The organism is Streptomyces cavernae, assembly GCF_004023625.1.
GTDB classification, from domain to species: Bacteria; Actinomycetota; Actinomycetes; order Streptomycetales; family Streptomycetaceae; genus Streptomyces; species Streptomyces cavernae.
On record NZ_RPDJ01000023.1, the window covers coordinates 57672 to 170224 of the forward strand.

At 70.8% G+C, this 112553-nt stretch carries 105 protein-coding genes and 3 pseudogenes (2 of these 108 cut by a window edge); 59 read left to right on the forward strand and 49 right to left on the reverse strand.

The genetic code is table 11. The annotated features are described in order from the left end of the window. The 4 genes from EF387_RS29835 to EF387_RS29850 all read right to left on the reverse strand — a co-directional run. Window positions 1-197: the beginning of an SGNH/GDSL hydrolase family protein gene (locus EF387_RS29835; protein ID WP_128379741.1), read on the reverse strand. The gene continues 607 nt to the left of window position 1, outside the view; 197 of the gene's 804 nt are visible here — the first part of the coding sequence; the start codon lies at window positions 195-197; the stop codon falls past the left edge of the window. 462 nt (window positions 198-659) lie between these two features. Next, window positions 660-1607 carry a hypothetical protein gene (locus EF387_RS29840; protein WP_128379742.1) on the reverse strand — a complete coding sequence of 316 codons (948 nt, stop codon included), beginning with the start codon at window positions 1605-1607 and terminating at the stop codon, window positions 660-662. Window positions 1608-1773: 166 nt separating this feature from the next. Continuing rightward, window positions 1774-2943, reverse strand: coding sequence for a CU044_5270 family protein (locus tag EF387_RS29845; protein ID WP_128379743.1), 1170 nt, complete (start codon window positions 2941-2943; stop codon window positions 1774-1776). Further along, window positions 2940-3578 carry an RNA polymerase sigma factor gene (locus tag EF387_RS29850; RefSeq protein WP_128379744.1) on the reverse strand — a complete coding sequence of 213 codons (639 nt, stop codon included), beginning with the start codon at window positions 3576-3578 and terminating at the stop codon, window positions 2940-2942. The genes EF387_RS29845 and EF387_RS29850 overlap by 4 nt, the downstream gene beginning before the upstream one ends. A 201-nt stretch (window positions 3579-3779) precedes the next feature. Between EF387_RS29850 and EF387_RS29855 the strand changes: the two genes are divergently transcribed. Together EF387_RS29855 and EF387_RS29860 are read left to right on the forward strand one after the other, a co-directional pair. After that, window positions 3780-4127, forward strand: a complete 348-nt coding sequence (locus EF387_RS29855; RefSeq protein ID WP_128379745.1) for a DUF1330 domain-containing protein — start codon at window positions 3780-3782, stop codon at window positions 4125-4127. Between the two features lie 112 nt (window positions 4128-4239). Then, window positions 4240-4611 carry a hypothetical protein gene (locus EF387_RS29860; protein ID WP_128379746.1) on the forward strand — a complete coding sequence of 124 codons (372 nt, stop codon included), beginning with the start codon at window positions 4240-4242 and terminating at the stop codon, window positions 4609-4611. A 15-nt stretch (window positions 4612-4626) separates the two neighbouring features. Here EF387_RS29860 and EF387_RS29865 read toward each other — a convergent pair whose 3' ends face one another. Beyond that, window positions 4627-5214, reverse strand: coding sequence for a TIGR03086 family metal-binding protein (locus EF387_RS29865; RefSeq protein ID WP_238431798.1), 588 nt, complete (start codon window positions 5212-5214; stop codon window positions 4627-4629). A 264-nt stretch (window positions 5215-5478) separates the two neighbouring features. Between EF387_RS29865 and EF387_RS49780 the strand changes: the two genes are divergently transcribed. Then, window positions 5479-6201, forward strand: a complete 723-nt coding sequence (locus EF387_RS49780) for a helix-turn-helix domain-containing protein (RefSeq protein ID WP_338058139.1) — start codon at window positions 5479-5481, stop codon at window positions 6199-6201. 7 nt (window positions 6202-6208) lie between these two features. On the opposite strand, the gene EF387_RS29875 is transcribed toward EF387_RS49780, so the two are convergent. Then, complete coding sequence (locus EF387_RS29875; protein WP_128379748.1) at window positions 6209-6739, reverse strand: peptidoglycan-binding domain-containing protein; 531 nt, start codon at window positions 6737-6739, stop codon at window positions 6209-6211. A 428-nt stretch (window positions 6740-7167) separates the two neighbouring features. Beyond that, a complete protein-coding gene (prcB, locus tag EF387_RS29880) occupies window positions 7168-8013 on the reverse strand; it encodes a proteasome subunit beta (RefSeq protein ID WP_128379749.1) in 846 nt (281 codons plus the stop codon). A gap of 250 nt (window positions 8014-8263) precedes the next feature. Between prcB and EF387_RS29885 the strand changes: the two genes are divergently transcribed. Next, entirely contained in the window at window positions 8264-9073 is an 810-nt protein-coding gene (locus EF387_RS29885) for a DUF1932 domain-containing protein (protein ID WP_202918408.1), read from the forward strand. A gap of 28 nt (window positions 9074-9101) precedes the next feature. Here the strand turns inward: EF387_RS29885 and EF387_RS29890 are convergent, their stop codons facing one another. Next, complete coding sequence (locus EF387_RS29890; protein ID WP_128379750.1) at window positions 9102-9305, reverse strand: cold-shock protein; 204 nt, start codon at window positions 9303-9305, stop codon at window positions 9102-9104. A gap of 461 nt (window positions 9306-9766) precedes the next feature. On the opposite strand from EF387_RS29890, the gene EF387_RS48665 reads away from it, so the two are divergent. Both EF387_RS48665 and EF387_RS29900 read left to right on the forward strand, forming a co-directional pair. After that, window positions 9767-10090 carry a hypothetical protein gene (locus tag EF387_RS48665; RefSeq protein ID WP_238431779.1) on the forward strand — a complete coding sequence of 108 codons (324 nt, stop codon included), beginning with the start codon at window positions 9767-9769 and terminating at the stop codon, window positions 10088-10090. Between the two features lie 178 nt (window positions 10091-10268). Next, window positions 10269-10748: a hypothetical protein gene (locus EF387_RS29900; protein ID WP_128379751.1), complete on the forward strand. Its 480-nt coding sequence runs from the start codon at window positions 10269-10271 to the stop codon at window positions 10746-10748. 232 nt (window positions 10749-10980) lie between these two features. Here the strand turns inward: EF387_RS29900 and EF387_RS29905 are convergent, their stop codons facing one another. After that, window positions 10981-13104, reverse strand: a complete 2124-nt coding sequence (locus tag EF387_RS29905) for an AfsR/SARP family transcriptional regulator (protein ID WP_202918409.1) — start codon at window positions 13102-13104, stop codon at window positions 10981-10983. Between the two features lie 311 nt (window positions 13105-13415). Between EF387_RS29905 and EF387_RS29910 the strand changes: the two genes are divergently transcribed. Next, complete coding sequence (locus EF387_RS29910; RefSeq protein WP_128379752.1) at window positions 13416-14294, forward strand: alpha/beta fold hydrolase; 879 nt, start codon at window positions 13416-13418, stop codon at window positions 14292-14294. A 118-nt stretch (window positions 14295-14412) separates the two neighbouring features. Continuing rightward, on the forward strand, window positions 14413-14676 hold the full coding sequence (locus tag EF387_RS29915; protein ID WP_128379753.1) for a GlsB/YeaQ/YmgE family stress response membrane protein: 264 nt from the start codon (window positions 14413-14415) through the stop codon (window positions 14674-14676). A gap of 137 nt (window positions 14677-14813) precedes the next feature. Here the strand turns inward: EF387_RS29915 and EF387_RS29920 are convergent, their stop codons facing one another. From EF387_RS29920 to EF387_RS29930, 3 genes are all read right to left on the reverse strand, one after another. Beyond that, entirely contained in the window at window positions 14814-15266 is a 453-nt protein-coding gene (locus EF387_RS29920; protein WP_128379754.1) for a potassium channel family protein, read from the reverse strand. Window positions 15267-15420: 154 nt separating this feature from the next. Next, window positions 15421-16212: a VOC family protein gene (locus EF387_RS29925; RefSeq protein ID WP_128379755.1), complete on the reverse strand. Its 792-nt coding sequence runs from the start codon at window positions 16210-16212 to the stop codon at window positions 15421-15423. Between the two features lie 112 nt (window positions 16213-16324). After that, complete coding sequence (locus tag EF387_RS29930; RefSeq protein ID WP_238431780.1) at window positions 16325-16657, reverse strand: DUF3040 domain-containing protein; 333 nt, start codon at window positions 16655-16657, stop codon at window positions 16325-16327. A gap of 327 nt (window positions 16658-16984) precedes the next feature. Here EF387_RS29930 and EF387_RS29935 point away from each other — a divergent pair, with 327 nt between their 5' ends. Beyond that, window positions 16985-17500: a GNAT family N-acetyltransferase gene (locus tag EF387_RS29935; protein WP_128379756.1), complete on the forward strand. Its 516-nt coding sequence runs from the start codon at window positions 16985-16987 to the stop codon at window positions 17498-17500. A gap of 145 nt (window positions 17501-17645) precedes the next feature. Here the strand turns inward: EF387_RS29935 and EF387_RS29940 are convergent, their stop codons facing one another. Next, entirely contained in the window at window positions 17646-19928 is a 2283-nt protein-coding gene (locus EF387_RS29940; RefSeq protein WP_128379757.1) for a (Fe-S)-binding protein, read from the reverse strand. A gap of 498 nt (window positions 19929-20426) precedes the next feature. Here EF387_RS29940 and dnaK point away from each other — a divergent pair, with 498 nt between their 5' ends. Genes dnaK through EF387_RS29960 form a run of 4 tightly spaced genes read left to right on the forward strand, consistent with a single transcriptional unit; the run spans window position 20427 to window position 24623 of the window. Continuing rightward, entirely contained in the window at window positions 20427-22277 is a 1851-nt protein-coding gene (gene dnaK, locus EF387_RS29945; RefSeq protein WP_128379758.1) for a molecular chaperone DnaK, read from the forward strand. Next, window positions 22274-22951, forward strand: coding sequence for a nucleotide exchange factor GrpE (gene grpE / locus EF387_RS29950; RefSeq protein WP_128379759.1), 678 nt, complete (start codon window positions 22274-22276; stop codon window positions 22949-22951). The genes dnaK and grpE overlap by 4 nt, the downstream gene beginning before the upstream one ends. Before the next feature lie 33 nt (window positions 22952-22984). Beyond that, window positions 22985-24163, forward strand: a complete 1179-nt coding sequence (gene dnaJ, locus EF387_RS29955) for a molecular chaperone DnaJ (RefSeq protein ID WP_128379760.1) — start codon at window positions 22985-22987, stop codon at window positions 24161-24163. Between the two features lie 7 nt (window positions 24164-24170). Further along, complete coding sequence (locus EF387_RS29960; RefSeq protein WP_128379761.1) at window positions 24171-24623, forward strand: heat shock protein transcriptional repressor HspR; 453 nt, start codon at window positions 24171-24173, stop codon at window positions 24621-24623. A gap of 181 nt (window positions 24624-24804) precedes the next feature. On the opposite strand, the gene EF387_RS29965 is transcribed toward EF387_RS29960, so the two are convergent. The 4 genes from EF387_RS29965 to EF387_RS29980 form a co-directional block, all read right to left on the reverse strand. Then, window positions 24805-26205: a UDP-glucose dehydrogenase family protein gene (locus EF387_RS29965; protein WP_128379762.1), complete on the reverse strand. Its 1401-nt coding sequence runs from the start codon at window positions 26203-26205 to the stop codon at window positions 24805-24807. A gap of 54 nt (window positions 26206-26259) precedes the next feature. Beyond that, window positions 26260-27426, reverse strand: coding sequence for a right-handed parallel beta-helix repeat-containing protein (locus tag EF387_RS29970; RefSeq protein ID WP_128379763.1), 1167 nt, complete (start codon window positions 27424-27426; stop codon window positions 26260-26262). Further along, window positions 27413-29425, reverse strand: coding sequence for a right-handed parallel beta-helix repeat-containing protein (locus EF387_RS29975; RefSeq protein WP_238431781.1), 2013 nt, complete (start codon window positions 29423-29425; stop codon window positions 27413-27415). Before EF387_RS29975 ends, EF387_RS29970 begins: the two co-directional genes overlap by 14 nt. Before the next feature lie 311 nt (window positions 29426-29736). Continuing rightward, the gene (locus tag EF387_RS29980) at window positions 29737-30993 is read right to left on the reverse strand and encodes a glycosyltransferase family 2 protein (RefSeq protein ID WP_238431782.1); all 1257 of its coding nucleotides are present in this window, start codon (window positions 30991-30993) and stop codon (window positions 29737-29739) included. A gap of 638 nt (window positions 30994-31631) precedes the next feature. Here EF387_RS29980 and EF387_RS29985 point away from each other — a divergent pair. Then, a complete protein-coding gene (locus EF387_RS29985; RefSeq protein ID WP_238431800.1) occupies window positions 31632-32126 on the forward strand; it encodes a hypothetical protein in 495 nt (164 codons plus the stop codon). A gap of 665 nt (window positions 32127-32791) precedes the next feature. Beyond that, window positions 32792-34408 (forward strand): IS200/IS605 family accessory protein TnpB-related protein, encoded by a 1617-nt coding sequence (locus EF387_RS29990; RefSeq protein ID WP_420802640.1) that lies wholly within the window; start codon window positions 32792-32794, stop codon window positions 34406-34408. Between the two features lie 6 nt (window positions 34409-34414). Here the strand turns inward: EF387_RS29990 and EF387_RS29995 are convergent, their stop codons facing one another. From EF387_RS29995 to EF387_RS30015, 5 genes are all read right to left on the reverse strand, one after another. Beyond that, complete coding sequence (locus EF387_RS29995; protein ID WP_128379766.1) at window positions 34415-35257, reverse strand: transglutaminase family protein; 843 nt, start codon at window positions 35255-35257, stop codon at window positions 34415-34417. Window positions 35258-35259: 2 nt separating this feature from the next. Further along, window positions 35260-36192, reverse strand: coding sequence for an alpha-E domain-containing protein (locus tag EF387_RS30000; protein ID WP_128379767.1), 933 nt, complete (start codon window positions 36190-36192; stop codon window positions 35260-35262). Beyond that, on the reverse strand, window positions 36189-37736 hold the full coding sequence (locus tag EF387_RS30005; RefSeq protein ID WP_128379768.1) for a circularly permuted type 2 ATP-grasp protein: 1548 nt from the start codon (window positions 37734-37736) through the stop codon (window positions 36189-36191). Before EF387_RS30005 ends, EF387_RS30000 begins: the two co-directional genes overlap by 4 nt. Before the next feature lie 134 nt (window positions 37737-37870). Next, window positions 37871-38686: an SAM-dependent methyltransferase gene (locus EF387_RS30010; RefSeq protein WP_128379769.1), complete on the reverse strand. Its 816-nt coding sequence runs from the start codon at window positions 38684-38686 to the stop codon at window positions 37871-37873. Between the two features lie 107 nt (window positions 38687-38793). Beyond that, window positions 38794-39606, reverse strand: coding sequence for an SAM-dependent methyltransferase (locus EF387_RS30015; RefSeq protein WP_128379770.1), 813 nt, complete (start codon window positions 39604-39606; stop codon window positions 38794-38796). Between the two features lie 264 nt (window positions 39607-39870). On the opposite strand from EF387_RS30015, the gene EF387_RS30020 reads away from it, so the two are divergent. Then, window positions 39871-40869 (forward strand): helix-turn-helix transcriptional regulator, encoded by a 999-nt coding sequence (locus EF387_RS30020; RefSeq protein WP_128379771.1) that lies wholly within the window; start codon window positions 39871-39873, stop codon window positions 40867-40869. A gap of 21 nt (window positions 40870-40890) precedes the next feature. Here EF387_RS30020 and EF387_RS30025 read toward each other — a convergent pair whose 3' ends face one another. Both EF387_RS30025 and EF387_RS30030 read right to left on the reverse strand, forming a co-directional pair. Next, window positions 40891-41874, reverse strand: coding sequence for a helix-turn-helix transcriptional regulator (locus EF387_RS30025; protein WP_128379772.1), 984 nt, complete (start codon window positions 41872-41874; stop codon window positions 40891-40893). 90 nt (window positions 41875-41964) lie between these two features. Continuing rightward, a complete protein-coding gene (locus EF387_RS30030) occupies window positions 41965-42948 on the reverse strand; it encodes a helix-turn-helix transcriptional regulator (protein ID WP_128379773.1) in 984 nt (327 codons plus the stop codon). Between the two features lie 387 nt (window positions 42949-43335). Here EF387_RS30030 and EF387_RS30040 point away from each other — a divergent pair, with 387 nt between their 5' ends. The 3 genes from EF387_RS30040 (at window position 43336) to EF387_RS30050 (ending at window position 48644) form a co-directional block, all read left to right on the forward strand. Then, entirely contained in the window at window positions 43336-43665 is a 330-nt protein-coding gene (locus EF387_RS30040; RefSeq protein WP_128379774.1) for a Rieske (2Fe-2S) protein, read from the forward strand. Between the two features lie 833 nt (window positions 43666-44498). Beyond that, a complete protein-coding gene (gene clpB / locus EF387_RS30045) occupies window positions 44499-47096 on the forward strand; it encodes an ATP-dependent chaperone ClpB (RefSeq protein WP_128379775.1) in 2598 nt (865 codons plus the stop codon). Between the two features lie 1017 nt (window positions 47097-48113). Beyond that, window positions 48114-48644 (forward strand): YbjN domain-containing protein, encoded by a 531-nt coding sequence (locus EF387_RS30050; protein WP_128379776.1) that lies wholly within the window; start codon window positions 48114-48116, stop codon window positions 48642-48644. A 19-nt stretch (window positions 48645-48663) separates the two neighbouring features. Here EF387_RS30050 and EF387_RS30055 read toward each other — a convergent pair whose 3' ends face one another. The 6 genes and pseudogenes from EF387_RS30055 to EF387_RS30080 all read right to left on the reverse strand — a co-directional run. Further along, on the reverse strand, window positions 48664-50067 hold the full coding sequence (locus EF387_RS30055) for a hypothetical protein (protein WP_420802641.1): 1404 nt from the start codon (window positions 50065-50067) through the stop codon (window positions 48664-48666). Window positions 50068-50223: 156 nt separating this feature from the next. Then, a pseudogene (locus EF387_RS30060) lies at window positions 50224-50658 on the reverse strand (aminotransferase class I/II-fold pyridoxal phosphate-dependent enzyme); the annotation flags it as partial. A gap of 88 nt (window positions 50659-50746) precedes the next feature. Continuing rightward, window positions 50747-50878, reverse strand: a pseudogene (locus EF387_RS30065) (Txe/YoeB family addiction module toxin); the annotation flags it as partial. A gap of 201 nt (window positions 50879-51079) precedes the next feature. After that, window positions 51080-51505: a cytotoxic translational repressor of toxin-antitoxin stability system gene (locus tag EF387_RS30070; protein ID WP_128379779.1), complete on the reverse strand. Its 426-nt coding sequence runs from the start codon at window positions 51503-51505 to the stop codon at window positions 51080-51082. Continuing rightward, window positions 51502-51918: a prevent-host-death protein gene (locus EF387_RS30075; protein ID WP_128379780.1), complete on the reverse strand. Its 417-nt coding sequence runs from the start codon at window positions 51916-51918 to the stop codon at window positions 51502-51504. The genes EF387_RS30070 and EF387_RS30075 overlap by 4 nt, the downstream gene beginning before the upstream one ends. Before the next feature lie 256 nt (window positions 51919-52174). Then, window positions 52175-52612, reverse strand: a pseudogene (locus EF387_RS30080) (aminotransferase class I/II-fold pyridoxal phosphate-dependent enzyme); the annotation flags it as partial. A 174-nt stretch (window positions 52613-52786) separates the two neighbouring features. Here EF387_RS30080 and EF387_RS30085 point away from each other — a divergent pair. The 3 genes from EF387_RS30085 (at window position 52787) to EF387_RS30095 (ending at window position 56468) form a co-directional block, all read left to right on the forward strand. Then, window positions 52787-53341, forward strand: a complete 555-nt coding sequence (locus EF387_RS30085) for a Uma2 family endonuclease (protein WP_128379781.1) — start codon at window positions 52787-52789, stop codon at window positions 53339-53341. Window positions 53342-53517: 176 nt separating this feature from the next. Beyond that, window positions 53518-55605, forward strand: coding sequence for a hypothetical protein (locus EF387_RS30090; RefSeq protein ID WP_128379782.1), 2088 nt, complete (start codon window positions 53518-53520; stop codon window positions 55603-55605). 92 nt (window positions 55606-55697) lie between these two features. After that, window positions 55698-56468 (forward strand): UPF0158 family protein, encoded by a 771-nt coding sequence (locus EF387_RS30095; protein ID WP_238431783.1) that lies wholly within the window; start codon window positions 55698-55700, stop codon window positions 56466-56468. Here EF387_RS30095 and EF387_RS30100 read toward each other — a convergent pair. Then, window positions 56449-57633, reverse strand: a complete 1185-nt coding sequence (locus tag EF387_RS30100; RefSeq protein WP_128379783.1) for a pyridoxal phosphate-dependent aminotransferase — start codon at window positions 57631-57633, stop codon at window positions 56449-56451. The two genes, EF387_RS30095 and EF387_RS30100, sit on opposite strands and share 20 nt — an antisense overlap. A gap of 127 nt (window positions 57634-57760) precedes the next feature. On the opposite strand from EF387_RS30100, the gene EF387_RS30105 reads away from it, so the two are divergent. The 7 genes from EF387_RS30105 (at window position 57761) to fbaA (ending at window position 65312) form a co-directional block, all read left to right on the forward strand. Continuing rightward, window positions 57761-58003, forward strand: a complete 243-nt coding sequence (locus EF387_RS30105; protein ID WP_128379784.1) for a hypothetical protein — start codon at window positions 57761-57763, stop codon at window positions 58001-58003. A 1141-nt stretch (window positions 58004-59144) separates the two neighbouring features. Further along, window positions 59145-59663: a DUF2617 family protein gene (locus EF387_RS30115; RefSeq protein WP_128379786.1), complete on the forward strand. Its 519-nt coding sequence runs from the start codon at window positions 59145-59147 to the stop codon at window positions 59661-59663. Between the two features lie 198 nt (window positions 59664-59861). Beyond that, window positions 59862-61511: a polyamine aminopropyltransferase gene (locus EF387_RS30120; protein WP_128379787.1), complete on the forward strand. Its 1650-nt coding sequence runs from the start codon at window positions 59862-59864 to the stop codon at window positions 61509-61511. Window positions 61512-61588: 77 nt separating this feature from the next. Further along, window positions 61589-62704: an SRPBCC family protein gene (locus tag EF387_RS30125; RefSeq protein ID WP_128379788.1), complete on the forward strand. Its 1116-nt coding sequence runs from the start codon at window positions 61589-61591 to the stop codon at window positions 62702-62704. A gap of 50 nt (window positions 62705-62754) precedes the next feature. Then, window positions 62755-63549, forward strand: a complete 795-nt coding sequence (locus EF387_RS30130) for an aldose epimerase family protein (RefSeq protein ID WP_128379789.1) — start codon at window positions 62755-62757, stop codon at window positions 63547-63549. Between the two features lie 22 nt (window positions 63550-63571). Beyond that, window positions 63572-64120, forward strand: a complete 549-nt coding sequence (gene pyrE, locus EF387_RS30135; RefSeq protein WP_128379790.1) for an orotate phosphoribosyltransferase — start codon at window positions 63572-63574, stop codon at window positions 64118-64120. Between the two features lie 169 nt (window positions 64121-64289). Next, the gene (fbaA, locus tag EF387_RS30140; protein ID WP_128379791.1) at window positions 64290-65312 is read left to right on the forward strand and encodes a class II fructose-bisphosphate aldolase; all 1023 of its coding nucleotides are present in this window, start codon (window positions 64290-64292) and stop codon (window positions 65310-65312) included. 254 nt (window positions 65313-65566) lie between these two features. Here fbaA and EF387_RS30145 read toward each other — a convergent pair whose 3' ends face one another. Beyond that, window positions 65567-66349 carry a DUF2382 domain-containing protein gene (locus tag EF387_RS30145; protein WP_128379792.1) on the reverse strand — a complete coding sequence of 261 codons (783 nt, stop codon included), beginning with the start codon at window positions 66347-66349 and terminating at the stop codon, window positions 65567-65569. Window positions 66350-66517: 168 nt separating this feature from the next. Between EF387_RS30145 and EF387_RS30150 the strand changes: the two genes are divergently transcribed. From EF387_RS30150 to EF387_RS30175, 6 genes are all read left to right on the forward strand, one after another. Continuing rightward, a complete protein-coding gene (locus tag EF387_RS30150; RefSeq protein WP_128379793.1) occupies window positions 66518-68002 on the forward strand; it encodes an MFS transporter in 1485 nt (494 codons plus the stop codon). 353 nt (window positions 68003-68355) lie between these two features. Beyond that, complete coding sequence (locus EF387_RS30155; protein ID WP_128379794.1) at window positions 68356-68769, forward strand: DUF3151 domain-containing protein; 414 nt, start codon at window positions 68356-68358, stop codon at window positions 68767-68769. A 150-nt stretch (window positions 68770-68919) separates the two neighbouring features. Then, window positions 68920-69786: a tryptophan 2,3-dioxygenase family protein gene (locus EF387_RS30160; protein ID WP_128379795.1), complete on the forward strand. Its 867-nt coding sequence runs from the start codon at window positions 68920-68922 to the stop codon at window positions 69784-69786. After that, the gene (gene kynU, locus EF387_RS30165) at window positions 69779-70999 is read left to right on the forward strand and encodes a kynureninase (protein ID WP_128379796.1); all 1221 of its coding nucleotides are present in this window, start codon (window positions 69779-69781) and stop codon (window positions 70997-70999) included. Before EF387_RS30160 ends, kynU begins: the two co-directional genes overlap by 8 nt. A gap of 5 nt (window positions 71000-71004) precedes the next feature. Further along, window positions 71005-71280 (forward strand): hypothetical protein, encoded by a 276-nt coding sequence (locus EF387_RS30170; RefSeq protein WP_128379797.1) that lies wholly within the window; start codon window positions 71005-71007, stop codon window positions 71278-71280. Between the two features lie 71 nt (window positions 71281-71351). Beyond that, entirely contained in the window at window positions 71352-72332 is a 981-nt protein-coding gene (locus EF387_RS30175) for an alpha/beta hydrolase (RefSeq protein ID WP_128379798.1), read from the forward strand. Window positions 72333-72377: 45 nt separating this feature from the next. Here the strand turns inward: EF387_RS30175 and EF387_RS50145 are convergent, their stop codons facing one another. Beyond that, on the reverse strand, window positions 72378-72509 hold the full coding sequence (locus tag EF387_RS50145; RefSeq protein ID WP_420802642.1) for a hypothetical protein: 132 nt from the start codon (window positions 72507-72509) through the stop codon (window positions 72378-72380). Between the two features lie 355 nt (window positions 72510-72864). Continuing rightward, window positions 72865-73059, reverse strand: a complete 195-nt coding sequence (locus EF387_RS30185; RefSeq protein ID WP_128379799.1) for a hypothetical protein — start codon at window positions 73057-73059, stop codon at window positions 72865-72867. A gap of 287 nt (window positions 73060-73346) precedes the next feature. Here EF387_RS30185 and EF387_RS30190 point away from each other — a divergent pair, with 287 nt between their 5' ends. The 9 genes from EF387_RS30190 to EF387_RS30230 all read left to right on the forward strand — a co-directional run bounded on the left by EF387_RS30190 (window position 73347) and on the right by EF387_RS30230 (window position 82691). Beyond that, window positions 73347-73694, forward strand: a complete 348-nt coding sequence (locus tag EF387_RS30190; RefSeq protein WP_128379800.1) for a carboxymuconolactone decarboxylase family protein — start codon at window positions 73347-73349, stop codon at window positions 73692-73694. A 312-nt stretch (window positions 73695-74006) separates the two neighbouring features. Continuing rightward, window positions 74007-75176, forward strand: coding sequence for an alpha/beta hydrolase (locus EF387_RS30195; RefSeq protein ID WP_238431784.1), 1170 nt, complete (start codon window positions 74007-74009; stop codon window positions 75174-75176). An 87-nt stretch (window positions 75177-75263) separates the two neighbouring features. Further along, window positions 75264-76469, forward strand: coding sequence for an acyltransferase family protein (locus EF387_RS30200; protein ID WP_128379801.1), 1206 nt, complete (start codon window positions 75264-75266; stop codon window positions 76467-76469). Next, the gene (locus EF387_RS30205; protein ID WP_128379802.1) at window positions 76462-77874 is read left to right on the forward strand and encodes a sensor histidine kinase; all 1413 of its coding nucleotides are present in this window, start codon (window positions 76462-76464) and stop codon (window positions 77872-77874) included. The genes EF387_RS30200 and EF387_RS30205 overlap by 8 nt, the downstream gene beginning before the upstream one ends. Further along, a complete protein-coding gene (locus EF387_RS30210) occupies window positions 77871-78536 on the forward strand; it encodes a response regulator (protein WP_128379803.1) in 666 nt (221 codons plus the stop codon). The genes EF387_RS30205 and EF387_RS30210 overlap by 4 nt, the downstream gene beginning before the upstream one ends. 146 nt (window positions 78537-78682) lie before the next feature. After that, complete coding sequence (locus EF387_RS30215) at window positions 78683-80056, forward strand: sensor histidine kinase (protein WP_128379804.1); 1374 nt, start codon at window positions 78683-78685, stop codon at window positions 80054-80056. Continuing rightward, complete coding sequence (locus tag EF387_RS30220; protein WP_128379805.1) at window positions 80053-80721, forward strand: response regulator; 669 nt, start codon at window positions 80053-80055, stop codon at window positions 80719-80721. The genes EF387_RS30215 and EF387_RS30220 overlap by 4 nt, the downstream gene beginning before the upstream one ends. A gap of 56 nt (window positions 80722-80777) precedes the next feature. Then, on the forward strand, window positions 80778-81995 hold the full coding sequence (locus EF387_RS30225; RefSeq protein WP_128379806.1) for a cytochrome P450: 1218 nt from the start codon (window positions 80778-80780) through the stop codon (window positions 81993-81995). 93 nt (window positions 81996-82088) lie between these two features. Next, window positions 82089-82691: a Uma2 family endonuclease gene (locus EF387_RS30230; protein WP_128379807.1), complete on the forward strand. Its 603-nt coding sequence runs from the start codon at window positions 82089-82091 to the stop codon at window positions 82689-82691. Between the two features lie 16 nt (window positions 82692-82707). Here EF387_RS30230 and EF387_RS30235 read toward each other — a convergent pair whose 3' ends face one another. Both EF387_RS30235 and EF387_RS30240 read right to left on the reverse strand, forming a co-directional pair. Then, entirely contained in the window at window positions 82708-84321 is a 1614-nt protein-coding gene (locus tag EF387_RS30235) for an ABC transporter permease (RefSeq protein ID WP_128379808.1), read from the reverse strand. After that, a complete protein-coding gene (locus tag EF387_RS30240; RefSeq protein ID WP_128379809.1) occupies window positions 84318-85232 on the reverse strand; it encodes an ABC transporter ATP-binding protein in 915 nt (304 codons plus the stop codon). Before EF387_RS30240 ends, EF387_RS30235 begins: the two co-directional genes overlap by 4 nt. Before the next feature lie 115 nt (window positions 85233-85347). Here EF387_RS30240 and EF387_RS30245 point away from each other — a divergent pair, with 115 nt between their 5' ends. Beyond that, window positions 85348-85845: a GbsR/MarR family transcriptional regulator gene (locus EF387_RS30245; protein WP_128379810.1), complete on the forward strand. Its 498-nt coding sequence runs from the start codon at window positions 85348-85350 to the stop codon at window positions 85843-85845. A gap of 203 nt (window positions 85846-86048) precedes the next feature. Here the strand turns inward: EF387_RS30245 and EF387_RS30255 are convergent, their stop codons facing one another. Beyond that, complete coding sequence (locus EF387_RS30255; RefSeq protein WP_128379811.1) at window positions 86049-87332, reverse strand: adenylosuccinate synthase; 1284 nt, start codon at window positions 87330-87332, stop codon at window positions 86049-86051. 197 nt (window positions 87333-87529) lie between these two features. Here EF387_RS30255 and EF387_RS30260 point away from each other — a divergent pair, with 197 nt between their 5' ends. The 3 genes from EF387_RS30260 to EF387_RS30270 all read left to right on the forward strand — a co-directional run bounded on the left by EF387_RS30260 (window position 87530) and on the right by EF387_RS30270 (window position 90750). Then, window positions 87530-88342 (forward strand): acylglycerol kinase family protein, encoded by an 813-nt coding sequence (locus EF387_RS30260; protein ID WP_238431786.1) that lies wholly within the window; start codon window positions 87530-87532, stop codon window positions 88340-88342. A 470-nt stretch (window positions 88343-88812) separates the two neighbouring features. Then, a complete protein-coding gene (locus EF387_RS30265; RefSeq protein ID WP_238431787.1) occupies window positions 88813-89820 on the forward strand; it encodes a C40 family peptidase in 1008 nt (335 codons plus the stop codon). A 240-nt stretch (window positions 89821-90060) separates the two neighbouring features. Continuing rightward, the gene (locus EF387_RS30270; protein WP_128379814.1) at window positions 90061-90750 is read left to right on the forward strand and encodes a phosphatase PAP2 family protein; all 690 of its coding nucleotides are present in this window, start codon (window positions 90061-90063) and stop codon (window positions 90748-90750) included. Window positions 90751-90887: 137 nt separating this feature from the next. Here the strand turns inward: EF387_RS30270 and EF387_RS30275 are convergent, their stop codons facing one another. Next, window positions 90888-92441, reverse strand: a complete 1554-nt coding sequence (locus EF387_RS30275; RefSeq protein WP_128379815.1) for an FAD-binding oxidoreductase — start codon at window positions 92439-92441, stop codon at window positions 90888-90890. A gap of 423 nt (window positions 92442-92864) precedes the next feature. Between EF387_RS30275 and pstS the strand changes: the two genes are divergently transcribed. From pstS to pstB, 4 genes are all read left to right on the forward strand, one after another. After that, window positions 92865-94001, forward strand: a complete 1137-nt coding sequence (pstS, locus tag EF387_RS30280; RefSeq protein ID WP_128379816.1) for a phosphate ABC transporter substrate-binding protein PstS — start codon at window positions 92865-92867, stop codon at window positions 93999-94001. 102 nt (window positions 94002-94103) lie between these two features. Further along, on the forward strand, window positions 94104-95108 hold the full coding sequence (pstC, locus tag EF387_RS30285; RefSeq protein ID WP_128379817.1) for a phosphate ABC transporter permease subunit PstC: 1005 nt from the start codon (window positions 94104-94106) through the stop codon (window positions 95106-95108). Then, window positions 95105-96169, forward strand: coding sequence for a phosphate ABC transporter permease PstA (gene pstA, locus EF387_RS30290; protein ID WP_128379818.1), 1065 nt, complete (start codon window positions 95105-95107; stop codon window positions 96167-96169). Before pstC ends, pstA begins: the two co-directional genes overlap by 4 nt. Window positions 96170-96243: 74 nt before the next feature. After that, window positions 96244-97020, forward strand: coding sequence for a phosphate ABC transporter ATP-binding protein PstB (pstB, locus tag EF387_RS30295; RefSeq protein ID WP_128379819.1), 777 nt, complete (start codon window positions 96244-96246; stop codon window positions 97018-97020). Window positions 97021-97141: 121 nt separating this feature from the next. Here the strand turns inward: pstB and EF387_RS30300 are convergent, their stop codons facing one another. From EF387_RS30300 to EF387_RS30310, 3 genes are all read right to left on the reverse strand, one after another. Next, complete coding sequence (locus tag EF387_RS30300) at window positions 97142-97561, reverse strand: hypothetical protein (protein ID WP_128379820.1); 420 nt, start codon at window positions 97559-97561, stop codon at window positions 97142-97144. A 124-nt stretch (window positions 97562-97685) separates the two neighbouring features. Then, window positions 97686-98684 (reverse strand): inorganic phosphate transporter, encoded by a 999-nt coding sequence (locus EF387_RS30305; protein WP_128379821.1) that lies wholly within the window; start codon window positions 98682-98684, stop codon window positions 97686-97688. Window positions 98685-98693: 9 nt separating this feature from the next. Continuing rightward, on the reverse strand, window positions 98694-99314 hold the full coding sequence (locus EF387_RS30310) for a DUF47 domain-containing protein (protein ID WP_029382179.1): 621 nt from the start codon (window positions 99312-99314) through the stop codon (window positions 98694-98696). A 236-nt stretch (window positions 99315-99550) separates the two neighbouring features. On the opposite strand from EF387_RS30310, the gene EF387_RS30315 reads away from it, so the two are divergent. After that, window positions 99551-99907, forward strand: a complete 357-nt coding sequence (locus EF387_RS30315) for a metal-sensitive transcriptional regulator (protein ID WP_128379822.1) — start codon at window positions 99551-99553, stop codon at window positions 99905-99907. A gap of 407 nt (window positions 99908-100314) precedes the next feature. Here the strand turns inward: EF387_RS30315 and EF387_RS30320 are convergent, their stop codons facing one another. Then, window positions 100315-100509 carry a hypothetical protein gene (locus EF387_RS30320; RefSeq protein ID WP_128379823.1) on the reverse strand — a complete coding sequence of 65 codons (195 nt, stop codon included), beginning with the start codon at window positions 100507-100509 and terminating at the stop codon, window positions 100315-100317. Between the two features lie 121 nt (window positions 100510-100630). After that, complete coding sequence (locus EF387_RS30325; RefSeq protein ID WP_128379824.1) at window positions 100631-101473, reverse strand: SCO4651 family lipoprotein; 843 nt, start codon at window positions 101471-101473, stop codon at window positions 100631-100633. Between the two features lie 143 nt (window positions 101474-101616). Here EF387_RS30325 and EF387_RS46790 point away from each other — a divergent pair, with 143 nt between their 5' ends. Further along, window positions 101617-101778: a hypothetical protein gene (locus EF387_RS46790; protein ID WP_155589793.1), complete on the forward strand. Its 162-nt coding sequence runs from the start codon at window positions 101617-101619 to the stop codon at window positions 101776-101778. Between the two features lie 371 nt (window positions 101779-102149). Here the strand turns inward: EF387_RS46790 and EF387_RS30330 are convergent, their stop codons facing one another. From EF387_RS30330 to EF387_RS30355, 6 genes are all read right to left on the reverse strand, one after another. Further along, window positions 102150-102563 (reverse strand): NUDIX hydrolase, encoded by a 414-nt coding sequence (locus EF387_RS30330; protein ID WP_128379825.1) that lies wholly within the window; start codon window positions 102561-102563, stop codon window positions 102150-102152. Window positions 102564-102584: 21 nt separating this feature from the next. Continuing rightward, window positions 102585-103718, reverse strand: coding sequence for a CHAD domain-containing protein (locus EF387_RS30335; protein WP_128379826.1), 1134 nt, complete (start codon window positions 103716-103718; stop codon window positions 102585-102587). Beyond that, window positions 103699-106035 (reverse strand): RNA degradosome polyphosphate kinase, encoded by a 2337-nt coding sequence (locus EF387_RS30340; protein ID WP_128379827.1) that lies wholly within the window; start codon window positions 106033-106035, stop codon window positions 103699-103701. Before EF387_RS30340 ends, EF387_RS30335 begins: the two co-directional genes overlap by 20 nt. Before the next feature lie 169 nt (window positions 106036-106204). Further along, window positions 106205-107170: a hypothetical protein gene (locus tag EF387_RS30345; RefSeq protein WP_238431788.1), complete on the reverse strand. Its 966-nt coding sequence runs from the start codon at window positions 107168-107170 to the stop codon at window positions 106205-106207. Further along, the gene (locus EF387_RS30350) at window positions 107167-108102 is read right to left on the reverse strand and encodes an ABC transporter ATP-binding protein (protein WP_128379828.1); all 936 of its coding nucleotides are present in this window, start codon (window positions 108100-108102) and stop codon (window positions 107167-107169) included. Before EF387_RS30350 ends, EF387_RS30345 begins: the two co-directional genes overlap by 4 nt. Continuing rightward, a complete protein-coding gene (locus EF387_RS30355) occupies window positions 108099-108485 on the reverse strand; it encodes a GntR family transcriptional regulator (protein WP_128379829.1) in 387 nt (128 codons plus the stop codon). The genes EF387_RS30350 and EF387_RS30355 overlap by 4 nt, the downstream gene beginning before the upstream one ends. Window positions 108486-108607: 122 nt before the next feature. Between EF387_RS30355 and EF387_RS30360 the strand changes: the two genes are divergently transcribed. The 5 genes from EF387_RS30360 to EF387_RS30380 all read left to right on the forward strand — a co-directional run. Continuing rightward, the gene (locus EF387_RS30360; RefSeq protein ID WP_128379830.1) at window positions 108608-109150 is read left to right on the forward strand and encodes an RNA polymerase sigma factor; all 543 of its coding nucleotides are present in this window, start codon (window positions 108608-108610) and stop codon (window positions 109148-109150) included. Next, window positions 109147-110040, forward strand: coding sequence for a cupin domain-containing protein (locus EF387_RS30365; RefSeq protein ID WP_128379831.1), 894 nt, complete (start codon window positions 109147-109149; stop codon window positions 110038-110040). Before EF387_RS30360 ends, EF387_RS30365 begins: the two co-directional genes overlap by 4 nt. Window positions 110041-110102: 62 nt before the next feature. Further along, on the forward strand, window positions 110103-110966 hold the full coding sequence (locus EF387_RS30370) for an ABC transporter ATP-binding protein (RefSeq protein ID WP_128379832.1): 864 nt from the start codon (window positions 110103-110105) through the stop codon (window positions 110964-110966). Beyond that, on the forward strand, window positions 110963-112510 hold the full coding sequence (locus EF387_RS30375) for an ABC transporter permease (protein WP_128379833.1): 1548 nt from the start codon (window positions 110963-110965) through the stop codon (window positions 112508-112510). The genes EF387_RS30370 and EF387_RS30375 overlap by 4 nt, the downstream gene beginning before the upstream one ends. Beyond that, window positions 112498-112553: the 5' end (the start) of an ABC transporter gene (locus EF387_RS30380; protein WP_238431789.1), read on the forward strand. The gene runs 673 nt beyond the window's last position; only the first 56 of its 729 coding nucleotides appear in the window; it begins with the start codon at window positions 112498-112500; its stop codon lies beyond the right edge, outside the window. The genes EF387_RS30375 and EF387_RS30380 overlap by 13 nt, the downstream gene beginning before the upstream one ends.

Below are 112553 nucleotides of genomic sequence, written 5' to 3' on the forward strand. Positions count from 1 at the left end.
CGCGGATAGCTGTTCGGGCTCCGCAGACAGGCACCGCTGGAGGGGTCGTAGGGGGCCGAGCCGACCCCGGAGGCGTACGAATCGCCGAGCGCGACGTACTCCGCTCCTGTTGCCGCCTGGGCGGGGGCGCTGGCCGCGGCCCCCATACCGGCGAATGCCATCACGGCAGCGACGACAGCCGACGTCAATTTACGCATGAGTTCCTTCTGGGGGGTGGGGCCTGAATCGTGGATCGAAGCTGTTCACCGAACGTTGGGTGAAGCTCGTTCGGCGGGCGCCTGCCGAGTGGTTCCGGCGGTTCCGGAGACCCGGCAGGCACACACAGAGAGTGGTCGAAGACGGTCTTGGTTCCGTGGGAGGACCGACCACTCCGGCCGCGCATCAGCGACCCGGCCACCTGCTGCCCTCGCCGCTGCGGCAGTCGCCCCGATCACCGCCGGAACACGCCCTTTCGGGCGGCATCCGCGTACCTGGCCGGCGCGGGCGCCTGGTTCAGGCGGACACGGGCGGCCCCGCTGACTGCGCCCAGCAGCAGTTCCGCGGCCACCGTCGCCCCGTCGGAAGGGCCGGGAGCACCCGAGTGCGGGTCTCCCGGCCGCTCTCTTCGCCGTCGGCCCGGCGTCCCGGGAGCGCGGAGACCGGATGCCGCTCCGCAGCCGTCAGTTTCCGACGCGCTGCTGCCAGTTGCCGAAGGACTCCAGCGGATCGCCGTTCTCGAGGGCCCAGGGATACATCGTGACCAGGCCCCCGATCGCCCGGAACACCTCACCGGCCTGCGCGCCCCGCCGCGACTGGACGAGCGCGTACGCCAGCAGGTTGAGATCGGCCACGGCCGCGGCGTGGTTCAGATAGCCGGGACGGGGCCAGTCGGCCAGTGCGCGCCCCAGCGCTGCCTCGGCGTCCGGGCGGCTCCACAGATGGATCGCGGTGAGGGCCTCGAGCCCGCCCTGATCGACCGTGTCGTGGTAGAGGTCGATCAGGGCCGCTATCTCCAGGCCCGCCGTCGGAGCGGTGGGCGCCGCCCCCGCACGCACCCGGTCGAGGAAGTCGACCGTCTGCCCGTGCGAGCCGCACTCCCATGGGGACAGATAGCCGAGCATCTGGAAATGGGCTTCTCGGTGCCACGGATCACGCCTGACGATCTCCTCCCACAGGGGGAAGACCTCCGTGCCCGGTCGTCGCCACAGCCGCAGCAGACCGAGGCGCACCACCCAGGGGTTGGGGTCCTCCGGCCGCAGTCCGGCAGCCCGTGCGCAGGCGTCGAGGGCCTCCCGGGTCTCGGCCGGGTCCGGGTGTTCCGCGAACCGCGCGCGCAGCATGACGCCCCAGGCGTACAGCAACTGTGCGTCCGCGTCCTTGGGCTGCTCCTCGGCCCAGGAGCGCTGGAGACCCGGTGAGGTCGACTCCGCGAGGACGCTCGTCCTGTGGGCCCTGCGGTCCCAGTCCCGGCCGGTTTCCCGCAACAGCTGCTCGATCATGGCCACGGCGAGACTGCGGCCACCGGAGGCCCTCTCCCCGACAAGGCGCTTGCGCACCTTGCCGAGGTCGGTGTCGTCGAGTTCGGGGGCGAGCCTGGTGGTGGTCCGCCGGCGACCGAGAAGAGCCATGCCCGGAGAGTAGCGAATTTTAGCCGGACAGTAATGGGTCGAGCTGGATGAATGTTGATCCGATATCCAGAGCACCATGGCTCTCTACGGCATCCAGAGCATCCACGGCTCTCTACGGCGTGCCGAGGAACCCTCTACGGCGTGCTGGGAGACCGGACCACCCGGCTCATGCCGAGGAGGGCGTCGCCCTCGTCGACGTGGGTTCCTCGCCGTGCCGGTCGACGACTGCGCGCTGCATGACGGCGTCGATTCCGAACAGCGTGTCGGGCCTGGCGCCCTTCCTCTTGTCCTTGGTGATGTACGAGCGTGAGCCGAGATAGGCCAGGCTCTTCCTGTCGAAGATCCATTCGTCCCGCGTCGCGGAGGCGGCGTCCTCGCGGGTGATGCCGATGCCATGACGGCCGGCGGCGTCGACGGCGTCGGCGATCTCGGTGACCCCGGGAATCCTCGCGACCGCCTTGTAGAGGGCGGCAGCATTCGCGGGCGGCATGACCGTTTCGCGCAGCAGGTCGCCGATCTTCCCGTAGACGGCCTGGTCCTTCGACTCGCCCTCGTCGACCGTGGTCCGGGCGTAGAGCAGCCGGAGCAGGTCGTCGGGGTCGGTGGGCAGGGAGGACAGCCACTCGTACGTGGGTCGGTCGATGCCCGCCGGGACGGCGTCGGCGGAATCGACGGGGACCTCCTGGCCGGGCATCACGGCGCCCTTGCCGGATTCCCGGATCCATCCGATGCCGGCGGAGACGGGCGTCGAGACCTGCGACATCCAGACTTCCCGCGTGTGCAGGGGGCCGAGCTGTACGGGGCCGTCGAAGGTGCCCTGATTCATGCGGGTCAGACTCCTGACGTACACGAACTGGTCGTCCTTCACCGGTTTCGTGTCGGTCGCCATGGCCGCCGCGGCGATACGGCCGAGCGTGACGGACGCGCTGTTCACCCCGGAGGCTCCGGTCGCGGCTCCGGTCGAGGTCCCGGTCGAGGTCCCGGTCGCTGGAGCCGAGCTGTGGCCGTCGAGGGAGTACGTGACGGCCAGCGCCCCGGCCAGTGCCGCGGACGCGACGGGCAGCCACACGGCCGGGCGCGGGAGCCGGACGCGGCGCGGCGCGGGTGCCTCCAGGGTGGGGGAGGAGGGCATTGGGGAGACGGCTGGGGAGGTCGCTTGGGCGGGGGTTCGGGCGGGGGTTTGGGCGGGGGCGCAGTCACGGTCGATCTGCTGCATCAGGACATCCTTGAAGTGGAGGTGACGGCTCGGCGGGAGGTCCCATTCGGCCGGAGCCGCCAGCAACTCCTCGGCCTCGCTCGGGCCACGGCCGGCGCTGGGCAGCTTGTCGGCGTTCATCCGGTTTCCTCCTGCAGAAACATGGCCGCGAGCGCGGCCTCACCTTCTACCGCTCCGCGAGCGTCACGCGGTTCCGGCTTTTCCCGGCCTGGGCGAGTGGCCCGGGCGGGCCGGCCGGAGCTGAGCCGGGCCAGCCGGGCGCGGGCGCGGGACAGCCGGGAACGCACGGTGCCGACCGGGATACCGAGGGCCTCGGCGGCCTGCTGGTAGTCCAGCCCGGCGGCCACGCACAGGGCGAGCACCTCCCGGTCCTGGCGGCGCAGCCTGCCCAGCGCGTCGTGGACCACCGCCAGGCGGCGGGCGTCGTCGATGCGGCCGGCCGTCTCGTCCGCGAAGTCCTCGACCGGCGGCGGGCCCGGGTAACGGGCCAGGAAGGCGAGCCGGCGGCGCAGACCACGGTTGGAGTTGCGCGCCTTGTGCGTGGTGATGCCGAGCAGCCACGGTCTGAGTGATCCGCCCTCCGGCTCCACCGTCTCCCGGGTGCGCCAGGCGGCGAGGAAGGTCTCGGACATGGCCTCCTCGGCCTCCGACCAGTCACCGGTCAGCCGCAGGGCATGGTTGTAGACGGCCCGCGCGTGCTGCTCGTACAGCTCCGCGAACGCCGCACGGTCCCCCGCCCGTATGCGCGCGCGCACCGGCTCTGCTCGTTCTGTTTGCCTCACACCTGCTACTCCCCGCGGGGCGCAGGAGGTTCCTGTGCCCTGTGTCACACCGCTCTCGACCGGCGGTGATTACCTGTCAGGTCATCGACTCCCCCCAAAACCCCATGTCACGATCGTCGCCGTACGGAGCCCGACCGACGACCGACCGACAGACGGACCGACCGGAAGGACACCATGCCCGCCTACGCCATAGCCCACCTCCAGGAAGCCGCTCCGCACCCGGACATCGCCGAGTACATGGAGCGGATCCCCGCCACCTTCGAGCCGTACGGCGGCCGCTTCCTCGTGCACGTCGCACAGCACGAGGTGAAGGAGGGCAGCTGGCCCGGACACGTCGTGGTGATCGGCTTCCCCGGGATCACCGAGGCGCGGAATTGGTGGGACTCACCCGCGTACCAGGAGATCGCGCCGCTGCGCTCGCGGCACATCGAGGGCGACATCATCCTCGTCGAAGGCGTTCCGCAGGACTACGACCCGGCTGCAACCGCAAAGGCGATGCGGGAGGCCCTGCCCTCCGATTGACTTCCGCTCGGCCCACCCAGGAGGGAGGCCTGACCCGCCCCACGATAGGCTCACCGCCGATCTGGATCGGGGCAGGCCGGCGCAGGCCTCGGATTCGCAAGGGGGAAGGGCCGTGGAGCTCACCGTTCACTGGTCGGATCTGTGGACTCCCGCTGTCCTGATGGCCCTGAGCTTCGTCCTCAGCCGGTGGACGGGTCGGTGGCGGCGCAGGCGGCAGAGCGCGGCGGTGCGGTCGCGCGCGCGGACCCACTGGGAATGGCTGCCGTTCATGTTCGGGCTGGTGGCGGCGATCGCGGAGCTGGCGCGCCTCCTCGAGGTGCCCGACACCTGGCTGCCGGTCGCCGACGCGGCTGCCCGGGTGTTCGCCATCACCACGGTCTTCATGGTCGCCCGGGCGGTGTTCCTCCTCTTCATGCGTGGCACCCGGCTCCTGTTCCGGCACGCTCGCCACGGCGGCCCTGGCGGAGCGGAGAGCGGTGGCTGACGGAGGACGGGGCCATCACACGGGGGGTTGCCAGGACGGGTTTCGGCCCGCCAATCCCAGGGTGCGGTCGAACAGGGGCGCGGTGGGGGGCACGGTGACCTCGGGGCCGAACACCCCGTACTGCCTGGCCATCTCGGCCTTTGCGGCCACGGCCTCGTGGAGCACCGCCGCGAGTTCGTCGTCCACGGTCAGCTTCTGCCCGGTCGCCACGGCCAGGTCCCAGCCGTGCAGCAGCCACTCGCCCAGCACGATCCCGCCGACGAAGCGGGCCTGGAGCGGGCCGCCGCCGGTCAGAGTGGTCTCGCCGGTCCACGCCCCCGGTTCGCTCCAGACGGCGGCGGTCGCCGCCGACCGGGCGGCATAGGCCTCGGCCCAGTCCGGCTCGGCGGTGAAGTCGTGCCCCTCCGCCACCTCCTCCGGCCCGGCCGATGCGGGCTGCTTGAGGCCCGCGGCGTATCCCCGTACGCCGGTCCACAGGATCAGATGGTTCACCAGCGCCCTGACGTCCATTTCCGGACACGGTGTACGCCCGTCCAGCTCTTCCGGCCCGATCCCGCGCACGACCTCCACGGCCGCCGCCGAAGCCCGGGTCATCACGGACATCGGTTCCACGTCGTCGTCCCTTCCCCGGCTCTGATTCCTACGAGGGCACCGTAGGCAGAACGGCGTCGACGCGTATTGAACAAACACGACACCCGGAGCGAGTCTGCCCGCTGACCTGCACCGTGCGTACCGCGTCTGCGGGTTGTGACGTAGCACCCGACGGCGTTCGGTATGTCCGGCAAATCGAACATGCCGGGTTCGCGTCACGGTCCGCTCCCCTGCGTCGAGGATGGGTCGGACGCGGTCGTCGGAAGGGGGAGCGACGTGGGGGACCGTGCTGTGGGGGAGTGGGCGCCGCTGCCCGAGGGCCTGGGGCGGGAGGCCCGGGCGCTGGCGGAGCACTGCCGGCTCCTCAAGGAGCGTACGGGGCTGAGTCTGGCCGCTCTCGCGGACCGGACGCACTACTCCAAGTCCTCCTGGCAACGCTGCCTCAACGGCCGCCAGATACCGCCCCGTTCGGCGCTGCGGTCGCTCGCGGACGCGGCCGGGGCCGATGCCGGGCGGCTGCTGAGCCTGCGCGAGGCGGTCCTGCGGGCCGGGCACCGGGCGCATCGGCCCAGGTCAGAACCACCGCGGGCGCGGTGGGGTACCGGGGAGGATGTTCCCGAGTACACCGATCCCCCGCCCGCGGTTGCTGATGTGCCCCCTGTGAGGGATGTGCCTCATGGGCCCGATGGGCCGAACGTGGTGGTTGTGCACATGCCGGATGCGCAGAACGCATCTGCGGTGCCGAACGTCCCTGAGGTGTCGTGCGTCCCACCCGGGACTGGTGGATTCGACATGCCCGCCCGGCCCGACGTGTCCGGCGGCCCCGCCCTGGGTGAGACCGACGCGACCGCCACCCCGTTCGGGGCGGCGGTGCGCCGTTGGCGGTTCCTGTCCGTCGTGTTCCTGGCGGTGCTCCTCACCGTCGCCACCGCCTGTCTCGTCACCCTCGTCCTCGACCAGGAGGACAGCGGGTGCTCACCCGTGACGAAGACGGACTGACGGCGTGTCAGTAGGTGGCGGGCACCCAGGAGCCGTCGTAGTGGACGTAGTAGACGTCCTGGGCCACGCCTCCGACCGTGAGGCGCTTGAAGCGTGCGTCCTCGGACGTGCCGTCGTAGCCGACGGTGCCGCGCTTGCCCACGGTGCCGAGGCTGTTGTCCGCCACCGCGAAGGAGCGGGGGTCGGCCTTGCCGGTCTCGCGTACGCCGTTGGCCTTCTGCCAGTAGGCCGTGGCGGATACGGTGCGGCGGTTGAACTCACCGCTGATGTCCTCTTCGGTGAACGCGCGCCAGGTGTTCCCGTCCTTCCACTTGGCGCCGTCGGCCCACAGGACGGTCTGCCAGAGGGCGACGGCGTGGCTCTCGTCGCCGCGCTGCAGGGTCCCCTCGTCGCCCCAGTCGTTGCGGGTGCTGCCGGTGCCGTCGACGAGACCGCTGTCCTCCGACGCGGATGCCGTGCCGGTAGCGGCGAATCCCCCGAGGACGGCGCCCCCGGCCAGAACCGTCGCCATCGCTGCCTTGCGGATGTGCTTGCGCATTTTTCTCTTTCCTCCCCGGACCGCTCGCTCAGCTGATCCCCGTGATCCCCCGGTGCGGCCCGTGGTCTGTGTTGGTGCCGACAGCAATGACGCCGCAAGAACCCCCGTCCCGTCTCGCCGGATGGGCGGAGCCGGGACGAAACGGGACGCCCCGCCCGCCGGCCTGTGACGACCCACAGCACCTGGGGGGACGCAACGGGACGGACCGGAGGCGGGTCGGGACGGAGAGGGACGAGGAGCGGCGATCCGGAGAGCAGGAAGCGGCTTGGAGGGGAGGAGGCGGCTTGGAGGTGAGGAAGCGGCCGCGAGGAAGCAAGCGGCCGCGAGGGCCGCAAGGGCCGCGAGGGAGGAAAGGGAGGGAGGAAGGGGCCGCGGGATGGAAGCGGCCCGAGGGAGGAAGCGGCGCGAGGCCCGCCCCACCGTCTTCCTCAGAGCATCGGAGCCCGTGGCCCGTCCGGTTCGGTCAGTCGGCGGTCGATGACCGTGCGGGCGATGTCGGCGACCTCGTCCGCGTCGAGACGGCGATAGCCCTCCTCGGTGACCAGGGTGACCAGGGGGAAGAGCCGACGGGTGAGGTCCGGGCCGCCGGTGGCGGAGTCGTCGTCGGCGGCGTCGTACAACGCCTGGACCACCGCCGTGACCACCTCCCGTTCCGGCAGCCCCGGCCGGTAGAGCTTCTTGAGTGAGCCGCGGGCGTAGACCGAGCCCGAGCCGGTGGCCGCGAAGGACTGCTCCTCGGTGCGCCCGCCCGTGATGTCGTACGAGAAGATGCGCCCCTTGCCCCGGTCCAGGTCGTAGCCGGCGAAGAGCGGGACCACGGAGAGGCCCTGCATCGCCATGCCGAGGTTTCCGCGGATCATCGTGGTGAGGCGGTTCGCCTTGCCGTCGAGGGAGAGCGGGGTGCCCTCGACCTTCTCGTAGTGCTCCAGCTCAAGTTGGAGCAGCCGGACCATCTCGACGGCGAATCCCACCGTCCCGGCGATGGCGACCGCGGAGTACTCGTCCGCCGGGAACACCTTGTCGCACTCGCGGTGCGCGATGACGTTCCCCATCGTGACCCGCCGGTCGCCCGCGACCAGCACGCCGTCCTCGTAGGTCGCCGCTATCACCGTTGTCCCGTGCGGCGCCTCGAACGACCCTTCCACGGGCGGGAGCCGGCGCCTCGCCGGCAGCAGGTCGGGGGCCTGGTCCGCCAGGAAGTCGAGGAACGAGGACGAGCCGGCGGTGAGGAAGGCGGCCGGCAGTCCGCCCGTGTTGTGCGCCTCGGATTTCATGCAATTCCCTTCTGTCGCGGGCCGGTTGGTGCGGGGCCGCGGGCGGCGAGGTCCCTGACGTCCTACCCAGCCGCGCGCGGTCATGCCCGGGGACGACTTCCAGGCGTCGTCTACTGGCCGACTTCCTCCGCGGGCGTGAGCAAAAACGGTGTCATGGAAGCGTCAAGTGATACACGGCTGGCCCCTCGCCCACGATGGGATGGCGTCGGCCTTGGTTGCGGAGTATCCAGCACCGACGAGGAGGAGAACCGTGCGCTCGAATGCCGTTGAAGACCTTCGCATCGCCGTACTCGGCCTGGGAGAAGCGGGCGGCGCCATCGCGAGCGATCTGGTCGCGGCGGGGGCGTGCGTACGTGGTTACGACCCGGAGGTGTCGGCGCCTGCGGGCGTGACGGACACCGACAGCGAGGCGGAAGCGGCCGCGGGCAGCGACCTCGTCCTGAGCGTCAACAGTGCCTCGGCCGCCGTGGACGCTCTCCGGGCGGGCCTGGCAGGAACGTCTCCCGGCTGTCTGTGGGCGGATCTCAACACCGCGTCGCCAGCAGTGAAACGGCGTCTCGGCGAGATCGCCGGAACGGCCGGGATCGCCTTCGCCGATGTGTCCCTCATGGCCCCCGTGCCCGGCAGGGGCCTGCGGACACCGATGCTCGTCTCCGGGACGGCGGCCGTCCGCTACGCCGTGCTGCTCCGCCCCCTCGGGGCGAACGTGGACGTGCTCGAAGGACCGGCGGGGCTGGCCGCCGAACGCAAGCTGTTACGCAGCGTCTTCTACAAGGGGCTGGCGGCGGCCGTCGTCGAGGCACTCGACGGGGCCCGGGCAGCGGGCTGCGAGGACTGGCTGCGGGAGCACATCGCCGACGAGCTGACCCAGGCGGATGCCGCGACCCTGGACAGGCTCGTCGACGGCAGCCGCCGGCACGCCGTACGCAGAACCGCCGAGATGCAGGCGGCCACCGACATGCTCGACGACCTGAAAGTGCCCCCGCTGATCGCCGCAGCCAGTCGAGAGTTGTTGCATCGGCTGTCCCTCATGGAGCGCGGGATGACCTCAGCCAACTGACCGGATGCGGCGATGTCCTGGCCTGAGGTCAGGCGGGCGTGATGTTCTCCGCCTGCGGCCCCTTCTGGCCCTGGGTGACGTCGAAGGTCACCTTCTGGCCTTCCTGAAGCTCGCGGAAGCCGCTCGCGTTGATGTTGGAGTAGTGCGCGAAGACGTCCGGTCCGCCGCCGTCCTGGGAGATGAAGCCGAAGCCCTTTTCCGCGTTGAACCACTTGACGGTTCCGCTGGCCATGGTGGTGCCTCTCAGTCGATGTCGTGTCCGCACCGCGCGGACTCGAGGAGTTCGCCCTGGTCCGGCACTGCACAGCAAAGTGCCCACGCCGGAGCGCGGGCAGGTAATGCGAACCACGACTTCTGACAGCGACGCTACACGCTGAAACTGCCCGCCACCAGACAGCAACGAGCCGGTATCGCATCGTCCGGCCGCAGCAGGATGCGCAGGATGGGGCGGCGGTTGGCCTGTTCCGGTAGGCGGCACGGTCGGGGTTGTGCGTGGAGTGGGCGTGCGCGGATCCGTGCTTCTGCGCGACCGTGCGCGTCCGTTCGGGTTGGCTGTTCTTGGTGTGGGCGGAGTGGCTGGGGCTTAACCTCGCCCTTCTCGCCAGTGCTGTCGGATCGTCATTTGTGCTCGCCGCCGGTCGTTTTCGATCGCCGTAGGTACAGGATTCCGGGTGGTCACTCCATGGCCGGTAAATGATCAGCCATTCGGGGCATATTGCTTTCGGTGACGGCTTGAATGCGGCACGCTGTCGTACTCATGCGGCAAAGCAAGAGCGCGAAGCGCCGTCCGGGGGGTACACGATGAGTGTGGCGATCAATGAGCAGTGGCAGACGGATCACGATGACGATTTCGTGATCGTGGTCTCCGAGGAGGAGTACCTCGCCGCCGCCAAGCGCGCGCTGGACGATCTCGGCCTGACGTATGCCGAGTTGGAGAAGCAGGCCGCTGAGGGGTGTTTCACGTCGGCGCAAGCCCGTGCGCTGTGGGTGTCCATCGGCGGCACGGTTGGGCTCTGACCTGCAACAGCAGGCCAACGAGTTCGCCCGGGAGCTACAGAGGACACTGAACGGAACAGTGTGCAGGGATGTGCAGATCAAGGCCGTTCGGCGCCCTGGTTCCGCACCCAACCCCATCTTTACTCTCGGTCATGGCCTGACCAAAGATAACCTTCAACCTCGCCCATTCGCTCTGCGTGTGGACAACAAGAAGCCTCGCGCGTGGATGAACCTGTCCTATCAGGTGCGCATTTGCGACGAGGCGACATTCCTGACCGTCCTCTCGTCGTATTGCGGTATCTACGCCGATGAGGGCCTCACGCTATGCCTGTGTCATTTCGACTACGAGCGGGACAAGGACAAGTACACGAGCGCGCATGTTCAGGTGTACGGGAAGTCGCCGGCACTGGATCTGCTGAACGGCAAGGGCGATGAGAAGCGTCCACTGGAGAAACTGCACTTCCCGGTGGGCGGGAAGCGGTTCCGGCCCTGCATCGAGGACTTCATCGAGTTCCTGATCAACGAGCGGCTGGTCGCCGGGCGTGAAGGGTGGCAGCGGTACGTCGAGGCAGGCAGGAACCGCTACCAGTTGATCCAGCTCAAGGCGGCCATAAGGCGCAACCCGGAAGTCGTCGAGGAGTATTTGAAGGACCGGGAGCGCGCCCAGCAAGGCGAGTGACACTCGTCGTGCCGGGCCGGGCAGCGGAGTCCGTGACGACCATCCCCGCGGGCCGGCGCGGGTGCGGGTGCGGGGAGCAGGGTCGGCGGTGGATCTCCGCGGCAGCGGCGTTCACCGGTGGACGGTGGTACACGGGTGAGGGCCCGCCCCCGGAACGGTGACTCCGGGGGCGGGCCCTCTGCTGTGCGGCGGCATCAGCCGACGCGGAAGCCGCCTGCGTTTGCTCGGGTGGTCAACCGGCGGCGAGCGCGGCTTCGACGGCGCGCAGGTGACGCGTCACCGGGCCCACGGTGAGCAACCCACTGCCCGCACCCCCGATTTCACCCGCCGCCGGCGCCAGCCGAGCACGCGCCCGTTCCAGCGCACCACGCTCCCCGAGCCGCACGGCCGCGGACGCCTCCAGACAGGTCAGGGCCTCGTACAGCAGGTCCGCCGGGGCTTCCGGCACGGCGGCCAGCGCCTCGCGTGCCGCGGTGCCACGGCCCGAGCGGAGCAGGAGGAGGGGTTCGGCCCAAGGGCGGTACGGGCCCCAGTCCGCCTCCGCCCGCGCTGTTGCCTCCTCCGTCTCCGCAGCCTTCGCCGTCTCCTTCGCCGTCCCCGGTTCCGGGGCGCCGCCCGGTTCCATGGCGTCGCCCGGTTCCGCGGCGTCGCCCGGTTCGCCGTCGCACGCCAGGTCCAGGCTCAGCAGCGCCAGCGGCAGGAGTCCCTGCGACAAGCCCGGCATCCCTGCGCCGTCCAGACGCGCCGCGGCCGTCCGGTACGCGGCCCCGGCGCACTCGCGCCGACCCGCCGCCGCCAGCCGCAGCGCCCCGTACCACTCGGTGAAGACGCCCACGAGCGGCAGTTCATGGCGCTCGGCGAGGCGGTCCGCTGCGGCTGCATGGGTGTCCGCCGTGGAGAAGTCGTCGAGCGCGCCGCGGGCCTGCATCCGGATGAGGTGACCGAGCACCTCGTACGTCACGAGGTCGTGGCGTGCGGCGAGGCCGATCAGTTCGGCGCCGATCGCGTCCCGCTCGGCGGCGCGGCCCGCACGGGTGCAGGACTGCATGAACCTGCCGTTGAGCGCGAACGCCAGCAGCGCCGGGTCGTCCAGTCGGCGCGCGATCCCCTCCGCCGCCCGGGCCGCCTGCGGACCGCGCGCCGCCCGGGTGCCGCGCATCTCCAGGGCGACCGTGGCGAGCAGCCGGCAGCGGGCGGCATCGCAGGAGGGATCGCCGGGCAGCGCGGCGAGGGCCCGTTCGGCGGCGTTCACGATGCGCCGGGCCAGTTCGGGATCATCGCTGCGGGTCCAGATGGCGGGGACGTCGTAGGCGCCGATGACCCGGGCGACCAACTCGGTGTCGCCTGACTCCTCCGCCACGGTGATGGCCTCCATACGGTGCACACGCGCCGCCTCCAGACCGCCGCCGCCGGTCACCGCGAGATTGCGGATCAGGCCGACCGTCGCCTCGATCCGCGCCCGCGACCCGGCGGCGACGGTGTGGTCGTAGGCGGCCGTCGCCTCTGTCCACAGCCGGGTGGTGGCGGAGCCGGGGCCGGTCGGTCGTGGTTTGCCGGTCGGCCGGGGCGTGCGGCCGGGAGGGGCCGGCTCTGACGGGGGGCCGGGGTCGAGGTCCGGGTCCTGCCGGAGGATGGCCGTCTCCAGGCGGCGCAGGCGCGGCCCGGGGTCCAGGCCCAGCCCGTCGGTGAGGGCGGTCCGGGCACGGCGCAGTACGGCGAGGGCGTCCGCCTGACGGTCCGTCCGGTACAGCGCCAGCGCGAGCAGCCGCCAGGCCTCCTCGCGCCAGGGGTGCTCGGTGAGGTGGGCCTCCAGGTCGGGCACCGCGGCGGCGGCGAGACCGAGCGCCAGCCGGGCCGAGGCCCGCCCCTCCACTGCCTGAAGCCGTAGTTCGGCGAGGCGGGAACGTTCGGCTCGGGGCCAGTCCTCGTCCGCGAACTCGGCGTACGCGGGCCCCCGCCACATACCGAGCGCCCGGTCCAGCCGCTGCAGCGCCGCCTCGGCGGGCAACCCCGCGGCTTCGGCGACGGCGGTCTCGAAACGCCAGGCGTCCACCGCGTCGGGCTCCGCCCGCAGCACGTACCCCGGGCCGTCGGTGACCAGCAGCCGGGCCGGGGCGCGGGGCGGGCGCTCGGGTTCAAGGGCCCGGCGGAGCGCGCCGACGAAGGTCTGCACGGCGCCCACCGCTCCGGCCGGCGGGTCCTCCCACAGGTCATCGACGAGGCGAGCCACGGGTACGACGCGGCGGCGGGCCACGATCAGCCTGGCCAGCACGGCCCGGTGCCTCGGCCCCTTCAACACCAGCCCGACACCGTCCCGCTCGGCCACCACGGGCCCGAGCACGCCGAACGCGACCATTCCCAGCACCCCCTCGCCGTCCCCGCACCCTCTCGCCGTTCCGGCCTCTCGCCGTCCCCGCGCCCTCCCCCGAGGACAGGCCTCTCGTCGTCCCTGCATCCTCTCGCCGTCCGGCGCCCCCTCGTCGTCCCAGCGCCCCCTCGTCGTCCGCGCCGCCACCGTACGTGCTGACCGCCCGCTGATTCGCGCCCGGCAGGCTCGCGGTGTCCGGCGGCCCCGACGGCGAGACGAGGCACCGTCCACCGCGCGGGTCCACCGCGCGGCACCGCGGCAATTCGAAGAGCCCCCCGGGCGCGAAGAGAGGCACACCCATGTCACCGACCATCCCTGGCTTCGAGTACCAGCGCGTTCCCGTCGCCGACGACGTCGCGCTCCACGTCGCCGTGGGGGGCTCCGGCAGTCCCGTCGTCCTGCTGCACGGCTTCCCGCAGACCCACCTCATGTGGCGTCATGTCGCCGCCGAACTGGCCCGGGACCACACGGTGATCTGCCCCGACCTGCGCGGCTACGGCGCCAGCGACAAGCCGGACGACGCCGGTGGGACGGCGTACACCAAGCGCACCATGGCCGCCGACGTCGTGGCGCTCGCCCGCGGGCTCGGTCACGAGCGGTTCGCGCTGGCCGGCCACGACCGGGGCGCACTGGTGGCCTTCCGGACCGGACTCGACCACCCGGACGCCGTCACGCACCTCGCCTCGCTCGATGTGCTGCCCACGCTCGACATGTGGGAGGTGATGCACGGCGTCACCGCGGCGGTCGGTTTCCACCTCTACTTGATGGCGCAGCCGCCGGGCTTGCCCGAAGAGTTGATCGGTGCGGCGCCGGACGCGTTCTTCGGTCACTTCCTCGACCTCTGGGCGCAGGAACCGTCGGCGATCCCGGCGGACGTCCGCGCCGCGTACCTCGAAGCCTGCCGGTCCGCGGTGCCGTCGATCGTCGCCGACTACCGGGCCTCGGCCGGCCCCGACATCGAACACGACGAGGCGGACCGCGCCGCGGGCCGTCGGCTCCGGATGCCGGTCGCCGTTCTCCAGCAGGACTGGGGCGCGGCCCTCGGCTTCGACGCCGCCGCGATCTGGTCGGCCTGGGCACCCGACCTCCGTCACACCACGGTCTCCTGTGGTCACTTCATGGCGGAGGAGGCGCCGGACGAGGTCACCAAGGCCATCCGCGGTCTGCTGGCGGGCTGACCGGACCCGTCGCGGCCCGCCGGGTCTCGGGACTGTCAGGACAAATTGGGGGAACCCGTCATTCAACAGCAGATGGGTGCACCCAACAGCAGATGGGTGAATGGGTGAGAGGCCCGCCATGGAGATTTCAGGCATCATCAGCGCCATCATCATCGGCATCGTGATCGGTGCCCTCGGCCGACTCGTGGTCCCGGGCCGTCAGCGCATCGGGATCCTCTGGACGATCGCGATCGGCATCATCGCCGCACTCATCGGAAGCGCCCTCGCATCGGGCCTGGACGTTTCCGACACAGACGGCGTCGACTGGATCGAATGGCTCATCCAGATCGCCCTGGCGGCAGTGGGCGTGGCAGCGGTCAGCAAGGCGAAGGTCCGCCACTGAAGCCTTGTCCGCAACAACACGAAGCCGGGACCCGCCGAGGTCCCGGCTTCGTCCTGATCACTTGGACCCCGGCTTCGTCGTGATCACTCGGATCCCGGCTTCTTCGCGGACAACTCGAATCCCGGCCTCGTCGTAGATCACTCCGCTCCCTTGCGCTCCAGCATCCGCTCCAGCCGGTCGAAGCGTTCGTGCAGAGCGCGGGCCGTCTCGTCGTAGGCGTGGTGCAGGCGGTGGCGGCGCCGTTGTTCGCGGCCGACGAACCAGGTCGCGAGGGCCGCGGTCACCATGCCGTAGGTGGTGATGCCGAGGACCATCACCACGGACCCGATGATCCGGCCCCACAGCGTCACCGGGTAAAAGTCGCCGTAGCCGACGGTGGTGGCGGTCTCGACCGACCACCACAGGGCCCTCGGATACGTCGTCAGATTGGCACCGGGCGCCCCGTGTTCGGCGTGGACGACGGCGTACGAGCCGAGCAGCGACACCACCACGAGCACGACGGTCGCGCCGCCCGCCGCCTTCACATGCAGCGAACGGCCTTCCCGGCCGAGCAACAGGTCGAGTGCCCTGTCGAGGAATCCAGGCAGCATGCGCGGATCGTCCGCGACCCGGTCCGGCCAGGCGGAGCGGACGCGCCCGACGGCCGCCGGGGTCACCCTTTCGGCGGGCCGCTCCGCCGATGTTTCACGTGGAACACTGCGATCACGCAGCGTCACATCCCTTGCCGACCCGCTGGGTCACAGGTCAGCGAGCCGATACCGTGAACTGCGCCCCGTCCGGATCGGCCAGCACGGCCTCCGGTGCGTTGGGGTCGGCGCGCAGCACCGTGCCGCCATGGGCCTCGGCCGTGCGTATGCACGCCTGGACGTCCGGAACGCGGAAATGGATCTGCCAGTGCGGGCGGATCGTCGGATCGGGCGCCGCCTCCAAGGCACCCGAGCTGATGCGCGCCACCACGTCCTCGCCGCTGCGCAGCACCACCTCGTCCCCGTCGTAGGCGACGTCGCAGCAGCCTTGTTTGGCGCTCGCCCAGTCCAGCACCTCGGCATAGAAGATGGCGGCGTCGAAGGCGTTGCGGGTGTGCAGCTTGACGAAGGCCGGGGCCTCCTGGCGCCAGCCCTCCCAGCCGAGCACCAACTGCCCCTCCCAAATCCCGAACACCGCGCCGTCCCGGTCGGCGAGCAGTGCCGCCCGCCCGGGCGGGAAGGCGATCGGGCCGACGGCCGTGGTCCCGCCGCGTTCCCGGGTGCGGGAGGCGGCCTCGTCGGCGCTGGCCACCGCGAAGTAGGGCGTCCACGCGACGGCCACCTGCCACATGGACGCCACCGCCGCGATCCCGGCCACCGGTACGTCATCGGCGTAGGCGATCCGGAACCGGTCGCCCAGCCGGGCCGAACGCCACTTCCAGCCGAGCACCGCCGCGTAGAAGTCCTCGGCACTGTCCTGGTCGCGGGCCGTCAGGCTGACCCAGCACGGGGCGCCGAACACCGAGTGACTGGTAATGGCGCTGCTCGCGAGCGTTCTGTCGGGGTTCATCGCAGTACCGTCCTGGTGGTCGACGCGTGCGGTCCGGGTCGTTGACCGCCCCCGCACAGATCCTCGCTCAGGAGGGCGTCACTCGCTCGTTCAGCGGACTCCGTTGGCCCGTTCAGGGGACCTCGCCATGCCGTGTCCAGCGGCACAGCAGCCGGAACGCCAGCACCAGGGTGAGCGGCCACAGGGCGGCGAAGGCCCAGATCACGCCGGCCTCCGATGTGCGGATGCCGACGACGATCAGCAGGATCGAGACCATCGCCAGCAGTGCCACGACGACAGACAGCCGGGAGGGATGGCGCGGTGGGCGCGGGCGGCGCGGTGGGTGGGAAGGGCGCGGCGGGCGCATGGCCCGGACGAGGCGGCGGTCGCGCCGAAGCGCGCTTTCGATGTCCCTCAGGATGATCCGCTCGCGGGGCGACAACCGTATGTCGTTCATGTCGTCCATGGGCGGCGGGATCAGTCCGTTCCCCGAACGATATTGCTCTCCGGTTCGGGAGCATCCGGTTCGCCGGAGTCCTCACCGCGAGGCCACCGGGTGACAAGCGGGGCGTCCTTACGTGCACGTTCCTCAACCACGGGATGGCTCTCTGTTCTGGTGGTCCTGGTGCCGGGTTCCATCGGGGCACCTCCTCAGTCCGCGGGACCGAGTACCCAGAGGGGGCGGGCGAAACGGGTCGCGCGGGCGGCGCGGCCTCTCCGGGGCTCCGCTGCTTGCTGCCCGGGCCCGTAAACGTCTTTGCGGTGCCCCGCCCTCGCCGCCCACACTGGCCCGATGCTCATTCGACGCGAAAGCCCCACCGACGTAGCCGACGTGCGCGCGGTCATCGCGGCCGCCTTCGCCAAACCGGACACCCCGGATCCCGTGGAGGCCGTCCTGCTGGACGCGCTGCGAGTGTGTGACGGCTGGCTGCCGGAGCTGTCCCTCGTGGCGGTCGACGAGAAGGACGAGGTCGTCGGGCACGTCGTGTGTACGCGTGGCCGCATCGACGAGGTGCCGGCCCTGGGCCTCGGGCCGATCGGTGTCCGGCCCGACCGCCAGGGGAACGGCGTGGGCCAGGCCCTGGTGCACAGCGTGCTCGGCGCCGCGGACGCCCTCGGCGAGCCCTTCGTCGCCCTGCTGGGCAGCCCCGCCTTTTACGGCCGCTTCGGCTTCCGGACCAGTACCGAGTTCGGCATCCACCCGCCGGACGCGTCCTGGGGCGAGCACTTCCAGGTGCGCACGCTGACCGCGTACGACCCCGCCGTGCGCGGGACCTTCGCCTACGCGGAGCCGTTCGACGACGTATGACCTCGCAACGACCCGGCCATATGGCTCTGTAAGGGCGCATGGCTCCGTAAAGACGCATGGCTCTGTAAAGACGCATGGCTCGGTAAAGGCGTGTGACCCCCGTGCGGGCCCGGGGGTCACACGCCGATGTCATGTCAAGGGACGGCTACTTCACCGGAGTGGACTCCGGCTCGTTGTCGGTCTCCGCCTCGCCCGCCGGGGGCTCCGCCGCCTCCTCGACGGGTGTCTTCACCGATTCGAGCAGCAGCTGGGCCACGTCCACGACCTGGATGGACTCCTTGGCCTTGCCGTCGTTCTTCTTGCCGTTGACTGAATCGGTCAGCATGACGAGGCAGAACGGGCAGGCGGTGGAGACGATGTCCGGGTTGAGGCTGAGCGCCTCGTCGACACGCTCGTTGTTGATGCGCTTGCCGATCCGCTCCTCCATCCACATCCGGGCACCACCGGCGCCGCAGCAGAAGCCGCGCTCCTTGTGGCGGTGCATCTCCTCGTTCCTGAGACCCGGGACCTTGCCGATGATCTCGCGCGGCGGCGTGTAGATCTTGTTGTGGCGGCCCAGGTAGCAGGGGTCGTGGTAGGTGATGATGCCCTCGACCGGGGTGACCGGGATCAGCTTGCCCTCGTCGACGAGGTGCTGGAGAAGCTGGGTGTGGTGGATGACCTCGTAGTCGCCGCCGAGCTGCGGGTACTCGTTGCCGAGCGTGTTGAGGCAGTGCGGGCAGGTGGCGACGATCTTCTTCGCCGACTTGGGCTTCTTGGTCGACTCGTCCTCGTCGTCTTCCCCGAAGGCCATGTTCAGCGCCGCGACGTTCTCCATGCCGAGCTCCTGGAAGAGGGGCTCGTTGCCGAGACGGCGGGCGGAGTCGCCGGTGCACTTCTCGTCGCCGCCCATGATCGCGAACTTGACGCCCGCGATGTGCAGCAGCTCCGCGAAGGCCTTGGTGGTCTTCTTGGCCCGGTCCTCCAGGGCGCCCGCGCAGCCGACCCAGTACAGGTAGTCGACCTCGGAGAGGTCCTCGATGTCCTTGCCGACGACGGGGATCTCGAAGTCGACCTCCTTGGTCCACTCCAGCCGCTGCTTCTTGGCCAGGCCCCAGGGGTTGCCCTTCTTCTCCAGGTTCTTCAGCATCGTGCCGGCCTCGCTGGGGAAGGCGGACTCGATCATGACCTGGTAGCGGCGCATGTCGACGATGTGGTCGACGTGCTCGATGTCGACGGGGCACTGCTCGACGCAGGCGCCGCAGGTGGTGCAGGACCACAGCACGTCCGGGTCGATGACGCCGTTCTCCTCCAGCGTGCCGATCAGCGGCCGCTCGGCCTCGGCGAGCGCCGCGGCCGGGACGTCCTTGAGCTGCTCCTCGGACGCCTTCTCCTCGCCCTCCATGGTCTTGCCGCCGCCGGCGAGCAGGTAGGGGGCCTTGGCGTGCGCGTGGTCGCGCAGCGACATGATGAGCAGCTTCGGGGAGAGCGGCTTGCCGGTGTTCCAGGCCGGGCACTGCGACTGGCAGCGGCCGCACTCGGTGCAGGTGGAGAAGTCCAGCAGGCCCTTCCAGGAGAAGTGCTCGATCTGGGAGACACCGAAGACGTCGTCGTCGCCCGGGTCCTCGAAGTCGATCGGCTTGCCGCCGGAGGTCATCGGCTGCAGTGCGCCCAGGGCGGTCTCGCCGGTCGCGTTGCGCTTGAACCAGATGTTGGGGAAGGCGAGGAAGCGGTGCCAGGCGACACCCATGCTGGTGTTCAGGCTCACCGTGATCATCCAGATCAGGGAGACGCTGATCTTCACCATCGCGGTGAAGTAGAGCAGGTTCTGCAGCGTGGTGACGCTCAGGCCCTTGAAGGCGAGGACGAGCGGGTACGAGGCGAAGTACGCGGCCTCGTACGTCTCGACGTGGTGGATCGCGCCCTCGAGGCCGCGCAGCACGTAGATCGCCAGGCCGATGGTGAGGATCACGTACTCGACGAAGTACGCCTGCCAGGCCGTGGAGCCGGCGAAGCGGGACTTGCGGCCGGCCCGGGAGGGCAGATTGAGCAGCCGGATCACCATGAGCACGGCGATGCCCAGGACGGTCATCACGCCGATGAACTCGATGTACATCTCGAACGGCAGGAAGCCGCCGATGACGGGGAGCGTCCAGTCGGCCTGGAAGAGCTGGCCGTAGGCCTGGGCCAGGGTCGGCGGGAGCGTCAGGAAGCCGATCGCGACGAACCAGTGCGCGAAGCCTACGATCCCCCACCGGTTCATGCGCGTGTGACCGAGGAACTCCCTGACCAGCGTGACACTGCGCTGGTAGGGATTGTCGGTCCGGCTCCCGGCGGGGACGGGCTGGCCGAGTTTGAAGTGCCGGACGAACTGGCCGATGGCGCGCGCGAGCAGAGCGACGCCGACCACGGTCAGGACCAGCGACACGACGATCGCGGCGAGTTGCATTTGGGGGCTCCTCGGGCCTGCGAGGGGATTACTAAGCGGTAACTTATGCAGTCCGTCTGAGACTACCCACATCTTGACGCGCACTGTAGCCAGGTGGGCGGTGATATGCGTCGCTGAGGTGAACCTGAGTCCCGAGGGTTGTCTCGCCCCCGCCGCCCCTACCCATCCCATCTTGGGGGCTGCGCCCCGGTCCCCCCGCCTGGGGGTGGGCCCGAGCCCTGAGCCCACCTCCCATCCCCCGGCCCAGCCCTCAAGCCCCGAGCCCGCCTCCCGGCAGGAGCCCGACCGCAGCCCCGGGGGCGGGAAGGGTAGGGGCGCCGGGGGCGGAGGACTCCGTGGTTGTTGACGGGGGTGGGTGGCTTGATCGCCTGGTGGGGCGGGCTCATGCCCGTAAGCTTCATATAAAAGTTGAGCCCCTCCGACTCAGGTCTGTTGACCCCGGGGGAGCCGTCGTGCACACTTGAGTCCGTTCCACTCAAGTCAGCTGGAGGAATCGAAATGGCACGTGCGGTCGGCATCGACCTGGGCACGACTAACTCCGTCGTCAGCGTTCTGGAGGGCGGCGAGCCCACCGTCATCACCAACGCCGAGGGCGCCAGGACCACGCCGTCCGTCGTCGCCTTCGCCAAGAACGGTGAGGTGCTCGTCGGCGAGGTCGCCAAGCGCCAGGCGGTCACCAACGTGGACCGGACCATCCGGTCCGTGAAGCGCCACATGGGCACCGACTGGAAGATCGAGCTGGACGGCAAGCCGTTCAACCCGCAGCAGATCTCCGCCTTCATCCTGCAGAAGCTGAAGCGGGACGCCGAGTCCTACCTGGGCGAGAAGGTCACCGACGCGGTGATCACCGTCCCGGCGTACTTCAACGACTCCGAGCGTCAGGCCACCAAGGAGGCCGGCGAGATCGCGGGTCTCAACGTTCTGCGTATCGTCAACGAGCCTACCGCCGCGGCCCTGGCGTACGGCCTCGACAAGGACGACCAGACCATCCTCGTCTTCGACCTCGGTGGCGGCACCTTCGACGTGTCCCTCCTGGAGATCGGCGACGGCGTCGTCGAGGTGAAGGCCACCAACGGCGACAACCACCTCGGTGGTGACGACTGGGACCAGCGCGTCGTCGACTACCTGGTGCAGCAGTTCAAGACCGGTCACGGCGTGGACCTCGCCAAGGACAAGATGGCGCTCCAGCGTCTGCGTGAGGCCGCGGAGAAGGCCAAGATCGAGCTGTCCTCGTCCACCGAGACCTCGATCAACCTGCCCTACATCACCGCCTCCGCCGAGGGCCCCCTGCACCTCGACGAGAAGCTGACCCGCGCGCAGTTCCAGCAGCTGACCGCGGACCTGCTGGAGCGCTGCAAGACCCCGTTCCACAACGTCATCAAGGACGCCGGCATCCAGCTGAGCGAGATCGACCACGTCGTTCTCGTCGGTGGCTCGACCCGTATGCCCGCCGTCGCCGAGCTCGTGAAGGAGCTGACCGGCGGCAAGGAGGCCAACAAGGGCGTGAACCCGGACGAGGTCGTCGCCATCGGCGCCTCGCTCCAGGCCGGTGTCCTCAAGGGTGAGGTCAAGGACGTCCTGCTCCTCGACGTGACCCCGCTGTCCCTCGGTATCGAGACCAAGGGCGGCATCATGACCAAGCTGATCGAACGCAACACGACCATCCCGACCAAGCGGTCGGAGATCTTCACGACGGCCGAGGACAACCAGCCGTCGGTGCAGATCCAGGTCTACCAGGGCGAGCGCGAGATCGCGGCCTACAACAAGAAGCTCGGGATGTTCGAGCTCACCGGTCTGCCGCCGGCGCCGCGCGGCGTCCCGCAGATCGAGGTCTCCTTCGACATCGACGCCAACGGCATCATGCACGTGACCGCGAAGGACCTGGGCACGGGCAAGGAGCAGAAGATGACCGTCACCGGCGGCTCCTCGCTGCCGAAGGACGAGGTCGACCGGATGCGCCAGGAGGCCGAGCAGTACGCGGAGGAGGACCACCGCCGCCGCGAGGCCGCCGAGACCCGCAACCAGGGCGAGCAGCTCGTCTACCAGACGGAGAAGTTCCTCAAGGACAACGAGGACAAGGTCCCGGCCGACGTCAAGACCGAGGTCGAGACGGCCGTCGCCGAGCTGAAGGAGCAGCTCAAGGGCGAGGACACCGCCGAGATCCGCACCGCCACCGAGAAGGTCGCCGCCGTCTCGCAGAAGCTGGGCCAGGCGCTGTACGCCGACGCCCAGGCCGCGCAGGCCGCGGGCGGTGCCGGTGACGCCGGCGCGGGTCAGGCCAAGGCCGCTGACGACGACGTCGTCGACGCCGAGATCGTCGACGAGGACCGGAAGGACGGTGCCGCGTGACGGAGGAGACCCCGGGCTTCGACGAGCAGCAGCCGCAGCAGGCTCAGCCGCAGCAGCCCGACGTCCCCTCCGGCGGCACGTCCGACGACGCCGAGCCGCAGGCCGCCCCCCAGCAGGGGGCGGCCCCGGCCGGGGACGCGGCACAGGTGGCGGGTCTGACGGCCCAGCTGGACCAGGTACGCACCGCGCTCGGCGAGCGCACGATGGACCTGCAGCGGCTGCAGGCCGAGTACCAGAACTACCGCCGACGGGTCGATCGCGACCGGATCGCGGTCAAGGAGATCGCCATCGCGAACCTCCTGACCGAGCTCCTGCCCGTGCTCGACGACATCGGCCGGGCTCGTGACCACGGCGAACTGGTCGGCGGCTTCAAGTCGGTGGCCGAGTCGCTCGAGACGGTCGCGGCCAAGATGGGTCTGCAGCAGTTCGGCAAGGAGGGCGAGCCCTTCGACCCGACGATCCACGAGGCCCTGATGCACAGTTACGCGCCGGACGTCACCGAGACGACGTGCGTCGCGATTCTCCAGCCTGGGTATCGGTTCGGCGAGCGCACCATCCGCCCCGCGCGGGTCGCCGTGGCGGAACCCCAGCCCGGGGCGCAGACGGTCAAGGCCGACGATGCCGCTGCGGAGGCCTCGGAGGAGCAGGAGAGCGGTGGCCCGGACGAGGGCTGACGTGGGAGACGTACGGAAGGAGGGACGTCGAGGATGAGTACCAAGGACTTCATCGAGAAGGACTACTACAAGGTCCTCGGCGTCCCCAAGGACGCCACAGAGGCCGAGATCAAGAAGGCGTACCGGAAGCTCGCCCGCGAGTTCCACCCGGACGCCAACAAGGGCAACGCCAAGGCGGAGGAGCGCTTCAAGGAGATCTCCGAGGCGAACGACGTCCTCGGCGACCCCAAGAAGCGCAAGGAGTACGACGAGGCGCGCGCCCTCTTCGGCAATGGCGGGTTCCGGCCCGGCCCCGGCGCCGGAGGCGGATCGTTCAACTTCGACCTGGGTGACCTCTTCGGCGGCGCCCCGGGCGGGGGCGGTGCGGGCGGCTTCGGCGGCGGACTCGGTGACGTCTTCGGGGGCCTGTTCAACCGCGGTGGCGCCGGCACCGGTACGCGGACCCAGCCGCGGCGCGGCCAGGACATCGACACCGAGGTGACGCTGAGCTTCACCGAGGCGGTGGACGGTGCGACGGTCCCGTTGCGGATGACCTCGCAGTCCCCCTGCAAGGCATGCTCCGGCACGGGCGACGCCAACGGCACCCCGCGGGTGTGCCCGACGTGCGTCGGTACCGGTCAGGTCTCGCGCGGCGGCAGCGGCAGCTTCTCGCTCACCGACCCCTGCACCGACTGCAAGGGCCGCGGCCTCATCGCGGAGAACCCGTGCGATATCTGCAAGGGCAGCGGCCGGGCGAAGTCGTCGCGGACCATGCAGGTGCGCATTCCCGCCGGGGTGTCCGACGGCCAGCGCATCCGTCTGCGCGGCAAGGGTGCGCCGGGCGAACGGGGCGGCCCGGCGGGCGACCTGTACGTGACCGTGCACGTCCACCCGCACCCGGTCTTCGGCCGCAGGGGCGACAACCTCACGGTGACCGTCCCGGTGACGTTCGCGGAGGCCGCACTCGGCGGCGAGATCCGCGTCCCCACCCTCGGCGGCCCTCCGGTGACGCTCAAGCTGCCCCCGGGCACACCGAACGGCCAGACGATGCGGGCCCGAGGCAAGGGCGCGGTCCGCAAGGACGGCACCCGCGGGGACCTGCTGGTCACCGTGGAGGTCGCGGTGCCCAAGGACGTGACGGGCAAGGCGCGTGACGCGCTCGAGGCGTACCGCGAGGCGACCGCGGACGAGGATCCGCGGGCGGAGCTTTTCCAGGCCGCGAAGGGAGCATGAGGACGCCATGGATGGAGTCGGCCGACGGCGTAACCCCTACGAACTGACCGAAGAGACGCCGGTGTACGTCATCTCGGTGGCTGCCCAGCTCTCCGGTCTGCATCCGCAGACCCTGCGCCAGTACGACCGTCTGGGCCTGGTCTCTCCCGACCGCACCGCCGGCCGGGGCCGCCGTTACTCGGCCCGCGACATCGAACTGCTCCGCCAGGTGCAGCAGTTGTCGCAGGACGAGGGCATCAACCTGGCCGGCATCAAGCGCATCATCGAACTGGAGAACCAGGTGGTCGCCCTCCAGTCCCGCGTCGCGGAGCTGGAAGCGGCCCTGGACGGCGCCGCGGCGGCGATGCAGGCCCGCGAGGCGGCGGTGCACGCCTCGTACCGGCGTGACCTGGTCCCGTACCAGGACGTCCAGCAGACGAGCGCGCTCGTGGTCTGGCGCCCGAAGCGGCCGCAGGACTAGCGCGTCCGCGTGTGCGCACCCCGTGCGTGAAGGGGCCGGCAGGTTGAGGAAACCTCCCGGCCCCTTCTTCGCGCCGCAGCGAGCGTCGCTTCGCGCCGCCCTCAGGCCCCGTGTGCCTCGGCGGGAATCCGCCGTTCCGTCGGCTGGTGTTGCACCGGCGGCCGGCCACCTGGGGGATGTCTCAAGGCCGTCCGAGCGCCCGGTACTCCCAGCCGGCGGCGCGCCACTGGGCCGGGTCCAGGGCGTGGCGGCCGTCGACGATGCGGCGGTGGGTGACCACGGCGCCCATGGCGTGCGGGTCGATCTCGCGGAACTGGGTCCATTCGGTGAGCAGGACCACCACGTCCGCGCCGGTGGCGGCTGTCATGGCGTCCGGCCCGTAGGTGAGTTCGGGGAAGGCGCGGCGGGCGTTCTCCGTGGCGGCCGGGTCCACGACCGTGACGGAGGCTCCCGCCTGCTGGAGGGTTCGGGCCACGTCCAGGGCGGGTGCGTCACGGATGTCGTCGGAGTTGGGCTTGAAGGCGGCGCCCAGTGCCGTGACCCGGGCGCCGGAGAGGTCGCCGCCGACGAGCTCGCGAACGAGGTCGACGGTGCGGGCCCGGCGGCGTTTGTTGATGGCGTCCACCTCGCGCAGGAAGGCGACGGCCTGGCCGACGCCCAGTTCCTCGGCGCGGTGGCTGAAGGCACGTATGTCCTTGGGCAGGCAGCCGCCGCCGAAGCCGAGGCCCGGCTTGAGGAAACGGCCGCCGATCCGGTCGTCGTAGGAGAGGGCCTCGGCCAGGCCGGTGACGTCGGCGCCGGTCGCCTCGCAGATCTCCGCCATCGCGTTGATGTAGGAGATCTTGGTGGCGAGGAAGGAGTTGGCGGCGACCTTGACCAGTTCGGCGGTCTTCAGGTCGGTGACCACCACCGGGGTGTCGCGGGCGATGACGGGGGCGAACGCCGCCCGCAGCCGCTCCTCGGCCCAGGCCGACTCGGTGCCGAAGACCAGCCGGTCGGGGTGCAGGGTGTCGTCCACGGCGTAGCCCTCGCGCAGGAACTCGGGGTTCCAGGCGAGTTCGACGTCCGTTCCGGCGGGGGCGAGACGCTGCACCAGTTCGGTCAGCCGGGTCGCCGTACCCACCGGCACGGTCGATTTGCCCACCACCAGCGTGCGGCGGTACAGATGCCGTGCGAGTTCGCTCACCGCGCTGTCGACGTAGCGCAGGTCCGCCGCGTCGGAGCCCTGCTGCTGGGGCGTGCCGACGCAGATGAAGTGGACGTCGCCGAATGCGCCGGCCTCGGCGAAGTCGGTGGTGAAGCGGAGCCGTCCGGAGTCCAGCGCCTTGGCCAGCAGTTCGGGCAGGCCCGGCTCGAAGAAGGGGACGCTGCCGGAGCCGAGCCGCTCGATCTTGTCGGGGTCGACGTCGACGCCGAGGACCTCGTAGCCGAGGACGGCCATGCAGATGGCGTGGGTGGCGCCCAGGTAGCCGGTGCCGATGACGGTGAGGCGTGGCAGCGGAGTTCCGGGGGTGCCGGGTCCGGTCGTGCTGTCGTCGGGTCCGAGTGAGGTGTCCGTCCGCTTGGCGGTGGCGAGGGTCATGGTGTGCTCCCGTATGCGCGTGGGGGCGGCGCTGTGAAGGGTTGGGTGGGCGGCTCAGGAAGGAGTGCAGTCGACGTTCGCCAGGCCCTCGGCCGCCCCTGTCGCCTTGTTGTCGCAGGTGACCTTGTTCCCGTTGACGGGTGTGAGCTTGTAGCCGTAACCAGGCCCGTCCACGTGTGCGGTGTTGCCCTTGAACGTGTTGTCGGCGCCCCAGCCGTCGACGATCTCGTGGGTCTGGAAGCCGTCCTGGAGTGCGTGGCGGCCGGTGTTGCCCTGGACCAGCCAGCCGTTGCCCTTGAGGTCGACCCAGGAGTCGTTGTGCGAGCCGCTGAGCGCGGAGCCGTCGAAGGTGTTGCCGATGACTTCTCCGTCGCTGGTGCCCTCCTTGATGTCGATGGACTCGGCGGTCGTGTCGCTGATGCCGTTGCCGCGGATCACATTGCGGTTGCTGGCGTCGGGTTTGCAGTCCGAGACCGTGCACCAGTTGGACTCGGCGGAGCCGATGTAGATGCCCTCGCCGAACTTCTCCCGCCGGTTGCCGGTGTCGCGGACGGTGTTGTCCTGGACGACGTTGTCCGAGCTGAAGTTGCGCAGATGGATGGCCTCGTCGCCGATGCGTTCGACGGTCAGGCCCTGGATGACGGCGCCCTGCACACGGTCCGCCATCACGCCTTTCTGGCTGTTGCGGACGGTGAAGCCGACCAGCCGCCAGTGGCTGGCGCCGTCCAGGTGGAAGCCGTATCCGCCGTCGATGCCCTCGCCGTCGATGACCGCTGCGGAACCGCCGCAGACGTACACGGGTCGGTCGGCGGTGCCCGGCGTGGTGGCCTTGAAACGACCCTGGTACGTGCCGTCGGCCAGCCGGATGCTGTCCCCCGGGCCGGCGTCGGCGAGGGCCTGTTCCAGCGAGGCGGAGTCGTTCACCGTGACAGTGGCGGCCGGGCACTTGAGCGTCCTGGCCGTCGGCGCGCCGGTGTCGCCGGTGGCGGCCGGTCCGGACGGGTCTGCGGCGGGGGCGGACGAGGCCGGTGTGGTGTCGTCCTCGTCCGGTTCCGTCGCGGATGCGGCCGGCGTGCGGGTGGTGAGGGTGGGGCCGACCGGTCCGGTGGCCCCGGCCGGGGTGTCGGGGTCCCCGCCGGAGGTCACGGCCACGATGAGGGCGATCACGGAGCACAGGAACGCCCCCGTGGCCAGCCACAGCGCGCGATTACCACTGGTCATGGGTCATCACCGGAACCCGTTCGTGTGCTGCCAGGCGGATCTCCGTGGGCGGAGGGGTCGGCAGGGGCTTCTTGTCGGCGTAGGGGTGGGCGCGTCCGCGGCGTCCGCGACCCCGGTTGCCGCGCTGGCGCTGTCCCATCACGGCCGACATCAGGATGAGCAGCAGAATGAAGGTCCACAGCAGCGTCATCGGGCTGGCGTAGTGCCGGAACTTCGTCCAGAAGGAGCTGGTGTCGTGCCAGGCGAAGGTCTGGTTCTTCTTGATGTCCATGTCGCCGCCGGCCCGAACGGTGTCCAGGGCGCTCGGCCCGACGCCCGCGATGACGTTGTAGGAGATCGTCGAGCCGTCGACGCCGCCCACCATGGACACGCCGTGGTTGGTGGCGTCCTGGATGGTGTTGCCGCGAACCTCGGCGACCGAATCGCGCACGTAGACGCCGGTGTCGGCGTTCTCCACGATGTTCCCGGTGATCTGCGCCTCCGTCACACCGTCGCGCACCGAGATGCCCTGGCGGACCTGGCCCTTGAGGTGGTTTCCGGTGATGGCCACCTTGGCGGCCTCCTGGCGGGCGACGATGCCCATGTCCCCGCCGCGGACGTTGTTGTTCTGGACGCCGACGTCCATGCCGCCGAGGATCTCGATGCCGTAGCGGCCGTTGTCGTCGGCGGTGCTGTTGGAGACGGAGTTGGAGCCGTAGCTGCTGATGGACTCGCCGGAGGCCGAGGGGCCGCTCGCCAGGGGGCGGCCGCTGAGCGTGAATCCGTTGCCTTTGTTGCCGCTCGCCGTGGATCCCGTGACCTGGACCTGCTGGGTGGCGCGGGCGAGGACGAAGCCGTCGCCGCCGTTGTCCTTGGAGGTGGTCCGTGCGACGTCGGCGTTGGTGACGTAGCGGTGGAGTACGAGGCCGTCCTGGAAGCTCTTCGACACCTTGGTGTCGGTGATGCTGACGCCGGTGGCGCCGGAGACGAACAGCCCGTAGGTGTTGCCCTTGATGGTGGAGTGGTCGACCTCCGCCGACACGTACGACAGGTCGGGCACGGTGAACCTGCTGTCCGGGGTGGTCAGTTCACCGGATGGCTGGGCGAGGACGCCGCCGCTGCTGGGTATCTGCTCGGCTTCCTTCTCCGCCTTGTCGGCGGCCTCCGCCCGCTCGCGCTGGTTGAGGTCGTCGCTGGTCGGGGTGTCCGGGCCGTCGATGTTGCCGGTGTCGGGACGGTCGGTTCCGGTGAGGCTGAGGCCGCCGGTGCGGCCGCTCCAGAAGCCGAGGTCGCTGACGGCGGCGTACTTCATCGCGAACTGGCCGCCGATGGCACGGATGTACGCCCGGCCGTCGCGCGGGTCCGTGTCCGGCTTGTTGGTTTTGGTGTCCCAGCTGCCGATCTTCATCGGAGCCTGCGCGGTGCCCTCCAGGATGAGCCGGCCGCCGAACGAGACGATGGAGACGAAGCCCTTGTTGCTGCTGGCCATGCGCATGGTCAGGCCGCCCGGGTTGGACAGCTTCAGCTTGGCGCCGGCGTTGAGGTACAGGTTCTCGGTGAGCAGATAGGAGCCGTCACGTTTGCGGACGAAGGTCTGCGGGGCCAGTGACAGCAGGTCCGAGACACCGTACGGCTTGGTGCGCGCGGTGAGGACCAGGGTGTAGCCGCTGCCGGTGTCCAGGCGGTACGGCTGTGACCACTTGGCGCCCTTCAGCGGGGCGACGGCGGCGACGGCACGGACCTGGTCGAGCCGGTGGTCCTCGGCATCGACGAGGGCGGCCTGGGCCTCGGACTCCTCGGGGGTGAACTTGGGTGCTTCACCGTCGTCGTCGGATTCGGCCCGTACTCCGGCGAGGACGCTTCCCGCCGCGGCCGCCTTCGGCGCGGCATGAGCGAGGGGCGCGGAGCCGAGGAGTGCGACGGCGACCAGGGGCAGGAAGGCGGCGGCCGTCGCCGTACCGCGCAGGGCGGCGCGGGAGGCGGGGAGGACGGCGCGGCCGTGGAGGATACGGGCGGTCAACAGGGTGGACCCCAGGGGGAATCGAGGGCGGTGTGGGGAGTACCCGCCGTGAGCGGCCGCACGGCGGGGCACGGGGGCAGGCCGGGGCTCGGTGTGGCGGGTGGCGTCGCCGTTCGTCGAGTGGCCGGATGAGGAGCCGGCCTCGCGGTCGGTTCGGTGGGTGGTCCCGTGGTTCTTCGGGCGGTCGGTCCCGTCGCACGCCTCGTAGCCGGCGGGACGAACGGCTGCGTGACCGTTCCCCCGCGCGGCCCGGTGGCCGACCAGGTCCTCGGTGGCCAGGTCCCGGCGCGTCCGCGGTGGCTGATGGAGCGTCACGGTTGGAACGCCCCCGCCCGGCGGCCGTCGGCGGAGGGACGGTGGGGGCCGTTGCCCGAGAGCGATGCGGCGTTCTGTCCCTCGCCGCCGATGCTGGTGCTGGTCCGGGTCAGCCAACCCTGCTTGTTCATGGTGATGAAGGCCCACAGCTTGATCGGCAGCGAGATCATGACGACCACGAGGGCCAGCAACGGCAGCAGAAGGATCTCCTGCGGGTGTCTGCGCAGGTGCGAATAGCCGCGGATGCCCCGCCCCACGAAGAGCCAGATCAGCACCAGGACCACACCGCGGCCGGTCAGTTCGAGTCGGCTGAACAGCAGATAGCCCAATGCCATGCCCATGGTCACGGGCGTCAGCAGGATCTGCAGCACGGTGATCTTGGTGACCAGGGGTACCCGCCACAGCCAGCCCTTGTACAGGGCAGTGAGATAGCAGCGGTAGGAGTTGCGGCTCCAGCGCACCCGTTGCTTGACGAAAGCCCGGAACGAGGACGGGAACATGGACAGCGCACGCGCGCTCGACTGGTGCACGGTCTTGTACCCGGAGGCCAGCACCAGCCAGGTCAGCCGGCCGTCGTCGCCGGCGACGCAGCGTCGGCCGAGGAAGAACTCGTTCTCCAGGTTCTCGAGGACGGGATCGACGGCGGCCTTGCGATAGGCGGCGGTACGGCCGGACAGACAGGCGACGGCGCCGGCCCGGCCCATCGCCGGGACGTAGTCGTAGTAGCGCAGATTGACCAGCCAGTCCGCGATGCGCCGCCAGATGCTGCTGCGGCGCATGAAGACGTTCTGCTGGGTGCCGACCCCGCCGACCTTGGGGTCGACGAAGGGCATCTGCACGGCGTCGAGCAGGCCGGCCTGCCAGCGGGTGTCCGAGTCGACCAGCACCACGAGTTCGCAGCGCGCGGCCCGGATGCCCACGCCCAGCGCGGACCGCTTGCCCCGGTGCTCGAACGCGAGCACCCGCACCCGCGGGTCCCGCACCGCGGAAAGCCTGCGCAGCACCTCGTGGTCCTCGACGTCCGGGACAATGATCACTTCGTTGGGTCCCTGGGCCAGCCAGGTCTCCAGGCAGTCGAGCAGGATGTCCGGGTCCTCGCGGTAGGCGGGAACCACGACGGACACGGAAGTCCGGTAGTTGTTCACGATCGGCTTGGCGAAGCGGGAGAGCACTGCCCGGTAGAGCCATAGCCCCCAGACGAACGCACCGGCGATGCCCAGCGGCATCACCTCACGCCACGATGTTTCCCCCACCGCTGCAACGATCCATGACCAAAAATCGTCGAAGTAGTCCGACATCAACGAGGTCCCCCCAGGAACGCACTGGGATCGAACATGATCCAAAAAGTGCGGTCTGTGTCATATATGGCAGGGACTCTAGAGGCGCATCCATCGTTTCTTTACGCAAGAAACACAAACGTCACCGGAGCATCCGGGACGGGTGCGACGAAGACAGGCTTCCCCGGGCGAACTTCGTGGCGTGGATCATCGATTTTGAGCCAGTGGAAACATGGTCTGATGAATCGTCATATAACCATCTGGAGGCGGAAGTTGGCGGAGGTGGTGGGCAACGCCTCTGGTGCTGCGCATGCCGGACGGGGCGAGAAGGGGAACCGACACTGCATATGTCAGATGTGACGCGAATCACAGCAACGTAACTGTTATCGGTGGCCGCTCGGTTCGTCGGAATCCTGCGTTCCCGGTCGCCGAACCGTCCACGATGGAACGCCGGCAGCGGGTGAGGAAATGCACCCCGGTCGGGATGGACATCGGAGTGCCGAACGCGTGCGAACGCAGTTCGGAAAGCGGACGTCATAGGGAAAGCTTGAGTTCCTGTGTCCGTCGCGGCCGTTGCGCGCCGCACCGTCCTTCGCTGGAGGCACCCCTTGACCATGGTCGGCCTGTTCTGGATAACGCGGGAGAGCGTCTACGTGGGCGCCGAGCCGGAAGGGAGCGGGTGGGGCGTGCGGCTCACTCCGGAGGGGGTGGAGGGGCTCGGGACCGACCAGAAGGGCTTCTGGGCCTGGGCGGACGTGCAGGAGGTCAGCGTGCACTACGCCCCGGTGCGCTCCAGTTCCCGATGGCTCGTCAACACCGCGGTGGACACCGTCATCGATGTCGCGGTCGGGGGTGGGGCGACTCCGCCCTCCTTCGAGATCCATGTCCGGACGGCCGACGAGAAGGCCGAGTTGTCGGTGTACTCGGCACCCGTCGGGGGCTATGTGCAGAGCGAGTACGACCTGTCGGTGGCCCTGCTCGAGCGGTTCGTCGACGGAACGGTGGACGTCGCGCGGCTGCTGGAATGGGGCCACGCCGAGGGCGACGGGGTGACACCGTGGCGGCCGGCCAGGGAGGCGCTCCTGAAGAGCTGGGCGGCGACCGGGTGACACGTTGTCCGTGCCCGACGCTCGACCGCGCTTCCTGAGGGCGGCGAGGCCCACTGGGGGAGATCCCCGGATGAGACCCCGGGGGCAAGGCCTCCGGGGAAGGTCCCCGGGAGAGGCCCCGGGAGAGGTCCCTGGGGGAAGCCCCGGGCGAGGCCCCCAGGCGGGACCGGGGGACGCGACCCCTGGCCAGGAACCCGGGGGACCCAGCCCCGCACGGGGGAAGGGGAGCGCAGCCCCAGGCGGGACCGGAAGCGCAGCCCCGAGCAGGAACCCCGGGCGCAGCCCCAAGCAAGAACCGGGCTCACCCAGCCGGGGGACCGGGGCGAGACCCCGGGAAGCCCCTGGGCTAGGCCCGGGGAAGGATCCCGGCCAGACCCTCCGGGCGAGATCCCCCGGGGGAGCCCCCGGGCAAGCCACCGCAGGAGCAAGGCGGTGGACGCCGCGAAGGCAGGGGGTTCGTACTGCTGCCGTTTGACCGAGCGCGAACGCGCATGGGCCGTGTGAGTGAGTGCCGGTGCCCGTGACGGGGGCGCGGATGGTTTCGGAGTTTGTTGAACGGGGGTTTGTGTGTCGAATGCGTGACCTTTGCGGGTGGGGTTCGTTGGGTGCGGTGGCGGGTGCTTCGGTGTGCGGGTGGGGGTGTGGGGTTGGGCGGGTTGCGGGAGGTGGCGGCGCCGTTTGTGGTGCCCGGTCCCTCGGGGGTCGCTGTCCGGGCCCGGCTGCGGGTGTCGGAGACGGACGCGGCGGTGCTGGCCGAGGTCGGCATGTTCCTGGGTGCGCTGGCATCGCGGGATCTCGCGGTGCGTTCCCGGCAAGGCCTGGCCCATGACGCCGCAATGTGGGCTGCGCGTAAGCGGGAGATTTCCGGGGGCTCGTCGGCGCGGTGGGCGGGCAGTATCACCAAGGCCACGCATGATCAGTGGGCGTTGGCGCGGCGTGGTCAGGTGGCGCAGATGGGGTGGCTGCGTGGGCAGATCGCCGCGATCGAGGCCCGGCTGGCCCGCCCGCTTCGCGCCAAGGCGGACAAGCGGGCTGGGCTGGTGCGCGGGTATGGCTCGCGGGCGGAGTGGCATGCCAAGGCGCGCCGTCTGCACGGACTCAAGGACCGGCTGGGGCGGTTGGAGGCGGACTGGGCGGCGGGCCGGGTGCGTGTGGTGCGCGGCGGCAAGCAGCTGGCCCGCCTGCGCCACCACCTCGATGAGGCCGGGCTGGACGGGCAGGCCTGGCGGAAGCGGTGGCAGGCGGCGCGGATGTTCCTGTCCGCGGACGGGGAGTCCGGTAAGCGCTTTGGCAACGAGACCATCCGCATCACCCCCGACGGGTCCGTCTCGGTCAGGCTCCCGGCCGCGCTCGCGCATCTGGCCAGCGCCCCGCACGGCCGCTACCTCCTCGACGCCACCGCGCACTTCCGGCACCGGGGCGAGGAGTGGGCGGACCGCATCACCGCCGGTCGGGCGGTGGCCTACCGCATCCACCACGATCCAGCCCGTGGGCGCTGGTATGTGACCGCCTGCTGGCAGCGCACCCCCGCCTCCGTCCTGCCGCTGAATGCGGCCCTTGCGGGCGGGGTGGTGGCGGTGGACATGAACGACGACCACCTCGCCGCCTGGCGGCTGGATGTGCACGGCAACCCGGTCGGCGAACCCAAGCGCTTCAGCTACGACCTGTCCGGCACCGCCGCCCACCGTGACGCCCAGATCCGCCACGCCCTGACCCGGCTGCTGCACCACACCCAACAGTGCGGGAGCGCGGCGATCGCGATCGAGGACCTCGACTTCGCCGAGAGTAAGACGCGGGAGAAGCACGGCCGCAACAAACGCTTCCGCCGGCTGCTCTCCCGTTTCCCCACCGCACGGCTCAAGGCCCGGCTGGTGGCGATGGCCGCCGAGCAGCACATCGCGATCGTCGCGGTCGACCCCGCCTACACCTCCCGCTGGGGCGCCCAGCACTGGCAGCAGCCCCTGACCACATCCACCCGCAAGACCACCCCCCACGACGCGGCAGCCGTGGCGATCGGACGGCGCGCCCTCGGGCATCCGATCCGGCGACGGACGACACCGCCCCCACACGACCGGAGCGATCGTGTGGGGCATCGGACCGCCCAGGCCGGACCGGAGTCCCGGAGGCGTGAGGAACCCCGCCCCCGCATTCCCGGACCACGATCGAGAGTCGTGCCGCCCGGACACGGAGAGAACGCGGGCGACCAGCGTGCCCAACACCGTTCGGAGCACGCGACTGAGCATGCGTCCTGGCAACAGGACTCACTCCCGCTCAGTTTCTAGGAACGGTTACGCCACCCGTGTGAACTCCACCGTCACCTCCGGCGGTCCACCCGCCACCCCCCGGTAGATCCCCTTGTGCGGTGTCACGTCGTCGTAGTCGCGCCCGCGACCCACCACCACGTGGGACTCGTCGGCGCGGGTCCGGTTCGTCGGGTCGTAGCCCGTCCAGTCCCCGGCCCAGTACTCGATCCACGCGTGGCTCTGCCCGGCGACGGCGCGGTGGAGTTCCGCCTCGCGCTCGGGGTGGAGGTAGCCCGAGACATAGCGGGTGGGCAGGCCGAGGCCGCGCAGCAGGCCGGCGGTGAGGTGCGCTATGTCCTGGCAGACCCCGGCACCCTTCTCCCACGCCTCCACGGCCCGCGTGTTGACACCCGTGGCGCCGGGCACGTACGACACCCGGTCCGCGACCAGCGACGACACCGCCATCGCCGTCTCGTGCGGGTCAAGCCCCCCGGCGGCGGAGCGGGCCAGGTCAACGAGTTCCGCGGGTACCGCTGTCCGTGACGTCGGTACCGCGTATTCCAACAGCCGGGAGCAGTCCGCCTGTTCGGTCACTTCCGCCCAGCTCGCCGCCTTGCGGAGCGGGCCGGGTGGGGCCGTCTCCACCAGGCTCACCGCGGTGATGGTCAGGTCCTCGTGCGGCTCCATCAGGTCGAAGCCCGTCACCTGGGTGCCCCAGTAGTCCCAGTACGACCAGGTGGCCGTGGCCGGGTGCACGGTGACCCGGGCGTCCAGGGTGGTCTGGCCCGGCAGGGTCAGCGGGGTCATGCGGACCTCGTTGTGCGAGGACACGGCGGCCTGCGCGTACGAGACGTGCGTGGTGTGGCGGATGCGCAGTCGGCGTGACATCCTCACGCTCCTTCCTGGGCCCACACCACGGGCCCCTGGTACGGGAAGAACTTATCCGCCACGGCCTCCGCCGAGGCCATGCACGACGTCTGCAGATCCCGCAGCAGCACGGGAAGCGCGTCGGTGAGCCCCGCCGAGTCCAGGTACTCCAGGCGGGTGCGCATCCGGCCGATGGGGCGGCGCGCCGGGTCCTGGCGGGGGCGGCCGAGCGCCGCCAGGCACTCCTCCGCCGTGGTCAGCGCGTGCAGCGCCGAACGCGGGAACTCCCGGTCCAGCAGCAGGAACTCGGCGACCCTGGAGGTGTCGCCGAAGCCGCTGTGGACCCGCGCGTACGCCTCGTCGGCCCCGCTCGCGCTCAGCAGGGTCGGCCAGTCGGGGGCGTGCGCGGCGTCCAGGACGCGCACGGACAGCAGCCGGACCGTCATGTCCACACGTTCCAGGCTGCGGCCCAGGACGACGAAACGCCAACTGTCGTCGCGGCTCATGGTGGAGTCGGCGAGGCCGAAGAAGAGGGCGGCCCTCCGCCGCACCAGCTCCAGATAGGCGTACGGGCCCGTCCGCCGTGCCGCCGTGCGCTGGTCGGCGAGCGCGTGCCACGTCGAGTTGAGGCACTCCCACATCTCGGACGAGACCGCCTCGCGTGCGCTGCGGGCGTTCAGCCGGGCGGCACCGAGCGCGCCCTCGATGGAGCCCGTCGAGCGCGCGTCGAAGGCCAACTGGTCGAGGACCTGCTGCATGTCGACGGGGTCGGGTCCGGCGTCCACACCGAGGATCGCGTACAGCGAGCGGCAGGCGGCGTCCTCGTCGCGCCAGGGGTCCTCCAGCAGGCGGTGCAGGTAGGCGTCGAGGATGCGGCCGGTGGCGTCCGCCCGCTCGACGTAACGGCCCGTCCAGGTCAGGGCCTCGGCTATCCGGGAGAGGATCACGTCGTTCACTGCTGCTGTGCCCCTTCCTGTACGACGCTGTGGGTGCCGTCGGGACCCAGTTGACGGGGTGCGACCTGGGGCAGCGGGCCGTCCTGGCTGACCGGAGCGGGACGCTCGGCGGGGCCCTCGGAGATCACCCAGGTGTCCTTGGAGCCGCCGCCCTGGCTGGAGTTGACGATGAGGTTGCCCTCCTGGAGCGCCACCCGGGTGAGCCCGCCCGGCAGCACCCACACCTCGCGGCCGTCGTTGACGGCGAACGGGCGCAGGTCGATGTGGCGCGGTGCCATGCGCTCGCCCGCGAGGGTGGGGGAGGTGGACAGGGCGACCGGGCGCTGGGCGATCCAGCCGCGCGGGTCGGCGGCGACGGCCTTCCGGGTGCGCTCCAGGGTGGCCGCGTCGGCCTTGGGCCCGATGACGATGCCCTGCCCGCCGGCCCCGTCGACGGGTTTCACGACGAGCTGGTCGATCTGGTCCAGCACCGCCTCCAACTGCCCCGGCTCGTCGGGCCGGTAGGACTCGACGTTCGGGAGGACCGGTTCCTCGCCGAGGTAGTACCGGACGAGGTCGGGCACGTACGTGTAGAGCAGCTTGTCGTCGGCGATGCCGTTGCCGACGGCGTTGGCGAGGGTCACATTGCCCGCCGTCGCCGCACTGAGGATGCCCGGGCAGCCGATCACGGAGTCGGGCCGGAAGTGGAGCGGGTCGAGGAAGTCGTCGTCGAGGCGCCGGTATACGACATGGACGGGCATCTCGCCCCGGGTGGTGCGCATCCACACCCGGTTCCCGCGGCACACCAGATCGTGGCCCTCCACCAGCTGTACGCCCATCAGCCGGGCCAGCAGGGCGTGTTCGAAGTAGGCGGCGTTGTTGGGGCCGGGGGTGAGGACGACCACGCGGGGATCGGCGACCCCGCCGGGAGCCGCCGCGCGCAGCGCGGCCAGCAGCCGCTGGGCGTAACCGTCCACCGGCACCACGTGCTGTTCGGCGAAGAGCGAGGGGAAGATCCGGGTCATCGCGCGCCGGTTCTCGATGACGTACGACACGCCCGACGGCACGCGCACATTGTCCTCGAGCACCCGGAAGTCCCCGGCCTCGTCCCGGACGAGGTCGATGCCGGCGACGTGGATCCGTACGCCGCCGACCGGTTCGATGCCGTGTGCGGCGCGGTGGAAGTGCGGGGAGCCGAGCAGCAGCCGCCAGGGCACCACGCCGTCCTCGAAGGCCCGGCAGGGCCCGTAGGCGTCGGCGAGATAGGCCTCCAGCGCCCGGACCCGCTGCGAGACCCCCCGCTGGATCAGGTCCCATTCCAGCGCGTCGAGGATCCGCGGTACGAGGTCCAGTGGCCAGGGCCGCTCCTCGCCCGCGAACGCGTAGGTCACCCCGCGGTCGGTGAACGCCCGCGCCATCTGGTCGGCCCGGAATCGGAGTTCCGCGGGCTCCATCGGTTCGAGTGCGGCCAGTACCGGCTCATAGGCGGTCCTGACTTCACCCGGCCGCACAAACATCTCGTCCCACGCGTCGGCCAACGCGTACGCGTCAAATATGTCCGCCATGACTGGACGGTAAGTGCGGTGTGTAACGCGGCGATCACTGGCCGATTTCCGCCAGTTGTCGGGGCCGACCTTGGGGCTCGCAGTGGGCCGTGCGAGCCCCGAGGTCTGCTCTCAGGCCCCGGCAGTCACCCTCGTCACGGCTTGCGGGCGAGGCCGCCGTGCTGGCCGATGGGCTCCGGGGCGGTGTCCGCCGGGTCCGGGTGCCAGAGGGGTACGGAGACGACTCCTGGTTCGACGAGTTCCAGGCCGTCGAAGTACCCGGTGATCTGCTCGACCGGCCGGAGGAAGTAGGGGACGGCGCCGGTCTCGTTGTAGGCGTCCTGGGCCGCCTCGTAGGCCGGGTCGGTGCCCCGTGAACCCTCGTTGACGGAGAGGTAGCTGCCCGCGGGCAGGCCGCCCAGCAGGCTCGAAACGATGCCGCGTGCCTGGTCGTAGTCGGCGACATGGCCGAGGATGCCGCTGAGGATCAGGGCGGTGGGGCGGGTGAGGTCCAGTGTCTCGGCGGCCGAGGCGAGGATGCGGTCCGTGTCGAAGAGACTGGCGTCGACGTAGGAGGTCGCGCCCTCGGGGGTGGAGTAGAGCAGGGCGCGGGCGTGCGAGAGGACCATCGGATCGTTGTCGACGTAGACGATCCTGCTCTCCGGTGCCAGGCGCTGGGCGACCTGGTGGGTGTTCTCCGCGGTCGGCAGGCCGGTGCCCACGTCCAGGAACTGCCGGACGCCCGCCTCGTTGACGAGGTACGTGACGGTGCGGCGCAGGAAGGCGCGGCTGCTGCGGGCGATCGTCACGATGCCCGGGAACACGGCGGTGTAGGCGTCACCGGCCGCCTCGTCCACCGGGTAGTTGTCCTTGCCGCCCAGCCAGTAGTTCCAGATGCGCGCGGAGTGCGGCACCGAGGTGTCGATCTTCTGATGCGCCGCCGGTCCGGGCGTCGTCGCATGCTCGGTCATGGGTACCGTCCGTCTGTTTTCAGCCGAGGCGTGAACTTTTCAATGCACAACTTACGTCCCAATGCGCAGGGCCCGTACCCCAGTTCGGGGTTTCCCGCGCCGCCGTCTCACGGTTTGCGGGCGAGACCGCCGTGCTCGCCGACGGCGTCCTGGGCGGGGGAGCCGGGGTCCGGGCGCCAGTGCGGGACGGAGACGACACCGGGTTCCACGAGGTCCAGGCCGTCGAAGAAGGCGGCGATCCGGTCGACCGGGCGCAGGAAGTAGGGGACGGCGCCGGTCTCGTTGTAGGCGTCCTGGGCTGCCTCGTAGGCCGGGTCGATGCCCCGTGAACCGTCGTTGATGGAGAGGTGGCTGCCGGACGGCAGGGCGTCCATGAGGTGTTTGACGATGGAGCGGGCCTCGTCGTAATCGGCCTGGTGGCCAAGGATGTTGCTGAGGATCAGGCCGGTGGGGCGGCTGAGGTCCAGCGTCTCGGCGGCGGCGGTCAGGATGCGGTCGGGATCCTTCAAGTCCGCGTCGATGTAGGCGGTGGCGCCCTCCGGCGCGGAGCGGAGCAGGGCGCGGGCGTGCGCGAGGACCATGGGGTCGTTGTCGACGTAGACGATCCTGGACTCGGGGGCGAGCCGCTGGGCCACCTCATGGGTGTTGTCCGCGGTGGGCAGGCCGGTGCCGATGTCCAGGAACTGCCGGATGCCCGCCTCGGTGACCAGGTACTCGATGTTGCGGCGCAGGAAGGCGCGGCTGCTGCGGGCGATGGTGACGATGCCGGGGAAGACGGCGGTGTAGGCGTCGCCCGCCTCCTCGTCTACGCGGTAGTTGTCCTTGCCGCCCAGCCAGTAGTTCCAGATGCGCGCGGAGTGCGGCACCGAGGTGTCGATCTTCTGGTCCGCCGGTCCGGGCGTCGTCGCATGGTCGGTCATGGCCACCGTCCGTCTGTTTTCAGCCGAGGCGTGAACTGTTTAATGCACAACTTACGGCCCCAACGAACCGTTTACCTACACCAGTTCACCTTTCGGGTCGGCTTGGGCCCGATTCCTTTCACTGGTCCACGCCACTTCACTTCTCACCGGGATCTTCGGCGTTCTCCGTCCGTGACCGCGTCGGGGCCTGGTTGCTCGCGTAAGGTGGCGGCCCCGCCGGTTGCGCGGCGGGGTGCTGAAGCCCTCGGGGACCAGGAGTGGGAGATGGCCGGGCACGTCAGAGACGCGCATCCGCACGGGCCGGACCGGCTGTGCGAGGCCGGGGAGCGGGTGTACTCACGGGCGGTGCGCCGGGGCCGGGTTTCGCGAGAGGACGCCGAGTCGGTGCCGTGCCTGGTGGAACTCGCCTTTCTGCATCCGGACCCCGACGACATGGGCTGGCTGCTGCCGACCTCTCCGCACGAGGTGATGGCCCGGCTGTTGCGCGACATGAACGCGGACGTCGCCGCCAGCCAGGAGCGGATGCGCAGGGCGTCCGCTGCGTTCGAGCGCTTCGCGGAGCTGGAGGGCGCCCAGCAGGTGCCGGTGCGCGGCTTCGCCCTCAGGGTGCTCGACGGCTTTCCCCGGATCCGCGCCGCCATGGACGAGGCCGCGCAGGTGTGCACCAACGAGGTGCTGTCCGTGCAGCCGGGCGGGATCCGCCGGGAGGGCGAACTGTCCGAAGGGCTGCACCGGGCGCAGGAACTGCGCCGGCGCGGGGTGCGGATGCGGGACCTGTACACCCATGTGGCCCGGCACGGGCAGGGGTTGCACAACTATCTGGAGATGATGGGCGACGCGGTGGAGGCGCGCACCCTCGACGAGGTCACCGAGCGGCTGATCCTCTTCGACCGGACGGTCGCGTTCATCCCCGTCAACCCGGAGCGCACCCTCGCGCTGGAGATCCGCCACCCGGCCCTGGTGAACTATCTCGGCACCGTCTTCGAGCGGCTGTGGCGCCTTGCGATCCCGCTGAGCGCCCCCCTGCCGGAGACCGGGATCGACGGAATCTCCCACCGGGACCGGGCCATCGCCGCGCTGCTCGCCGAAGGCCACCAGGACGCGGTGGTCGCCGAACGCCTCGGCATCAGCGTCCGCACCGCCCGCGCCCATATCGCCAAGCTCGCCGAGGCGTTGGGCGCCGCGAGCCGCACCCAGCTCGGCGTCCGCATCGCGCAGACGGGCCTGGACTCCCCGCCCCGAACGTCGTCGCTGCTGCCTTGAGCCGTGCCGGCCGCCGAGCCGTCACCCGCCTGTTCCCTCGTGCTTCAGGATCCCCGACTCGGCTATGAGGTAGCCGAGTTGGGCGCGGCTCTCGCTGCCGAGCAGATCGGCGAGCTTCGCGATGTGCACCCGTACCGTACGGACGTTCATGCCCAGGCGTTCGGCGATGACCGCGTCGTTGCAGCCCTGGATCAGCAGTTGCGCGACGGCCCGTTGCCGCGTCGTGAGCCCGTTCTTCACGGGCTGCGGAGCTGCGTAGGGGTACATGGGCGTGCCAAGGCTCCACAGGCGTTCGAACGTCGTCACCAGGTAGTCGACCAGCCCGGGATGGCGCAGCTCCAGAGCGACGGACCGGTCCTTGCTCCCCGGGATGAAGGCCACCTCACGGTCGACCACGATCAGCCGCTCGGTCACCTCGTCGAGCGTGCGCACCTCCACATCGCCCTGCAGATGCTCGAAGTGTCCGAGAACCGGCAGGGAGTGGCGCGCGGTGTGCTGGTACAGCGTGCGCATCCGCACCCCGCGGGCCACCACCGGCTGCTCCCGGCTGAGCGCCTGGTTCAGCACCTCCTCCGACCGCTTGCCGCCGGGCTGGACGGTGAGGATCTCCTCACGGCACTCGGCGATGACGCTGTCGAGGACGGCGTCGATCCGCGGGAACCCCTCCAGCACGGTGATCGCCGACGACGACACGGCCGAGTCCCCCGCGGTGTGCAGGGCCATCAGCGGCTCGAAGACGGCGGCCAGCTTCACCTGACGGTCCCGCTCCGCCGCGACCTGCCGCTCCGAAGCGCGCAGCAGCCGGGGCAGGGCCACGGAGGGCGCCGTCGGGAGCAGCCACCGGTCGTCCCCGGCGTCCCGCTGCAGCAGCCCGAAGTCGATCAGGCAGGGAGTCGTATCGGCGTCCTCGTGCGGTACGCGCCCCTCGTCGAGTGCCCGGGCGTAGAGGTTCGCACCGGCCTCGCACAACTCCTCGACTCCGTGCGGATGGGATTCGGGTGCCACGGCCACCTCCCTCGGCAGGGCGGGATGTCAGGGCGGGATCCTAAGCCCGGGCCGTGGCCGCTCTTTTGGCGATTGGCTGAAAACAGCCCCTCACTGATCCTCGTCCAGGATCCCCGACTGCGCGATCAAGTAGCCGAGTTGGGCTCTGCTGCCGCTGCCGAGCGCTGCGGCGATCTTGGCGATATGTGCGCGGCAGGTGCGGACGTTCATCCCGAGGCGGCGGGCGATCGCCTCGTCGACGTGGCCCTCGATGAGCAACCGGGCGATGGTGCGCTGGACGCCCGTGATGCCGTTCGGGTCGATGTCGTTGGGGACTTCCTCGGTCAGCGGGACGGCGCGCTGCCAGAGCTGCTCGAAGACCTTGGCGAGATACTCCACCAGGCCGGGGTGGCGCAGTTCGAGGGCGACCCGCCGGTCGTCGCTCGCGGGGATGAAGGCGACTTCGCGGTCGAAGATGATGAGCCGTTCGATGAGTTCCTCGAGCGTTCGCACCTCGATCCGGCCGCCGGATATTCGCTCCACGTAGGCGAGCGTGCCCTGGCTGTGGCGTGCGGTGTGCTGGTAGAGCGTGCGGATGTTGACGCCGCGGTCGGTGAGCGGCCGGTCGCGCTCCAGCGCCTGCAGCAGCGCGTCGGCGGGGCGTCCACCGCCGGGCTGCACGGTCAGCATCTCCGTACGGCACTCCGCGGTCGCCGAGTTGAGCGCCGCGTTGATGCGGTCGAAGCCCTCCAGCACGGTGATCGCGTGGATGCTCGCCTGGCTCTGGGTGCTGATGGTGATGAACGGGTCGAAGCAGTCGGTGAGTTCGATGGTCTGGCGCCGGCGTTCCTGGATTTCCCGTTCCAGAGGGTGCAATCGTTGCGCCAACGCGACGGACGGGGGAACCGGACGCAGCCAGTTCGCGTCATCCGGATCAGGGTGGAGCAGGGCGAACTCCAGCAGACACGGTGCGGGCTCGACCTCGGCGCGCGTTATCCGTCCGGAGCGCAGCGCGTTGGCGTAATGCCGCGCGCCTTCGTCGCACAACTCTGTGACAGCGTGGGGATGTGTCCCTTTTGAGCTGTTTGCGGCCATTTCTCCACCCCCCAGGGTCCTGAACGTGCAGGAACATGATGCATCGCTCCTGTGGCATTGACGTGCCTGAATGAGCCATCGTCTTGTGACGCGGGGGAGAGGATTCCATCAAGTGAGGACGAAGCCGACTATGCGAGCGAGATTGCTTGGTTCAGTGCTTGCCGCCGTCTTCTCTGCCGCAATGGCCGTCGGCGCCTTCGGCGGTGTGAGTTCCACCGCGGGAGAGGCCATTCCTCCGGACAGTGGGTGGACCAGTGTCGCGGTGGATCCGGCCGACAGCGGATGGACCAGTGTCGCGGCGGACCCGGCCGACAGCGGATGGACCTCTGTCGTGGTGGACGCTCCTGCCGACAGTGGGTGGACGAGTGCTCCCGTGAGTGCGGACGCATGACCACCCCGCCCGACGACCGCTCCTTCCGCAGAGAGATGGCCACGGCCTATCGCTCCGGGTGGCACTTCGTGGATCTCGTCACGGCGATCCCGGACGAGGGTGACTCGCTCATGGTCACCGTATTCGGAGAGCCCGTCGTGGTCACCCGGGAGGCGGACGAGGACGTACGGGCCTACCGGTGCCTGCGCCGCCCGCGGGGTGCCCCGCAGCCGGTCCGCTGTGCCGTGCGCTACGGAATGATCTTCGTAAACCTCGACCGGCGCGACCACCAGTTGGCCGAGCCGGACATACAACCCCCAATACCAGCCACCCCCCGCAGTGCCTGACGCGATTCCCCCGTCGTTATAGATCGCGCAGGTGCTTCCCCCCGCAGCGGCGTCACCGTGACCTGAACACGGTGACGCCGCTGCAGTTTTACGACCGCGTGCCCCATGTCCGACAGCCGCCCTCGGACGGCGAGGGTGCGGGGCCGGCAGCGGCTGTCCGCGGGACGGGGGCGTGCCGGGTTCTTCGCGCGGCGACGACCGCGTGCCCGACGTCCGATGGTCGCCCTCGGACGGCGAGGGTGCGGGGCCGGCAGCGGCTGTCCGCGGGACGGGGGCGTGCCGGGTTCTTCGCGCGGCGACGACCGCGTGCCCGACGTCCGAGGGTCGCCCTCGGACGGCGAGGGTGCGGGGCCGGCAGCCGCCGTCCGACGGAAGGGGACGTGCCGGGTTCTCCGCCCGCAGCGGCTGGCGCTCGGACCAGCATGCCTCCGCGTAAAACACGAAACGCGCCAGACCGAGGACGGAGAACCCGGCGCGGCCCCGACCCACCCACCGGGCCCGGGCCCCCGGCTCCGGCACCCGGCCCGGACCCCTCGGCTCCGGCACCCGGCCCGGGCCCCCGGCTCCAGCCCCCGGCTCGGGCCCTGCGGCTCCCGGCCCGGCCTCCAGCTCCAGCCCCCGGCCCGGACCAAGAACCCAGAACCCAGAACCCAGAACCCAGAACCCAGAACCCGAGCCCCGACCCGCGAACCGAGTCGGCCAATCACTCCCGGACTCAGCCTTGAGTGGAATAGACTCAACTTTGTGCACGTTGCTCAAGTCAGTGCGCCGCACGGCCACAGTCGCCCACGAGCACACCTGAGCACGCAAGACGCAAGGAGGAGAACGCGAACGTGGACGCCGAGCTGACCAACAGGAGCCGGGACGCGATCAACGCGGCCAGTAACAGGGCCGTGTCCGAGGGGCACCCGGACCTCACCCCCGCCCACCTGCTCCTCGCGCTGCTCGAGGGCCAGGACAACGAGAACATCACCGACCTGCTGGCCGCGGTCGACGCCGACCAGGCCGCCGTGCGCGCCGGAACCGAGCGCGCGCTCGCGAGCCTGCCCAGCGTGACCGGGACCACCGTCGCACCCCCGCAGCCCAACCGCGAACTGCTCGCCGTCATCGCCGACGCCACCCAGCGGGCCAAGGATCTCGGCGACGAGTACCTCTCCACCGAGCACCTGCTGATCGGCATCGCCGCCAAGGGCGGCAAGGCGGGCGAGGTCCTCGACGGCCAGGGCGCCACCGCGAAGAAGCTGCTCGACGCCTTCCAGAAGAACCGAGGCACCCGCCGCGTGACCACCGCAGACCCCGAGGGCCAGTACAAGGCCCTGGAGAAGTTCGGCACCGACTTCACCGCCGCCGCCCGTGACGGCAAGCTCGACCCGGTCATCGGACGGGACCAGGAGATCCGCCGCGTCGTGCAGGTCCTGTCCCGCCGGACCAAGAACAACCCCGTCCTCATCGGTGAGCCCGGCGTCGGCAAGACCGCCGTGGTCGAGGGGCTCGCGCAGCGGATCGTGAAGGGCGACGTGCCCGAGTCCCTCAAGGACAAGCGGCTCGTCGCGCTCGACCTGGGCGCCATGGTCGCGGGCGCGAAGTACCGCGGTGAGTTCGAGGAGCGCCTGAAGACCGTCCTGGCCGAGATCAAGGACAGCGAAGGCCAGATCATCACCTTCATCGACGAGCTGCACACCGTCGTCGGCGCCGGCGCGGGCGGCGACTCCGCCATGGACGCGGGCAACATGCTCAAGCCCATGCTCGCCCGCGGTGAGCTCCGCATGGTCGGCGCCACCACCCTCGACGAGTACCGCGAGCGGATCGAGAAGGACCCGGCACTCGAGCGCCGCTTCCAGCAGGTCCTCGTCGCGGAGCCGACCGTCGAGGACACCATCGCGATCCTGCGCGGACTCAAGGGCCGCTACGAGGCCCACCACAAGGTGCAGATCGCGGACTCGGCGCTGGTCGCCGCCGCCACCCTCTCCGACCGCTACATCACCTCCCGTTTCCTGCCCGACAAGGCCATCGACCTCGTCGACGAGTCCGCGTCCCGGCTGCGCATGGAGATCGACTCCTCCCCCGTGGAGATCGACGAACTCCAGCGCGCCGTCGACCGGTTGAAGATGGAGGAGCTGGCACTCATCAAGGAGACCGACCAGGCCTCCGTCGAACGGCTGGAGAAGCTGCGCCGCGACCTCGCCGACAAGGAGGAGGAGCTGCGCGGGCTGACCGCCCGCTGGGAGAAGGAGAAGCAGTCCCTCAACCGGGTCGGTGAGCTGAAGGAGAAGCTGGACGACTTGCGCGGCCAGGCCGAACGCGCCCAGCGAGACGGCGACTTCGACACCGCCAGCAAGCTGCTCTACGGCGAGATCCCGGCCCTCGAACGGGACCTGGAGGCCGCCTCCGAGGCCGAGGAAGAGGCCGCCAAGGACACGATGGTCAAGGAGGAGGTCGGCCCGGACGACATCGCGGACGTCGTCGCGTCCTGGACCGGCATCCCGGCGGGCCGGCTGCTGGAGGGCGAGACGCAGAAACTCCTGCGCATGGAGGAGGAGCTGGGCCGCCGCCTCATCGGCCAGACGGAGGCCGTACGAGCCGTCTCGGACGCCGTGCGCCGCACCCGCGCCGGGATCGCCGACCCGGACCGGCCCACCGGCTCCTTCCTCTTCCTCGGCCCGACCGGCGTCGGCAAGACGGAACTGGCCAAGGCGCTCGCCGACTTCCTCTTCGACGACGAGCGGGCGATGGTCCGGATCGACATGTCGGAGTACAGCGAGAAGCACAGCGTGGCCCGGCTGGTCGGCGCCCCGCCCGGGTACGTCGGCTACGAGGAGGGCGGCCAGCTCACCGAGGCGGTGCGCCGGCGCCCGTACAGCGTGGTCCTGCTCGACGAGGTGGAGAAGGCCCATCCCGAGGTCTTCGACATCCTCCTGCAGGTGCTGGACGACGGTCGGCTGACGGACGGTCAGGGCCGGACGGTGGACTTCCGCAACACCATCCTGATCCTGACCTCCAACCTGGGCAGCCAGTTCCTGGTGGACCCGGTCACCACTGAGGAGGAGAAGAGGGAGCAGGTCCTGGAGGTGGTCCGGGTCTCCTTCAAGCCGGAGTTCCTCAACCGGCTCGACGACCTGGTGGTGTTCGCGGCGCTCACGAAGGACGACCTCCAGCGGATCGCCCGGCTGCAGATCGACCGGCTGGCGAAGCGCCTCGCGGAGCGCCGGCTCACCCTGGACGTCACCGAGGAGGCCCTGGCCTGGCTCGCGGACAAGGGCAACGACCCGGCGTACGGCGCCCGCCCGCTGCGCCGGCTGGTCCAGACGGCGATCGGCGACAACCTGGCCAAGCAGATCCTGTCGGGCGAGGTGAAGGACGGCGACACGGTCCAGGTCGCGACCTTCGAGGACGAGCTGATCGTAGGCAAGTACACAGGCAAGACCCTGTGACCGCCGCGGCGCCGCAGCCAGCAACAACCAGCCGCGGCGCCGCACCCGCACCCGCACCCGCCCCAGCGCCGCAGCCGCGGTAGCCGCAACTCCGCAGCCAGCCGCAACCAGCCGCGGCGCTCAGCCGCGGTCGCAGAGCAGCGCCGGGTGCAGCCGCACCCGCACCCGCCCCAGCGCCGCAGCCGCGGTAGCCGCAACTCCGCAGCCAGCCGCAACCAGCCGCGGCGCTCAGCCGCGGTCGCAGGGCCGCGCCGGGTGCAGCCGCACCCGCACCCGCCCCAGCGCCGCAGCCGCGGTAGCCGCAACTCCGCAGCCAGCCACAGCCAGCCGCGGCGCTCAGCCGCGGTCGCAGGGCCGCGCCGGGTGCAGCCGCACCCGCACCCGCCCCAGCGCCGCAGCCGCGGTAGCCGCAACTCCGCAGCCAGCCGCAACCAGCCGCGGCGCTCAGCCGCGGTCGCAGGGCCGCACAGGCCCCAGCGCCGCAGCCGCGGTGCCACAGTCAGGCGCGGTGCCACAGCGAGCCGAACTCCGCACCCAGCTGCACGCCACAGTGAGCCGCAACTCCGCACCCAGCCGCAACCAACTGCACGCCACAGTGAGCCGCAGCGTCGCAGCCACCACGGGCGGCAAAGCCCCGGCATGCCCCGGCATGCCCCGCGGAGGTCGGGTTACCCGTGAGGTGCCAGCCTCCGGGCAGGCCGGCCGCCCGTCGGCGGCCGCGCACCGCACCGGCGGCTCCCGCTGTGGGGCCGTCAGGGCGGAAATCGAACACGGTCCGGCCGCCCGCGGATCGGCTTGAACAGGCCGACCGCCCGCGTTCCGGCCGCGAGCCGTCCGGTCCCGGCCGGATGGCCCTGACCAGGGCAAACCCGCGCGTTACGGCCGCCACGCGGGATGGCCCACCCCCCGCATTCGGCCGGATCTTGTCAGCCCCCGGCGGACAGCACCCGTCAGGGGTTGCCACCCCCCGCCCCGGATGGGAGAGGATGGCGGAATCCGTACGAAGGGAAGAACACGGTGAGCATCGACCCGTCCTCGATTCCGAACTTCGGGGGCCAGCCCGAACCCGAGCCGCAAGGACCGGCGGGCCCCGTCGTCCCGGATCAGGACCTCGTGAAGCAGCTCCTGGACCAGATGGAGCTCAAGCACCTCGTCGACGAAGAGGGTGACCTCGTCGCGCCGTGGGAGCAGTTCCGTACGTACTTCATGTTCCGCGGCGAGGCCGAGCAGCAGGTGTTCTCGGTGCGCACGTTCTACGACCGTCCGCACAAGATCGACGAGAAGCCGCTGCTGCTGGAGTCCATCGACGACTGGAACCGGCGGACCTTGTGGCCCAAGGTCTACAGCCACACGCACGACGACGGCACGGTCCGTCTCATCGGCGAAGCGCAGATGCTGATCGGCACCGGCGTCAGCCTGGAGCACTTCGTGTCGTCGACGGTCAGCTGGACCCGGGCCGCGATCGAGTTCGACAAGTGGCTCGTCGAACAGCTCGGTCTCGAGCAGGAGATCAACGACGCGGAGAACCCCCAGGACGACGACGAGTAGGACCTGAGGATCCGAGGATTCACAGCGCCGTACGGGACAGCACCACCAGATGGGCGCCGTACGCGTAGGAGAGCCCGGCCAGGGCCGTGACCACCAGTGTCGCGTGCCAGGGCCGGGCTCGCGCCGTCCGGGCCAGCGCACACGCCATGGGCAGCAGCAGCGGGAAGGCGGGCAGCAGGAAGCGCGGCTTGGAGCAGAAGTAGCCGGACCCGCCCAGCGTCACCACCAGCAGCGCCCCGCTGTACACGAGCAGCGGCAGCGGTACGCGCTCCACCAGCAGCAACGCGAACAGCAGCACGGCCGCCGCCACGATCATGATCGTCATCGGGTACACCACGGGGCCGCCGCCCACGGCCAGGGTCCGTACCGTGCGCAGGGAGCCCCGCCCCAGGTCGAAGGCGGACCCCCAGCCGTGCTGCACCGCGAAGTACCCGCCGAGCGGATTCCCCGTGCGCATGCCCACCCACAGCACGTAACCACCCCACCCCAGCGGCGCGATCGCGGCCCCCGCCCACAGCCCCCGGGGCACCGCCGGGGTTTTCTCGGGGCGGGGCACCGACCGGGTTTTCCCGTGGCGGGACACCGCGCGGGGAGTCCCGGGGCCGAGCACCGCCGGGGTTTTCCCCGGGCGGGGCACCGCCCCGGGAGTCCTGGGGCGACGCGGCCCCGCCGGCCGTCCGCGGGGCACCTGCCTCGGACGCCGCCGGACGATCTCGTGCGCGGCCGCCACGAGCACAGCCGCCGCCACCGCGAAACCGTTCGGCCGGGACAGCCCGGCGAGCGCCGCCAGCCCCCCCGCCCACACCCAGCGCCCGCTGAGCACCGCGTACAGCGACCAGGCCGCGAACGCGGTGAGCAGGGGTTCGCTGTAGGCGAGGGAGAGCACGACGCTGTGCGGCAGCAGCCCCCACAGCAGCACGAGCAGGGTGCCCACCACCCGGCCCCGCAGCCTGAGGCCGATCGCGTAGATCCCGCAGGCGGCACCGGCGGCACCGGCCCACGAGACCAGCAGCCCCGCCCCGCCCGCGCTGAGACCGGTGATCGCGGTGACGGCCCGGACCAGCACCGGGTACACGGGAAAGAACGCCAGGTCGCTGAAGACCCGCCCGGAGTCGAAGTGCATCGTCCGGCCGTAGCCGTGCTCGGCGATGTGCAGGTACCACGGGGAGTCCCAGGAGCGGCCGAGCAGGGCGAGGGGGTGCTTGTCGACGGCGCGTGCGACGACGGCGAGCACGACGATGCCGGTGAGACGGGCCACCGCGAACAGTCCCAGGGCCACGGCGGTCGCGGCCAGCGGGTGAGTGCGCCGGGCCGGGACGACACGGGCCGCGTCCCCGGGGACGGTGTCGAGGACACGCGGCGCGACGGTGGTCGGTGTGACGGTGGTCGATGCGACGGTGCTCGGGTGGCTCACAGAGGACATATGTGCCACAAAGGGAGCAATTACGACCTATCGCCACCCGGGCGGACGCTGATTACCCCTCAGTTGTCGTCACTCACAAGCCGAATACACCCGAATTCAACCCGAATAGAACCCAAATAGAGCCTGAATAGAACCGAATAAAACACGAATCGGACCTCACCAGGCCGACTTCAGACGCTTCGCGGCCTCCGCGAGCACCTGCGTCTGCTTGCAGAACGCGAACCGCACGAACGGCGCGCCCGCCTCCCGGTGGTCGTAGAACACCGCGTTGGGGATCGCCACCACGCCCGCCCGCTCCGGCAGCGCACGGCAGAAGGCGAAGCCGTCGCTCTCGCCGAGCGGCCGGATGTCGGTGGTGATGAAGTACGTCCCGGCGGACCGGAAGACCTTGAGGCCCGCCTCCGTCAGGCCCGCCGCCAGCAGGTCCCGCTTGGCCAGCAGGACCGCCCGGAAGGCCGTGAAGTAGGAGTCCGGCAGCGCCAGCGCCTCGACCACCGCGTACTGGAACGGACCCGACGACACATACGTCAGGAACTGCTTCGCCGACCGAACGGCCGTCACCAACTCCGGCGTCCCCGTGATCCAGGCCACTCCCTGTTCGCACACCTATTCGCGCACCTATCGGTGTGCGGCGCGGGGCAGGTTGCGAGAAGGGCGCTGTGCTCGATCCCGAGTCCTGTCAGCTTTCGTAGTGGTAGCGGCACTGTGCGATCAGAACGCCGTCCTCGGTGGCTTTGTAGATCAGTCGGTGCTCGTCGTTGATGCGGCGCGACCAGCAGTCCTGGAATCCGTGCTTGAGTGGTTCCGGCTTGAACTGCACCGACCTGCGCACCATGGACAAACCAAGGCTCTGGCTGCGTCTCGGCCTGCTGCATCCGAACGAGATGCGAGGTGTGGAAGAGTGCGTTCGCGTGATCCTGGGGTCGGCGTAGTCGTCGGCCGCCCCAGGGAACCCGCCCTTCCCTGTGCGTCCCAGGTGTTGAGGCCCGCCCTTCGCGTCGAGGGCGGGGGCTCAGCTCCCGTCCGTCCAGTACTTCTGGAGTCTCGCGACCGCCTCGTCCTTGGTCATCCCCGCCACGGTGTCCTCGCCGACGCCCACACGGTGGATGAGCAGATGCACCAGGTCAGCGGGAAGGGCCTCGCTCGGCGGCTCGGGGGCACCTCGGTCAGGCAGTTCGCCGTGCTGGGCGCAGGCCCAGAACTCGTCCTCGGTGACGTCCAGTTGGTCCCGCAGGATGTGTCGCCACATCGCGGCGCCGTACGCGGTGCGGTCCACCGGGTGCGAGATTCTGGTACGCAGGATCCGGCCGTCGTGCAGGGTGAGTTCGTAGGTCACGTGATGGGTACCGGTGCGCCCGCGGGCGTCCCGAACGCGTTCCCACTTCTCGGCACGGCAGAAACGGTCATGGTTCTCACGGTCGGGCTGGGGCCAGGTCACCGTGGAGCACCCACCAGCCAGTCGCGCAGCTGTCCGTCGTCGCTGAGAGCGATCAGTTGCACCAGGCCCCAATTGTCCGCGTGGTTGGGTGCGGTCCGCAGCCTGTCCTGCCAGTCCTCGGCATACTCGCGAAGGACCTGGACCATCTCCCCTATGGCTTCGTCGAAGGTAGCCCCGTCGGCGGCCAGCGGCAGTCCTGACAGAAAGACGGACCAGCCGCCCGCCTCGGCGACCACCTCCGCCTTTGAGGGGCACACCAGCGACAGATACTGGCGCAGCCGCTCCACGTCCACGACTGCCGAGCGCCCGGAGTCACGGCGTACGGTCGCCACCCGTCCCTCGTCGGCCGCGTCGAGGAGGTCCTTCAGGTGTGCGCGCGCCTGGGTGTAGCTCTCGTAGTGGACCGCGGCCATGACCTGCCTCCTTGTTCGCCCCGACCTCTCCAGCGTGCACTCATCCGTCAGGTACGTCAAGTACTTCACGTACGTGACGGTGGGTGCGGTCGCTGGAGGCGGGATGCTCCAGAGTCTCCGGTCGTCCGCCTCGATCCGGCGCAGCGTCGAGCTGACCTGGGACGGCCTCGTGGCGGCGGTGAGATCCACGCGAGAGACCGCCCAAGACCATCCGCAGGACGGCAATCCAACAGGTAGGTGGCCAGCCCGACCTCATTCAGGACGCGAGGCGCTGCAGGCGGCTGGTGGCCTCGGCGAGAACGTTGTCCTTCTTGCAGAAGGTGAAGCGGACCTGGCTGCGGCCGGCGTCGGGGTCGTCGTAGAAGACGGAGTTGGGGATGGCGACGACGCCACAGCGTTCGGGGAGCGTACGGCAGAAAGCGTAGGCGTCCTTCTCGCCGAAGGGGCGGATGTCGGTGGTGATGAAGTACGTGCCCTGGGGCTGGTAGACCTCGAACCCGGCCGCGCGCAGGCCGTCGCCGAGCAGGTCGCGCTTGCGCCGGAGGTCGGCGCGGAAGCTGTCGAAGTACGCGTCCGGCAGACACAGCGCTTCAGCGATCGCGTACTGGAACGGTCCCGCGCTGACGTACGTCAGGTACTGCTTGGCGGTCCGGACGGCGGTCACGAGTTCCCGGCTGCCGGTAACCCAGGTGACTCCTCGTTGGCCTACCTATTCCTGTGTGGTGCGACCAGGCCCCGCTGCGGACCTCCGGCACCGGCGGTGAGCGGGCGGCACAACCGGTCCGGACCGGTCTCCGGGCCCTACCGCAGGGCTCGGTGACGCGGCACTGCCCGTCGTATCCTGGCCACACACGGGAAGGAGCCGTCCATGAGCGTCGACGCGATCGTGCACACCGAGTTCCCCAAGGGATACACGGTCCTGTTCGGAGCTGACGGAAAGGTGATCATGACTCCGCAGAGCTTCGAGCACTCCAGCACGATCAAGTCGATGCAGTACGACACGATCGTGTCCCTCGGACGCCATGCGAAGACCGCCTCCGACGTCTACATCGACTTCCCCGCCGACGAGAACTCCGCCCCGGATCTCGTGATCCTTCGCGAGGACGCCCGCCGGGAAGGCAAGCGCTACGGCTTCGAGGACGTCCTGCTGATCTCCGAGGTCGTCTCGACCTCCTCCGCGCGCAAGGACTACGACGACTGCACGGCCAAGTACGGTCGCTACGGCATCCCGATCTACCTGGTCGTCGACCCGTACGCCCAGGAAGTCGTCCTCCACACCCAGCCGACCGCCACCGGTTACATCGCGGCACACACCCACAAGTACGGGACGGGCAAACTGCCCATCCCCCTGGCCGACGGCCGCACCTTCACCCTCGACCTCGACGAGCTCCCGCGCCCGGAGCCCGAGGCAGACGCCCGCTGACGAAGCTCCCGGTGCGGCCAGTCCCCTGCCGTGAGGCCGTACGGCGAATCCGGTTCCCTCGCAACGATGTTCGAAGCCGCGGTGGCTGTGGGTGACAACCACCATGTCCGGCCCCTGAGGCCGATAGCGTGGAGCGGCAAGGACTGCTTCTGACAGGGTGGACGAATTTCATGCGGATGCGGTTCGAACCCGAGGCCGAGGAAGAGTTCGAGGCGGCGTGCGGGCTGCTGGTGGACCGCCTCGTCCGGTGGGCCGGGGAGCAGGGGCTGCCGGTGGACGGGTTCACGGCTGAGACGGCACTGGACTACCGGCACCGGGCGACTGCCGACGGCCGACTGGGGTTGTGGGAGTCGCGCCATGTGGAGGAGCTCCTCCTCTCCTGGCTTCCCCAGCAGGTCACCGAGCTTCCCGGGGAGGAACGCGCCGACGCCCCGGGCACACTGGGCACGCTGCTGCGCTTTCTGCACGCCGCGCAGTTGACGGATCCACGCGGCCCCTCACTCCAGGATTCCCTTGGTGCGGTCGACAGGGTCGCGGACCGGCATCCGGCGGCGATGACGGACCGCACTCGCTGGGGACTGGCGAAGTTCTGGGCGATGACGGCCGCGGAGCAGGGCGTGGACGTCCAGGACGGGGCGGCGTTTCAGCGCTTCGCGGACCGGGCGCAGCGCGGGGAGGTCGCCTACGATCAGCAGGCTCTCGCCGCGATCATGGAACGGCGGCTGACCGGCCGCGCGCTGTCCGGCGTGGCCCGGGCCGAGCCGCAACTGCCCGTGATGCTTCCCCCGGACGACGAACTGCGCCGACGGGCCGAGGCGTCGACGACCGTGGCGCGGTTGCGCGGACTCACCGAATGGGCGGGGCAGGGCGGCCGACCGGTGACGGCGACGGGACGGCTGCGGATGGCGGAGGCCCGTGAGCTGGTGGACGTACTCGGCACCGGCGACAAGATCGAGGGGGTGCGCTCCTCGGTCGACCTGCCGCGGCTGGGACTGCTGGTGGAGTGGGCGAAGAAGGCGCGCCTGGTCCGGGTGGTCAAGGGGCGGTTGTACGCGGTGGCCAAGGCCCGGCCGGTGCTGGCCGACCCGCTCCGGCTGTGGCTGCGCGCCTTCGACGCGTGCTTCGAGCTGCGGCAGGCCCTGATCGGGGCGCGTAGTGGCTGGCACGTCGAGTCTATGCTCTTCGACGTCTACGAGGACGTCCTGGACGACGTGCTGAACACGCTCTACAGCCTGCCGTACCCGATGCCCTGGCCGCGGCTGCGCGACACGGTACACCTGGCCTATCGGACCTCCTTCCAGCTCGACGCCGGGTCGGACCTTCAGCACCGGATGTGGTTCGAGCACGCCGACCGGGACTTGCGCGCGGTGCTCGACCTGCTGGACGACCTGGGCGCGATCGAGCGTGCCCGTGGGATGGCCGATCCGGTGTTCCTCGACATCGATCTCTCCGATGCCGGTCCCGAGCTGCCCGCGGACATGCCGCCGGAGCTCGCGGAGCTGCTGGGCGGCGCGGGGGCGGCAACGGACCCGGCGGCGCGGGAGCGTGCTGATGCCCGGCGAGAGGAGCTGACCGCCGGGCCGGTCGAGCTCATCCGTCTCACCGAACTCGGTACCCGGGCCGTACGACAGCGGTTGCTTGCGGCCGGCAGAGACGCACCGGTGGTCGGTGAACTGGCCCAGGCGTCGGCGGCCGGCCTGCTGGGGGTGCTGGCCGAGGACTACGACCCGGACGCCGCCCGCACGGAGCTGGTCGGCTGGATCACGGCCCGTGGCGAGCGGGAAGGTGCCCTGCGGCAACTGACCGACGCCGTAAGGACCATGACCTTCCGCACGCGTGCGCAGGCGATGCTCGACGTGCTGGCGGCGGCGTTGCCGGACGGTGAGGGCGAGCGGCTGCTGCGCACGCTGCGGCGAGACACACAGCTGGCGCCGCTGGCGCTGAACGCGTTGGCGCACCGTGAGTTGCTGTCCCCCGAGGACATGACCGACGCCGAGCAACTGCTGGTGCTCGCCGAGAGCCTGCTCCAGCTCGTGGAGTTGGCGGGCGGCGGGGACGGCGCCGAGGAGATGCTGCGTGCCCAGGGTCCCCAGGCCAGGGACGCGGTTGCCGCCGCGTTGGACTCCGCGCACCCGGACCGGGCCGGACTCGACGAGCTCCGGCAGCTGGCGGCCCGGGCACTGGGTACCCACGGCGCCCGCGTCGGCCGCGCCCGAAAGGCTCGGCGCTCCTCAGGCAAGAGCGGCCGCAAGCGGCCCCGCTGACCGGGCGACACCGTCTGCCCCTGGGCGCCGGGCAGAGGGAAACCGATGGTTCCGGCGTGATACGTCCTTGGTGACGCGTTACCGTCGGGGCCGTGGCTGAGGGATGGGTCGAGGACGGGCTGCGGGCCCTGCGTGGTGCGCTCCACGCGCAGGACGGGGTGACGCTGCTTGCGGCGTTGCGTCGTGGACCCGTGCGTGAGGTGCTGCAGCTGGCCGGCGATGGTGTGGCCGGGACCGCGGCACAGGGCCTGCCGGGGGCTGCGGAGATGGCGGCCCTGTTTCTCGGCGCGCTCCAGGAGCGCGGCTTCCGGGGCGATGAGGAACTGGCGGATCGGTTGCGTGCGGCCGCAGGTGACGCGGCGATCCCCTTCCTGCGCCCGCTCGCGGTCGATCTGGAGATACTCGCCATGCTGCTGGAGGGCGACCCGGCCGAGTCCGGTGGCCGGGTCGATCTGTCCACCGGGGAGTGCCGGCCTGCGTTCACCGATGAGCTGGGGCCTGGGCCCGAGGCTGAGGAGGACGACGATCCCGAGCGATGGCTCTACGTTCCGGCTCTGGGGTCCCGGGCCGGTTACCGGGACATGGAGCTGTTCATCGAAGAGGTCGGGGACGCCGCCCTTGCCGACCGGCTGCGGATCGCCATCGGCGGGCGGGGTGCCTTCCGGCGCTTCAAGGACGTCCTCGCCGGTGACGAGCACTCCTGGCGCCGGTACCACCGGTTCCGCGATGAGCGACAGCGCGGCAGGGCCCGCGCCTGGCTGGCCGAGGAGGGCTACTGCCCGCTTTCCGGCTCGTGGCAACCAGGCCGTGTGGCCGGTACAGATGCTGGTACGTCTGTTGTCGTCAGGGGGCCAGCGTCTTGAGTCGGGAGGCCGCTTCCTCCAGCACGCCTGTCCGCTTGCAGAACGCGAAGCGAACAAAGGGCGCGCCGTGCTCACGGTGGTCGTAGAAGACCGCGTTGGGGATCGCGACCACCCCGGCCCGCTCCGGCAGTGAGCGGCAGAACGCGAAGCCGTCGCTCTCACTGAGGGGGCGGATGTCGGTGGTGATGAAGTACGTGCCGGCCGACCGGAAGACCTTGAAACCCGCCTGCTCCAGGCCACCCGCGAGCAGGTCCCGCTTGGCGCGCATGTCGGCTCGGAACTCTTCGAAGTACGAGTCGGGCATGCGCAGGGCATCGGCCACGGCGTACTGAAAGGGCCCGGAGGCGACGTACGTCAGGAATTGCTTGGCGGAACGGACGGCGGTCACGAGTTCCGCGGTACTGGTGACCCAGCCGACCTTCCACCCGGTGAAGGAGAACGTCTTGCCCGCGGACCCGATGGACACGGTCCGCTCCCGCATCCCCGGGAAGGTGGCGAGCGGCAGGTGTTCGGCGTCGTCGAAGACGAGGTGTTCGTAGACCTCGTCGGTGACCACGAGCAGGTCACGCTCCACCGCCAGCTTCGCGATCTCGGCCAGTTCGGCCCGGGTCAGCACCGTTCCGGTGGGATTGTGCGGCGTGTTGACCAGCAGCAGCCGGGTGCGGGGTGTCACCGCGTCCCGCAGTTCGTCGAGGTCGAGCCGGAACGAGCCCTCGTGCGGCCGGAGCGTCACCGGCACCCGCGTCCCGCCGGCCATCGCGATGGACGCGGCGTACGAGTCGTAGTACGGCTCCAGCGCGATCACCTCGTCCCCCGGTTCCACCAGGGCCAGCAGGGAGGCCGCGATCGCCTCCGTCGCGCCCGCGGTGACCAGGACCTCACGGTCGGGGTCGTAGCCGAGCCCGTAGAACCGCTCCTGGTGCGCGGCGACGGCCGTGCGCAGTTCGGGGACGCCCGGCCCCGGCGGGTACTGGTTGCCCCGTCCGTCGCGCAGCGCCCGTACCGCCGCCTCCCGGATCTCCTCGGGGCCGTCGGTGTCGGGGAAGCCCTGGCCGAGGTTGATGGAACCCGTGGTCAGGGCCAGCGCGGACATCTCCGCGAAGATCGTCGTCCCGAACTCCGCGAGCCGCCGGTTGAGGACAGGGCGTGAGGTCATGGCGGTCATCCTGCGCCCAACCTCTGGACTTCCTCAACTTCGCTTTGGGCCGTCGGGCGCGGGGGCATCCCCCCGACACGTAAGAAGCGAGGGCCCGCAAGGGGGGCCGCTTCGGGGGACGGAAGGAGGGTGGGCCATGACTAGTGCGCTCATCCTGGCGGCAGTGGGTGTCCTGATCGTCGTGGGTCTCGTGGCCACGACCAGGAACGGCAACCGGGCGCGTGACCGGGTGGGGACCCGGCGGCGCCGGTCACAGAGCAGTTGGTGGGCGGGTGGCTCGTCGCACGGCGGTGGCTCGTCCTGCGGAGGCGGTTCGTCGTGCGGCGGCGGCTCCTCCTGTGGTGGTGGAGGCGGCGGCTGCGGCGGCGGCAGCAGCTGACGTCCGGACGACTGGTCCGGGTCCTGCGGGCGCACCTCGGTGCCCCGCGGGACGCCATGTGCTCCCGAGATCATCGCGAGCACGTCCGACACATCCGAGTGCACCAGCTCATCAGAGTGCACGCGATCATCCGAGTGCACGCGCACATCCGAGTAATCGCGAGATCACATCTCAGCGCACGTTCAGCGCACGTTCAGCGCACGCTCAGCCCACGGGGGGCCAAGCGGGGAAAGAAAGGACGGTGAGGGGCATGGGCTTCATCATCTTGGGAGGTTTGGCGGCGTTCTTGCTTCTGGTGATCTGGCTGCTCCGGCGGGCAGCGTGCAACCGTCGCCGCCGGCAGCTCGACGCGCGGCTGCGGGCGTCCCGCGCCGCCCGGACCGGTTCCGGGGGCGGCTCGTCGGGCGGACGCACGAACCGCTACCGCGTCGACGACAGCGGCAGCGGCAGTGACAGCTGGTGGGTGGCCGGCGCCGCCATCCACGTCGGAGACTCGTCCGGCGACTCGGGCGACTCGAGTGGCTCCGACAGCTCGAGCGGCTCCTGTGACTCGAGCGACAGCCGGTCCTCCGGCGGGAGCGGTGCGTCCTGCGGCAGCTCGTCCGGCGGGGGCTCCTCGTGCGGCGGCGGATCCTCCTGCGGCGGGGGAGGAGGCGGGTGCGGCGGGGGCAGCTGAGCGCCGGGCGGCCGGCGCCGGGCCCCGGGGCGGGGCACTCCCGCTCAGTCTCCGGGAACGGTGTCGCCCCGGACCGGTGCCGCGCCTTTTCCAGGCATCCCGTTTCCAGAATTCCGGACAGCTGTTCCCGTGTGAATTCCGGACAGTTGTTTCCGCGAATATGCCGCGTCCGTATGTCGCCCGCCTGGGGAATCCTCCTGGCGGGCGCTCCGTTTTTGTGACCTGCGTGGTGCTGGTGAACGGCGCTGGTTGAACAGTTGAACTGCGCAGCCCCCAAGGGGATGTAAAGCACGGGAAGTTGGGTAAAAAGGCTGTGACGGCGCCACTGTTCATGATTCCCTCTTATCGCCTCGCAGCCCCCGGACACGGCTTCACGGCCGGGCTGACCGGGCCGGTCCCCCGGTACCGACGGAGGCGCGCCGGACCCCACTTCTCCCTGACCTTGTGTGCTAGCGGAGCCGATCCATGCTCACGACCCTGAACACCGCCTACTCCGACACGCGCGCGTCCGACCTCGCCTGGGCACTCGGACGTGAACCGCTGCCCGCCCTGGCCACGCTCGACCTCGAACTCGCCGGGGCGAAGCTGCAGTTGCGACTCCTCGGTGCCTCCCACCAGGTCCTCCTGGAGGAGGAGCAGGGCAGTTGCTCGGAGACGGTTGCGTGCATCTCGGGCAGCAGCAGCCCGCTGCCGCTCGGCATCGCCAAGCGGGTCGGCGTCTGGGAGTACGAGTTCGCGGCCCGCGTCGAGACCCTCTCCCACGGCTCGTTCGCGGGCCGCGCCCAGGAGTTGCTGGCACTGGTCGCCGACCACCCGCACGGCCTGGCCGGTGTCTTCCCCGGCAGCCCGCACGCGTTCACGGCCCTGCTGGCGCAGCGCTACGAGGGACAGGTGCACTGGCGTACCTGGCACGCGTATCCGCAGGAAGGGCAGTTGGTGGCGACGCGTACGCGGGTGGGTGTCCAGGTCGCGGTCGCGAGCTGACCCGGACTCCGAGGCCTCTGAAGGCCTCCGAAGGCCGCTGAAACTGCTGAAGGACTCCGTCGGACTCCGTCGGGCTTCTGTCGACCTCCGACAGACTCCGTCGGCCTCTGTCGGGCTCTGAAGACCTCCGACGGACTCGAACGGACTCCACACGTGTGGGTGACGAACCCTTCCCGTCCCGTGCCATAGGTTCGCTGAGTGACCGAGCCGCACGTCGCCGTACCCCCCGGAAAGCCGCTGCCCGCGTCCGGCGGTCGAGGGCCGGTGCGGCTGCCGGTCCGGCCCGGGACCGGGCGGTTCCTCGTACTCGTGGGCGTCTTCGTCTGCGCCGCCTGCGGGCTCGTCTACGAGCTCGAACTGGTCGCCCTCGCCTCGTACTTGATCGGTGACTCGGTCACCCAGGCCTCCGTCGTGCTCTCCGTCATGATCTTCGCGATGGGCCTCGGCTCGCTCTTCGCGAAACGACTGTGCCGCCGTGCGGCCTTCGCCTTCGGTGCCATCGAGGCACTCCTCGCGCTCATCGGCGGATCCAGCGCCATGGCCCTGTACGCGGTTTTCGCCTGGATCGGAGCCTGGGGCGGGGAAGGGGGCGGCGGCAGCACCGGCTGGGGCGGCGGCTGGAGCGAGGGATGGAGCAGGGGGTGGGCAGTCGGACCGTACGCCGTGCTCGTGGCCTTCTCGCTCACCATCGGGCTGCTGCTCGGCGCCGAGGTCCCCCTGCTGATGGAGCTGATCCAGCGCATCCGCCGCCAGGACGCGGGCGGCGCGGTCGCGGACCTGTTCGCCGCCGACTACGTGGGGGCGCTGGTCGGCGGGCTCGCCTTCCCCTTCCTGCTGCTTCCGCTGCTCGGCCAGCTGACCGGCGCACTGATCACCGGCGCCGTCAACGCGGTGGCGGGCGGTCTCCTCGTACTCGGCCTGTTCCGGAGCGACTTGACGCGGCGCGGGCGCCGGCTGCTGGTCGGCGCCAACCTCACCGTCCTCGGGCTGCTGGTCGCGGCGGCCGCTCTCGTCGACGACTTCGAGCGGGCGGCCCGGCAGGAGGTGTACGGGGACGACGTACGTGTCGCGCTGCGGACCGACGTCCAGGAGGTGGTCCTCACCGGCACCCGGCACGGCCCGCCCGATGTGTTCATCGACGGCCGGCTGCGGGTCAGCGGACGCGACGAGCGCCGGTACCACGAGGCGCTCGTGCACCCGGCGATGAACGGCCCGCACGCGCGCGTGCTCGTCCTCGGCGGAGGTGACGGGCTCGCGGTGCGCGAGGTGCTGCGCCACCCGGGAGTGCACCGTGTCGACGTCGTCGAACTCGACGCCGCCGTCGTGCGGCTGGCCCGCACCGACCCGGCACTGGCCCGCCTGAACGACCACGCCTACCGTGATCCACGGGTCCGGGTCGCCACCGCCGACGCCTTCCACTGGCTGCGCCAGGCCCGCCGGTCCTACGACGTGGTGCTCTCCGATCTGCCCGACCCCCGGACGACCTCGAGCTCCAAGCTGTACTCGCAGGAGTTCTACGGCCTCGTCCGCGGGGTGCTGGCTCCCGACGGGCGGCTCGCGGTGCACGCCGGACCGGTCACCACCGGTCCGCGCGTGTACTGGACGGTCGACGCGACCCTGGACGCAGCCGGACTGCGCGCCGTCGGCTACCGCGCGGCAGGGGCGGGGGACGCGTTCGGGTTCCTGCTCGCGTCCCGCACCGCCCCGAGGCTGCTGCCCGCCTCCGCCCCGGCCAGGCCCGGGAGGCTGACGTCCGCGCGGTTCACGGCGGACGTCCGGGCTGTCGCAGGCCCCCGTCCGGCCGGGCTGCCCGCGTCGACACTCGTGCATCCGCGCTACGGCGGCTGACCCTTCGAAGGGATGCGCCGAGCGGATGCGCCGATGGACGGGTACGGGGGCGGTCGTGCTGGGTAGGCTCGGGTGGCATGGAGCATGAGGTGTTCGTTCCGGTTCCCTCCGACCGTGTGCGCGAGGCCCTCGCCGATCCTGCCCGGGTGGCCCGCGCGGTGCCCGGTCTCCACCGGGACCCGCAGGACACGGGCGGCGAACCCGCTCCCGGTGCTCCGCTCTCCGGCCGGCTGAAGGTCCGCGTCGGCAGCCACTCCATCACCTACCGTGGCACGCTCCGGTTCATCGGCCAGGACGACGGCTCGTACGCGATCGAGGGCGACGCCACCGAGTCCCGCGGCACCGGCTCGGTCAAGCTGGCCCTGGTGCTCGGCCTGACCCCCGCCGACGACGGCACGAAACTCACCTTCACCGGCAGCGTCAGCGGCGACGGCCGGGTGACCGAACTCCCCGCCGACGCGGTGTCGTCGGCGGGCACGCGGCTGCTGAGCCGCTTCGCGGAGGGCCTGGCCTCCGACGGGGAGCCGGGCGGGCAGACCCGGCCGGACGGTGAGCAGGGCGTCCCGGGCGGCCGGCAGACGGGTCCCGGCGGTGAGCAGGGCGCGGAAACCGAGTCGGGCGGTCGGCGGGCCGAGCAGGGCGGCCGAAAGACGGTTCCGGGCGGCGGACAGGCCGAGCCGGAAGCGGAGCCAAAGCCGGAAGCGGAGGCCGAGCCGGGCGACGCGCAGACCGAGCAGGCCGACGCGCAGGCCGAGCCGGGCGGTGGGCAGGCCGAGCAGGCCGACGCGCAGACCGAGCCGGGTGGTGGGCAGGCCGAGCAGGACTCCTCCCTGGAGCCCTTCTCGGAGGGTGACTTCGGTGAGACCGAGCGGTCCGGTGAGACCGAGCCGGCTGGAGGGACCGAGCCGGCCGGTCGGCGTGAGCCGTCGGGCGGGCGCCCGCTTCCCGGTGACGAGCTCTCCGGCGAGGGCGAAGGCGAGGAGCCGCCCGCCGAGGCGGCGCACGCGCGGCGGACCATGATCGGGCGCAGTGCCGAGGAGGTCGACCACGCGCCGCCGCGGGGCCGTTACGCCCCGGTCCCCGCCCCGGAGACCGTCTCGCCCGGCGTCACCCTGCGCTGGGCGGCACCCGCAGCGGCCCTCGTGCTGGCCTCCGCCATCGTCGTCGGCCGTGTCCTGCGCAGGCGCCGCTGAACCCGGAGGCCACGCGGGCCCCGTCCCGCACGGACCAGTAGGGTCACCCCGTGAGTAACGAACCCATCACGCTGACCGCGGGCGACGCGGAGGTGACCGTGCTGCCGGGCAACGGCGGCCGGGTCGGGAGCTTGCGCGTCGGTGGCGTGGAGCTGCTCCGGCAGGGGGAGCGCTTCGGCAGCTTCCCGATGGTCCCCTGGTGCGGCCGCACCCGCGAGGGCCGCTTCCGGGACGGCGCCACCGTGCACCAGCTCCCGCTCAACTCCCCGCCGCACGCCATCCACGGCACGGCCCGCGACGGCGCCTGGCGCACCGCCCGCACGAGCGGCACCGAGGCCGTCATCACCCACGACCTCACCGATCCGTGGCCCTGGCCCGGCCGGGTCACCCAGGTGTTCGCCCTGACCGAGGACGCCCTCACCCTCACCATGGCGGTGGAGGCGCACGGTGATTCCTTCCCGGCGCAGCTCGGCTGGCACCCCTGGTTCAACCGCAGCCTCGGGGGCGACGGCAAGGACGTGACGATCGCCTTCACGGCCGCCTGGCAGGAGGAGCGCGGCGAGGACCACCTCCCCACCGGCAACCGAATCGACCCCCGCCCCGGCCCCTGGGACGACTGCTTCGGCATGCCGGGCGGCGTGGACGTCACCCTCACCTGGCCCGGCCGGCTTCAGCTGAAGGTCACCAGCCGCGAGGAATGGGTCGTGATCTACGACGAGCAGGAGGCCGCCGTCTGCGTCGAACCCCAGACCGGACCGCCCAACGGCCTCAACACCCTGCCCCGGCTGGTCACCCCGATCGAGCCCCTCGAAGCCTCCACCACCTGGAGCTGGCAGCGCCTGTGAACGTCGCCCTTAAGCTGACGGCATGAGTGACGTACGTGGCGCGCTGCTGCAGCAGATCAAGGACAAGGCCGTGGTACACGGCAAGGTGACCCTCTCCTCGGGTCTGGAGGCCGACTACTACGTGGACCTGCGCCGTATCACCCTCGACGGCGAGGCCGCCCCGCTGGTCGGCCAGGTGCTGCTGGACCTGACCGACGAGTTGGAGTTCGACGCGGTCGGCGGTCTGACCATGGGCGCCGACCCGGTCGCGGCCGCCATGCTGCACGCGGCGGCCGCGCGCGGGCGGAAGCTGGACGCCTTCGTGGTCCGCAAGGCCGCCAAGGCGCACGGACTGCAGCGTCGCGTCGAGGGCCCGGAGATCAAGGGCCGCCGGGTCCTGGTCGTCGAGGACACCTCCACCACCGGTGGTTCCCCGCTGACCGCGGTGGAGGCGGTGCGCGAGGCGGGGGCGGAAGTCGTCGCCGTCGCCACCATCGTCGACCGGGCGACCGGTGCCGCCGAGAAGATCCAGGAAGGCGCGGGGGTCCCGTATCTCTTCGCCTTCTCCAAGAGCGAACTCGGCCTGGACTGAGGCCTGATGGCGCCGGGGCACACTCGGGGGACGTAAGTCGTGCATCGTCGGCTTGACGACGGGGGCGGACCATCCGGCCAGATCTGGAAAGATGGGGCCGACGATGATGTCGCACCCCTAGGTCAGGGCCGTCAGCAGTACGTAACCCGCACATACAAGGAGCGGACAGATGCCCATCGCAACCCCCGAGGTCTACAACGAGATGCTCGACCGGGCGAAGGCAGGCAAGTTCGCCTACCCGGCCATCAACGTCACCTCGTCGCAGACCCTGCACGCGGCGCTGAGCGGCTTCGCGGAGGCCGAGAGCGACGGCATCGTACAGATCTCCACCGGTGGGGCGGAGTACCTGGGCGGCCAGCACAGCAAGGACATGGTGACCGGCGCCGTCGCTCTCGCCGAGTTCGCGCACATCGTCGCCGAGAAGTACCCGGTCAACGTGGCCCTGCACACGGACCACTGCCCGAAGGACAAGCTCGACGGGTACGTACGTCCCCTGCTCGCGGTCTCCGAGGAGCGGGTGGCGCGCGGTGAGAACCCGCTGTTCCAGTCGCACATGTGGGACGGCTCGGCGGAGACCCTCGCGGACAACCTCGGGATCGCTCAGGAGCTGCTCGCCCGCGCCGCCGCAGCCAAGATCATCCTCGAGGTGGAGATCACCCCGACCGGCGGCGAGGAGGACGGCGTCTCCCACGAGATCAACGACTCCCTCTACACCACGGTCGAGGACGCGATCCGTACGGCCGAGGCGCTCGGCCTCGGCGAGAAGGGCCGCTACCTGCTGGCGGCGTCCTTCGGCAACGTCCACGGCGTGTACAAGCCGGGCAACGTCCAGCTGCGTCCGGAGCTTCTGAAGGAGCTCAACGAGGGCGTGGCCGCGCGGTTCGGCAAGGAGTCCCCGTTCGACTTCGTCTTCCACGGCGGTTCCGGCTCCACCGAGCAGGAGATCCTGACGGCGCTGGAGAACGGCGTGGTCAAGATGAACATCGACACGGACACGCAGTACGCCTTCACGCGTCCGGTCGCCGCCCACATGTTCAAGAACTACGACGGCGTCCTGAAGGTCGACGGCGAGGTCGGCTCCAAGAAGCTCTACGACCCGCGCACCTGGGGCAAGGCGGCGGAGGCGTCGATGACCAAGCGCGTCATCGAGGCCTGCTCCAACCTTCGTTCCACCGGCACGAAGCTGAAGTAAGCGCGGCTGTTCGGCAGCTGACCGGGCCCGGCACCCCGAGGGGGTGCCGGGCCCGGCTCGTCGGGCGCACCGACGGTGGTCCCCCGGCGGCGGGCGGCCGCAGGCGCTGCCCTGAGGCAGACCGGCGGCGGACACGGCCGTCGGCGCGGTCTCGTCCAGCCCACTACAAAGGGCTGCGCACGGCGGGCGAAACGCCGACCGGCCCGTTGCGGGAGACAGCCTCTGCCGGAGTGGCTCGCCCGGAGACGCGCCGGTCACTGCCGACGCTCGTCCTCTTCGCCCTCCAGCTCGGCTGCGATTCTCTCCTTGCGGACGGTTCCGGCGACGGTCTCCTCCTCGGTGCGCTCGTCGGTGCTGAGCCGGACCCGCTCGACCGGCTCCACCTCGGTCTCCACCACGGGGCGTTCCGCGTGCAGGGTCACCTCATGCTCGGCTTCGCTGATGTCCGGGCCGGCGAGGGCGTCCTCGCGATTCGCGTCGGTGATCGGTTCGCGTTCGATGCGCACCTCTTCATGGCGTACGGGAACGGTCTGCTGGACCTCCTCGGTGACCACGTACTTGCGCAGTCGGGCCCGGCCGACCTCATGCCGCTCGACGCCGACGCGCATCCGCTCCTCGGAGCGGGTCATCGCATCCTCGGCGTAACCGGAGACGTCGCCGGTGCCGGGCTGGGCCACGTCGCCGGCGCCGGGCTGGACCGTCTCCTGCCAGGCGGTGTCCCAGTCGACGCCGTAGTACTCGTACAGGCGGTGCTCCTCGTCCTCGGACAGGTGTCCGCCGGCGTCGACGTCGACATTGGGGGCGTCCTTGACCGTGTCCTTGGAGTACGGGACCTCAAGATGGTCCTCGACCAGGCTGGCCTCAGAGATGGGTACGAACGACTCGCTGGTGCCGAACAGGCCGGTCCTGACGCTGACCCACTCGGGCTCCCTGGTGACCTCGTCGAGGAACACGTGCTTCGCGTCGCCGATCTTGTTGCCGTCGGTGTCATAGACCGCGTGGTCCAGAACCGTCGGAATCTGCTCTCGGGTGATCATCGGGATCCCCTTTCTACGGACTCCCTGTCGGCTAACCGCCTTAAAGCATGACAAAACGCATTAAGGCTGTCGTTTGTTGTCAATGTGCGCAGCGAGCGTCTCCGGGGTCCTCGGCCCCGTGGGGTACGAAGGCTGGCCCGGCACCACCTGACGCGCGATGATCCGAGCATGGCCACCGCCCAGGAGAGCCCCGCAGTACGGATCACCACCCCCACCGGCCGATGGATTCTGTTCACCACGGTGCTCGGCTCCAGCATGGCCCTGCTGGACTCGACGGTCGTCAACGTGGCCCTTCCCCGCATGGGCGAGGACCTCGACGCCGGCCTCGCCGCGCTTCAGTGGACCGTCAACGCGTACATGCTCACGCTCGCCGGCCTCATCCTCCTCGGCGGCGCCCTCGGCGACCGCTTCGGGCGGCGCCGGATCTTCGTCCTCGGGGTGGTGTGGTTCGCCGCCGCGTCGCTGCTGTGCGGGCTCGCCCCGAACGCCGGGGTGCTCATCGCGGCCCGCGCCTTCCAGGGCATCGGCGGCGCACTGCTCACCCCCGGCTCCCTCGCCATCATCCAGGCCTCCTTCCACCCGGACGACCGGGCCCGCGCGGTGGGCCTGTGGTCGGGCTTCGGCGGTGTCGGCGCCGCGGTCGGCCCGTTCCTCGGGGGCTGGCTGGTGGACGGGCCCGGCTGGCGCTGGGTGTTCCTGCTGAACGTTCCGCTGGCGCTGCTTTGCGTACCGGTCGCGGTGCGGCACGTGCCGGAGTCGGGGGACGGCCGCCTGCATGGACGCTTCGACGTGCTGGGGGCGGCGCTGGGCGCGTCGGCGCTCGCGCTGGTGACGTACGCGTTGATCGAGGCGCGCGATGGTTCGGTGACCGTGGCGGTGACCGCGGCGGCGGGCGTGGCGGCGGGTGTCGCCTTCGGGTACGTCGAGCGGCGCCGAGCGGACCCGATGCTGCCGCTGTCGATCTTCTCCTCGCGCCAGTTCACGGCCGTGAACGTGGTGACGCTGTGCGTGTACGCGGCCTTCGGCGGGTTCTTCTTCCTCGTCGCGCTGCAGTTGCAGGTGGTCTCCGGTTACTCGGCGCTGGGCGCCGGTACCGCGCTGCTGCCGACCACGGTGCTGATGCTGCTGCTGTCCTCGCGGTCCGGCGCGCTGGGGGAACGGATCGGGCCGCGGGTTCCGCTGACGGTGGGGCCGTTGCTGTGCGCGGCGGGGATGCTGCTGATGCTGCGGGTCGGCGAGGACGCGTCGTATGTGGGGGATGTGCTGCCCGCGGTGCTGGTGATGGGGCTGGGGATGGTGACGTTGGTGGCGCCGCTCACGGCCACCGTGCTGGCTTCGGTGGACACCGCACAGGCCGGGCTGGCGAGCGGGATCAACAACGCGGCGGCCCGGGTGGCGGGGCTGGTGGCGGTGGCGGGGCTGCCGGTGCTGGTGGGCATGGGGGACGAGGCGTACCGCTCGGCGGAACAGTTCGGGGAGGCGTTCCGCAGGGCTATGCCGGTGTGCGCGGGGGTGCTGGTACTCGGCGCACTGATCGCATTCGCGAAGATTCGCAAACCCACCCCGGACTGTCGGCGGCCGGAATGCCGGACGCACGGGTCCGTCACGGCTCCGCCGCTGGAGGGTGGGGTGGGTGAGGCCGGGGGTGCCTAGTCCGGCGGGGCGTCTGGTCTGGCGGGGCGTCTGGCGTGTTGCCTGGGTGGGGGCCGTACCGGAGCCTCCATTCTCGGTCTGGCGCGTTGCGTGTTGCGCGGAGTGGTCGGACTATGTCCGTGCGCCAGCCTCCGTCCTCGGTCGGTCTGGCGCGTTGCGTGTTGCGCGGAGTGGTCGGGCTATGTCCGTGCGCCAGCCGCTGCGGGCGGAGGCTCCGGCACGTCCCCTTCCGCCGGTGCGCGGCTGCGGGCCGTTGGGGGTCCCGGCTTTGCAGTCGGGCGGGGCGCCCGGTCTGGCGGAGAGGGGAGGCAACCCGTTCGGCTCGCGGCAGCGGATGGCGCAGACTTGAGTCCATGGCCATTCACGAAAACCTCCTCGGGGGCCCGCCCCCGACCCACCTCCCCGACGACCCGGAGCCCCGCACGCTCCTGGCGGGTGGCACGGCCCCGGCCGACGTCGCCGCCCGGTACCCCACCTCCTCCCTCGCCTGGGCCCAGCTCGCGGACGACGCTTTCGAGCGGGGCAGTGTCGTGGAGTCGTACGCGTACGCCCGAACGGGCTACCACCGAGGGCTGGACGCCCTCCGCCGCAGCGGCTGGAAGGGCCACGGCCCCGTGCCGTGGGAACACGAACCGAATCGCGGTTTCCTGCGTGCCCTGCACGCCCTCGCCCGGGCCGCTCAGGCGATCGGCGAGCAGGAGGAGCACGAGCGCTGCACCCAGTTCCTGAAGGACTCCTCCCCGACCGCGGCCCAGACCCTGAGCTGAGCGCCGCCGTCACGAGACCTGCCTGACACACGTCGGGCAGGCCTTGCCGTTTCGGGGTCCGATTGCGCAGGATGCCCCTGGGGACCGGGGCCCCCGTGCCGGCATCGGCAGGGGCGGACCGCTACCCGGAGCACATTGCAGGAGACAGCGATGTCCCAAACGGCTCATCAGTCCTCTCAGACCTCTCAGTCCTCCGAGGCCCACGAGCCCGAGACCCCGCATCTCGACTTCCAGGGCACGACCCCGTACGAGGACTACGTCAAGGCCGACGTCCTCACCCACCTCCAGCACACCCTCTCCGACGACCCCGGCGAGATGGTCTTCCTGGTGACGACCCAGGTCATGGAACTGTGGTTCACCGTCATCGTCCACGAGTGGGAGACCGCGGCGACGGCGCTGCGCGAGGACCGGGTGCCCGTCGCCGTGGCCGCGCTCAAGCGGTCGGTGCGCGAGCTGGAGGCGCTCAACGCCTCGTGGAAGCCGCTCGGCCAGCTCACCCCCGCCCAGTTCAACTCCTACCGCGACGCCCTCGGCGAGGGCTCCGGCTTCCAGTCCGCGATGTACCGGCGGATGGAGTTCCTGCTCGGCGAGAAGTCCGCGTCCATGCTCGTGCCGCACCGCGGAGCCCCGCGCGTGCACGCCGAGCTGGAGAAGGCGCTGCACGAACCCGGCCTCTACGACGAGGTGCTGCGACTGCTCGCGCGGCGCGGATACGCGATCCCGGCGGAGGTGCTCGACCGGGACGTCTCACGGCGCTACGAGCCCTCGCCCGAGGTCGAGGCCGTGTGGACCGAGCTCTACTCCGGTGACCAGGACGCCGAACTCGCCCGCCTCGGCGAGGCGTTGACCGATGTCGCGGAGCTGGTGTGGCGGTGGCGCAACGACCACCTGGTGGCCACCCGCCGCGCCATGGGCGCCAAGCCCGGGACCGGTGGCTCGGCGGGAGTCGCGTGGCTGGAGAAGCGGGCCCAGAAGAACGTCTTCCCCGAGCTGTGGACGGCGCGGTCCCATGTCTGAACTGATCTCGAGAGCAGCGGAGTTGGACGCCGCCGACGAACTCGCCGGGCTGCGCGCGCAGTTCGTCCTAGACGACGTGGTCTACCTGGACGGGAACTCGCTCGGCGCGCTGCCGCGTTCCGTGCCGGCGCGCGTCGAGGACGTCGTACGACGGCAGTGGGGTTCGCTGCGCATCCGGTCCTGGGACGAGAGCGGCTGGTGGACGGCGCCGGAGCGCATCGGCGACCGGATCGCTCCCCTGGTGGGTGCCGCGGCCGGGCAGATCGTCGTCGGCGACTCCACAAGTGTCAACGTGTTCAAGGCGGTCGTGGCCGCGGTCCGGATGGCGAAGGGTGACGGTGAAGGCGGCGGGGGTGCGGGCAGCGGCGCGGGACGGGACGAGATCCTCGTCGACGCCACCACCTTCCCCACCGACGGGTACATCGCCGCCTCCGCCGCCCGGATGACCGGGTGCGAGCTGCGACCGGTTGCACCGCAGGACGTACCGTCCGCCCTCGGCCCGCGGACGGCGGCGGTGCTGCTCAACCACGTCGACTACCGCACCGGGCGGCTGCACGACCTGCCGTCGCTGACGGACGCCGTGCACCGGGCGGGCGCCTACGCCGTCTGGGACCTCTGCCACAGCGCGGGGGCCCTGCCGGTCGGCCTGGACGAGCACGGCGTCGATCTGGCGGTGGGCTGCACCTACAAGTACCTCAACGGGGGGCCGGGTTCGCCCGCGTACCTCTATGTACGACGGGACCTGCAACCCCGCTTCGACTCACCCCTGCCCGGCTGGAACTCGCACGCCGACCCGTTCGGGATGAGCCCGGACTACGCCCCGGCCGCCGGTGCCCCGCGCGGTCGCGTCGGCACTCCGGACATCCTTTCCATGCTCGCCCTGGAGGCGGCCCTGGAGGTCTGGGACGGCGTCCCGATCGAGCGGGTCAGGGCGAAGTCGCTGGCGCTCACGGACTTCTTCCTGGAGTGCGTGGCGGCGTACGTGCCCGCGGGCCGGGTGGAGTCGCTGACCCCGTCGGCCCATGCGGAACGCGGCAGCCAGGTGGCGTTGCGCTGTGAGAAGGCGGGGGACGTCATGAACCGTCTGATCGCCTCGGGCGTGGTCGGTGACTTCCGCCATCCGGACGTGCTGCGCTTCGGCTTCACGCCGTTGTACGTGGGCTTCGGGGACGTGGAGCGGGCGGCCCGGGTGCTCGCGCTCACCCTGGGGTGAGCGCGGTGACCACCGGAGCGGTGCACATCCCGGCCGCGGCCCCGGCCGCGGCCCCGGCCCCGGCCCGGGCCGCGGCGGTGGCTGGCGGTGCGGCGATGGCCGGCGGTACGGCGGTGGCCGGCGGTGTCCTGGCCGCCGCCCGTTTCGCGGTGGCCGGGGCCGGGGCCTGCTCCGGTGGTCGTTGCGTGGTGGCCGGGCCCGGGGCCCGTTCCGGTGGCCGGCACGCCTGGTGGTCCTCACCGTGTGTCACGACCGCGTGCCGTCCCACGTCACGGGCCTGATACCGTCCCCGCCAACGGCCGATATCTGCCCGCGAAACGTCAATACTGTTCAGCCCCTGAGAGGTTGGAGCATGTCGGACCCCGCCCGCGATGCCGCGACCCCGGACGCCGCCGCCGCGCGCGATGCCGCGACCCCGGACGCCGCCGCCGCGCGCGATGCCGCGACCCCGGACGCCGCCGCCGCGCGCGATGCCGCGGAAGAGGCGTCGGCCTTCTCGCACCCGCCGGTCGAACCCGACGCGAGTGCCGCGTACGGGGACCACCCGGACCAGGTGATCGACTTCTACGCCCCGCGCGGCGAGGACGGTCCGAGGTCCGGTGACGGCTCCGCCCCGCTGGTGGTCGTGCTGCACGGCGGCGCCTGGCGGGCCCCGTACGACCGCCGGCACATCACCCCGTTCGCGGGCTTCCTGGCCCGGCGGGGGTTCGCGGTGGCCAACGTGGAGTACCGGCGGGGCGGCGGAACGGCCGGCAGCACGGGCGGCCCGGTGGCCGGGCGCTGGCCGGACACCTTCGACGACGTGGCGGCGGCGCTCGACACGCTGCCCGGTCTCCTCCGGGGCACCCTGCCGGTGGCCGATCCGCGCCGCACGGTGCTCACGGGGCACTCGGCGGGCGGACACCTCGCCCTGTGGGCGGCGGCCCGGCACGTCCTGCCGAAGGACGCGCCGTGGCGCACACCGGCCGCCGCGAACCTGCGCGGAGTGGTGGCCCTGGCGCCGATCGCCGACTTCACGGTGGCCGAGAAGCTGGACGTGTGCGGTGGTGCCGCGCTGCAACTGCTGGGGAGCCAGGACGAGTTCGCGGAGCGCCGACCGTACGCCGACCCGGCTCTGCTGCTGCCGACAGGCATCGCGACGACCCTGGTGCAGGGCCGTACGGACGTCGTGGTCCCGATGGCGGTGGCGGAGGCGTACGCGGAGGCGGCGGCGAAGGCGGGCGAGGTCGTGGGACTGACCCTGCTGGAGGACGTGGGGCACTTCCCGCTGATCGATCCGCTGGCGGACGCGTGCGCGGTGGTGGCGGAGGAGATCGCGCAGCTGGCCTGGTGAGCGCACCCTGCGCGGACCCCCGCGCGCAGCCGGCCCGTGGCCGGCTCACGCCACGGCGATCGTCCTGCGCGCGGCGAGCAACGCGGCCAGGGCGAGAACGAAACCGACGGTCTGCAAGCTGATGACCCGGCTGATCGAGCGGGGGTTCGGCATCGCGCTGATGCCTTCGGCGTTCATCCGCCCGCCGGCCGCCGGCGGTCCGGAACTGGCGCTGGTCCCGGTGGTCGACGGCCCACGTCGAGTATCTGGCGTGGAGCCGATTCAATCCCAGCCCGGCCACCCGGGCCATGCTCGGCGTCCTCGGGGTCAGGTCACCCGCCCATACCAACCTGACCGAGCACTAGTGCCGCAACAGGCACCGTTCGCCCCGTGCGACGCCCGGGACGCCCTCTCACCGCACCGGCCGAAAGCCCAAGTACGTCCAGTCCGAGGACTTCCGGCCGGCACTTCCCCAAGCTCTTCGAGCAGGGGGTACCCCCAGAGGACGCCCCGGACGCCGCTCCTTGACGGGCAAACGTTGCCTGCCGCGGCACTAGTCGTCGCTGCCGTCCTGATTCCCACCCGAGCTCCGGCCGGAACTCCTCGACCGACGCACCAACTCGCCCGCCGCCAGCGTCACGGTGGCCACCGCGCGCACCCAGCGCGGTCCGCCCCGCGCCGCCCACAGGACGCAGACACAACCTCCGACGGCGAGCACGAGCACGCCGGACAGAACGAGCACGGCCATGCTCACCCCTCCTTCTTCTGTCAGTTGGGCGCCATCCTCTCAGCGCGGGGCGGAGTCGTCGGAGCGGCCTTGTGTTCTGACCATCCGTCAGCCAAACAAGGCGCCCTACCCTGAGCCATTGGCTGACGATGACGGGCGTCGCATGGGGTTCCGGATGAGGATCACGGCGCCGGTGCTGACCGCCCCGCCCACCGGAGCTGAAATCACCCGCTACAGGTGATGCCTCGCACGGGGCACCGAGGTGTGCTGTGCGGAGAAGCACAGCCGCCCCGAAGGGAGTGCGTGAGATGACAGAGCACGGCCCGGCAGCAGGTGGTATGTCGGCACTCGCACAGGCCGACGCCCCCGTCTTCGAAACGATCGTCCAGATGACCCTCGACACCTTCGAACGGTCGGGGCTGGATCCCGAGACCTACCTCCTCACCCGTATCGCGGCACTGGTCGCCATGGACGCCGCTCCCGCCTCCTACCTGCTGAACATCGGCGCCGCCGAAGAACTCGGTGTGTCGCCGGAGAGGATCCAGGGCACGCTCGTGGCCATCGCTCCGGTGGTCGGCAGTGCCCGCGTCGTATCTGCCGCCCGCAGCATCGGCGAGGCCTTCGGACTGGCGCTGGAGGGTGAGGCCGAGGGCTGAGCTCACCGGTCCGGACCGCCGGCATGGCCGGCGAGCGGGACGACACCCACGCGACGCCGCGGCGCGGACCCACCCCCGTGGTCCCCCGCCGTGTTCCGGCCACCGGCCCGGGCTGGAGCACGGCGCGGGCGCGGGCGCGGGCCGTGTGGGAATCCCCTTCGCTCACGAGGGGCAGGACGTCAGACCCGTAATACCTGAGAGCTACCCGCCAAGTGAGCTCCCTGGCGGGACGCCGACGACCGGCCGCGATTCATAACTTCCTTTCCGTACAGGCCCGGTGAGCGGGCGGGACGGACGGGGAGGGCGGTCGTCATGGGGGGCGCGAGGGGCCGGTCGCGGCCGGAGGCGGAAGAGGGGCCGGACCGGACGCAGCCTGGGACGGGGAAGACCGAGGCCGGGCGGCGGTTCGAAGACGGGCGGCGGTTCGAGGGGGGACGGCCCGACGGCGGACAGTGGTACGACGGCGGGCGGCGGCTCGAGGGCGGGCCGCTCGAGGACGGTCCGTTCGGCCGTGCTTCGGCGAGCGGGCGTGGCGTGCCGTGGGGGCGGGTGCGGCGGGCCGTGCTCGCTGGAGTCGTCGCCGCGGCGGTCGCCCTGCCGGTGTCGGCCGCGGCGCGGCCCCGTGTGCCGGCCCCGCCGCCCGCCCAGCTCGGCACGGTCTCGGCGGCCACGCTGGACACGGCCTACGCGGCCAACCGCGCGAACATCACCGAGGCGGCCCGGATGGCCGAGGCACACGGCGACCACCGGCGGGCCTCGGCCGAGCGCACGATGGCCGTCCCCACCCGGCACTTCCTCACCTTCGACGGCCGGGGGCCGGGCCGTGCGGCCGAGGTCTTCGGCGACCTCGCGCACGCGACCCGGGTCGCGGTGCTGGTACCCGGTTCGGACACGACACTGGACACCTACGAACGCTTCCGCGCGGGAGCCTTCGCACTGCACAAGCGGCTCGAGGGGACCTCGACGGCGCGCACCGCCGTGGTCGCCTGGCTCGGTTACGAAACCCCGGGCACGGTCAGCCCCGCCGTCCTGACCACCGGCCGCGCCGACGAGGCGGCGCCCGGACTGCGGGCGTTCGTAAGCGAGTTGCGCGGCATCGCCGGCCCGGACGCCGCCCTCACGCTGCTCTGCCACTCATACGGCTCGGTGGTCTGCGCCCGCGCGGCAGGCGGTCTCGCGGTCTCGGACATCGCGCTCTTCGGCAGCCCCGGCACCGGCGCGGACTCCGTCGAGGGCCTGCACACCTCCGCCCGCGTCTGGGCGGCCCGCGGCGCCGACGACTGGATCGCCAACGTCCCGCACACCAGAGCCGACCTGTTCGGCACGACCCTCGGTTTCGGTACCGACCCGGTCTCCCCGGCCTTCGGCGCCCGGGTCTTCTCCGCTCGGGACGCCGACCACAGCGGCTATCTCGCACCGGGCTCGCACTCCCTGGCCAACCTGGCACGCATCGTGCTCGGCGAGACGGCCGAGGTGGGCTGAGCCGTGGCCGGCACCGACCTCCTGCCCGTGGGGCCGAAAAGGCCCCGCAGGCCCGTGACACTGGTGAAGCCCCCACGGGCGACTCCGGTGAGGGAGTCCCGCCTCCGCGCCTCCGCCCGGCGCCTGGACGCGGCCACACCGCCCACCCGCGACCGTGCAACCGACGCCCTGCGCGCCTTCGCCATCCTCGGCGTGGTGCTCGGCCACTGGCTGGTCACCGCCCTGGTGGCGGACGGCGGCACCCTGCGCACGGTGAGCCCGCTGCGCTATCAGCCCTGGCTGGCTCCCGTCTCCTGGGTCTTCCAGACCCTCGCCGTGTTCTTCCTGGTCGGCGGCCATGTGGCGACCAATAGCTGGGCATCCGCCCAGGCCCGCGGCATTGCGTACAGGGGGTGGCTGCACGCCCGGATGTCCCGGCTACTCACACCGGTGGCCGCACTCCTCGGCCTGTGGACGGCGGTGTCGCTCACCCTGCTTCTGACGGGAGCCGACTTCGACACCATCCACACACTGCTGAACCTGGCACTGTCCCCGCTGTGGTTCCTGCTGGTGTTCGCCGGACTGACGGCGGCGACCCCGTTGGTCGCGCGGATGAACCCGCTGTGGCCGCTGGCCGTCGTTCTCCATGTGGACCTCATTCGCTTCGGCCTCGGCGGCCCGGCCTGGCCGGGCTGGATCAACGTGGCCGCGGGCTGGCTGGTCCCGTACACGCTGGGCGCGGCCTGGACCCGAGGGGAACTCACCCGCCGCGCGGGCCTGGTCCTCGTCATCGGCGGGGTGGTGGCGACCGCGGGCCTGGTGACCTTGGCGGGCTACCCGGCGTCGATGGTCGGGGTGCCAGGCGCGGGGGTGTCCAACCTCAACCCGCCGACGCTGGCCGCCGTCACCTTCGGTCTCGCCCAGTGCGGTCTGGCACTGCTGCTGCGGGAGCCGCTGCGCAGGCTGATGCGCCGTCCCGCGGCCTGGGCGGCGGTGGCCCTGGTCAACCTGTCGGCGATGACGGTGTTCCTGTGGCACCAGACGGCCCTGATGGCGGTGACCGCGCTGGGCCTGACGGTGGGCCGGCTCCCCGGGCTGCACACGGTCCCGTCGGAGTTGTCGTGGCTACCGTTGCGGGTGGTCTGGCTGCCGGTCTTCGGCCTGGCACTGGCGGTCTGCTGGGCGGCGTTCCACGGCTACGAGCGGGGTGGTCACACCAGGGGCGGCGGTGCCGGTCTGCGGCGGCACTCGCGGGTGTTGCGGGTGCGGCGGCGGCCGGAAACCGTGGACGACGGGATGGCGCGTCATGCTTAGGGTGGTGCGGGTGAGTGCGCTGGAGAAGCGGCTGGCCCGGGGACTGCGGGCGGTGCGCGACGACCTGTGGACGGGCCGGGCGGCCCCATTGCCGGCCGCGGCGTGGCTGCGGTGGCTGCGGTGGCTGCCGCACGGGATCGTCCTCCTGGTGGCGATCGTCACCACGATCGCCAACGCGGACCACTTGAGCGCCCGTTACGGGCTCGCCGCGACCGGTGTGCTGTGCGCACTGGCGCAGGGCGTGGCGGTGGGGATGGCGCTGTGGTGGCCGGTACCGGCGTGGTGGCTGTCGACCCTGGCCACGGTCGCGGTGGCGACGGGCTCCATGTCGCGTCTGAACGACCCCTCGTATGCCGTCCCGTGGCCGTGGAGTCCGTCAAGTATGGTCGCGCACGCCGTCGTGCTGTTGCTGTTGTCGCTGCGGGTACGCACCCGCGTGGCCGTCGAAGTGCTGGCCGTCACCGCGTTGGTCAGCTTCTTCATGCAGTGGCTGATGGACCAGCAGGGGCCGGTGGAGGAAGGAACGTACCAGCCGACGGGCTTTCTGGCGATGGTCGTGTTCGTCGGCGTCGCCCTGCTCGGCATCGCCCTCCGGGGCCGCCGCGAGGCCCGCACCCAACTCGTCGAACAGGCCTCACTGACGGCCGAGGAACGAGCCCGCCGCACCCTCCTGGAGGAGCGCAGCCGGATCGCCCGCGAACTGCACGACGTGGTCGCCCACCACATGTCGGTGATCTCCATCCAGGCCCAGGTCGCTCCCCACCTGGTTCAGGACCCGCCCGAGGAGCTGCGGGAGAACCTCGAAGGCATCCGGCAGAACGCCCTGGAGGCACTGACCGAACTGCGCCGGGTGCTGGGCGTCCTGCGCTCCGAGAATCCCGGGGACTCGGGCGGCGAGACGGCCGCCGACGGCACCGTCCGGCACTCCCCCCAGCCCACCCTGGACCGTCTCGACGCACTGATCGAGAACACCAGGGCGGCCGGTCTGGCGGTGACCGTCGAGATCACCGGCGAGCGGCGGCCCCTGCCGCCGGGTGTGGAACTGTCGGCGTACCGCATCGTGCAGGAGGCCCTCAGCAACGCGCTGCGCCACGCGTCCGGCACCGACGTGCGGGTGGAGCTCACCCACCGGCGGGACGGACTGCGGGTCCAAGTCGTCAACTCCGCACCGCGGTTCCCCGCCCCGCCGTCCCCCGGCGCCGGTCACGGACTGCTCGGAATGCGCGAGCGGGCCGCCATGCTCGGTGGCACCCTCGTCACAGGGACCACGGCCGGGGGCGGCTACGCGGTGGCGGCGTTCCTGCCCCGCACCCCCGACTCGGTCACCCCCGGCTCAGTCGCCCCTGACTCAGTCGCCCCCGACACCGCCACCACCGGTGCCATCCCCCGAGGAGACGACACGTGACGATCCGCGTCCTGATCGCCGACGACCAGATGATGGTCCGGCAGGGCTTCACGGTGCTGCTCAACACCCAGCCCGGCATCGAGGTCGTCGGCCAGGCCGTCGACGGACTGGACGCGGTCACCAAGGTCGCCGAACTCGCCCCGGATGTCGTCCTGATGGACATCCGCATGCCGGAACTGGACGGTATCGAGGCCACCCGACGCATCACCGCCGGCAACCCGGACATCCGGGTGCTGGTGCTGACCACGTTCGACCTCGACGAGTACGTGTACGAGGCGCTGAGCGCGGGCGCCTCCGGTTTCCTGCTCAAGGACGCGTCCGCCGACCAACTGGCCGAGGCGGTACGGGTGGTGGCCGCCGGTGACGCGCTGCTCGCGCCGGGTGTCACCCGCCGCCTCATCGCCGAGTTCTCCCGGTTGCACTCGACGCCTCGCGCGTCGACGAAGACACGTGCCGGTGAGCTCACCGAACGGGAGACGGAGGTGCTGGTGCTGATCGCGCAGGGGTTGTCCAACGCGGAGATCGCCGAACGGCTGGTGGTGGCCGAGCAGACGGTGAAGACCCATGTGGGGCGGATCCTGGTGAAGCTCGGCCTGCGCGACCGCACCCAGGCGGCGGTCTTCGCCTTCGAGACGGGCCTGGTGCGGCCGTCCGGATACTGAACCGACCCGGCACGGCCACCGGACCGATGTGGTCACGGATCTGAGACGACCGGGCACGTCCCGGGTACCGCCCCGTTGCAGCCGACCGGGCACTTCCCCGGTACCGCCCCGTAGTACCTGAGACGGACCTGGCAGGACCCCCCTCAATGCTGACGACGACGCGGGGCGGGCCGCATACCGTTCATGGTGTGACCGAGACCCATACGCACTCCACTCAGGGACCCAAGAACAGCCGGTTCCACAGCCCCGAGTACGACCTCGCCGTGGGCGTGCTCCAGGGCCTGCGCGAGGACCTCCTCGAGGACACCCTCGCCTATCGTCCCGTTCCCCGGAGGGGCATCGACGGACCGATCGTCCGCCGGCTGCCGGACCGGCTGCGCAGGCGGGCGGCCTGGGCTCCCCATGCCGCCGTGGTGGCCCTTGCCCTGCTGGTGTTCGTGATGGGCGCCGACAACACGGACGGCGACGAGATCCAGGCGGTGCTGTCCGGGCTGCTGCCGGCGGCCCCGGTCCTGTTGACCCTGGTCAGGCCCGTGGCGGCCTTCTGGGCGTCCCTGGCGGTGACGCCGTTCGTCCAGGCGCTCAGCACCTACTGGGACCCCCAGCCCTGGACGGTCGGTGCCTTCGCCGGTCACCTGGCCGTGATGACGCTGGTCTCGCTGCGGACGCGGCCGCGCACCGCCGCGTGGATGTGGGTGCTGACGGGCGTGTACGGGATCTTCGCGGAGACCGTCCTCGGCGACGACAACGGCTCCAACACAGCGCCCATGGTGGTGTTCTCCGCCCTGGTCCTCCTCGTCGTCACCGTCCTGCAGATCCGCCGGGAGGCGAAGCAGGAGGTCACCGCCGAGCGGACGGTCACCGAGCAGGAGCGCTCCAAGCGCACCCTCCTCGAGGAGCGCACCACCATCGCCCGCGAACTGCACGACGTCGTCGCGCACCACATGTCCGTGGTCGCCATCCAGGCGGAGGCGGCGCCCTACCGGGTGGAGAACCCGCCGCCGGAGCTGGAGAAGGCGTTCGCCGTGATCCGGGAGAACGCGGTGGTGGCCCTCGCCGAGCTGCGCCGGGTCCTCGGCGTCGTCCGCGCGGAGGACTACGAGGCGCCCGACACCCCGCAGCCGACCCTCGCCGACCTGGACGGGCTGCTGGCCAATGTGCGCGACGCCGGTCTCACGGTCGAGAAGGTCGTCACCGGAGCCGTCCGTGAGCTTCCGCAGGGGGTGGAGCTGTCCGCGTACCGCATCGTGCAGGAGGCGCTGAGCAACAGCCTGCGGCACGCACCGGGCGCGGCGGCCAGGGTCGAGCTGGGCTATGTGCTGGGCGGGCTCGGCATCCGGATAGTCAACGGTCCGGCGACGGGTCTGGTGAAGGCCTCGCCCGGCGCCGGGCACGGCATCACGGGGATGCGGGAGAGGGTGTCGATGCTGAACGGCGAGATGACGGCGGGCCCGTCGGACGACGGCGGCTACGAGGTGGCGGTGTTCCTCCCCGTTGCGGTGACGGAGGACGCGACGTGACGATCCGGGTACTGATCGCCGACGACCAGATGATGGTGCGCGAGGGCTTCTCGGTGCTGCTCAACGCGATGCCGGACATCGAGGTGGTCGGTGAGGCCGTCAACGGCCGCGAGGCCGTTGAGCGGGTGCGCGAACTCGCCCCGGACGTCGTGCTGATGGACATCCGCATGCCGGAGCTGAACGGCATCGAGGCGACCCGGGAGATCGTCGCCGGGGACACCGACACCAAGGTGCTGGTGCTGACCACGTTCGACCTCGACGAGTACGTGTACCAGGCCCTGCGCGCGGGAGCCTCCGGGTTCCTCCTCAAGGACGCCTCCGCGCGCCAACTCGCCGACGGGGTAAGGGTGGTGGCGAGCGGGGAGGCGCTGTTGGCGCCGAGCGTGACGAAGCGGCTGATCACGGAGTTCTCCCGGCTGGCGCAGGCACCTGAGCGGCCGTCGGCCGCGGCGCGGGCGGCGTACGGCGAGCTGACCGAGCGGGAGACGGAGGTGCTGGTGCTGATCGCGCAGGGCCTGTCGAACGGGGAGATCGCCGAGCGTCTGGTGGTCGCCGAGTCCACCATCAAGACCCATGTCAGCCGTGTCCTGGTGAAACTGGGCCTCAGGGACCGCACCCAGGCGGCGGTGTTCGCGTACGAGGCCCGGCTGGTGACTCCGGGCTGAGCGGGCCGCCGGGGGCGGGGCTACCCGTCGGGTGGCCCGCGGGTTAGCGTCCCGGCATGAACGCACCGTACGTACCCTTCGACCCCTGGTCCCCCGACTTCGTGGCCGACCCCTACCCGGCCTACGCCGAGCTGCGCGCCCGGGGCCGGGTGCACTGGTTCGAGCCCACGAACCAGTGGCTCGTGCCGCACCACGGGGATGTGTCGGCGCTGCTGCGGGACCGGCGGCTGGGGCGTACGTACCGGCACCGCTTCACCCACGAGGACTTCGGCCGCACCGCGCCCCCGCCGGAGCACGAACCGTTCCACGTCCTCAACGACCACGGGATGCTCGACCTGGAACCGCCGGACCACACGCGGATCCGGCGCCTGGTGTCGAAGGCGTTCACGCCGCGCACGGTGGAGCAGCTGAAGCCGTACGTTCAGCGGCTCTCCGGTGAGCTGGTCGACGGGCTGGTGGCAGCGGGCGGCGGGGATCTGCTGACGGATGTCGCCGAGCCGCTGCCCGTCGCCGTCATCGCCGAGATGCTGGGGATTCCCGAGGGGGACCGGCACCTGCTCAGGCCCTGGTCGGCGGACATCTGCGGGATGTACGAGCTGAACCCGTCGGAGGAGACGGCGGCGAAGGCGGTACGGGCGTCGGTGGAGTTCACCGAGTACCTGCGCGAGCTGATCGAGGCCCGCCGCAAGGACCCGGGCGAGGACCTGATCTCGGGCCTGATCGCCGCGCACGACGAGGGCGACCGGCTCACCGAGCAGGAGATGATCTCGACCTGCGTCCTCCTGCTGAACGCGGGCCACGAGGCGACGGTCAACGCCACGGTGAACGGCTGGTGGGCCCTGTTCCGCCACCCCGAGCAGCTGGCGGCCCTGCGCGCGGACCACTCACTGGTTTCCACAGCTGTGGAAGAACTGATGCGCTACGACACCCCGCTCCAGCTCTTCGAGCGCTGGGTCCTCGACGAGATCGAGATCGACGGCACGACCATCCCGCGCGGCGCGGAGATCGCGATGCTCTTCGGCTCCGCCAACCACGACCCGGCGGTCTTCACCGACCCCGAGAAGCTGGACCTGACCCGCACGGACAACCCCCACATCTCCTTCAGCGCCGGCATCCACTACTGCATCGGCGCCCCGCTGGCCCGTATCGAGCTGGCGGCGTCCATGCGGGCGCTGCTGGAGAAGGCACCGACGCTACGGCTTGCGGCGGAGCCGGTCCGCAAGCCGAACTTCGTGATCCGGGGGCTTGAGGGGCTGGGAGTGGAGGTCGGCTGACCAGATCACCCGTTCGGCTGATCGAGTGGGTGATCCGGTCATCGATCGGCAGTTGCTCGGCAATCCTGGTGCCCGCCTGCGAAGGGGGGCACCATGACGGTTATGGCAGAGCGCATGTCGCAGACGTCCCAGATGTCGGTGGAACAGTTCGAGAGGATCGCCGCATTCGCGGCCAAGGAGACCGACGACGCCGTCAGGTTGGAGTTCATCAACGGACGGATCGGGGCCAAGAAAGTGGCGGACGGGGATCACGACACGATCGTGATGTGGCTGGCCAGGCGCTGTATGCGGGCTCGGCCTGACTTGGACCTGTACCAGGGGCGAGGTCTCAGAATCGAGAAGTACCGTCAGGGACGGGCACGTCCGGACGCGGTTCTCACCCCCGAATCACACTTCGCCGGGAGCGGTGAGTGGGCCGATCCCGAAGGCGTGCTGATGGTCGTCGAGGTCACCTCGTACGACTCCGACACGGACAGGCGTGACAGGCAGGAGAAGCCGGCGGCCTACGGGGCTTCGGGAATCCCCTTCTACCTGCTGATCGACCGCGACGATTGCTCGGTCAAGCTCTACAGCGACCCGGAACCAGGCAAGGGCTACGCCACCACCGTCAGGAAGCTCTTCGGCGCGCAGCTCTCGCTTCCGGCTCCCCTCGGCATCGAACTCGACACCGAAGAACTCAAGAAGTACGTGGACTGACGAGCCGCCCGCCCCCTCAGCTGACCATGTCCCGCCGTCGCAACCCCACCAACCCCGCCGCCACCAGCCCCGCCCCGATCGCCGTCAGGATCAGCACCGGCGGCCACGACATCGCCTCGCCGGGCAGCTTCGGCAGATGGCTGAAGGGGGACAGGTTCAGCACGGCGTCCGGAAGTTCCAGCGCGGGGCCGATCCACCCGATGATCAGGACCGCGCCCGCCACCCCCCAAGCCGCCGGGGCCGCCTTCGGCAGCGCCCCGTAGAGCAGCACCGCCGCGCCGCCGATCGCCCAGACCGCCGGCAGCTGCACCAGGCCGGCGCCCAGCACGGGACCGAGATCCTGCCCGTATCCGGCCGCCACGCCCAGCGCTCCGACCACCACGATCAGCGCGGAGCCGCCGAAGGCGACGGCGAGGTGGCCGCCCGCCCAGCGCACCCGTCCCACCGCGTTCGCCAGCACCGGTTCGGCCCGCTGCGAGGTCTCCTCCACGTGCAGCCGCAGCACGGACTGGACGATGTAGAGTGCGGCGATCATGCCGAGCATGCCGACCATCGCGGCCAGGAAGGCGTCCGTCAGCCCGGCCTGTCCGCCCATGCGCTCGATGACCTCGCGGGTCCGTGCGTTGTCCCCGACCAGGTCCGCCGCCCCCGTGGTGATCCCGCCGAAGGCCACCCCGGCGGCGAGGAAACCGAGGCTCCAGCCGAGCAGACTGCCCCGCTGCAGCCGCCAGGCCAGCGCCTCGGGCGTGCCGAGCCGGCCCGTGGCGGAACCCGGCCGGGTGGGCAGGAAGCTCATCCCGACGTCGCGCCGCCCGGCGAGTTCGTACGCCACCGCGCCCTGTACCGCGATCGCGCCGACGAACAGAAGCAGCACCCACCACCGTTCGCCCGCGAAGGCCCGCAGCTGCTCCAGCCAGCCGACCGGGGAGACCCAGGTCAGCACCGAGGAGCCGTCGGCCTCGGCCGAGTCACCCGCCGCGCGCAGCACGAAGGCGGCGCCCAGCAGCCCGCCGGTGAGCCCCTTCGCCAGCCGGGCGCTCTCCGTGAGCTGGGCGACGATCGCCGCCATCGTGGCGAAGACCATTCCGACGCCGGCCGTGCCCAGCCCCAGAGCCAACGCGCCCGAGGCTCCCTGACCGGCGAGCCCGCCCGTGATCAGCAGCGCCAGCGCCCCGTTCGCCACGAGGGCGGCCAGTAGCGCGGCCGTCAGCGGCGCGCGCCGGCCCACCATGCCCGAGGAGAGCAGTTCCTGCCGGCCGCTCTCCTCCTCGTCGCGGGTGTGCCGTACGACGATCAGCAGGCTCATGATCGCGGCGAACACCGCGGCGAACACCCCGATGCGCCAGGCCACGAGCCCGCCGAGCGAGTCGCTGAAGACCGGCCCGTAGGTGGCGCGCAGGGAGCTGTTGGTCAGCAACTGCCGGGCGAGTTCGGCGCGGTCGGCGGGCGTTGCGTACGCGGTCTCCAGCGCGCCCGGCATGGAGACGACCATCAACGCGATGACGCCGACCCAGAGGGGGAGCAGTACCCGGTCGCGGCGCAGTGCGAGCCGCAACAGCGCGGCCGTACCGGCGAGTTGCCGCGATCCACCGGTCCTCGGGGTGAACGCGGAAGTGACGGTGGCGGTCATCGGGCCCCGGCCTCCTCGAGCTCGTCCTGGTAGTGCCGCAGGAACAGCTCCTCCAGGGTCGGCGGGGTGGAGGTCAGGGACCGTACGCCGGATTCGGTCAGGGACCTCAGGACGGCGTTGAGTTTGTCGGTGTCGACCTGGAGCCCGACCCGGTTGCCCCGGACCTCGACGTCGTGCACCCCGGGCAGATCCGCCAACCCGTTGGGCGGGCCGACGAGTTCGGCCGTGACGCTGGTACGGGTCAGATGGCGCAGGTCGGCCAGGGTGCCGCTCTCCACGGTGCGGCCCTTGCGGATGATGCTGACCCGGTCGCACAGCTCCTCCACCTCGCTGAGGATGTGCGAGGACAGCAGGACGGTGCGGCCCCGCTCGCGTTCCTCCCTGACGCAGCGCTGGAACACCTCCTCCATCAGCGGGTCCAGGCCCGAGGTGGGCTCGTCGAGGATCAGCAGGTCGACGTCGGAGGCGAAGGCGGCGACCAGGGCGACCTTCTGCCGGTTGCCCTTGGAGTACGTGCGCCCCTTCTTGGTCGGGTCCAGTTCGAACCGCTCGATCAGTTCGGCCCGCCGCGCCGGGTCGAGGCCCCCGCGCAGCCGCCCGTACAGGTCGATGACCTCGCCGCCGGAGAGGTTGCGCCACAGGGTGACATCGCCGGGGACGTAGGCGAGGCGGCGATGCAGTTCGACCGCGTCCGCCCACGGGTCCTTGCCGAGCAGTTGCGCGGTGCCCGCGTCGGCGCGCAGCAGGCCGAGCAGGACCCGGATGGTGGTCGACTTCCCTGCGCCGTTCGGGCCGAGGAAGCCGTGCACTTCGCCGGTCCTGACCTCCAGGTCGAGCCCGTCCAGGGCGTGTGTCCTGCCGAACGACTTGTCCAGTCCGGCTACCTCAATGGCGCTGTTGGCCTTCGTCATGCTTCGGAAGGTACGCTTCTTTCAGAAATTTGTGAAGTTAAGGAAGTGCGTAAACCGACAGCTACACTGGGCCTCGGGTAGCTCGAACGCGCCCCCAACGCGGGAGATGATGCACATGACGGAACCGGGTGAGGCGGTGCGGGACGCCGAGGCGGTCTCGAAGTTCGTGGAGGGCTTCGCGGCACAGCTCGTCGAGGCCGGCATGCAGCGGATGCCGGCCCGGGTGTTCGCAGCGCTGCTGTCGTCCGACTCCGGCGCCATGACCTCCGCGGAACTCGGCGAACAGCTCCAGGTCAGCCCGGCCGCCGTCTCCGGCGCGGTGCGCTACCTGGCGCAGCAGCACATGGTCTCGCGCGAGCGCGAACCGGGCTCACGGCGCGAGCGCTACCGCGTGCACAGCAACCAGTGGTACGAGGCGCTGACCAACCGGGACGTGGTGCTCAAGCGCTGGGAGAACGCCCTGCGCGATGGCGTCGAGGGCCTCGGCGAGACGACCCCGGCGGGCCGCCGCCTCGCCGAGACGCTCGCCTTCTTCGAGTTCGTCGAGCGGGAACTCGCCAGGATGATGGAACGCTGGCGCGCACACCGCGAGGAGGTCTTCGGGCGCGACTGATGGCTGCCGGCGGGCATCTTCCCCGCGCCTGATGTCGCCCATGCTGCACAAAGTCGTTCGGCGAGCAACTCCACATCCCCGCCCCCTTCGACTGCACCCTCGACACCGCCGGCTTCCAGGCGCCGGAGCAGCCCGCGGAGAAGTGATCGCGCATGCGGGAGGGGCGCCCCCCCGGGCGCCCCTCTTCGCTGTCCGCGTCGGGCCTACAGGAACGAGTTGATCTCGATCGTCTCGTCCCGCCCCGGACCCACGCCGATCGCCGAGATCGGTGCCCCGGACATCTCCTCCAGCGCCTTCACGTACGCCTGCGCGTTCTTGGGCAGGTCGGCGAAGGTCTTGGCCTGGCTGATGTCCTCGGACCAGCCGGGGAGGTTCTCGTAGACGGGCTTCGCATGGTGGAAGTCAGTCTGCGAATAGGGGAGTTCCTCGACGCGCTTGCCGTCGATCTCGTAGGCGACACAGACCGGGATCTGCTCCCAGCCGGTGAGGACGTCGAGCTTGGTCAGGAAGAAGTCGGTCAGGCCGTTCACCCTGGTCGCGTAGCGGGCGATCACCGCGTCGAACCAGCCGCAGCGGCGGTCACGGCCGGTCGTGACGCCCCGCTCACCGCCGATGCGGCGCAGCGCCGCGCCGTCCTCGTCGAACAGCTCGGTGGGGAACGGGCCGGCGCCGACACGGGTCGTGTACGCCTTGAGGATGCCGATGACCCGGCTGATCTTCGTCGGGCCCACGCCCGAGCCGGTGCAGGCACCGCCCGCGGTCGGGTTGCTGGAGGTCACGAAGGGGTACGTGCCGTGGTCGATGTCCAGGAGCGTGCCCTGGCCGCCCTCGAAGAGCACGACTTTGTCGTCCTCGAGCGCCTTGTTGAGGACCAGCACCGTGTCGGCGACATACGGCGCGAGCTTGTCGGCGTAGGTCAGCAGCTCCGAGACGACCTGGTCCACGGCGATCGCGCGGCGGTTGTAGAGCTTGGTGAGGACCTGGTTCTTGATGTCGAGGGCCGCCTCGACCTTCTGCGTCAGGATCGACTCGTCGTACAGGTCCTGGACCCGGATGCCCACACGGTTGATCTTGTCGGCGTAGGTCGGGCCGATGCCGCGCCCGGTCGTGCCGATCTTCCGCTTGCCGAGGAAGCGCTCCGTCACCTTGTCCACGGTGACGTTGTACGGCGTGATGATGTGAGCGTTTCCGCTGATCAGGAGCTTGGACGTGTCGACGCCGCGCTCGTTCAGACCGCTCAGCTCGGAGAGCAGGACCGACGGGTCCACGACGACACCGTTACCGATGACCGGGGTGCACCCCGGCGAGAGGATCCCGGAGGGGAGGAGGTGAAGGGCGTACTTCTGGTCGCCCACGACGACCGTGTGACCGGCGTTGTTGCCGCCTTGGTACCGGACCACGTAGTCGACTGACCCGCCGAGCAGGTCGGTCGCCTTCCCTTTCCCCTCGTCACCCCACTGAGCACCGAGCAGCACAAGTGCGGGCACGCGCGTACACCCCTTCCGGGCGGGGCATGTCCAAGGTCAGGGACGTACGCGGCACGGCGTGCGGCTGCGTGCGTCGGCGACCTTCGTTGGCCGCAACCCGTCGGACCGGATGCCCCGGAATAGACGAAGCCCCTGGCGCAATAGCGCAAGGGGCTCTTGCACAAAGATGCTACCCGAGGAAGCGAGGCAGGACCGAGGTGGCGACATCCGACCAGTTGCTGGTGGTCATCGACCCCCTCGCCCGTCGCACGGACGGTGAGTCGGTGCGGATCGCGAAGGACGTGCTCGGCGCCGGTGCGAGCACGAAGGTCTGCCTCCCGGACGGGCCCGAGGAATTCGCGCGGGCGCTCTCCCGGAGGGGGTCGCGGCGGCCGGTGGTGGTCGGCGACGACCATGCCCTGCTGCGCGCGGTGTCCGTGCTCCACCGGCGCCGGGAACTGGCCGGATGCACACTGTCCCTCGTGCCCGTGGGCGGTACGGTCTCGCTCGCGCGGTCCCTAGGGGTGCCGTCCGGAGCGGTGGCCGCCGCGCGGGCCGTGCTCGACGGTGCGGTGCGGCAGCTCGACCTGCTGGTGGACGACAGCGACGGCGTCGTGCTGGGCGCGCTGCGCATACCCCCGCCGACACCCCCGCCCGCACCGCCCGAGGACTCCGGGTTCCTGCGCACGTGCCAGTCCCTGGTCCGCAACCTCGCCGCCCGCCCGCCCCGGGTGTCCCAGGCGCCCGGACCCTCCCGCCTGCGCGTGGAGGCGGACGGCGTCACCCTGGTCGACCTCGACCAGCCGGTGGACGCGGTCTCGGTGACGACGGGCTGCGACGGCAAGGCCGAGGTCGAGGTCCGCCCGGTCTCGGTCGGCGCGGAGGCGACCCCCCTGCGCGCGGTCGCACAGAGCGTCACCATCTCCGGCGCCCACTTCCGCTACCACGCGGACGAGGTGGTGGGCGGGCCGGTACGGACCCGGACGTGGCGGGTGCGACAGGAGGCCTGGGGACTCACGCTGCCGGGGTGAGGCCCGGCTCCCGGGCGCGACTCGGGACGTTGCCGCCGACTGCGCCCTGAGCAGCGGTGAGCGGCAGCAGCAGTGAGCGGCGGGTCAAGTGCCTTCCCTCTGACGGCCATGGGCCTCTCTCTGGCGGCCGTGGGCCTTCCCTCTTGGCGGCCATGGGGCCGTGGGCCTTGCCCCTTGGCGGCCATGGGGCCGTGGGCCTTCCCTCTTGGCGGGCGATGGGGCCGTGGGCCTTCCCTCTTGGCGGCCATGGGGTCATGGGTCGGTGCTGTCACGCGCGTGAATCCTGTGGTGCGGCACGGGCGTCAGAGCTGAGTCACCCGGGCCGGCGGCCTGAGCAGGCGCCCCCCTGCGCCCTCCCCGTGCCCCGGTGTGCCGAGGTGAGCTGCAGCGAGGCCGAAGATGATCCCTCACAGGCACAACAAGCGCTAATACACTGACCCCCGGCCAAAATTGCGGGCGGCGAGGGGCGGTTGACGGTGCGTAAGGGGTGGGTCGTCGCGTCGGCCGTGGCGGGGGGTGGCGTCAGCTTCGTGATGGTGCTCGTCGTCGGTACCTACCTGGTCGCCGGCAACCTCGCAGGCGGCTCCGGCGGGGGCGCCGTCGCCCTCGCCAGGGGCGCCGTGCCCGCCGCGTACCAGGATCTCGTGCAGAAGTGGGGCAACCTGTGCCCGGCCATCAATCCCGCCCTGCTCGCCGCCCAGCTCTACCAGGAGAGCGGGTTCAACCCCAACGCCAAGAGCCCTGCCGCCGCCCAGGGGATCGCACAGTTCATCCCGGGGACCTGGGCCACCCACGGACTCGACGGGGACGGCGACGGGGACAGGGACGTCTGGGACCCCAACGACGCCATCCCCTCCGCGGCCTCCTACGACTGCAAACTCGCCTCCTACGTCAAGGACGCCCCCGGCGACCCGACCAAGAACATGCTCGCCGCGTACAACGCGGGCCCCTACGCCGTCATCAAGTACGGCGGCGTCCCCCCGTACCGCGAGACCCAGAACTACGTGAAGACCATCACCGACCTGCAGCAGAGCTTCGCCGCGCCGGTCGGCCGTGTGGACCCCTCCGAGCAGGCCGCCGGAGCGATCTACTACGCGCAGAAGAAGCTCGGCACCCCCTACCTCTGGGGCGGCAACGGCACCGCCGACCAGGGCGGCCGGTTCGACTGCTCGGGGCTGACGAAGGCCGCGTACGAAAGCGTGGGCATCGAGCTGCCGCGGGTCGCCAACGATCAGTACAACGCAGGACCGCACCCGGACCGCGACGAACTGCTCCCCGGAGACCTGGTGTTCTTCTCCGACGACCTCACCAACTCCCGCGCCATCCGGCACGTGGGGATCTACGTGGGCGGCGGCTACATGATCGACGCGCCGCGCCCCGGTGCCGTGATCCGTTTCGACCCCATCGACACACCGGACTATTTCGGGGCGACCCGGGTGACCGCGGATGGCGCGAAGGCACTCCCCACTTCTGTGTGAAGTGGCCGGAACTCTCTGTTACCGTCCGTCCCTGAGCTGCGGCGATGTATCTCTCTTCGATAACGTCTGCGTGATCTTTCAGTGGAGTGTGGAACGTAGGACGGAAAGTCGTGCGTTCCTTTTGTGAGTGGGCGAGCAGACGTAAAGCGGAACACGGAAGCGGATCTACGACCACGGGGGTGGACGGCGCGGCGCACGCACGGTGCACGCGGAAGCAAACGACGAAGGGGCCGCTGCACGATGGCTGGACTCGCCGGATCCGGGGCGAACCCCGACGTCGACCTGCTCTATGACATCAACGGCCTGGCCCGGGCCGCCCCGCCTTGGTTCGACCGCGTCATGGAGTTCGTGGGCGAGTGGGGCCTGATGCTCGCGATGGTGCTGCTGGTGCTCGGCTGCTGGTGGTCGGTACGGCGGCGGGAGGATGCGGCGGCTTCCGTGGCCGCCGTCGCCTGGGCGCCACTGGCCGCCGCGATCGCGGTGCTGGTGAACGTGCCGATACGGGGTTTCGTGGAGCGGCCGAGACCCTTCAAGGATCACGACGGGCTCGAGGTCCTGGTCTCCGGGAAGAACGACTTCTCGTTCGTGAGCGACCACGCGACGATCGTCATGGCCCTCGCCGTCGGCCTGTTCATCGCCAACCGGAAGTTCGGGCTGGTGGGACTGGGGCTGGCTGTGCTGGAGGGGTTCTGCCGCGTCTACATGGGTGTGCACTACCCGACGGACGTCATCGGCGGCCTCGCGCTCGGTACGGCCGTGGCGCTGCTGCTGTCGCCGGTCGCCACGGCACTGCTGACGCCCGTCGCCCTGGCGGTCGAGCGGTCGCGGGTGGGGTGGCTGGTGCGCGCGCGGGGGTCGTCCCCGCAGGAACGCGCCCTGATCGCCCGCGCCGAGTCACTCTCCGACGAGGAGCGTGACCTGGCGGCGTAGCCCGCGGGAACGGCTTGCGAGGCGCCCGCGGGAACGCCCTGAGCGGGGCCCGCCGGAATGGGGGTCCGCACCGGGCGGCCGACGGGAACGGCTCGCGCCGGAATGGTCCGCACAGGGCGGGCCCGCGGGAGCGGTCGTCACAACGCCTGTGGGTAGGAGAAGAACCGTCCCGGGTCGTAGCTCTTCTTCACCTGTGTCAGGCGTGTTGCCGCGGGCCCGTAGTACGCCGAGCGCCAGTTCCGCAGGGCCGGGTCCGTGTAGTTCTGGTACGCCGCCCCGGACGCGTACCGTGCCATCGCGGCATGGACGGAATTCAGCCACGTCTGCGCGGCGGAGCCGGAGGTGCCCGCTCGCCAGGACGCGAGGTACTGCGCCAGCATCCGCGAGCGCCGGTGCACGAACGCCGTCGCGGTCGGGTCGACCCGGTTGACCGCCCCGCCGAGCGCCGTGAGCTGGATGCTGCCCGCGCCGCCGCGTACGGCGGAGATCTGGTTCAGCAGGGTCTGGATCCCGGCCGCGGAGATCGACCGGTCGAAGAAGTCCGAGCGGGCCGCGTACGTCTCGCGGCGAAGCACGCCCCGCGCGTCGCGGCCCGGTGTGCTGCCGGGCAGGTGGCACTGGGCGTCCGTCGGGAAGGACGAGCAGCCGGCGTAGACCTCCATCGACTCCTCGTACGAGCGGCGCTTGAGGGACACGCTGCGCGCGGGGGCGCCGACGCGGTCGGCGAGGCGGTCCACGGCGTTCTGGAGCTCGCGGTAGGTGCCCAGCGAGAACGCGGCGACGGAGACGGTGGGCGTCCCGCCCGCTCCCTTCGCCAGATGGCACGACGACCAGATCTCGTCGGGCTGGGTGGGCCCCCACTCCTGCCACGCCCTCAGCACCGCGGCGGCCCGCGCCCACGGCCAGGTCAGATACGCCGAGACGCCCTGCGGCGCGGGGTGAGTGCGAAAGCGCAGCTCGGTGACGACGCCGAAGTTGCCGTTGCCTGCGCCGCGCAGCGCCCAGAAGAGGTCCTTGTGCTCACGAGCGTTCGCGACGAGCTGCTTGCCGTCGGCCGTGATCAGCGTGGCCTGGGTGAGGCTGTCGCAGGTCAGCCCGTAGGCGCGGGAGACGACGCCGTGCCCGCCGCCCAGTACCAGCCCGGAGACGCCGACCGTGGGGCAGGATCCCGCCGGTATGGTGACGCCCTTCGCGGCGAGCGCGCGGTAGACGTCGATCAGCTTGGCCCCGGCGCCGACGACGGCCTCGTTCCCGCTCGCCCGGACCCTGCTCAGCTTGGACACGTCGACGATCAGCCGGCCGTTGCCCGAGGACCAGCCCGCGTAGGAGTGGCCGCCGTTGCGGATCGCCACGGGGATGCGGTGCGCCTTGGCGTAGGCGAGCGTGGTGCGGATGTCGTCCGGGTGCGCCACGTAGGCGACCGCCGTCGGTTTGAGCCCGTCGAAGCGGGTGTTGTAGAGCTGTCGGGCCGTCGTCCAGCTGCGGTCGCCGGGGCGGATCAGCGGGCCGTCCAGGTCCTTGGCCAGGGCCGCCAGACCGGCGGCCGACGCTTTGGTGCCGGTGACGGTGAGCGCGGTGTTCGACGCCGTCGTCCGCGCCGATCCGGTCTTGCCCCCACTGCCGCTGCACGCGGCGGTGGCGGCCACCGTCAGGGCACCCACCCCGCCCGCGACGAACGCACGCCGTTCCATCTACGCCTCCCGTTCACGTCCCCTGGAACAGGACGGCGCCACGGGTTCCCTGGTTGCTCGGCCCCGGGGCGGCGATTTTTCGCCAGGCCGGCCGTCACCTGCGGCGCCCCGGATCCGGAGCGACGCGGGGCTGGTGAGGGACCGGAGTCGGGAGGGTTCGGGACCTCCGTGTGCTCCTCTCGTAAGCGTTCCGTGACCTCACCGCATTGACGGCGGGGGTTCACCTTCCGTTCACCAATGACCTCAGGCGGCTTCACTTGGTCTGCCTAATTTCGGCCCTACCCGGTGCAAGGGCGCGTTGTCGACAGCGCTCGCGCATCACGCGAGAACTGCGGCCCCACGGCGCAAGTCTGTTTACAGGTGTCCCATAAAACATCGCGCGCCGCCGCTACGGACGGCGGCTCCTGGAAGGAACTCCCGAAAGTGAAGCTTCAGCGCAAGAACCGGCTGCGCGCCCTCTCGCTCGGTGCGGTCGCCGTCTCCGGTGCCCTGGCCCTGACGGCGTGCGGCTCCGACGACACCAGCCCCGCGGGGGACAGCGGCTCCGCCTCGGCCTCCGCCCCCAAGGCGGGCTCCATCAAGTGCGACGACGCCAAGGGCCAGCTCCAGGCATCCGGCTCCACGGCGCAGAAGAACGCGATCGACGCTTGGGTCAAGGCGTACCGAACCGCCTGCCCCGAGGTCCAGATCAACTACAACCCGACGGGTTCGGGCGCCGGTATCACCGCGTTCACCCAGGGTCAGACCGCGTTCGCCGGTTCCGACTCCGCGCTCAAGCCGGAGGAGGTCGAGGAGTCCAAGAAGATCTGCACCGGTGGCCAGGGCATCGACCTGCCGATGGTCGTCGGCCCGATCGCCGTCGGTTACAAGCTCGACGGTGTCGACAGCCTCGTGCTGGACGCCCCCACCCTCGCCAAGATCTTCGACAGCAAGATCACCAAGTGGAACGACGAGGCCATCAAGAAGCTGAACCCCGAGGCGAAGCTTCCTGACCTGAAGATCCAGGCCTTCCACCGCTCGGACGAGTCCGGCACCACGCAGAACTTCACCAAGTACCTCAAGGCCGCGGCCGCCGACGACTGGAAGTACGAGGCCGAGAAGTCCTGGCAGGCCAAGGGTGGCCAGTCCGCGCAGGGCTCCTCCGGCGTCGCCCAGCAGGTGGGCCAGACCAACGGCGCGATCTCCTACATGGAGCTGTCCTACGCCAAGGACGGCATCAGCACGGTCGACATCAAGACCGAAGCCGCCGAGCCGGTCAAGGCCACCACCGAGAACGCCACCAAGTCCATCACCGAGGCGAAGATCGTCGGCACCGGCAAGGACCTCGCGCTGGAGCTGAACTACACGCCGAAGGCCGAGGGCGCCTACCCGATCACCCTGGTGACCTACGAGATCGTCTGCGACAAGGGCAACAAGGCGGACACCCTGCCCGCCGCCAAGTCCTTCCTCACCTACATCGCCTCCGAGGAGGGCCAGGGCCTGCTGACCGAGGCCGGCTACGCCCCGGTCCCCGAGGAGATCATCACCAAGGTCCGCGAGACCATCTCGGGCCTCAGCTGACCTGAGTGTGCGGCCCATCCCCCGACGGGGGGTGGGCCGCACCGTCCGGTGCACCGCCGCCAGGAGCCTCCCGTACGGAAGCTCCGCAGACCGGAGAACTCGATGGACACATCAACGCAGAACATAACGACGCAACCCGTCCCCCCGCCCGCCGACGCAGAGCAGAAGCGCGCCGCGCGCGGTGCCACCCGCCCCGGAGACCGGATCTTCCTCGGCCTGTCCCGCGGTTCCGGCATCTTCCTGCTGGTGATCATGGCGGCCATCGCCGTCTTCCTCACCCTCCGCGCCGCCAACGCGATCAGCAAGGACGAGGGCAACTTCCTCACCACCTTCGACTGGAACCCCACCGCCAATCCGCCCGTCTTCGGCATCGCCGTCCTGGCCTTCGGCACCGTGGTGTCGTCGATCATCGCGATGGCCATCGCGGTCCCGGTCTCCGTAGGCATCGCCCTGTTCATCACGCACTACGCCCCGCGCAAGCTGGGCGGTCCCATCGCGTACGTGATCGACCTGCTCGCCGCCGTGCCGTCCATCGTGTACGGCCTGTGGGGCGCCCTCTTCCTCGTGCCGCACATGGACGGCCTGTATGGCTGGCTGGACGACTACCTCGGCTGGACCGGCATCTTCGAGTGGCAGGGCGGCGCGGCCCGCTCCCTGTTCACCGTCGGCATCCTGCTCGCGGTCATGATCCTGCCGATCATCACGAACGTGAGCCGCGAGGTCTTCCGGCAGGTCCCGCAGATGCACGAGGAGGCCGCTCTGGCCCTCGGCGCCACGCGCTGGGAGGTCATCCGCATGGCCGTCCTGCCCTTCGGGCGCTCCGGCATCATCTCCGCCTCGATGCTCGGCCTCGGCCGTGCGCTCGGCGAGACGATGGCGGTCGCCATGGTGCTCTCCCCGAGCTTCGACATCACCGCCAGCCTGCTCGACCCGGGCGGCGGCACGTTCGCGCAGAACATCGCCAGCAAGTTCAACGAGGCCACGGAGATCGGCCGTGACGCGCTGATCGCCTCCGGTCTGGTGCTGTTCGTCATCACGCTGCTGGTCAACGGCGCGGCCCGGTTGATCATCGCCCGCCGCAAGGAGTTCTCGGGGGCCAACGCATGAGCAACGCAACCCTCTCCGGAAAGCGCCCGAGCAGCCTGCGCGGCGCGACGCTGCCCAAGTGGTTCCCCTGGGCCGTCGCGGCCGGCTCGATCGCCCTCGGCCTCGGCATCAGCGCCGCCGCCGGGCTGGACAGCAGCATCCAGTGGGCCCTGATCGCCGCGCTCCTGTTCGTCCTCGGGTCGTACGGCATCGCAGCCCGCGTGGAGGGCCCCCGACAGGCCAAGGACCGGGTGGCCACCAGCCTGGTCTGGGTCGCTTTCATCCTGGCCGTCGCCCCGCTCGCCTCCCTCATCTACGAGACGATCAAGCGCGGTGTGAAGGTCCTCGACGGCTACTTCCTCAGCCACTCGATGGGCATCATCGCCGACAGCGAGCCGGGCGGCGGCATCTACCACGCCATCCTGGGCACCCTGGAGCAGGTCGGCCTCGCCACCCTGATCTCCGTACCGATCGGCGTGCTGACCGCGATCTACCTGGTCGAGTACGGCCGCGGCAAGCTCGCCAAGGCCGTCACCTTCTTCGTCGACGTCATGACGGGCATCCCGTCGATCGTCGCTGGTCTGTTCATCCTGAGCCTCTGGATCATCACCCTGGGCATGGGCTACTCCGGCTTCGCCGGCTCGATGGCCCTGACCATCCTGATGCTGCCGGTGGTCGTCCGCTCCACCGAGGAGATGCTGAAGCTCGTCCCGAACGAGCTGCGCGAGGCCTCCCTGGCGCTGGGCGTGCCGAAGTGGCGGACCATCCTGAAGGTGGTGCTGCCGACCGCCATCGGCGGTATCACCACGGGTGTGATGCTCGCGGTCGCCCGTATCGCCGGTGAGACCGCGCCCGTGCTGCTGCTGGTGTGGGTCACCCCCCTCATCAACTCCAACCCGTTCAAGGACCCGCAGGCCTCGCTGCCCGTGTACATCTACCTCCAGTACGCGAACAGCGGTGGACAAGGGCCGGGGTACGACCGGGCCTGGGCGGCGGCGCTGGTGCTCATCGCCTTCATCATGATCCTCAACCTGGCGGCCCGCGGTATCGCCCGCTGGAAGGCCCCGAAGACCGGTCGCTAAGGCTTCGACTTGCGGCTACCGCCGCGTGGGGCCAAAAGCGAACAGTCAGCGACCCGAAAGAAGCAGTGATTCACATGGCCAAGCGAATCGACGTCAGCGGCCTCAACGCCTACTACGGATCCTTCCGTGCCATCGAGGACATCTCGATGACCATCGAGCCTCGCTCCGTGACGGCCTTCATCGGCCCGTCCGGCTGTGGCAAGTCCACCTTCCTGCGCACCCTGAACCGCATGCACGAGGTCACGTCGGGTGGCCGGGTCGAGGGCAAGGTCATGCTCGACGACGAGGACCTGTACGGCGCGGGGGTCGACCCGGTGGCCGTGCGCCGCGAGGTCGGCATGGTCTTCCAGCGCCCCAACCCTTTCCCGACCATGTCGATCTTCGACAACGTCGCGGCGGGCCTGAAGCTCAACGGCAACTACAAGAAGTCCGAGTTGAGCGACATCGTGGAGAAGTCCCTGAAGGGCGCCAACCTCTGGGACGAGGTCAAGGACCGGCTCAACAAGCCCGGTTCGGGGCTGTCCGGCGGTCAGCAGCAGCGGCTGTGCATCGCCCGCGCGATCGCGATCGAGCCGAACGTCCTGCTGATGGACGAGCCCTGCTCCGCGCTCGACCCGATCTCCACGCTCGCCATCGAGGACCTGATCGGGCAGTTGAAGGAGCGCTTCACGATCGTCATCGTGACGCACAACATGCAGCAGGCGGCGCGTGTCTCCGACCGCACGGCCTTCTTCAACCTGGCCGCCGTCGGCCAGCCCGGCAAGCTCATCGAGATCGACGAGACGGAGCGCATCTTCTCCAACCCGTCGGTCCAGGCGACCGAGGACTACATCTCCGGCCGCTTCGGCTGATCGAGGCCGGCTGAGGCCGACCGAAGACCCCTCGCGGTGCTGCATGGCGGTGCCACCGCGAGGACGCAAAAGGGCCCGCCCCCCGGTTCCCGGGGGGCGGGCCCGTGTCGCTGTGCCGGTGTCAGCTGATGCCGTCGGCCGGCGCTTCCTTCCAGTTGCTGCAGGTGCCTTCCTTCACGTCACCGTTGTCCTGGATGCAGACCTTGATGTACACGGTGGACGACTCGGCGAAGTTGTAGTTGCGCTCCTCGCACGTGCCGATCCCACCGCCGCTGTAGATCTTGGTGACGCTGCCGCCACTGCCGACCTTCCAGTAGCCGGCCACCCCGGCGCCGTCGCCCCAGTTGTCGCAGACCGAGATCCGGTCGCCGTCCGGGTAGAACCACTCCGCACCGGCCGAGCCGATGTAGTCGCCCGAGGCGTAGGTGATCACACGGTAGTAGTCGAGCGCGGCGGCGGGCCCTGCCCCGAGGAGCACGGCGGCGGTCACGGCCGTCGTCGTACCGACGGCGGACAGCAGACCTCTTCGCAAAGTGAGCATGACTGTTTTCCTCCCGTTGCCGACTGCCAAAAGGCAGCCGTCGAACGCCTGTTCAGTGAACAAACGTGCAGAATGATGTCACGGGAGAGGCCAGTGTGACAGGGCTTTCAGCAGGGGCCGCAACTCACAGGAAGGCCAGGTTCACGATCCAGAAGCTGAACGCGGCCACGGTCGCGGCGGCGGGCATGGTGATGAACCAGCCGAGGACGATGTTCTTGGCCACGCCCCAGCGGACCGCGTTCACACGCTTGGTGGCGCCGACACCCATGATCGCCGAGGTGATCACATGGGTCGTCGAGATGGGCGCCTTGAAGATGAACGCGGTGACGAACATGATCGACGCGCCGGTGGTCTCAGCGGCGAAGCCCTGCGGCGGGTCCAGTTCGATGATCTTCCGGCCGAGCGTGCGCATGATGCGCCAGCCGCCCGCGTACGTGCCGAGCGAGAGCATCACCGCACACGCCACCTTCACCCAGACCGGGATCGGGTCGCCGTAGTCCTCGACATCGGCGATGACCAGGGCCATCACCACGATGCCCATGGTCTTCTGGGCGTCCTGGAGGCCGTGCCCGAGCGCCATGCCCGCCGCCGATACGGTCTGCGCTATGCGGAAGCCGCGCTTGGCCTTGTGCGGGTTGGCGCGTCGGAAGATCCACATGATGGCGGTCATCACCAGATAGCCGGCGATCAGGCCGACCACGGGCGAGATGAACATCGGGATGACGACCTTGTCGAGCACGCCGGACCAGATGACGTCCGTCCCACCCGCCAGTGCCGCCCCCACCATGCCGCCGAACAGGGCGTGCGAGGACGACGAGGGCAGCCCGAAGTACCAGGTGATGAGGTTCCAGGTGATCGCGCCGGCGAGGGCCGCGAACAGGATCCCCATCCCCGTCGAGCCCTTGGGCGTCGCGATCAGCCCCTCGCTGACGGTCTTGGCGACCCCGCTGCCCAGAAAGGCGCCTGCCAGGTTCATGACCGCTGCCATCGCGAGGGCGGCCCGGGGGGTCAGCGCGCGGGTCGAGACAGAGGTGGCGATCGCGTTCGCCGAGTCGTGGAAGCCGTTGGTGTACGTGAAGAAGAGCGCGACCGCGATGGTCACGACCAGGGCGAAGGTGTCCATGGAGGGGCCTCAGGACTCCTTCACGGCGATGGTCTCCACCGTGTTCGCCACATGCTCGAAGGCGTCGGCGGCCTCCTCCAGCACGTCCACGATCTGCTTGAGCTTGAGCACCTCGATGGCGTCGTACTTGCCGTTGAAGAGGTGCGCAAGAAGCTTTCTGTGGATCTGGTCGGCCTGGTTCTCCAGCCGGTTGACCTCGATCCAGTACTCCGTGAGGTTGTCCATGGTCCGCAGGTGGGGCATGGCCTCCGCCGTCAGTTCGGCGGCACGTGCCAATACCTCGATCTGCTGCTCGACACCCTTCGGGAGCTCCTCGATGTTGTAGAGGACGACCAGGTCGACGGCCTCCTCCATGAAGTCCATGATGTCGTCGAGGGAGGAAGCGAGTGAGTAGATGTCCTCGCGGTCGAACGGCGTGATGAACGAGGAGTTCAACTGGTGGAAGATCGCATGCGTCGCATCGTCACCGGCGTGTTCCGCGGCCCGCATACGCTCTGCGATCTCGGCCCGGGCGGACGCGTCCGCTCCGAGCAGTTCCATCAGGAGCTTCGAGCCCGTGACGATGTTGTCCGCGGATGCGGCGAACATGTCGTAGAAGCTCGTCTCCCTGGGGGTCAGACGAAAGCGCACGTGGGGTCCTCGGAGTCCTCTTGTTTCGGTCAGGCTGATGCTAGGCGCATCATTCGGCCACGGCTAATGGGCCGTCCAACAGTCTCGCTTATCGGGCAGAGTGCTCTGCATGGGGTCCGATGCGGGCAAGGGCCAAGGGCCGTATACCCATGAAAATCCGGTACGATATACCCACCTGGGGTATACGTACCCGTCGAAACCGGCATGCCCGCAGGCCGGATCACCAGGAGGACGCGATGACGACCACCGAGGCCGGTACGGCGGCGCCTTCGGCGGGGACCGAGGGGTCCCTGACCGATCACGACCGCGGGATGCACGGCTACCACAAGCAGAAGGACGAGCACCTGAAACGGCTGCGCCGGATCGAGGGGCAGATCCGCGGACTTCAGCGCATGGTCGACGAGGACATCTACTGCATCGACATCCTCACCCAGGTCTCCGCATCGACCAAAGCCCTGCAGTCCTTCGCGCTGCAGCTTCTCGAGGAGCACCTGCGCCACTGCGTCGCGGACGCGGCGGTGAAGGGCGGGGCGGAGATCGACGCCAAGGTGGAAGAGGCGACAAAGGCAATCGCCCGCCTGCTCCGCACCTGATTACCGCGCCGGCCTGGGGACCCGCACTCCCACGGCCGGCAGCCGCGAACCGGCGGAAGGGGACGTGACGGACTCTCCGCCCGCAGTGGCCGGCGCTCGGGTCACTCGAACCTTCCGTGCAACGCGCAACGCGCCGGACCGAGGACGGAGAGTCCGTCACGGCCCCGCAGCGGGCGCAACGGGGCGGGAGCAACGGACCGGGAACAACGGGCCGGGCGCAACAGGCCGGGCGCAACGGAACCGGCGCAACGGGCCGGGACGGAACGAACTGTGCACAAAGGGCCGGGGGGAACGGGCCGCGCGCAACAGGACGGGCCCGGACCAAGGCGGATCGAACCGGACACAACGGGACGAACCCGGCGCAACCGGTGAAAGCCCGCACGGCCGACGCGTAGCCAAAGCAGCACTCAGTTACGGAGCTTCCCCCGCTCGCCCTCGGGGGAGCGCTCGCCCACCCCCAGTACCTCGTCGATGCGGTCCGGGCTGAGACGCTCCTCGACGGCGGCCGAAGCCGCGATGATCAGGTCGCCGCACAGTTCGATCTCGGCGAGCGCCACGTGGTCCTGAACTGCCGTACCGCGCACCGGAGCCACGTGCCTCACCTCTTCCTGTCGTCACCGACTCCCTAGGGTAGGCAGCGGCCCACGCCCCGCGCATGGCACGTAGGGACCATTTCCGGACCGTTACCCCGGCGGGGAAACGCCCCGAAACGCCCCACGCCGTTCAACGCTCGGCGATCTTCCCCGCGTAGATGTCCCCAGCCCCGGGCAACCGCACCCGCACCGGAGCGCCGAAGTCGAAGAGGAGCGTGGTGGAGGCGACGGCCACCGTCCCCTCGTGCCGGTCGTTCACGAAACTGAACCGGTGCCGTACCTTGCGCATCCGCCCCTGGTCGTCGAGGTAGGCGTCGAACGGGACTTCGGCCGTGGCGAACCCTTTCGCCGCCGCGCCCAGCGCACCGCGACTTCCCGCGGAGGCCACCCTGGCGGCGACCGCGAGGTCGGCCGTACCGCGGTAGTGCCGTACGGCGGTCCCGGCCAGTTCGGTGCGGCCCACGTACGTCGCCGTCCGCGCGCCGCGCAGCAACTCGGCGGCGGCCAGCGGATCGGTGGCGCCGCCGGTGACGAGGTTTCCGTCGGAGAGCGTGGCGGTGTCGACCCGTACCCATTTGTCGGCCGGAACCCCGGCCCCGCGGTTCTTCATGTAGAGCGCGCCGGGGGCGAGCAGTTCGGTGATCCGGCGGTGCCCTTCGACGCCCTCGGGGCCCGGCGGGAGCAGCACCCTCAACCGGCCGCGCCGGTTCCTGAAGTCGTAGAGGCCCTCGCCCCGGATGGTCACCCGGGTCCCGCCGCTCGCCATCTCCATCGACGTGCGGGCCTTCGAACTGCCCTCGCGCACCAGCGTGCCGGCGGCCCGGTGCAGCACGCCGACCGGGTCGGGCCCGGCCTCCTGGGCGACGGTTCCACCGCCGGCGCACCCGGTGGCACAGAACACCACCCCTGCCGCCACCCCCGCCGTAACGGCCACCGCCGTCCCGCCCGTCAGCCTCTGCTGCCGCTCCACCATCGCCTGCCTTCCCCCAAGCCGCTCGGTCCGTACGCGGGCCCGCTGTCGTTCCGCTTAACGAGGGCCGGGAGCGGCCGTCACGCCATGCAGAAGCGCTTCGCCGAGGCGGGAGAGCGCTTGCTCTGTACCGGTACCGTGGTTCTGTGGCACAGCAGGACGTGACCGGAAGCCCTCAACACCGCGTCAGTACGGTGGAGAAGGGGGCGTTCTGCACCGCCCGCTGCAGCTGCGGCTGGCGCGGCCCGGCCCGCCGCGCCCGCGGCAAGGCGCGAACGGACGCGGCGAAGCACCTGGCGAAGGCGTAGTCACCGAGCCCCACGCCCGCACTCACTGAGCAGCGCCCGCACTCATCGAGCCCTACGCCCCACTCACGGAAGTGCCGCGCCGCACTCATCGAGCCCCACGCCCGCACTCACTGAGCAGCGCCCGCACTCACTGAGCCCCACGCCCGCACTCACTGAGCCCCACGCCCGCACTCACTGAGCCCCACCCCCGCACTCACTGAGCCCCACGCCGACGCGGATCAGCGCGGTCTCGTCCTCGCAGTCCGTGTCGGGGAGGGCCCGGCGCGGAGGGCCCGTGCGCTTCTCGCGGGTGTCGGGTGGTCGGGTGAGGGCCGCTTCGCGGTGGGGAGATCATGGCCCAATACGGGAGTTGACGGGCGTGAGCAGATCGCTCAGGCGTGTCGGAGCACCGCGAGGAGTTCGTCGACGAGTTCCCGGTCACGCAGCATGGTGAGCCGCTCGCGGGCGTCCGCCGGGGCGAGCCAGCGGATCCGGTCGACCTCCTGGCTGGGGACGAAGCGGCCCGCGGTCGCCTCGGCCGCCCAGTAGTACACGGTCTTGGGCCGGCCGCCGGCGATGTAGTGGACGGAGGGCAGCCGGGCTCCGGTGACGCACTCGTGGCCGGTCTCCTCCGCGACCTCGCGCACCGCGCAGGCCAGCGGGTCCTCGCCGCGCCTCAGCTTTCCCTTGGGGTGTGACCAGTCGTCATATTTCGGCCTGTGAACCAGACAGATCTCGAGCTCACTGTCGATGGGCGAGGTGCGCCACAGCACGCAACCCGCCGCCAGGACGGTGTCGTTGGCCATCGGATGGCCTCCCCTCGTCGGTCACGGAGTTCCCACCGTTTCCTTCGACCACGCGCGCTGGAACGCGAACCGGGCCGCCTCCACCTCGTGGCGCTGATCGGCGTGCAGCACGCCGAGCGCATAGGCCGTCGCGGGCGCGATCCGCGGGGTGCGGGCCGCGGACGCCGCCGCCGAGGCCGCCTCCGCGGCGTCCCGGTGCCGGTTGAGCGCCTGCCCCGCACTGACCAGCCGAACGTCGGTCGAGCCGACGTCGCCGTCCCCGGTTGTGTGCAGCACCTCGAGCGCGTAGCGGTGCAGCCGCAGCAGCAGCCTGACCTGGTGCCAAGGGGCGTCCTGCGGCTGCGGAGCGGTGTCCGCGGACAGGCCGTGCACCAGGGCCTCGGAGTTGTACGGGTGACCGGCGACCATCAGCGGCAGGCCCGCGACGGCGTCCGTGAGCCGGCCCTCGGCCTCGGCGGCGAGCGGTGTCAGCCTGTCGGCGGTCGCCGTGGGCGCGAGCGGGACCTCGCTGGCGAGGACCGCGACGCTGTCGGCGACGGCGTGGAAGCGGGAGGAGCCGAGGGCCTGGAGCGCCGCCGAGTGGGCGCGGGTCCGGGCCAGCGTCAGCTGACGCTCCAGCAGGGCACCGGCCTTCGCCGCACCCACCGTCAGGTTCCCGCGTTCGGTGGCGGGTTGGCCCCGCCTGCCGTTTCCGGCCGGCCCGCCCGGGTCCCCCGCGAGCCGTTCCGCCGCCGCGGAACGACCGCCCACGGCGGGCAGCGTGGCCGAGGGGGTGGTCACCTGCCGCGGCACCCCGGTCGCCCCCGATGCCCCGGACAACCGGTGCAGTGCGTCGAGCAGCCGTTCCAGCCGGGCCGCGTAGGCGTGTTCGCGGGCCAACGTCCCGGACAGCCAGGCCAGTTCGGGCCGCATCCGCTCCGACCAGTCCACGTCGAGGAGTGGCCGGAAGGTGTGCAGTGTGCCGCTGATGCGGCGGGACGAGCGGCGCAGGGCACGCGCCGCGTCGACCGTGTCCTGCGCACCGTTCGCCGCTCCTTGGCCCTCGCGGTGCACCCGCAGCGCGCGGAGGAACTCCGTGGCCTGTGCCTGGAGATAGGCCGCCAGGGAGTCTCCGGCCACGGGATGGGCCGCAGGGTCAAGGTGTTGCTGTGCCACGCCGGCGCCTCCGGGCGTCTATGAGCATCTCCTGGACGTTCCGCAGGGGCTGGCCGTCGGCGTCGGTGGCGTGCCGGGTCCACTCGCCGTCGGGCCCCAGGTGCCAGGAGGAGGTGGTGTCGGACATGCCGGCTTCGAGGAACCGGTTGAGGGCCGAGCGGTGGGCGGGGTCGGTGACCCTGACCATTGCCTCGATTCGGCGGTCGAGATTGCGGTGCATCATGTCGGCGCTGCCGATCCACACCTCGGGCTCGCCGCCGTTGCCGAAGGCGAAGACACGCGAGTGCTCCAGGAAGCGGCCGAGGATGGAGCGGACCCTGACGTTCTCCGACAGGCCGGGCACGCCCGGGCGCACCGCGCAGATGCCGCGCACCCAGATGTCGACCGGCACCCCGGCCTGGGAGGCGCGGTAGAGCGCGTCGATGACCGCCTCGTCGACCATCGAGTTGACCTTGATGCGGACATGCGCGGGACGTCCGGCACGGTGGTGCTGGACCTCCTTGTTGATCCGCGCGACCAGGCCGTCCCGCAGGGACTTGGGGGCGACCAGGAGGCGGCGGTAGGTCTCGCGGCGCGAGTAGCCGGAGAGCCGGTTGAACAGGTCGGAGAGGTCCGCGCCGACCTGTGGGTCCGCGGTCAGCAGGCCCAGGTCCTCGTACAGGCGGGCCGTCTTCGGGTGGTAGTTGCCGGTGCCGACGTGGGCGTACCGGCGCAGGGTCTCGCCCTCCTGGCGCACCACGAGCGACAGCTTGCAGTGGGTCTTCAGGCCGACCAGCCCGTACACGACGTGGCAGCCGGCCTCCTCCAGCTTGCGGGCCCACTTGATGTTCGCCTGCTCGTCGAAGCGGGCCTTGATCTCGACCAGGACGAGGACCTGCTTGCCGGACTCGGCCGCGTCGATCAGCGCGTCGACGATCGGGGAGTCACCGGAGGTCCGGTACAGGGTCTGCTTGATCGCGAGGACGTCGGGGTCGGTCGCGGCCTGTTCCAGGAACGCCTGCACGGAGGTGGAGAAGGAGTCGTACGGGTGGTGCAGCAGCACGTCCCGTTCGCGCAGCGCGGCGAAGATGTCCGGCGCGGAGGCGGACTCGACCTCGGCGAGGTCGCGGTGGGTGCCCGCGATGTACTTCGGGTACTTCAGCTCCGGGCGATCCAGGGCGCTGAGGCCGAAGAGACCGGTGAGGTCCAGGGGACCGGGGAGCGGGTACACCTCGGCCTCGGAGACCTTCAGCTCGCGCACCAGCAGGTCGAGGACGTAGCGGTCGATGGACTCCTCGACCTCGAGCCGCACGGGCGGGCCGAAGCGGCGCCGCATGAGCTCCTTCTCCAGGGCCTTCAGGAGGTTCTCGGCGTCGTCCTCCTCGACCTCGAGGTCCTCGTTCCGGGTGAGCCGGAAGGTGTGGTGCTCCAGCACCTCCATGCCCGGGAACAGCTCTTCCAGGTGCGCGGCGATGACGTCCTCGACGGGGACGTACCGGCTGGGGGACGCCTCCAGGAACCGCGACAGCAGCGGCGGCACCTTGACGCGGGCGAAGTGACGGTGGCCGGAGACCGGGTTGCGCACCACGACCGCGAGGTTGAGCGAGAGGCCCGAGATGTACGGGAAGGGGTGCGCGGGGTCGACGGCCAGCGGCGTCAGCACCGGGAAGATCTGGTGCCTGAACAGCGTGAACAGCCGCGCCTGCTCCTTCTCGGTGAGCTCGCCCCAGCGGACGATGTGGATGCCCTCCTCGGCGAGCGCGGGCGCCACGTCCTCCTGGAAGGCGGCCGCGTGCCGGGCCATGAGTTCGCGGGAGCGGGCCCAGATCATCTCCAGCACCTCACGGGGCTGCAGACCCGACGCGGAGCGGGTGGCCACGCCGGTGGCGATGCGCCGCTTGAGACCGGCCACCCGGACCATGAAGAACTCGTCCAGGTTGCTGGCGAAGATCGCCAGGAAATTCGCCCGTTCGAGGAGGGGGGTGTTGGGGTCCTCGGCCAGTTCCAGCACCCGTTCGTTGAACGCGAGCCAGCTGCGCTCGCGATCGAGGAAGCGGTTCTGGGGGAGCCGGCCGATGTCCTCCGGGTCCTCGTAGGAGTCGAGGTCGGCGTCGAGATCGGGATCCAGGTCGGACACTGCCGCGGCGACGGTGTGCGGGCGGTGTGCGGCTATGGAGCCCACGGATGGCTGCGGGTGCTGGGTCTGCGCTTCGGGCTGGCTCATGAACCCATTCTTCCGCGTCGAGGGGGTCAGAGGCGCGTCGGAAAGGGCAGGCGGGAGCGCCGGGATGACTCCCTCGTCCGGCGGTGGAGCAGGCTCGGGCACTGCTGGGCTCATTGCCCGAGCGTCGCAAGGTCGTCTGAACCGTTGGTTAAGGCGACATGACGTGCGGGACATCGGCGGGCGGCTCCCGGGCATCCATTCGCCCGGGAGCCGCCTACTCGTACACAGGTTCGCCCTCCCCCCGCGAGGGGCGAACCCGGGTCCGTGGACCGGCCGGTGGCGGTCAGGGGGTGCGGCGGCGCAGCACCAGGAAGGCGGTGAGCACGGCTACCGCGCTGAGGGCCAGGACGATGCCGCTCTCCACGAACTGCAGCGGCCAGAAGTGGGACCGCGGGTGCTGGGTGGCCCAGAAGTCGGTCAGGCCGGTGGCGGCTTTGCATTTCTCCAGGTCGGCGAGACTGTCGGAGTCGACGCAGGCGAATACGCCGTTCTCCTCTTGGCCCTCGGCGGTGATGGCGCCGCGGTCGATCTGCAGCGCGCTGCGGGGCTGGTTGAGGGCGGCGCGTCCGATGACCGTCTGGGCGGGCCACAGGTCCTCCCGGTAGCGCTCCAGCAGGTTGTAGAGGGCCAGGGTCACGGCGAAGCCCACGCCCGCACCGGCGAGCGCCCGGCGGGTCAACAGACCGGCGAGTGCGCCCAGGGAGAGGCCCGCGAGGACGTATGCGACGGCGACCGGGCCCGTGGAGACGAAGACGTCCGGGTAGTACCAGTCGCCCACGAGGTTGGGGTCGCCGTCCTGGTGCGCCCACACGTTGAGGAGGACGGCCGTGGTGGTGCCCGTGGCCAGCAGCAGGGCCGGGAGCGCGAGCTTCGCGGTGAGCCAGCGTGCCGGGGAGACGGACTGGGTCCAGTTCAGCTGCGCGGTGCCGTTCTCCATTTCGCGGCCGATCAGCGCGCCGCCCGCCCAGGCGGCGACGGGGAACATCAGGTACGACAGGACCGTGGCGACCTGGGAAAGGGTGTCGCGGTAGGTGTCGTCGACGGTCAGCTCTGTTATCTCCAGGCAGGACGCCAGACTGGTGCCGGGGGAGCCGCAGGGGCCTGCGAACGCGCGGGCGTCGTCGCCGATGGCGTACATCCGGATCAGCGTGATGGTGGCGGCGAGCAGGCCGGCCCCCCAGACGAGCAGCGCGGTCCGGTGGAGCCGCAGCACCGTCCACGGCAGGCCCTTCACAGCGAAGGTGCTCATGCGGCGGTCTCCTGCTGGTGGGTGTGGTCGTTGTGGTCGGTGTGGTCAATGTCGCCTGCGGGGGCCTGGTGGCTGCGGAGATGGCCCAGGACGAGCTCCTCGAGGGTGGGCTGCTCCCGGTGCCGGGCCGGGCCGGTGGTGCCCGCGGCCGATTCCTCGGTGGTGTCCGCGACCCGGACCAGGGCGGTGTGGCCGCGGCCGCTGGCTCGCCGCTCGATCACCGTGTGCGGGGCGAAGTCCGTTCCGGTGCCGGTCAGCAGGGCGTGGGCGGCGAGCAGCTCCTCGGTGTCGCCGGCGAGCCGCATCCGTCCGCCCTGGAGCAGCAGCAGGTAGTCGCAGGAACCCTCCAGCTCGGCGACCACGTGGGACGACATCACGATGGTGGTGCCGTGCTCCACCGCCTCGGCCATCAGCGCGCCGGTCAGTTCATGCCGGGCCAGGGGGTCGAGGTCGGCCATGGGCTCGTCCAGGAGCAGCAGTTCGGGGCGCTTGCCGAAGGCGAGGGCGAGCGCGACCCGGGTGCGCTGCCCCCCGGAGAGGGAGCGGATCTTGGCCTTCGGCTCCAGCCCGCCGGTGCCGTAGGCGATGCGCTCGGCGGCGCTCTGCTCCCAGCGCCCCGGGTTGAGTTCGGCGCCCAGCCGCAGCGTCGCGGCGACCGTGAGCTGCGGATGAAGCGGTTTGTGCTGTGCGACGTAGGCGATGCGGCTGCGGGCGGCGGTCGGTGGCCCGCCCAGGACCTCGACGGTGCCCGCGGTGGGCTTCAGCAGTCCTGCGGCGATGGCGAGCAGTGTGGACTTGCCCGCGCCGTTCGGGCCGACGAGTGCGCAGATACGGCCCTTCGGTAGCCGGAAGGAGCAGTCCGCGAGGACGTCCCGTTTCCGGCGCCCGTATCTCCTGCCGAGGCCTGCCGCCTGGATGGCGGTGTCGGTCATTCCTTGTCCCCCTTGAAGTTCTCGTCCAGGACGGCGGTGAACAGCGCCGCCACGTCGTCGCGGTCCAGTCCCGCCGCCCTGGCGCGCCCCGCCCAGTCGACGAGCTCCGCCCGCAGCGGGGACTCGGCCGGAGCCGAGCCGAGGCTCCGGCGGACGAAGGTGCCGAGCCCCCGCCGGGCCTCGACCAGGCCCTCGCGCTCCAGCTCGCGGTACGCCTTCAGCACGGTGTTCGGATTGATGGCGGTGGCCTCCACCACCTCGCGGGCCGTGGGCAGCTGGTCCCCCGGCTCCAACAGACCTAGGCGCAGGGCCTGTTTGGTCTGCTGGACGATCTGCAGATAGGTCGCGACACCGCTGCGCCTGTCGATGCGGTACTCGACCACGCCCACAACCACCCTTTCACTAATTAAGTAGTGAAAGGGTGGTGCAAGGTGTGAGCGTTGTCAAGAGAAAAGTCGTGCGGGAAACCGTGAACCGCTCCCGGGGGGTCGTCCGATGATGCGGTGTGAGGGAAACGAGAACCGACGGGGACCTGCTGCGCGCCATCGCGGCGGACCGGGACCGTCGCGCCTTCGAGGAGCTGTACCGCAGGTACGCGCCGTGGCTGGTAGCGCGGTTGCGCGGCCGCTGTGCGGACCCGGGGGTCGTCGACGACGTGGTCCAGGAGACCTTCCTGGCCGTGTGGCGCGGCACCGCCCGCTATCACCAGGAGGGCGACGTGGCCGGGTGGTTGTGGCGCATCGGCTCGCGACGGCTGATCGACGTGCTGCGCGGGGACGGTGCCCGCGGCCGGCTGCGGCAGGCGCTGTCCCGCCTCCGGCACCGCGACGAGGTCTCCGCCGAGGAGCGCGTCCTGGCCGGAGTGGAACACGGCGACCTCGCCGGGGCGCTGACCCGGCTCTCGCCCGAGTTGCGGGCGGTGCTCCAGGCCACAGTGATCGACGGGCTCACCACCCGGGAGGCGGCGGTCCTGCTCGGCATTCCGCCCGGCACGGTCAAGACGCGGGCCCTCAGGGCCCGCAAGCAGCTGCGGGAGGCGCTGACATGAGGGCCCACGAGAACCACGACCGGCCGGATGCCCGGGACACCGGATGGCACGTCGACGACGAGGATCTGCGGGCCTACGTGCAGGGCGAGTTGACCGCTCCCCGGCTCTGGTCCGTCGACACGCATCTCGTCGCGTGCGACGGCTGCCGCCGCGCGCTCGCCGAGGTGAGCGATCCGGTGGCGCTCGACATGGGGTGGGCGAGGCTCGACGCCGAACTCGACGCGCCGCGGCCCGGCCGGGTCGAGTCGCTCCTGCTGTGGATCGGTGTCGCCGACCACACGGCACGACTGCTCGCCGCCACACCCGTGCTGCGTCGCGCCTGGCTGGTCGCGGTCAGCGCCGTCCTCCTCCTGACCGTGGCCGCCTCCTCGTCCCTCCGGGACGCCGCGTCCCCCACGCTGTTCCTCGCCCTGGCGCCGCTGCTGCCGCTCGCCGGGGTGGCGGTGTCCTACGGTCCGGCGCTGGACCCGACGTACGAGATGACCGTGGTCTCACCGGTGCACGGGTTCCGGCTGCTGATGATCCGTACGGTCGCCGTGCTCGTCCTGGCCCTCGGTGTGAACGGACTCGCGACGCTCGCACTGCCCGGGTACGGGCTGCGCGCGCTGGCCTGGCTGCTGCCCGCCCTCGCCCTGACCGCGACCGGACTCGCCCTCACCCCCCGGCTGGGGCCCGTCCTGGCGCCCGCGCTGGTCGGCGGGGCGTGGGTCGGGACGCTGGCCGTGGCGCGCGCCACCACCGATGAGGCCACGCTCCTTCCGTTCACGCCGGCCGGCCAGGTGATCACCGCGGCGGTCGCCGTACTCGCCGCCGTCCTGCTCTACCACGTGCGTGACCGCTTCGACCTGACCGCACGAGCCCGCTTCGGCGCCGCGGACGGCGTCCTGTGACGACCACCGGCTCACCCACGACCGCCCATCCGTTCCGCCTCTCCCATAGGAGTGCCGCAGGTATGTTCCCCACCGTCTCCGCGTCCGGACTGACCCTCCGCTACGGCGGCACACCCGCCCTGGACGACGTCTCCCTGCGGCTCGAGGAAGGGGTCACGGGGCTGCTCGGGCCCAACGGGGCCGGGAAGACGACCCTGCTCCGGGTCCTCGCGACCGCGGTGCCCGCCGACCGGGGCGTCTTCACCGTGCTCGGACACGACCCGGGCACCGCGGCCGGCCGGCAGAACCTGCGGCGGGAGCTGGGCTACCTGCCGCAGACCCCGGGCTTCCACCCCGACTTCACGGCCTTCGCGTTCGTCGACTACGTGGCGATCTTGAAGGAGATGACGGACCGTTCGGCCCGGCACCGGGAGGTCAGCCGGGTCCTTCAGGCCGTCGGCCTGTCGGACGTCCGCGGCAAGCGCATCAAGCGGCTCTCCGGCGGAATGCGCCAGCGGGTCGCGCTGGCCGCCGCGCTCGTCGGCGACCCCGGCTTCCTCGTGCTGGACGAGCCGACCGTCGGCCTCGACCCCCAACAGCGCATGCGCTTCCGCGAGTTGGTCGCAGAGGCGGGGGAGGGCCGGACCGTGCTGCTGTCCACCCACCAGACGGAGGACGTAGCGATGCTCTGCCGCCGCGTGATCGTCATGTCCTCCGGCCGGATCCGCTTCGACGGCACCCCCGCCGAACTGACCGCGCGGGCGGCGGGCCGGGTGTGGAGCAGCGCCGAACGGGACCCGGGCGCACGGGCCGGATGGCGCACCGGCCTCGGCTCCTTCCGAAACGTCGGCGATCCCCCCGAGGGCGCCGAACTCCTCGAACCCACCCTGGAGGACGGCTACTTGTTCACCCTCGACGGAGAGCCCGTTCGGGAGGCCGCGGCATGAGCGACACCCTCACCAGGACGACCACCGAGGCACCGGCGCGGAAGCCGGTTCCGGCCCGCGGCTCGGGCACGAAGGCCGTGCTCGCCCTCGCCCGCTTCGAGGCACGCGAACTGGCCCTGCAGATACCGGTGGTGGCGTTCCTCGCGCTCTATCTGGGCCTCACGGGCTGGAGCCTGTACAAGAACCCCGACGACTTCCCGGTGCTCCACGACGTCGACCGGGCCACCCAGAGCCTGCCGCTGCTGCTCAGCGTCATGCTGTTCGTCTGTGTCAACCGGGCCGTGCTGCGCTCCCGCCGGCGCGGCACCGACCAGCAGTTCGACGTCCTCGTCGTCGAGCCGTGGCGGCGCACGGTGGCGCACGCGCTGTCCGTCGTGCCCTTCGCCGTGATCACCGCGCTGGTCGTGCTCGCCGAGGTCTACTGGGCGGCATCGCGGCCGGGCCCGGCCGGCCACCCCTCGCCTGCCGAGCTGGCCGTGGGCCCGCTGACGGTGCTGCTGTCCGGTGTCCTGGGCGTGCTGCTCGCCCGGCTCGTCCCGACCGTGTTCGCCGCCCCGCTGTTCGCGATCGCGGCCTTCGTCCTCACCGGCACGATCATGTCGGTCAGCGGCAACCCCCACTGGCTCCAGTGGCTCGGCCCGGTCGTCATGGAGATCGGGGCGGCCCCGCTCCCCTCCGATCTGCTGGGCCGTCCGGCCGGCTGGCACGCGCTGTACCTGGCGGGGCTGGTGGTGCTCATGGTCTGCCTGGCCGTCCTGCGCAGCGGCGGCCGTACGGTCCCGGTGAAGGCGGTGACGGCCCTCGCCCTGGCCGCGACGGTCGCAGGCGTCTACGGGCAGTCCCCGAGCGAGTCCGAAGAACTCAGGGCGGCCCGCCTGGAGGCGACCCGCCACCCCGAGAAGGTGCAGTCCTGTGTGGACCGGGGCACGGCGGCGTACTGCTTCTTCCCCGAGTGGGAAACCCGTGTCAAGGACTGGCAGCCGGTGGTCCAGGGTGTGCAGTCCCTCGCGGGCGGCCCCGCCGCCGCGGCCCGGCTGACCGTGCGGCAGCGGGTCGACGCCCGCTACGGACTGGAGTCGCAGGGTTCGCTCGAACCGGCCTCCGAGCCGGGACAGGTGACCGTCGGCACCAGGTGGGGCGGCAACAGGATCCCCGAGTTCGCGGTGGGTGTCGCCTCGGTGCTGGTGGCGGGCGACGAGGAGAGCGTCCTGGACATGTGCGACGGCCGGGTGGTGACGACGATGTGGCTGGCACTCCGCTCCCAGCCGGAACCGATGACCGCACTGCGCAACCTCCGCATCGACGACAGCGTCAAGGGCTCCGCCATCGTCCTCGCGCCCACGGACCCGCTGGCGATGTCCACCGAACAGACCCGGATCGTGAGCGAGTTGCTGCGACGCCCGCGCTACAGCGTCATCCCCAAGGTGAAGGCGCACTGGAGGGAGCTCACCGCACCCGGGACGACCACGGCACGGGTGGCCGAGATCCTCGGAGTGCCGGCCGCGCCCCAGGGAACCAAGGAGGACGACTCATGCGCGCAGTAGCCGTTCCCGGCCCGGATCTGAAGGAACCCACCCGGGTGCGTAC

Excerpts from the sequence above, each read along its gene's own strand:
- EF387_RS30005 (WP_128379768.1), bottom strand. The coding sequence starts at position 37,736 with ATGGCGGACATATTTGACGCGTACGCGTTGGCCGACGCGTGGGACGAG.
- EF387_RS30215 (WP_128379804.1), top strand. The coding sequence starts at position 78,683 with ATGCTGACGACGACGCGGGGCGGGCCGCATACCGTTCATGGTGTGACC.
- EF387_RS29995 (WP_128379766.1), bottom strand. The coding sequence starts at position 35,257 with ATGTCACGCCGACTGCGCATCCGCCACACCACGCACGTCTCGTACGCG.
- EF387_RS30275 (WP_128379815.1), bottom strand. The coding sequence starts at position 92,441 with ATGGAACGGCGTGCGTTCGTCGCGGGCGGGGTGGGTGCCCTGACGGTG.
- EF387_RS30350 (WP_128379828.1), bottom strand. The coding sequence starts at position 108,102 with ATGACCGACACCGCCATCCAGGCGGCAGGCCTCGGCAGGAGATACGGG.
- EF387_RS29875 (WP_128379748.1), bottom strand. The coding sequence starts at position 6,739 with ATGCGCAAGCACATCCGCAAGGCAGCGATGGCGACGGTTCTGGCCGGG.
- EF387_RS30125 (WP_128379788.1), top strand. The coding sequence starts at position 61,589 with ATGGAGCATGAGGTGTTCGTTCCGGTTCCCTCCGACCGTGTGCGCGAG.
- EF387_RS30055 (WP_420802641.1), bottom strand. The coding sequence starts at position 50,067 with ATGTCCTCTGTGAGCCACCCGAGCACCGTCGCATCGACCACCGTCACA.
- prcB (WP_128379749.1), bottom strand. The coding sequence starts at position 8,013 with ATGAAATCCGAGGCGCACAACACGGGCGGACTGCCGGCCGCCTTCCTC.
- EF387_RS30345 (WP_238431788.1), bottom strand. The coding sequence starts at position 107,170 with ATGAGCACCTTCGCTGTGAAGGGCCTGCCGTGGACGGTGCTGCGGCTC.
- EF387_RS29965 (WP_128379762.1), bottom strand. The coding sequence starts at position 26,205 with ATGACCCTCGCCACCGCCAAGCGGACGGACACCTCACTCGGACCCGAC.
- EF387_RS30085 (WP_128379781.1), top strand. The coding sequence starts at position 52,787 with ATGAGCGTCGACGCGATCGTGCACACCGAGTTCCCCAAGGGATACACG.
- EF387_RS29845 (WP_128379743.1), bottom strand. The coding sequence starts at position 2,943 with ATGAACGCCGACAAGCTGCCCAGCGCCGGCCGTGGCCCGAGCGAGGCC.
- EF387_RS30030 (WP_128379773.1), bottom strand. The coding sequence starts at position 42,948 with ATGGCCGCAAACAGCTCAAAAGGGACACATCCCCACGCTGTCACAGAG.
- EF387_RS30155 (WP_128379794.1), top strand. The coding sequence starts at position 68,356 with ATGGCCATTCACGAAAACCTCCTCGGGGGCCCGCCCCCGACCCACCTC.
- EF387_RS29985 (WP_238431800.1), top strand. The coding sequence starts at position 31,632 with ATGGTCGGCCTGTTCTGGATAACGCGGGAGAGCGTCTACGTGGGCGCC.
- dnaK (WP_128379758.1), top strand. The coding sequence starts at position 20,427 with ATGGCACGTGCGGTCGGCATCGACCTGGGCACGACTAACTCCGTCGTC.
- EF387_RS29905 (WP_202918409.1), bottom strand. The coding sequence starts at position 13,104 with ATGGTCGCGTTCGGCGTGCTCGGGCCCGTGGTGGCCGAGCGGGACGGT.
- fbaA (WP_128379791.1), top strand. The coding sequence starts at position 64,290 with ATGCCCATCGCAACCCCCGAGGTCTACAACGAGATGCTCGACCGGGCG.
- EF387_RS30150 (WP_128379793.1), top strand. The coding sequence starts at position 66,518 with ATGGCCACCGCCCAGGAGAGCCCCGCAGTACGGATCACCACCCCCACC.
- EF387_RS30145 (WP_128379792.1), bottom strand. The coding sequence starts at position 66,349 with ATGATCACCCGAGAGCAGATTCCGACGGTTCTGGACCACGCGGTCTAT.
- EF387_RS30235 (WP_128379808.1), bottom strand. The coding sequence starts at position 84,321 with ATGACCGCCACCGTCACTTCCGCGTTCACCCCGAGGACCGGTGGATCG.
- EF387_RS29960 (WP_128379761.1), top strand. The coding sequence starts at position 24,171 with ATGGATGGAGTCGGCCGACGGCGTAACCCCTACGAACTGACCGAAGAG.
- EF387_RS30230 (WP_128379807.1), top strand. The coding sequence starts at position 82,089 with ATGACGGTTATGGCAGAGCGCATGTCGCAGACGTCCCAGATGTCGGTG.
- EF387_RS50145 (WP_420802642.1), bottom strand. The coding sequence starts at position 72,509 with ATGAACGCCGAAGGCATCAGCGCGATGCCGAACCCCCGCTCGATCAGC.
- dnaJ (WP_128379760.1), top strand. The coding sequence starts at position 22,985 with ATGAGTACCAAGGACTTCATCGAGAAGGACTACTACAAGGTCCTCGGC.
- EF387_RS30330 (WP_128379825.1), bottom strand. The coding sequence starts at position 102,563 with ATGGCCAACGACACCGTCCTGGCGGCGGGTTGCGTGCTGTGGCGCACC.
- EF387_RS29890 (WP_128379750.1), bottom strand. The coding sequence starts at position 9,305 with ATGGCCAGCGGAACCGTCAAGTGGTTCAACGCGGAAAAGGGCTTCGGC.
- EF387_RS30245 (WP_128379810.1), top strand. The coding sequence starts at position 85,348 with ATGACGGAACCGGGTGAGGCGGTGCGGGACGCCGAGGCGGTCTCGAAG.
- pstA (WP_128379818.1), top strand. The coding sequence starts at position 95,105 with ATGAGCAACGCAACCCTCTCCGGAAAGCGCCCGAGCAGCCTGCGCGGC.
- EF387_RS30205 (WP_128379802.1), top strand. The coding sequence starts at position 76,462 with ATGCTTAGGGTGGTGCGGGTGAGTGCGCTGGAGAAGCGGCTGGCCCGG.
- EF387_RS30020 (WP_128379771.1), top strand. The coding sequence starts at position 39,871 with ATGGCCGGGCACGTCAGAGACGCGCATCCGCACGGGCCGGACCGGCTG.
- EF387_RS29915 (WP_128379753.1), top strand. The coding sequence starts at position 14,413 with ATGGAGATTTCAGGCATCATCAGCGCCATCATCATCGGCATCGTGATC.
- EF387_RS30375 (WP_128379833.1), top strand. The coding sequence starts at position 110,963 with ATGAGCGACACCCTCACCAGGACGACCACCGAGGCACCGGCGCGGAAG.
- EF387_RS29865 (WP_238431798.1), bottom strand. The coding sequence starts at position 5,214 with ATGTCCGTGATGACCCGGGCTTCGGCGGCGGCCGTGGAGGTCGTGCGC.
- EF387_RS30105 (WP_128379784.1), top strand. The coding sequence starts at position 57,761 with ATGACTAGTGCGCTCATCCTGGCGGCAGTGGGTGTCCTGATCGTCGTG.
- pstB (WP_128379819.1), top strand. The coding sequence starts at position 96,244 with ATGGCCAAGCGAATCGACGTCAGCGGCCTCAACGCCTACTACGGATCC.
- EF387_RS30370 (WP_128379832.1), top strand. The coding sequence starts at position 110,103 with ATGTTCCCCACCGTCTCCGCGTCCGGACTGACCCTCCGCTACGGCGGC.
- EF387_RS29840 (WP_128379742.1), bottom strand. The coding sequence starts at position 1,607 with ATGGCTCTTCTCGGTCGCCGGCGGACCACCACCAGGCTCGCCCCCGAA.
- EF387_RS30315 (WP_128379822.1), top strand. The coding sequence starts at position 99,551 with ATGACGACCACCGAGGCCGGTACGGCGGCGCCTTCGGCGGGGACCGAG.
- EF387_RS30325 (WP_128379824.1), bottom strand. The coding sequence starts at position 101,473 with ATGGTGGAGCGGCAGCAGAGGCTGACGGGCGGGACGGCGGTGGCCGTT.
- EF387_RS29970 (WP_128379763.1), bottom strand. The coding sequence starts at position 27,426 with ATGACCAGTGGTAATCGCGCGCTGTGGCTGGCCACGGGGGCGTTCCTG.
- EF387_RS30090 (WP_128379782.1), top strand. The coding sequence starts at position 53,518 with ATGCGGTTCGAACCCGAGGCCGAGGAAGAGTTCGAGGCGGCGTGCGGG.
- EF387_RS29920 (WP_128379754.1), bottom strand. The coding sequence starts at position 15,266 with ATGCTGCCTGGATTCCTCGACAGGGCACTCGACCTGTTGCTCGGCCGG.
- EF387_RS30100 (WP_128379783.1), bottom strand. The coding sequence starts at position 57,633 with ATGACCGCCATGACCTCACGCCCTGTCCTCAACCGGCGGCTCGCGGAG.
- EF387_RS30010 (WP_128379769.1), bottom strand. The coding sequence starts at position 38,686 with ATGACCGAGCATGCGACGACGCCCGGACCGGCGGCGCATCAGAAGATC.
- EF387_RS30240 (WP_128379809.1), bottom strand. The coding sequence starts at position 85,232 with ATGACGAAGGCCAACAGCGCCATTGAGGTAGCCGGACTGGACAAGTCG.
- EF387_RS29940 (WP_128379757.1), bottom strand. The coding sequence starts at position 19,928 with ATGCAACTCGCCGCGATCGTCGTGTCGCTGGTCCTGACCGTGGTCGGC.
- EF387_RS30015 (WP_128379770.1), bottom strand. The coding sequence starts at position 39,606 with ATGACCGACCATGCGACGACGCCCGGACCGGCGGACCAGAAGATCGAC.
- EF387_RS30190 (WP_128379800.1), top strand. The coding sequence starts at position 73,347 with ATGACAGAGCACGGCCCGGCAGCAGGTGGTATGTCGGCACTCGCACAG.
- EF387_RS30225 (WP_128379806.1), top strand. The coding sequence starts at position 80,778 with ATGAACGCACCGTACGTACCCTTCGACCCCTGGTCCCCCGACTTCGTG.
- EF387_RS30160 (WP_128379795.1), top strand. The coding sequence starts at position 68,920 with ATGTCCCAAACGGCTCATCAGTCCTCTCAGACCTCTCAGTCCTCCGAG.
- EF387_RS30305 (WP_128379821.1), bottom strand. The coding sequence starts at position 98,684 with ATGGACACCTTCGCCCTGGTCGTGACCATCGCGGTCGCGCTCTTCTTC.
- EF387_RS30340 (WP_128379827.1), bottom strand. The coding sequence starts at position 106,035 with ATGAGCCCAGCAGTGCCCGAGCCTGCTCCACCGCCGGACGAGGGAGTC.
- EF387_RS30185 (WP_128379799.1), bottom strand. The coding sequence starts at position 73,059 with ATGGCCGTGCTCGTTCTGTCCGGCGTGCTCGTGCTCGCCGTCGGAGGT.
- kynU (WP_128379796.1), top strand. The coding sequence starts at position 69,779 with ATGTCTGAACTGATCTCGAGAGCAGCGGAGTTGGACGCCGCCGACGAA.
- EF387_RS48665 (WP_238431779.1), top strand. The coding sequence starts at position 9,767 with ATGATCAGCCATTCGGGGCATATTGCTTTCGGTGACGGCTTGAATGCG.
- pyrE (WP_128379790.1), top strand. The coding sequence starts at position 63,572 with ATGAGTGACGTACGTGGCGCGCTGCTGCAGCAGATCAAGGACAAGGCC.
- EF387_RS30195 (WP_238431784.1), top strand. The coding sequence starts at position 74,007 with ATGGGGGGCGCGAGGGGCCGGTCGCGGCCGGAGGCGGAAGAGGGGCCG.
- EF387_RS29935 (WP_128379756.1), top strand. The coding sequence starts at position 16,985 with ATGCTCATTCGACGCGAAAGCCCCACCGACGTAGCCGACGTGCGCGCG.
- EF387_RS30115 (WP_128379786.1), top strand. The coding sequence starts at position 59,145 with ATGCTCACGACCCTGAACACCGCCTACTCCGACACGCGCGCGTCCGAC.
- EF387_RS30365 (WP_128379831.1), top strand. The coding sequence starts at position 109,147 with ATGAGGGCCCACGAGAACCACGACCGGCCGGATGCCCGGGACACCGGA.
- EF387_RS30040 (WP_128379774.1), top strand. The coding sequence starts at position 43,336 with ATGACCACCCCGCCCGACGACCGCTCCTTCCGCAGAGAGATGGCCACG.
- pstC (WP_128379817.1), top strand. The coding sequence starts at position 94,104 with ATGGACACATCAACGCAGAACATAACGACGCAACCCGTCCCCCCGCCC.
- EF387_RS29925 (WP_128379755.1), bottom strand. The coding sequence starts at position 16,212 with ATGAACCCCGACAGAACGCTCGCGAGCAGCGCCATTACCAGTCACTCG.
- EF387_RS29910 (WP_128379752.1), top strand. The coding sequence starts at position 13,416 with ATGTCACCGACCATCCCTGGCTTCGAGTACCAGCGCGTTCCCGTCGCC.
- EF387_RS30175 (WP_128379798.1), top strand. The coding sequence starts at position 71,352 with ATGTCGGACCCCGCCCGCGATGCCGCGACCCCGGACGCCGCCGCCGCG.
- EF387_RS30075 (WP_128379780.1), bottom strand. The coding sequence starts at position 51,918 with ATGGCCGCGGTCCACTACGAGAGCTACACCCAGGCGCGCGCACACCTG.
- EF387_RS29855 (WP_128379745.1), top strand. The coding sequence starts at position 3,780 with ATGCCCGCCTACGCCATAGCCCACCTCCAGGAAGCCGCTCCGCACCCG.
- EF387_RS29930 (WP_238431780.1), bottom strand. The coding sequence starts at position 16,657 with ATGGACGACATGAACGACATACGGTTGTCGCCCCGCGAGCGGATCATC.
- EF387_RS30300 (WP_128379820.1), bottom strand. The coding sequence starts at position 97,561 with ATGCTCACTTTGCGAAGAGGTCTGCTGTCCGCCGTCGGTACGACGACG.
- EF387_RS30270 (WP_128379814.1), top strand. The coding sequence starts at position 90,061 with ATGGCTGGACTCGCCGGATCCGGGGCGAACCCCGACGTCGACCTGCTC.